Source organism: Propionispora vibrioides (genome assembly GCF_900110485.1).
Classification (GTDB): Bacteria; Bacillota; Negativicutes; order Propionisporales; family Propionisporaceae; genus Propionispora; species Propionispora vibrioides.
On sequence record NZ_FODY01000023.1, the window covers coordinates 1 to 81,351 of the forward strand.

Sequence of the window (81,351 nt, forward strand, 5' to 3'; positions counted from 1 at the left end):
GTGAAGACATTCGCAAGAATCTCACCTTCTGAATGGAGGATAAAGCAGTCGTGCTTGTCCTTCGCCACATCAATTCCAACGCAAACCATAATGATACCTCCGGTGTATGATGATTTGACGCTGTTTAGGCCCACAGCTCCCTCTGCTCTTGTAACCTCGTTCTAAATAAACCGTCAGGCGGTATCTAACTGATTAACAATTCTGCAAAGGGCTGTGGTTGGAGCCTTTCTGCAACCATCATGTGGTAGGAGAAATAAACCAATCCACAGCATCCTAAACATTGTAGCACATAGCCCTTGGAGAGGGGCTCTAATCACTACTACTTTATAATACGAGGAGAGTTAACATAATTATGTTTTTAAACCAAAACCAATATTACCAAAATTATGACATTGGCGACTGGACGTACGGAACTCCCGATATTTTTTCCTGGGGCGAAGGAGCCAGATTAAAAATAGGTAAATTTTGCTCTATTGCCGACGGGGTGGAAATCATGTTAGGCGGCGAACACCGCTCCGACTGGCTCACTACCTATCCATTTAATGTCCTTTTTGAAAAAGCCCAGGGGTTTACCGGCCATCCAAAATCAAAAGGCGATGTCGTCATCGGCAACGATGTCTGGATTGGCCGAAAGGTCCTCATCCTTTCGGGCGTTACTATTGGCGACGGAGCTGTCATTGGCGCCCATAGCGTTGTGACAAAACATGTCTCACCCTATTCGATTGTCGCGGGTAATCCCGCTAAATTTTACAGACTACGGTTTGATGAACAAGCAATCAAAGATCTCTTGCGAATAGCCTGGTGGCACTGGCCCCTTGAAAAAATCGAGGAAGCCTGGCCTTTATTATTGTCAGGAAACGTAACTGATTTTATACAAACCTACGGCTGACGTTTCCTCTCGTATCACTGTCTTAACCTGGCATTTATACTGCGAACCGCTCTAAACGTCTGTCTTCAAATAAGTATCAACAAATACCCGGCGATAATCGTGATATCCATTGGTCAAACCGGTTATACCACAGTCATGAATACACCATGGCTGCTGTTGTCTGGGAATGACCACTTTATAGCCTGCTTTGATAAATTCCATACTTTGCGAAGTATCATAAAAATGCCAGCCGTTAAAAAGGTCTTCCCGCCAGGGCAAGTCATACTGGGTAATCATGAGCAAACCATCGATACACTGAACTTCCTGGTATTCCCCCTCTACGTCCTGAAAAGCAACCAGACCCATATATCCTTTGTGACTGTCAAATACTTTGCCATAGTTACAATTTGCTTCCCACCAGATTCCATTAGCCGGGACCTGCGCACTTCCGGCTACCCCGATCATGCCGATTTCAGGATTTTCAAAGATCTGCAGAATATCCCGAATAAGATTTTTATTAATAATAAATACATCCTGATGCAAGTATACCTTATACTTGGCATCGGACTTACAAATCGCCTGGTTATAAGCACTGGCCATGGAAACACTGTCTTTTATGGACAATATCTCAACCTCATAGCCTTCAGGAATTTCCAGATCCCTAATGTGAGAAAGACAAAATCGGTAAAAATTATCATCGTTCTCACAGGTAACAAAACAGATCTTATTCCTGTTTAAACCTTCTGCCGGACGAATTGGGGGCAACACAGCGGCAGGTTTACAAGCTTTGACGATATACTGATAGGCCCGGCACTCTTCCATGAGCCGGTTATTGCCGGAAATACCGGTTAATGCCAAAATAAATTGCTGATCCGCTGCCGTTTCATATATGAAATTAGGACAGCAGGCATTCACTTTATAGCCGGTATTTTGAAACATTTTGTCAATCTCATATAATGTGAAAAAGCGCAGATGCGTTTTATCCAGGATACCGGCCTCTTCGTACGTCCAATAGCCCTGCAGCAGATTGCGCAGTACACTAAAATGCATGATATTGGGGATACTTGCCAGTATCTGGCCGCCCGGCTTAATATAAGCTTTAATGTTTTCCAATGCCTGCCAGGGGTTTCCCAAATGCTCTAACACGTCCGCCAAAATAACATAATCAAAATATTCCTCAGGATACGGTAATATTGTATTCTCAATATCAGCAGCTATCACCTCGGCGAATAACTTGGCACTTAACGCAGCCTTTTCATTGAGCTCAATTCCATATAATTTTGCCTTCGGATAGCCGTCTTTAATCTTCATAAGTGTGGCGCCACAAGCACAGCCAATCTCCAAAACGGTAAGGGACTGGGTTTTAGGGTTTTCAATCAGATTGACGATATCCTGTCTGATTGTTGCCGAATATACCGGATTAAAGCCCCATTTAGCAGCAAACTTGCTTAGCATATCGCGGTAGTCAACCGGCCCGGCCGGCGGCGCACCATTATGGTGCACAAAGGTATCCCGGCACAGCATCAGCTTATGGCCGCTCGTTCTGATCCGGAAGCTATAATCATCGTCAGCTAGATAGCCGGAACTGAATATTTCGTCAAAGGGTCCAACCGAATCGATGACGGCTTTTTTGATCATCAGGCAAAATCCGGCAAGTTTAATCCGTTCTTCCCAGCAACTCGGGTTAGACAAGTTATATTTTTGTGCATAGCTATGCATTTCATCGATGCTCTGATAGCTGACCGGTACTGCCTGCGCATAGCCCCCATAATTGGTAACAGGAGCTACTGCGCCGATATATGGCTCACTATACAGGCAAGCGGTAAGATTATCCAGCCAGTGCTGCGTTACGATTACATCACTCTCCAGCAGAACGATGGTTTCCCCTGCGGCCTTGGCAATTGCCTGGTTGCACCCATCAGTATAGCCCCTGCCTGTTTCATTGGTTATTATTTTTAAATCCGGCTGCTGACTAAGCCATTCCGCGGTTCCATCAGTCGAATGATCATCCACAACAATGAGTTCATAGCTTTCCTGCTCGGTATAATTTCGAATACTCACGATAGTTTGTGCCAGATATTGCAGTTGGTTGCAAGCCCAAATAATAATACTTGTTTTCATATATACCTCTCTTGTTTTCATCTTCTCCTACCCGCCTATGCTACTTTTTATTTTGCTCCAATTAGCCAAAGCGGGAATGAACCAAGCCGGACCGGTGCTGAAAATAAGACCAAATAATATCCTGCTTATCCGCAGTTACCGTTTCAGTTGGAACAAGCTCGGCCGGAGTATGCTTCGCGGGAAGCAACGAATACAATGCTTCCAGATGAGCGTTCCAGCCATGGCAGCAATGGTGCCGTACGGAATTTTGCAAACGGCGGCTTACCGTGAAACGGTATTCCTCGTCAGTAAGCAAAGTGTCTAAACCGGCCAAAAGTTCTTCCTCCGTATTTACATGTGTTTTAACACCGTCCGGTGCCAAAATGCTGTCAAACTGCTCCGCAATGCAGTTGGCAAGCCCGATAACCGGGATTCCTCTGGCGCCGGCCGTCAGCGCTTCCTCCGGCGCACCTAGCGGTACGGAATCCAAATAAATATCGGCGGCATTATAATAAAGGGCTGCATCAGCTGGGATACCGGCACAGCGGATGCACTGATTGCTTTCTTCCCGCAGCCGTTTCCACTCTTCCGACTCAGGCATACCGATAACCAGCAGAATAATTTCCGGTTGCCTGTCATGAATTTTCCTCAATAGTTTCATAAAGTCATATTCACCGCAAACAGTCGTGCGATAAGGCTGAGTTACCGTCAGGCAAATCAACTGACTGTCAGTAAACCCCAGCTCCCTTTTAGCCGCCAGCTTATCGCCGAGCTCCGGCAGCTCTTCCAACGGGAGCGGCAGCATACAGGAACGGGAAAAAACTCTCCTGTTTTGGCTGATCAACTGCCCTGAAGTCCAATGTTCGGCAACCAGATCGGCAGTACTCATGCCAAGTGTAAAACCCTGATCGGCATGGTTGACAAAAATTACCGGCACCTTGCCTGCCGTACCGAACGCAACAGCGGGCAGCGGATCATGAGGATGAATATGCAGGACAACCAGGTCGGCCCACATAGCAGCCAGGTCGCGCAGCAAAAGGGCTCTCTGACACAGGGATGCATTCATCTTGTCCAATGCCACGTACCAGCCGCCGGAACGCTGCGTCGCTGCGGCCAGCGCGGGAGGATTGGTATCACTGTTTAAAGTGACCAGCACCGAATGCACCGAACCGGCATCCGCCGCCATCCACCGCTCCAGCACCTTCGTATGTCCCACTGCGGCATAACCCTGGCTCAGAATATGCAGCACCTGGCGCTTGCCGGCAGTTCGCTGCTGCAGCAGCGTCAAAGGAGTGGCCGGCCGCAACTGACTGTTGCCGGCAATTTTTCGCAAAACAGTTTCCAGCCTGGAGGAAACAAACAGTCCCGGATGGCAGTGATGGGCGTAATCGGCGGCTTGCATAACCAGGGTCAGCGCTTTTTCATAATTACCGGTCAGCAGGGAAAACTCCGCCTGACTGACCAGACAGGAAAACTTCCGGTACGCCGCCTGGATCACCTGCCGGAAATGGTTCACATCATGCTGATAAGCAAGCCATTTTTTTAAAACCGGATCCGCTACCGCCTGCGATGAAGGCCGGCTATGGGGATCATAACCCCACTTTTCGATAAATTTCTGTTTGTTGGTTTGCAGCAGCATGGTAAACTTTATCGACGGCTCTTTAAACGACACACTGCCAAAATGGTGAATAAAGACGTCCCGGCACAAAATCATCCGGTAACCTGCCTGCCGGATGCGCACACTATAATCGTCGTCCTCAAAATTTCCCGGTGAGAATATTTCATCCAGCAGCCCGACCGCCGCCACAACCTCCGCTTTGACAAGCAGGCAATAGCCGACCAGTCGCTCCCGTTCTTCCCACAGCGACGGATCGGAATGATTCATCTGCCTGGCGAAGGCCATTAATTCTTCTATGCAGTTGTACTCGCAGGGAACATTCTGGAAATTGGAGCAGGAATTGGTCACAGCCCCTACAGCGCCAATATCGGCGGCACTAAATAAACAGGCCGACAAGTTACTTAGCCAGTCGGGTGTCACAATCGTGTCATTATTTAGCAGTAAAATATGATTACCTTCCGCCGCCCGGATGCCTTGATTGCAAGCCGCCGGAAATCCCGCATTTTCCTGGTTGCAAATAACGCGCAGATCCGGCTGATCCCGTAACCAGTCCACCGTACCGTCGGTAGAACCATTGTCAACGACAATCAGTTCATAAGTATTCACCGCAGTGTGCTGCCGGATACTGTCGATGCAAAGCTTGGTATAATCCAGTTTATTAAACGTTACGATAATCATGCTGATCATACGCATTCCTCTTTCCCTGCCGCCCATTTTCGGGCATATTGTTATAGCACCATGCTGTATCATATGCCGGATACCGGTTTTAGTAACCACCGGCTTAATAATATGGCTGTCAAAAAAAGACCTGGCAGCCAGTACTCTTCAGTAGCACTGGCTGCCAGGTCTTTCTTCAACCGTCCGTTTCTCAGCGGATGGTAATGGTTCTATTGTTGTCCGTTGCCGGCTCACGCTTCGGCAGCGTTACGGTCAGCACACCGTCTTTAAATTCGGCATCAATGGCCTCATCCCGGACGTTTTTAATATAAAAACTCCGGCTGTACTCTCCCTGGTGCCGCTCACGGCGTAAGTAATTTTCTTCCTGATCCGTCATTTCTTCCTGCCGTTTGGCGGAAATGGTCAGGTAATCGTTGGCAAACTGAATAGTAATATCTTCTCTTTTCATTCCCGGTAAGTCGGCACTGATAAGATAGGCATCCCGATTTTCCCGAAGGTCTACCCGGAAGCTGTTGCCTGCCGCCATAAAAGGAGCAAAGAAATCTTCCCGGAAGAATTGATCAAATAGGTGATTAAAAAAATCCTCCCTTGGTGCCATCTCATTCTTTCGGTTGAAAGGAACCAGATTAAACATACTTACTCACTCCTTCCGCTATTTTAAGAAACCGTTTATCGGCTTGTCTTTATTATAGCAAAAAGGCGATAAAGGTCAAAAGATCAAAAAGTCAAATTCACTTTTATAATATCGCAAGCTGCAGCATTACATAGAAATAGGTTTGTGGCACACAAAATTCAAATGATTTTCTCTCAATTTCTTACTTTTTTGCCGGCGGCTTTCCGCAACAGACTTTCAATTTACGAATTGTGCTTTCTCCTGCGCGGATGCAGCGCCCGATTAAATAACGGCATGCAGACAAAGCTTAGCAGGAGAATAAAGATACCCAGCATGAACAGAACAATCTTTGCATTTTGCACATACGTCCCCCCCTCTTTAAATTACTCCACATTCTATCAGCCTTGTTTTTGAATTTTCTTGTTTTTTACAACAAAATTTAAGGTAATCACCAATAAATTTGCAATTTTTTAAATCAAAAACAGGTTTTATTGCGTGTTTTTGATTTAAGAAAATCGCCGCGACCCTCGATATAATATATGGGGGCGTGTCGGCAATCAGCAGCTTGCATTGTTGTTGCAAACACGTATGTTAGAACAATTCATAGGAACAAGCACTTCCCGGTTTTATTCCATGGAAGGAAATAACAACCGGAGAGTTGACAGACAAGTATCCAGGGAGGGAAATAACTAATTATGAATCATTTTGGCCACTCCTTAAAGACTTTACGTAGCGAAAAAAAGATCAGCCAACGCAAACTGGCTGAACTGGTTGGTATTAATTACACCTACATCAGTAAAATTGAAAATGGAGCACAGGAACCGCCATCGGAAGATACAATTATTAAAATTGCCCGGGTTTTAGGCGAAGACGCTGATGAAATGCTGATCCAGGCTAATAAAATCCCCAGTTATTTTCAAAAAATGATTACCGAAAACAAAGAAGTGTCTTCATTTTTGCGCAAAGCCGCCACTCTCTCGCCACAGCAATGGGACAGCATTCATCGCATATTGGATGAAAGTCTATAAAAATTTAAACACCCTGGCAATTTTTTAAGGAAATTACAATATAACCGTGATATACTCGCTAATAATCAACCAGGCAGACAGTAAACTATCTGCCTTTCTTTTCGGCTCTATTGTTGAGTTGATTATCAACACATTTTTATATTTATGTCCGGTGAGAAAGGAGCAACTATGAATACTATGATTTATCCGGCCGAGTTACTTTCCAACCAGCAATTTTCCCATACTTTGCAGGATATATGGCCAACCGCCGCCGATGGAGATCTGTGGCTGTCGGACGATGGAACGGCCGATTTGCTGCAGACCTGCCAATTGCAGGATTACCAAATCTGTCTTGCCAAAAAATCGGTTCATTACCAAAATACCCTTATTTCGCTGGCACCGCAGGAATATGAATTAATTTGTCTGCTGGCAATGAACCGGGGCAGGGTATTTTCACGGGATCAATTGATCAGACATCTTTGGGGCAGCAATTATTATGGTTCAAAACGCACCGTGGACAACCTGATCTGGCGAATCCGCACCAAATTGCCGGCTTTACGGCTTGAAACAGTATATGGCTATGGCTACAGGGTTAGCTGAAAGATACCCGGTATGATCGGCGGATCATACCGGGTATTTTCTTCCTTATCTGTTTTATTTTACATACTTTTTCGGAAGTTATTCGTAAATCACTAGTTATAATGTACATGCTACCATAATTCTACATTTTGTTTAAAAATTCCCTTAAACCTGACAAACAATTTCGCGAATGGTGTGACAACGATGAAGCTGCTCTTTATTCTCTATGTTATATTCGAAGTTCTTTTTCATACGGAAGTCTGTCTTGCCTATCCCGAGACGCCCTCCGCCGTCCGTGCGGAGACCAAAACCGAATGGATTTACCTGCCACCTGTTGATCAGGAGACGCCTGCCGTTTTCTCGCAGATACTTCTCACCCGCTACAACTCCTTACCACCCCGTCAGGTTTTAGCAAAACCATTAAACCGTTTTCTCCTGATCATTTCCAAAGACCCCTTTAAAATAGAACTACTGTTTTAATCCTGTTATATTAAAATTCAAGCAGAGGTGTCCTATGGGCTATACAATTTACTTAATCGGAAAAAAACCTGATTTAAACCGCATCCTGACTACGTACTTGCAGGCCTATGGCTGGGCTGTCAAAACATTTCAGGACTATGCCAATGCCTTGCAGCATGTTGCCGACGGCCCTGATCTATGGATTACGGATATGCCACCCTCACCGCCGGAAACAGCCGACAGCCTCGTCCGGAAATTAAAATCTCATAACAACGCGATACCGGTCATTTTTGTCTTTGACCTGAAAGTAACGCTGGAAAAGCTGTTTGAACTCAATACGGAATGCGATGATTATGTGGTCAAACCCTTCTCGCCGCTGGAGCTAATTATGCGAACCCAAAAACTGCTGCAAAGACATAAAACCGAAAAAGCACCGGATCGCCCCAAAAGCATCCAGGCCGGCGAATATGAGATTCATATTCTGGAGAGACAGGTGACCCGCCAGGGAAAATCCATCACCTTAACCACCAAAGAATTTGATCTTTTATATCTGCTGGCCGCCAATCCCCGCCGGACTTTCTCCAAAGAACAATTAATCCAGGGTATCTGGGCCGACCATTATTGTGTTTCCGATCGGGCCATCTATGACTTAATCAGCCGTGTGCGGGCCAAATTAAAGGCGCTTAAAATAAAAACCATCTACGGTTACGGCTATCGAATTCAATGAAAGGAGATGCATCCTGTGTTCAGGAAACTTGCATTCATTTTATTTTTTCTGCTGACTTGTCAGGCAGCCGTTCTTCCCGTTTGTTCCGCCGCGATCAATACGGCTAAACTCTCTCAGGAGGCGGCCTGGATCAGCCTTGATCTTCCGTTAGAACAGCGTAAGCAGATCGATGCCATTATTGCCGATACGCTAAAAGAAGCCTCATTAAACGGTTCGCCTACTGTTAAAACTCTGGATTTTTCTCAAATGTATGCGCTTTCCAGTTATCTGAACGAAGTCAGTGATATCCGGGAAACCATCAGCGACCGGATTATGCAGGTCCTGACACCGCAGCAGCGGCGCCAAATGCAGGCCCAACTGGATAAAAAGAAAAGCTACAACGATCAGACCACCGCTCTCTTAATGACCCTGAATCTTACCGACAAGCAGCAGCTACTCATCATTAATTCCCTGCTGCAGTGTCAGCGGCAGGCACTGGCTATCGTAGCCAATCAGAAACTTTCCTGGGAGGACAGGAGAAAAAAACTGGAAAAATCCAATCCGCTCCGCCTGGTCAGCCGTATATTAACGAAAGCACAGCTCACCGATATGACCATCTGGTCTAAAATGTAGCAAGCTTTCTCTACACTATATAAATTTTAGAAACGATGAGGTGGTGCCATGTTTCAAGATTACGCTTCACAGCAAACGCAAAAAATCCATCCGACGGCGGTGGTTTCCCCGGGGGCCATTCTGGAAGATCAGGTCGCCATCGGCCCCTATGCCGTTATCGGCGACCATGTCACACTTGGCCAGGGCACTATCGTCGGCGCCCACGCCGTCATTGACGGTTGGACTGTCATCGGTAAAGACTGTGTCATTTGCTCAGGAGCAGCCATTGGCGGCCAACCCCAGGACATAAAGTTCGCCGGTGAAAAAAGCTATGTAATAATCGGCGATCACACCCAAATACACGAATTCGCGACAGTCAACCGGGCAACCGGCGAAAAGCAGGAAACACGCATCGGCAATCATTGCCTGCTCCTGGCTTATAGCCATGTTGCCCATAACTGCAGCCTCGGCAATCATGTCATCTTATCCAATGCCGTACATTTAGCCGGCCATGTTGAACTGGCTGACAGGGTAACCATCGGCGGCCTGTCGGGGGTGCACCAATTCGTAAAAATCGGCCGCAATGCCATGATTGGCGGAGCCTCCAAAGTAGTGCAGGACATCCCTCCCTTTATCACGGTTGACGGCAATCCCGCCCAGCCGGCAGGACTTAATACTGTAGGAATAATTCGTGCCGGCATCAGCGAGGAAACGCGCCGGACATTAAAAAGAGCCTACAAAATCCTCTACCTGTCCGGTCTGCGCCTTCCTGAGGCCATCGCTACTATGGAAAACCTGCTGTCCCCCTCCCCGGAACTCACCGCTCTTATCCATTTTTTGCGTCATACCGAACGGGGAATTTGCCGGGGCTCCGTTCAGCAGCGACAAAAACGCATCGCCAGTTCATCGATTGGCTAAATACAATAACTATGGAGGTTCCTATGAAAGCAAACAAGCTATTCTTTGGATTTCTATTCACCTGTCTCACGCTTCCCGCAGCGGCGGTCCTGGCCGCACCGGTACCGGTCACCGATGATTTGAATGAGCTCAATTCAGCCTATGGCGTTATGCTGGGCACAAACAGCAACCGCTACTATATAGAAAACAGGGTGTCCGATACGTTGATTCTGGGCCTGCAGTCCACTTCCTGGCAAAAGGGGACTTCAACCACCGACCTGTTCGGACAGATTCAGGGGCTCGACGGGACCGATGTCCTCATCGGTATCCGGAATTTCGATTCCAAGACCAAGGGCTTTATTGGCATGACCAAAACAATGCCTACTTCCTTGGACTGGAACACTTATGTGACCGCCGTTGTAGGCAAAGAATTTCAGGAAGTCGAAGCCGGTGCCATTTACACGGTAACCCAGGATACCGACATAAATCTCAGCTATAATTTGTACCGATATCACGGCAACCATAGCAGCGTGAATATCGGCCTTACCTATAAAGCCTGGTAACCATAATGCAAAAAAAAAGCGGTTGTCACAGTCAACAGACTATGACAACCGTTTGTTGTTATAAGGCAACCGTTCTGGACGATCCCTTCATATCCCGGAAAGTCGCTTCGCCTTCGGCAACATAAAAAAGTTCAAAAACCGTATCATCCACACTATACATTTTCTTTAGTGTGGGCATAGCCTCCAAAGCCGCCTGCTTGGTTTGGGGCGTGGTGTCGAATACGGCCTTGCCACTGAGTCGCAGCCATTCGCCACTCTGCGAAGTTGTGCTGATCTCAAACAGGGGATTGTCCTTTAGCTGCCGGTATACAGGCTTTTGATTATTGGTGCCAAAATAGAGCTTTCCCTCAAATACCATGGCAAAACCGAAAGGACGCACCTTCGGAACATTTCCCTCCACTGTGGCCAGATAAAACACACGATTGTCCAATAAAAACGCTAAAACCTCATCCATGCCTTACACCCTCTTTTTTATAATTTTTTAACCGCCTTGCCTGTTTGCCGGGCTATCCCGCATTCCCGGCTATCCTGACCGTCCGCCGGCAGGACAGGTCCGGACAAAGAACTTAGGATTGTTCTCCTTCTCCTTTATTCCTTTGATCGGCTGGCTGCCGGCAGAAAATTTCATATATCCAGCTTAGTATGGGCACCGCCTCTTTTAACTATGTGCCAACCCGACTGCTTGCCCGGACAGAACAGGCGGCGGTTGCTGACGGCAAAAACCAAAGCTTGCTGTCTATCAGGCATAAATTTTTTCTGCCGGCAAGAGCTCTTGGGGGCGCTAAATACCGGCCAAGCCGCCACCTGCTGCATAGCCCTCGGAGACGGCGCAAATACTAAGAGCAGGAGGTGATCACATGGCACAGCAGGACAATAAGCAAAAACAGCAAAAGAATGCACAAAACCAGAAACAAAACAAAAATCTGCAGGACTACGACAAATACATGGACAAGCCAAACCATCCCAATACGTAAAATACACCGCTGCCCTGTTAGTGGTCTGTCTACTTTGAAAGCATAAAAGAATTTGCGGGAATTTTTTCGCAAGGCGAGGCGAAGGAAGCGCACATATCAAATATATGTAAGCTGACGACAACAAAGCATTGCGGCCAAAGGACCGTAAAATAATTATGACTTCAAAGTAGACAGACCACTAAGTTTTTCATTCACCGGCGTCTGGCAAGCGCGTTTTCTCCGATCCTAAAGCAAACAGCAGCATGCCCAGACAGACCAGAAGGCTGCCCAGTCCGTACATCGTGCCGTAGCCCCAATGTTCACCGACAATGCCTAACCCGACTGCCCCGGTAGTAATACCGATGTCCATAAAAGCCGTAAAAAAGGCAAGGGCGCTGGCCCGCTCATGCGGCAAAGTCCGGTCTACCACAAAGGCGTTCAAGGCGGGCATGAAAGCGCCGAAGCCCAGGCCGAAACAACCGCCAATAACGATAAGCAGCCGCTCACTGCTTAAAAAGGGCAAAAGACCGGTAGCCAAAGCCAAGAGTACCAAGAAAGGCAGAATGACGGCCTTCCGCCCGTAGCGGTCGGACAGCTTGCCGGCCACTACCCGGCTGACCAGCGTAAAGCAGGCATAGGTGGTAAAAAAAATGCCAAAGTTCGCAATACCCTGTTGTGGCGCATAGACAGGCAAGAAAGTGATGACCGTGCCATACACGGTGGAAGCAGTGAGAAAGGTAAACGAGGCCACCAGCACAGCCGGCTGTTTTGCCACTTGTTTGAGGCTTACCTTTTGCACCTGCGTCCCTTCGGGTTTCAATTCATCGACAAACATCACGGCTGTACAGGCCAGGCCGGCAATTATCAGCGAATAGGTAAACAGCCGGGAAAAATCATGGGAGCTGGCAATCACCAGACTGCCCCAGGCCGGAAACAACGCCATGGCGATCACATTGGCCACGCCATACACCCCTATGACCTCACCCCGGCGTTTCGGTGGTGCCAGGTCGGCGATATAAGCGTAAGCCGCAGCCAGATAACAGCCATGAGCCACGCCGTGCAGCAGCCGGAGGCCATATAAGGGAAGAATCTCCCGCGTAACTCCGTACAGAACGAACAACGCCGCAAAACAGCCCGCGCCCAGCAGCATCAGCCGTTTCCGGCCGTAACGGTCGGCCTGTTTGCCAAAATAGGGACGAAAAATAACGGAGGCCAGCGTAAATGCGCCCATAACCAGACCAATCTGGCTGGCCGTTCCGCCCAAACCGGCCACAAACTGCGGTATGGTCGGCAACAGTAAGTAAAAACTGCCAAAATACAAAAAGCCGGACAGGCAAAGCAGCACAAAATTTCTGGATAGTAAACTAAATTCGTCCAATTTCTCCCCCTCCGCTTTCAAGAAATTTTCTATCCCTTCATTTATGGCAAAAACAGGTAAGCTTAACAAAATTGTATCCCTCCACCCCGCCTGTTGTCAATTCAGATAAAACTATTGACAGACAAACGACTGCACTGCTATACTTTCTGTAATAAAATAATATTTTGATTTAGTTGATCAGAAAGCCTGAAGACTAAAAATCCGCTGTATAATACAGCGTTTTTTGTCTTCAGGCTTTTTTGCATGTCCGGACTCTTTCAACCGGACAGAGAAAATGTTTATCAAATTCAAGGAGGATATTCATGGGAAAGTTACAAAATGCAACAGCCATAAGAAAGGTGGTATTGGCCAGCCTGGTGGGCGCCACTATCGAATGGTATGATTTTTTTCTGTACGGCGTAGTTGCCGGTATTGTATTCAATAAGCTGTATTTCCCCGCCAGCGATCCCCTGGTTGCCACCTTGCTGGCTTACGCCACCTTTGCCGTCGGTTTCATTACCCGTCCGTTAGGCGGCGTGATTTTCGGCCATTTTGGCGACAAAATCGGCCGGAAAAGCATGCTGGTCATGACGCTGATGATTATGGGAGTTTCCACCGTATTGATCGGTCTTGTCCCTACTTATGCCCAAATCGGCATCTGGGCCCCCCTGTTGTTGCTGCTGCTGCGAGTGCTGCAGGGTATCGGTCTGGGCGGCGAATGGGGCGGCGCTGTACTGATGACTTTTGAATATGCTCCAGCCGGCCAAAAGGGCTACTATGCCAGCCTGCCGCAAATCGGCCTCTCCATCGGTTTATGCCTGGCCTCAGGCGTCGTCGGGTTGCTATCCTACGTCCTAACCGACGCCCAGTTTATGAGCTGGGGTTGGCGGGCGGCCTTCCTGTTCAGCTTTATTCTGGTGGTCATCGGCACCTGGATACGCGCCCACATTGCCGAAACACCGGACTTTAAACAGGTAAAAGCGGCCAAGGAAGAATCCAGACTTCCCCTGGCCGATATGTGGCGCCAATCCTCCGGCAATGTCCTGGCCGGCATGGGAGCCCGCTACATCGACGGTGTATTCTTTAATATCTTCGGCGTATTTTCCATCAGTTATTTAACCCAGTCGCTTCATATCTCCCGGACCGATGCCTTGCTGGGAGTTATGCTGGCCGCGCTGGTCATGTGCTTCTTTATCCCCCTCTTCGGTCATCTGTCCGACCGCATCGGCCGCGCCAAAATCTATTGGATTGGCAGCCTGCTTACCGGCCTTTCCGTCTTTCCGGCCTTTTGGCTGCTAGCCAACAGTTCCGGTAATATAACGGCCATCTGGCTGGCCATCATTATCCCCTTCGGCATCCTCTACGCCTCGGTATACGGTCCGGAAGCCGCCCTGTTTGCCGAGCTGTTCGCCGCCCGACACCGCTATACCGGCATTTCCTTCGTCTATCAATTCTCCGGTATCTTCGCCAGTGGTCTGACGCCGCTGATTGCCGCCTACTTACTGCAATACAACCAGGGTGATCCGGCCCTGATCTGCGCCTATGTGCTCTTTTCCGGCCTGGTCAGCGCCGCAAGCGCCTACTGGATCGGTTCGCGCCAGACCAAAGCTGTCGCGTTGAAAGACTCTCTTAGCATTGCCAACTCATAATCAGGCCAGGGCATGGCCACACGCCCTAAAACCGAAAGGATGAATATATTATGTCTCTTGCTGTATTATCCCCGCAGGAACAGCGAATCCAGAGTGAAATAGCGGGAAAACCGCTGCCGTACCGCCGTGGCAGAACCCGTGATATTTTAAATACCTTCCAGGATGTTCGCCCGCAGGTGGATGTGGAACGGGCCAAGTATTTTACCGAATCCTTCCGCCAAACTGAAGGCCAGCCGCTTATTTTACGCTGGTCCAAAGCCTTATATCACATTGCGGAGCACATCACCGTTTACATTGACGACCACCAGCTTCTGGTCGGCCGCGGCGGCTCCCAGGGCCGTTACGGCATCCTGTATCCCGAGCTGGACGGTGATTTCCTCGGTCTGGCTATCGAACAAATGCCGACCCGGCAGGAATCACCCTTCACGGTATCACCGGCCGACGCCCGGATTGTCATTGAAGAAATCGCCCCGTACTGGCAGGGAAAAACCTTTCATGAGAATCTGGCCAAAGCCCTGCCGGCAGAAACTCTGAAATATACTTATGATCCCCAGGACCCGTTAAAATCCCGCTTTATTGTCAACGAAACAGCCTCGTTCCGTTCCTCCATCCAATGGGTGCACGACTATGAAAAAGTGCTGAAACGCGGCTTTGCCGGCCTCAAGGCGGAAGCAGCAGAAAAATTGGCCGGCCTTGACCCCTTAAGTCCGACCGATACGATGGAAAAAGCCCCCTTTCTGGAGGCTGTCATTATTGTCTGCGATGCCATTGTCCTCTGGGCCAGACGGCATGCCGACCTGGCTGAAGACCTGGCCGCCCGGGAAACCGACCGTCAGCGCCGGCAGGAACTGCTGCAAATCGCCGCCACCTGCCGCCATGTCCCGGAACAGCCGGCCCGTAATTTCCGGGAAGCCATGCAGGCCCAGTGGTTCACCCAGATGTTTTCCCGGCTGGAGCAAAAAACCGGCACCATTATTTCCAATGGCCGCATGGACCAATATCTCTATCCTTATTACCAACAGGACATCGCCGACGGAACTTTGACCGATGAAACTGTGCTTGAGTGGCTGGAATGCATGTGGCTGTCCATGGCCCAGTTCATTGATTTATATATTTCTCCCACCGGTGGCGCTTTCAATGAAGGCTATGCCCACTGGGAAGCAGTGACTATCGGCGGTCAGACACCGGATGGCCGCGACGCCACCAATGAGCTGACCTATCTGTTTCTCCAGTCCAAACGGGAATTTCCACTGCATTATCCCGACCTGGCCGCCCGGATTCACGGACGGGTTCCCGCCCGCTACCTGTATGAAGTGGCGGAAACCATCAAGGACGGCTCGGGCTTTCCCAAACTGATCAATGACGAGGAAGTGGTTCCTCTGCTGCTGGCCAAGGGGGCCGGCTTCAATGAAGCCTTTGATTACGCCGTATCGGGCTGCGCCGAGTGCCGCATGCCCAACCGAGATACCTACACCAGCCCCTGCGCCTACATCAACTTCCCGGCCGCCGTGGAAATGACGCTGTATAACGGCAAAATGAAGCTATACGGCGATGAAATCATCGGCCTGGCGACAGGCGATCCCCGTCTCTTTACCACCTGGGAAGAATTTTGGCAGGCCTATCTGGCACAGCATATCAACTTCTTAAAACACGCCTTTATCCAGCAGCATGTCATCATCGGCCTGCGGGTCCGGCATTTTGCCTGGCCGCTGGGTTCGGCCCTGCACGACCTCTGTCTGAAAGAATGCAAGGATATTCATGAACCGGTCATTCCCGGCGGCATTGATCTGGGCTACTTTGAATTTATGGGCTACGGCACCGTGGTCGATTCGCTGGCAGCCATCAAAAAGCTGGTCTACGAGGACAAAAAGATAACTATGGCCGAACTCATTGACGGGCTGGAACATAACTTCGAAGGTCGGGAAATCCTTCGGCAACGGTTGCTGAACGCGCCGAAATACGGCAACGACGATGCCTATGCCGACGCTATCGCCAAAGAACTGGACCGCCAGTGCGTGATGTTTACCCAGCGTTACTCCCAAGAGCTTGGCGTACACCTTGATCTGCGGCTGGTTCCCTTTACCTCTCATGTACCCTTCGGCAAGGTGGTAAGTGCAACCCCCAACGGCCGCCGTGCCTACACACCGCTTTCCGATGGTTCCTCGGCCTCCCAGGGCGCCGATATCAATGGTCCCACGGCGGTGCTGCTGTCCAATTACAGCTCAAAAAATATGGATTTTCGCGAACGGGCTGCCCGTCTCTTAAATGTAAAGCTCAGCCCCTCCTGTGTAGCCGGTGAGGAAGGCACGGAAAAACTGGTTTCCTTTATCCGTACCTGGTGCGACCTTAAGCTCTGGCATCTCCAATTTAACGTAATTAACCGCGAAACATTGTTGGCCGCCAAGGCCGAACCGGAGAAGTACCGCAACCTGATTGTCCGGATTGCCGGCTACAGCGCTTATTTCACCGACCTGTCCGCCGATCTGCAGGACGATCTGATCGCCCGGACAGAACACGCGGCAGTATAAGAATTTAATCATTGAGGGGTCAACATGTCTGATGCTAATCTAGCCGGCCAAAACGGCATTGTTTTTAATATCCAACGCTATTCCGTGCATGACGGCGCCGGCATTCGCACCGTGGTCTTCCTCAAAGGCTGCCCGCTTCGCTGCCGTTGGTGCAGCAATCCGGAGTCCCAGGAACGGGCACCGGAGCTAGCCTATAATAAAAAGAAATGCCTTGGCCGAACACTGTGCGGCAGTTGCCAGGCTGTCTGCCCGCACGGAGCGCTGACGGACGGCGAGAACGACAAAATCGCCTGTCGGCGCGCTCACTGCCAGCGCTGCTTTTCCTGCGTGGCCGACTGTCCATCAACCGCCCTCCATATTCTGGGCAAAACCATGACGGTAGCCGAAGTCATGAAAGTAGTGGCAACAGACAGCGCCTTTTATTTCCGTTCCGGCGGTGGCCTGACCATCAGCGGCGGCGAACCGCTCATGCAGTCCGGTTTCGTAACGGCCTTGCTGCGGGAGGCCAAACGGCACCGCATTGACGTTACCATAGAAACCTGCGGTTATGCCGACTGGGCTGCCCTGGCGGAGGTCGCCGGTCAGCTTAACCGGATTATCTTCGACATAAAATCGCTGGATGCAGCAAAGCACCGATTTTATACCGGTGCCTCCAATGCCTTGATTTTAGATAACTTTATGAAATTGAGGGAAACGTTTCCCGGACTGGATATTCTGATCCGCACCCCGGTCATTCCCGGCTTTAACGATTCGCCGGATGAGATTCACGCCATTCGGGATTTCATCGGCCGCTTCGCCCGTGTCCGTTATGAACTGCTGCCCTATCACCGCCTGGGACAACCAAAATATACTTTTCTGGGTCGGGATTACCCGCTGGGCGACCGGCTGCTGCCGGAGGGAAAAATGGCGGAACTATCTGCCGTGCTGCAGCCGCCACAGTTTACAACCACAACCGGATAATAAGTTAAATTTACCGCCAAAGGGGAAGCTGCCGCTTCCTCTTTATTTTTACCCGGAGCATTTTTCCAGCTATTTCTTATACTTATAAAGACAAAAGCGTCAGTCCAGCTACTCTTCTGTCAGGCGGTCCATACGGAAGTATTGCACCAGCTTCATGAATGGGGGCAAGTGCAGCGGATCTTCGGCCATGCCGAACAAATGACTGGCACAGTGACAGTCGGAACAGCCAAAACCATCAACCTGCCAGTCGGCGATGTCACTGATCCCCCTGGCCAACTCGTGCTCCAGATTTTCCGAACTGCGGATAGGTATGGCTGCATGAAACTCGCTATGCTCCCGCAGATAGTCAATGTGCCAGTGATATTTCTTACGTTTTCGCTGATGCCGCGCCAGCCGTTTGGCCAAATTGGCCTTGGCCGAACCGACGTAAATATAATATCCCTGTTTAAAACGCAGCAACCCCTTGCTGCCGATCAGAATATCCCGGTCCGCCAACAGACGGATAACAAACAGATAGCAGCCGCTGTCACGGACTTCCCGTTCCAGCACGTCCCAGGGAATGGTAAGGGATCGCACCTGCCCGGGCAGGGAAAAATCCTTCTGCCAATTGATCGCTACCGCCATAAACATCACCTTATGGTGCAAACTCAAAAAAGTCCTGGCAAATTCCAGATCCGTATGATAATCCGGCAGGAAATATGCCGCCCGGTCCCATTGTACAAGAAAGAGCACTCCTACCCGGTAGCCCTCGTCGGCCAGGCGGGCCAGCTCCAGCATATGCCGGCGGCCCCGTTCTGTAACTGCGTCGGGAAACATGGCCAGGCTTCTACCAAATAAGGTACATGATTTAACCTCCAGAATAAACTGCTCTTCCCCCTTCCCCAGCAGCAAATCGAAACGGCTGTGCCCAAAGGGGACTTCCCGCCGCAATACCCGCCACCCGGCAAGCTGAGGAATACACTGGCGGTCAATTAATGTTTCGGCGACCAGGTTGCTGTAGTGAGTATCCAGCATAACCGGCACTCCTTCCCGCTCAATGCCGATGACTTTAAACCCGGTCTTTTTAGCTTTTCCCGCCGACGGTACAAGATACAAGAGCGTACCGGGAAATAAAAGCTCCCACATTCTGCCGGGATTAGGCAAATGGGCAAGCTGAGACGCACCGTCAAACTCACACAACACAACAAACCGGTTTATTCTGCTCTGAAACCGGGCCTCAATAATCTCAGGATACAAGGCTCTTCCTCCCTCGAAAACCACTCTACTTATAAATCCGGTTGCTATCCTTCAAAAATATGTATCGTCTCTGCCGGCTCTATGCCGGAACACCGTTTTTAAACACGACCAATTCCCCCTTGCCTACCGGCACCAGAACAGTTTGATATTGGGGATTGGCTTCAATCATCGCCTGAAACTGACTAAGCTCCTGCCGGTGCGATACGGCATTATCAACAACCAATAAGCCGCCCGGTTTAAGTATCCGGCTGATATCCTCCCACAGAGAGCAGTATTCACTTCGCTTGGCATCCAGAAAGATAAACTGGCTGACGGCTGAATCCGTCGCCGCCAGATAGGCGGCGGCATCCATCGTATGAATGGTCACATAAGCCGCCAGACCAGCCTGGGCAATATTTCTCCTGGCCATTTCGACTTTAGCCGCCAGTAATTCAACGGTTGTTACATGACCGCCTGTCACTTGGGCCGCTTCGGCCAGCCATATAGTTGAATAACCGTTAGAGGTCCCGATTTCCAATATTGCTTTTGCCTGGGTGGACTGAACTAAAATGGCAAGAAACCGCCCCGTATCTTCCGTGATATTTAACATTTTGGCCTGCCGGTCTGTCTGGGCGGCATCATTCACCACCCCTTGCCGTTCCAATTCTTTAAGAAATTCGTATACCCGGGGGTTCACGCTGGTTCCTCCTTTGGCGGCGCTTGGTCCGCTCTTTATACCAGCGCCTCATCCGGCGAAAATCTGTAGTGGCTCATCGGCCTTTTTGCCGTCAGTTTTCGTTGTCGTCGGCTTACATATGACCGATATGCGCGCCTCCTCCGTCTTGCCTGACGGCAAAAATGCTCAATGCCATACTACGTTTTTCCACCGGATGAAGCACTAGAGACTTTTAAACTGATTATTGAACATGCGGTAATAGCTTCCTTGGCTGGCTAACAAAGCTTCATGCCGGCCTGCTTCCACAACTTCCCCGTGATCAATAACCAGAATCATATCGGCCTCACGGATGGTATTCAGTCTATGCGCAATAATAAAGGTCGTCCGGTCTTTTCTAATATCAAACAACGCATCCTGTATTTGCAATTCCGTACGGGAATCAATGCTGCTTGTCGCCTCATCAAGGATCAGTATGGACGGCCCCACCAGTATGGCCCGGGCAATGGCCAGCAATTGTTTTTGCCCCTGACTTATATTCTCGCCATTTTCCGTCAGCAGCGCATCATATTGACCGGGAAGCCGTCTGATAAACGAGTCGGCATGAGCTCTGACGGCAGCGGCCTTCACCTGCTCATCTGTCGCGTCCGGCTTCCCATATTTGATATTGTCCCTGACCGTTCCCGTAAACAAATACGTATCCTGCAAAACAATGCCGAAACACCGGCGCAAACTGTCCCTTGTATACTCCCGTAGATCGGAGCCATCCAATAGAATTCGCCCGCCGGTAACATCATAAAACCGGGTAAGCAGATTAATAACCGTCGTTTTGCCGGCGCCCGTGGGCCCGACAAAAGCCACCGTGCTGCCCGGTTCGGCAGTAAAATTCACATTTTTTAAGATAGGCGCCCCGGGTCGATAAGCAAAACTGACATTATCAAATTGTACATGGCCCGCCGGATTTTCCAGTCTTTTCGCTCCCGGCCGGTCGACAGGCTCTTCCTGTTCATCGAGAATTTCAAACACTCGCTCGGCACCGGCAACACCGGATTGGAGAGTATTGAAGATATTGGCCAGATCATTTAAAGGTCTGACAAATTGCCGCGAATAACCAAGAAAACTGGCAATGACGCCAACGGTAACAACATCCCGGATGGCAAGAATACCGCCGACAATGGCAATCACGGTAAACCCGATATTATTGATTACATTCATAATCGGCATGAGAAAACCGGACCAAATCTGTGCCTTAACACCCACCGTACATAGCGCCTGATTTACCTGCCTGAATTCGGCAATCACTTTGGCTTCATGGTTAAAGGCTTTGATCACCGGAATGCCCGAAATAGACTCTTCTGCTTTGGCATTCAAATGCCCCAGTTGAGTCTGCTGCTCCTTAAACAACTTACCGGTTTTCCGGGAAATTGTCTTTGTCAGCAACAGGACCAATGGCACCGTAACCAGACTGGCCAAGGTGAGCAGCGGGCTCAAAACAAGCATCATAAGCAAAGAACCTGACAGAACAATGACTCCCGAGATGAATTGAACCAGCGACTGAGATATGGCACTGCTTACATTGTCCAGGTCATTGGACAACCGGCTCATCAGTTCACCATGGGTATGGCCGTCAAAAAAGGCAATAGGCAACTGCTGCAGCTTACCAAACAGCGTCGTGCGCAATCCTCCCACCGCGCGCTGCGCCACTCCGGCCATTAACCAGCTCTGACCAAATGAAAGCACCCCATCCGTTACATAGGTCAGCAGTAATACACACAGCAGCAACCCCAGCCGGTCAAAATCGATCTGCCCACCGGCAGCAGAAATAGTATCCACAGCCAGACCAATGAGATACGGACCGGCCAGCATCAGCGCTGCATCGATTAAAATAAAAATGACGAGCACAAGCAATTGGCCTTGTTCCTGCTTAAGATAAAGCCATAATCGCTGCAGCGTCCCCTTAAAGCTTTTGGGTTTCGGGACAGTACCGTTCACCCTTTTGCCCAGCCGGCCGAAAGCCGGCGGTTGGTAGCGGGATGTATCGGCCTTGTTCCGATCATTTTCTGACGGCATGCCGGTTCAGCCCCTTCCCCATCTGCGACTGGAATATTTCCTGGTATACCTGACAGGTTTGGAGCAATTCCCCGTGCGTGCCTGCCCCCACGATCTGCCCGTCATCCATGACCAGGATTTTGTCCGCCGCTATAACTGAGGTTATACGTTGCCCGACCAGGAAGCAAGCGGCCTGGCGGGCGTATTGTCTTATAGCCTGGTTTATTTTCCCTTCCGTCTCGCCGTCGACCGCACTGGTGCAATCGTCCAGGATTAGAATCTCCGGCTTTCTTACCAACGCCCGGGCCAACGACACCCGCTGTTTTTGCCCGCCCGAAAGATTCACACCGCCCTGCCCCAGTTGAGTTTGATATCCTTCCGGCAAGCGGCTGATAAACTCATGGGCCTGGGCAAACACGGCCGCCGCTTCGATTTCGGCTACACTGGCTTCTTCCTTGCCCCACCTGATATTATCCATAATGGTACCTGTAAACAATACCGTCTGCTGCGGCACAATCGCTATCTTTTCCCTTAGCTCCGCCGGATTGACCTGGCGGACATCGATCCCGTTAACCGCTACAAGACCGGCCGTAGCATCATAAAAGCGCGGGATCAGATTCACCAAACTGGTTTTTCCCGCCCCGGTTGTACCAATAATACCGACTACCTCGCCCGGTCGGCAAACAAAGCTTATATTTTTGAGAACGGTGTCATCCGAAGCTTGGTCATAGGAAAAATAAACATGTTCAAAGCTAACCGTTCCCCGGACGACTTCCTCTGATTCACCGGAGCTGCCCTCCCTGATCCAGGCCATACCCGGTTGCCGGACCAACACTTCTTCAATCCGCCGGGCTGAGGCCTCGGCCCGGACAAACATATTAAAAACCATAAAAATAATCATGAGGGAGAATAAAATCTGCGTCATATAGTTGATAAACGCCACAATCTGCCCCACTTGCATTTGACCACTGTTAACTCCCTGAGAGCCCAGCCAAAGCACGGCCACAATGCCTATATTTAAAGTCAGGGAAACGCCCGGGCTAAACAGGGCCATGGCTCGCATGGCCAAAATCGTGCTGCCTTGCAGGTTTTGATTCACCTTGGAAAACTTATCGGCTTCATAATCGAAGCGGTTAAAAGCTTTTACTACCCGGACACCTGACAGATACTCCCGCAAGACACCATTCATCTTGTCGATGGCCGCCTGTACCTTGACAAACAGGGGGAAGCCCACTTTCATATTAAGCATGATCAGCAGCCCGACAAGCGGAACCACGGTTACTAAAACCAGTGACAGATGCATATTCAAATTCACGGCCATAATTATACCGCCGATGCACAGTATGGGAGCCTTGACAAAAATCCGCATCAGACCGTTAACAAAGTTCTGGACCTGTACAACATCATTGGTCAGCCGGGTCAGCAAAGAAGACCTGTCCAGTTGATTGATGGTAGAAAAAGACAGGCTATGAATCTTTTCATAAAGCTCCAGCCGCAAGTCGGCCCCCAGCCGCTGCGACACCCGGCTGGAAATGATATTGCGCACTGAAGCGAACACAGCGCCAAGAGCCGTAATGCCCAGCATAGCACTTCCCATGTGCAGGATATAGGTTAAGTTTTTTTCGGCTACGCCGACATCAATAATCCTGGACATAATGGTCGGCTGCAAAAGATCGCATACCGCCTCTAACGTCACAAAAGCAACAGCCACCAGAAACTGCCTTCCATACTTTCTTCCATATGCATCTACCAATATCACGTTTCTACCTCAATTCAAGCCGTTTTTGCAGCGTTTATTTCAGTCTGCTATACATAGCAATGGCTAACCTGGATTAAAAGGGTTTCTTTTCTTAAGAGACGAAGTACTTTTATATGACCGAAAGGTGATCATGCCGGACAAAAGGGAGTGCACTGATGAAATCTGATGACACAACAGTATTAACTATAAAATATGCGGGCCTGCAAGGTCTTTATTGGATGTCCTTCTGTTCTGTTTACAGCTTCGCCTCCGTCTTCCTGCTGTCACAGGAATTCGAAAACCAGCAAATTGGATTTTTACTGGCCCTTGCCAATATCCTATCGGTCATTTTGCAGCCAACTATCGGTTCCTGGCTTGACAGGACCGGGAAGCTTTCTTTAAAGGCGGTCGTTTCCTGTCTAACGTTGAGCAATATGGCGTTGTTGACCGGCCTCCTGCTCTCTTCCGGCCATCTTGTCTGGAGCGCTGTCCTGTATGGCGGCGCCGTTACCCTGACACTGACGATACAGCCTCTGTTGAATTCCTTTATCTTTGAGTATATCAATGAAGGCCATGCGGTCAACTATGGCCTCACCCGCGGCATCGGTTCGATCTCCTTTGCCTTCCTGTCGTTATTGCTGGGACTGCTAACCACAAAAACCAATCCCTATATTCTTCCCCTGGCCGATATTGCCCTACTCACGTTTTTTCTCCTGCTTGTCCAAACCTTTCCCTTAACGGAAGCACAAAAAAGGCAGAAACATCTGCCTGACCCGCCCGATAGCCGGGGGACTGTCTGTAGCTATGCCGGCTTCGCCAAATCATATAACCGTTTTTCCCTATTCTTGCTAGCCTTAACCTGCCTCTTCATTTTCCACACGATCACCAACACCTATTTATTGCAGATTATGAAGCAGATTGGCGGCCAAGACAGCGATTTCGGCCTGTCGCTCACCATAGCCGCCGTCTGCGAATTACCTGCCATGCTGGGTTTTGGTCTTTTAGTAACCAAATATACCAGCGGTACACTGCTAAAAGTCGCCGGTTTCTTCTATGTCATACGCAGTCTGCTGTTTTTAACGGCAAGCTCGGTGCTGATGATCAACTTTGCTCAGCTTTTCCAGGGACTTTCTTTTGCTCTTTATACGCCTGCCTCGATTTATTATGTCAATGAACTAATGAATGACAAAGACAAAGTAAAAGGCCAGACCTTTATTGTGGGAGCCACCACGCTGGGAAGCGTGTTCGGCAGCATGACCGGTGGCTGGCTGCTGGATCACGCCAGCGTGCAGGCTATGCTGCTCCTCGGTATGGCCGCCGCTCTGGTCGGCAGCCTCTTACTCTTCTATTCGGTTAAAAGCGACCTGCAGGGGAAAAGTTAGTACCGCGTAACCTTCATTATGCCTACAGTTTTAGGATTGACAAGGTATTAGGTTCTCTTATTGTCTGGCTTTGCCGCTCATATGGCTGATCTCCAGTTTCAGTACGGTCGTCTTAGCCAGCGCCCGGTCAATATATTGCAGCCCTGACTCATAATAGTCGGGGCTGTATTTTTTGATCAGCGCAATCAGTCCCTGCCGCTTTTCCTCCGGGTCGTCGATCACCGTCATCCGGCCAAACACAATAGCCGATTTATACTTGGTGGAAAAAGCCGCCGGCAATAGCTCCACAGCATCGGCCACGGTAAAACAGACGCTGGCATTATGCCGCAGATTGTTCAGTTTCTTTCCCTCCGGGGCACAGTGAAAATAAATTACTCCCGGCACATAAGCAAAGCTCATGGGTACCGCATAAGGAGTATGGTCCTCACTCACCGTCGCCAGTGTTCCCACTTGCGCCGTTTCCAGCAATTGCTGCGTATCCGTCTCCTGCATCGCTCTGTCGTTCCGTCTCATCTCACTAAACATAGTCTCTCCTCCAGCTTCTCCAGCATTGTTATCACAAGTATGTACCGTAAAATCAAGTGTCAGCGGCAGTACCTTATCAGCCTTAATCCAATGGATACTGACAGTCTATTTTCCGCATCCCTTCGTTGTCGTCAGTCAGCCTGCTGTCGCTTCAGCCGCGTCAACACTTTTTGCCACGCAGGTTTTTCGAAGAAGCTGCCAGGCACATTGTCCTCCAACTCCCGGAACATGGCATAGGGTACGGCAAAGGACAGCATATCCGGCCCTACCATGGGGCGTACGGTAATATCAGTCAGGCCTACTACGGCCCGGGGATTATCTTTTTTCGTTTCCCCGTAAGGGATGAGAAAGACCGACTGACAGCCGGAGCCAAAGGGCAGCAGGACATTTTCTATCCCTGGCCGGCTATAGTTGGCCAATACGGCCAGCGCCGACAGTTGATCCACATTGACATAAAAAACAACCAACACCGGTGGCTCCTCGGCAGCAGTTACCTCTGACAGCGGCTTAAACACCACATAAGGAAACGGGAGATCCGTGATGGGCAGACATTCCACAAAATCCCGTCCCAGTTCCGGCGTTTTGAGATAACCTTCCCCTTCAAACAGGCCCTCCTTGCCTACCGATAAAAAATACTCGATTCCACCGGGATAATTGGGAAATTGCCCGAAGCCCAGTCCGGCTTTGCCCCCCAGACAGACGGTTGTCTGACGCTCAAAAACGGCTGTCTTTCCCTTGGCGGCCGCGATAAACAGCGGAATGATACAGCTCCATTGGCCTTCCTTCCCCTGCAGCGCGCCAGCCGGTTTTTCATTACGCAGTAGTACCGCCACCGGTTGATACCGTAATTCCAGAGCTTTTACTAAACAGCTTTCCATGTCGTTCCCCTCACTTTATTTTAGTTCCTTAACAACCGTCGGTAAACCCTAATGCTTCATCCCGCGAAAATCTGTAGTAGCTCATCGGCCTTTTTGCTGCCAGTCTTCGTTGTCGTCGGCTTACATATGGCCGATATGCGCGCCTTCTCCACCTCGCCTGACAGCAAAAATTCTCAATGCCATACTACCTACATTTTTCCACCGGATGAAGCACTAGGCAACTAAACAAAAGCACAACGATGGGTAAATCTGTCTCCTACACTGTAATTAACCATTCCCAGCTATAACCCTCTAAATAAAAACATGTTTCTATTCCGTTATTTTATCCAGCAACCTACAACCCATGCCTTTTCCGTCAAAGTATGAAAAAACGCCAAATCCGGTTACCTTACTTCAGCCGCCCTGCCTTCATCAGCCAGGATTACATTTTCCAGCGCCAGCAGCGGCGGCGACATCCATTTATCACGATGAAACAGCATTTGCGCCTGAATTGGAATATCAAGCCCCGCCACAGGCAAGACTGCCAGTTCGCCGCGCTGCAGCTCTTCCTGTACAACAATTTCAGGCAGCAGCGAAATCCCCAGTTCATATTTAACGCATTGCTTGATTGATTCCAGACTGCCGAATTCCAAAATGGTGTTAGCCTCAATCCGTTCTTTTTCCAAAAGATGCTTCAAATCTACCGGATAACCGCAATACCCTTCGGGCAGCAAAAAGGTTTGACCGTTTAACTGCTGAACCGACAGCGTCTTTCCGGTGGCCAATTCATGCTGCGGCGCCGCAACCAGCACCGTCTTGCCGCTGAACAGGCTTTTTTGCCGCAATTGAGGTTGTCCGGCTTCATCCTGCAGACCAAAAGCCACATCAATACTATTTTGTTGCAACCACTGGGGAAAATCAATGCAATTGCCTACTTTCAGGTTGACCTGCACCTGCGGATACAAGGTTCTGTACCGTTTCAGCAAGGGCGGCAGCCAAAAAGCACAAAGCGTCTCAGCGGCTCCTACCACAATCGAACCGGCAAACACCACATCCTCGCGAAAAGCCTGTCTTGCCGCCTCGGCTTCCCGCACCATACGTTCGGCAAAAGGTAAGAAGATTTTCCCCCGGTCGGTCAAAAATACTTTCCGTCCGATACGTTCAAATAGTTTCACATTCAGGTATGATTCCAGACTGTGGATATGCTCGGATATGGTCGACTGAGAGTAGTTTAGTGTCCGGGCGGTCTCACCGAAATGCAACAGGCGGGCAACAGTTATAAAGGTAATCAGATGTTTGCTGTCCATATCATCACTTCCATCGTTTTTTTCGATCATTATCTTTTAAACAATCGAATTATCACATCATTACTTTTATGATACGATATAGTAAATCCTGTTGCAATCCAATTCTTATGTAAGGGAGCGCCCTCTATGCAACCGCAAATAAAATTAAAAAAAAGCATTACCTGGCTGCAAGGTTCGGCTTTAACGGTCGGAGCCGTTCTCGGCGCCGGTATCCTGGTTCTGCCGTCCATCACGGCAACGATGGCCGGCCCGGCCTCACTCATCAGCTGGCTGCTTATGGGGCTGCTATCGCTGCCCATGGTTATTGTCATTAGTCTGATGTCCTCCCGCTTTCCCGATTCGGGAGGTATGGCAACCTATGTCCGGCAAGGGTTCGGTGATTTTCCCAGCCGCCTTACCGGCGTACTCATGCTGACTGCTATGCCCTTTGGCATGCCCGTTACGGCTTTGATCGGTGCCCATTACCTGGCTAGTGTCTTCGGCTGGTCAGAGGCAGGCATTCACGCTGCAGCGGCCGGTATGCTGCTACTGGCCATTGCCCTGAATTACCGGGGTATTGAGTTGTCCGGCCGTACCCAGTTAGGTGTGGTATCCGTGATCCTGCTCATTCTCGCTTTTGCTGTTTTGTCTGCTCTGCCCGCCATTAAGCATTCGGCCTTTCTTCCTTTGCTTCCCCATGGCTGGACTGCCGTTGGTGAAGCCATGTCATTAATCTTTTTTGCTTTTATCGGCTGGGAAATGATCGGAAATTTAGCGGAGGAATTTAAAAACCCAACCAAAGATATCCCTATCAGCCTGGGCATCTCGGTTATTCTTGTTAACCTGTTATATCTTGCCGTGGCATTTGTCACGATCGGCAGTAATGTGTACCATTCCGAGACACCGCTCACCGCCATGGTCACACTGATATCCTACCGGTGGGGGAGCATGGCCGGGATAGTGGTAGCCATTTTAGGCTTTATTGCCTGCTATTGCCCTGTCCAGACCTTTATCGCCGGCTTCTCCCGCCTGGTATATGCCCAGGCCAGGGACGGACATTTCCCGCCCCACTTCGGCCAGTTGCATACCAAATTTCAAACGCCCCATATCGCACTGCTGGCCTTTGCCCCACTCTATTTGCTCATATTGTCGTTAAGCTACGTACTGTCCTGGGACCTGAAAGCACTGATCAATCTGCCCTGCGCTAATTTTCTTATCGTATACCTGCTTGGCATGCTGGCCTCAGCCCGCATTCTTTCCGGCAAAGCAGCCAAACTGTTGGCTTGGTTTAGCGCATTTGTATCGGGCATAGTCTTTTTATTCTCCGGTTGGGCGATCTTGTATCCCCTTGGCATAGCAGGTCTGCTGTCTTTACGGCAGTTTCGTGCCCGGCTTAAGCCGAACTGATTGCGTTTGCGGTATGCCATACTGCCCTTATCGGAAATCGGCTTGGTTACCCAGCATTTTTTGTACCCAGGCAAAGGCATGCTTCGCCGAAAACTCGGCCATTCCCTTTTTATACAATACATCGGCTTTTTGGAAGCTGGCGGGCAGCGGCTGCACCGGGGGGAAAGGGAAAGAAATACAATACATCCCGGCCTGTTTAGCCGCCTCCACACCATACTGCGAATCTTCCAGCACCAGGCAATTTTCCGGCGGCACCCTAAGCCGTCTGGCCGTTTCCAGAAAAATATCGGGAGCCGGTTTTCCCTTCGCCACTTCCTCCGCCGAAACAAACAATTGAAAATAAGAAGCAATGCCGGTAATTGAGGCCAGTAACTCAATAACCTCTACAGAAGAGCCCGAAGCAATGGCCATCGGCATGTTTTCCGCCTGCAAACGCCGCAAGAAAGAAAACATTTCCGGAAAAACCTTGGTATTCTCTCTGGCGATATCCAGATAGTAACGGTTCTTCTTTTCCATTAAACTTTCCAGAGATTCGGTAATTTGAAAACTCTGCTTAATCTCTTTTATCATATCCAGCGAACTGATACCAACGTATTTAAGACCCATTTCCTCGGTAAAATCAATATCATATTCCTTTAGCAATTTTTTATCGCTCTCATAATAGTTAGGTTCACTGTCAATCAAGGTACCGTCCAAATCAAAAATAACCGCTTTAATCGGCACTCCCGGATTGTTCTGCCCTTTTGTCATAGCTACCCTCCCGTTTATTAAGCCGGCCGGCTGCCGCCGTATAGCCTTCTTTCTCCTATTGTAACAGACCGCGCAGAGCGTCGTAAACAACACCTGTAAACACTTGAGTATTTTACTGCCGGGACTGACACCGGCATAAAAACATCCCGCAGGGAAATCCCTCCGGGATGTTTTAGGTTTCTCGCGGCAAAGCGCGAACCACCGGTTTATTCAGCATAAACATGTTCATAAGTCAGGGGAGTCTCGTTATTAATCCCTTTGGAAAATAGCAATTGATGGATATCCAGCCCTGACACCCGGAAAGCAGAGGCGCAGCCTCTTAAATATAGCTCCCACATACGGATAAACCGTTCATCAAATTTTTGCCGGATAAGATCTTTTTTCTGCGCGAAGTTTTCATACCAGCGATCCAGCGTCATGGCATAATGCAGGCGCAGGCTTTCCAACTGCAGCAAATGAAAATCATATTCCGGCAGCAGCCACACCGTCTCCCGCAATGATGGAACATACCCTCCCGGGAAAATATACTTGGCAATCCAGGGATTGGTCACTTCCTCAAACATACCTGTAATAGAATGCAGCAAAGATAGACCACCGGGAACCAGCAAGTTATGTACCTGTTGCATATAGCGTCCTAAATTCGCTCTTCCCACATGCTCAAACATGCCGACACTGACAATTTTATCAAACTGTTCTTTTCGCGGATCGACCTCCAGATAATGCCGCAGCTCGACCTGGACCTGATCCTCCAGCCCCAACTCGGCGATCCGTCGCTTAGTGCCTTCATATTGCTCGGTACTTAGGGTAATACCGGTCGCCTTCACCTGATATTGCTGGGCGGCCCGGATAATCAGCCAGCCCCAGCCGCAGCCAATATCCAGCAGCCGCTCTCCCGGTTTAAGGTTCAGCTTTTTCAATATATGATCAATTTTCTGTAGCTGCGCCTGCTGCAGGGAATCTCCCGGTTCTTTAAAATAGGCGCAGGAATAACTCATCGTTTCATCCAGCCAGAGGGAAAAGAAATCATTGCCCAAATCATAATGATGCTCAATATGCTCCTGCTGTACCTTACAATCCACAGTGCCGGGGTTCAAAACCCCCTGTCGTTCCAGTGGCTGAGGCTGGGTGTTCAGCATAACGATACGAATGATATCGTCCATCGAGCCCTCCAGGTCGATCAGCCCGTCCATATAGGCTTCTCCCAGGGCCAGCACCATATCCTCCGTATTGAACTTTATGGGCGGCTCCTTATGAAAAATCACTTTAAAGGACGGCGGTTCACCGCCATAGGACTCTTCCTCCCCATCCCAGAATACAACGGAAAATCCACCTTTTTTCCAGGTTTTCAGCAAAAGTTTCAGTGCCATTTTTTTCAACAACCCAATCACCCCATGTATCTCCAAAATATTAAACCCAAAGCGGTAAAACAGGCAGTTCAAAAATATCCGGAAATCCTGTAGCACGACAAAGCAACATCGCTGTTACGAAACCTATATTGCCCACTTACCACTGATTATACGCTTCTCCTCCGACCCTATCAATTAAACAAAAACAAGATAAGGAAAGATTTTACAGGCATTCTTGACTTTCTGCCGTCTAAATCGGACTTTCTCTTCCATTTTGCCCAAAAATCGCCTAAAAACACGGCAAAATTACTCTTTCCTCTGTAGCGGATAAACATTGTCCAAATAAAAACTGCCGGCTGTGACCACTTTCGTGATCGCCGCCGGCAATTTCTTTATTTTCTACTTTCCCTTATCCCTTTTCAGCACATCCTAAATGATCGAACCGGCCACTGTTTATCGTTGATCAGTTATTTCCCGATGGGCCGGCCATCCTCTGTTTATTCTTAAAACTTGCTGGTTACGCCCATGGATACGCCGTGCGCATTATACGAGGGATTATGACCACGATAACCACCATTGGAAACATGCATGAACATGTAGCCAACATTCAGCGAGGTATTCTCGTTAAACTTATAAACGAACTGCGGGCCTGCCCGCCACATAAAGTTATAGTACCGCCCACCGGCCGGAAAGATTTTGTCATACACGATAAAGCCACCGCTCATATCAAATGCCACCGCTAGCTTGCCGGAAAGCTCCCGCTCGTTGCGCACCAGATAAACAGGTCCGATACCGGTTGCGCTACTGTCCTGATCCTGCCGCGTATAGTCTATGCTGCCTTGGGGACGGGTGATGGTGATGCCCCGGTAGACGGACCGGCTACCCTTCTCCGAAATCTTTTGCAGAACATGCAGCGATACCGTATCCAGATCGCGGTTTGCTTTCATGGGCGTTAAATAATCCCAGTCCAGCTCCAGTTTGGCGTCCGCCGCATAGCCAATGGGTCTTCCCGCCATAAAAGCCAATAGCACAGTCAGTACGATAACCGGATAAAAATATTTACGCACAATATGACGCTCCCTATGTAAAAATTTTCTTGCTGCGTCCTGTTTTTTCTGCAGAACATGTTAGATATTCTAGGTAGCGGAGCATTTTCCTGTCGCCCTATCAATGTATTGTAAAAATTCCGGCATACCCGGCTGCATCTCAGGCTTCGCTTAAGTGCACTTGATTGCGTCCCCAGCGTTTGGCCTGATAGAGTGCTTCATCCGCCCGGTTTAATGCCTCGGCAAAGGACCGGTCTTTATCGCAAACCTCGGTTACACCGATGCTCACGGTAGTTTGCAGCATCCTTTTATTAAAAAAAGCTTTGTTTTGCTCACAGGAATAACGGATCTTCTCCGCAACCTCATTAGCAAAATCCAGACAGGTAACAGGCAATATCAGCGCAAACTCTTCGCCACCCAGTCGGCCCATGATATCGCCAGCCCGTGTATGCTGCAATATCAGCTTGGAAAAGGACAATAAAAAAGCATCGCCTGCGGCATGGCCGAATTTATCATTCAAATTCTTAAAAAAGTCCAAATCCAGCATAATCAGCGCAAAAACCTCTTGATTTTCCTGAAACCGGTTGAATAATTCCTCACCCAACTGAAAAAACTTACGCCGGTTGAAAGCACCTGTCAGGCAATCGGTATAGGCGGACTTCTCCAGTTCCAGGCGCAGGTTTTGTTCTTTTACCAACGCATAATAATGTTCATGACGAAAGGCACAAAGTTTTACCGCAATAACAAGACCTAAGATAAACGAAAGCACATAAGCACAAGTGATGACTTCCCAGGACAAGGTATACGGAGAATTTCTTAAAAAAGCTGCGATAGCCAAATCAATGATGACCTGGCAGCCGGCCAAGACAGCTTTTTTCCCTACCGCGCCCGGAAAATAGATCAATATTAAAAGAACAATCAAAGGGTCCAGATAAGTAAAATTGATGTTGTCGGCTTGCCTGGTCAGATTCACGTAGGCAAGCAGCAAAACCAGTAAGACAGACCAACCATACACCAACCGCTCATGCTGCTGATAGGATTTTATCCGCCGCAAAAAAAACAGACAGCCTACCGACAATGCCGTAAAGATCAGACGGACCAAAACAGTCTGATAAAACAGCAAGCCTGTCCCTAAAAAAACATAATCATTGATGACGAATAGGAGACAGAAGCAAATAGCAACCACAATCCCGGTTTTCGTATTTGCTACGTCCTCCTTTAAATAAAATTGCTCTACCGCACTGTCAGTATACCGAATAAACCTGGACATGTCACGATTCCTCACTAATCCGCTATTTACTTCCATTATACCGCACTGCATTGTCGAAATTCGGATAAAAAGCTCGAAATCGAGTTTATTTTTTTTCATCGGCAAAAATCTTTATTGCGCCTGCCTGTCACCCTCTACTCCAGCATGATTTGCAGGATTTCCGCATCGGTCGCCCGCATGCCGCGCGAAGCCAGCCGGCCCACAGCGGCAATGGTTTCTTCCACATCGTGTTTGATAATTCCCTGACCGGCCTGATATTGGCTGCCCCGCCGGGCCAGCGTATGCGCCATATAGGCAGCGTCCAGGCAGGAAGCTATCTTGGCCGCACAGGACGGTTTTGCGCCGTCACAGACAATACCGGGCACATTGGCCAGCATATTGTGGATGGTCTGATTGATTTGCCGCAAATTGCCTCCCGCCAAATAGGTAATCGCAGCACCGCTGGAACAAGCTGCGCTGACGGCACCGCAAAAGGCAGACAAACGACCAATAGAAGTCTTTTGGTGAATGGTTAATAAATTGGAAAGTACCAAACCGCGATACAGCCTTTCTTCCGGCAATTGCTGCTCGCTGGCATACACAATCACCGGAACAGTACTGGCAATCGATTGATTCCCGCTGCCGGAATTGGTGATAACGGGCAGCATGCAGCCCCCCATTCTTGCCTCCGAAGCGGCGGCTGCATAAGCTTTTATCTTACACAGCACCTGATCGCCCTGTCCGCTGTCCAGCAAGGTACGGCCTATTCTCACCCCATAGGCCCCGCACAGCCCCGCTTCGGCCAGAGCCATGTTGCAGGCAACCTGCCTGGTAATAATCCCTTTTACCCACTCCAACGGCACCTTGCTGGCAAACCGGTAAATGTCCCGCACTGTGAGCAGGGAGCGGTCGGTCGTTACCCCTTCGTTTATACGCGTTTCCGCCGCTTCCTGCTGCAGGAGTTGTCCATTCTTTTCGATCCGGCATATATGAGTGTGCGTATTCTTTAATTCCACGGTAACGGTATCCGATCCGGACGACAAGTGTAAAATGAGGTGCAGGTTAATGTCTGTATTCAGTAGTCTGATGTCGCCAAATTGATTTTTCTCCAATTGCTTAACCTCTGCCATACCGGCCGGCGTCATATGAGCCAGCACCTCCAGACGCTCGGCGGCCTTGCCGCCCACCAGCCCGGCCAGCATGGCCGCCCGAATCCCCGCAAGTCCACCGGTATTGGGTATGACCACACTTTTAACATTTTTCACTATATTACCGCTGCATTCCAGTATGGCTTTTTCCGGAAAACTCCCCAGAACCTCCCGGGCTTTGGCGGCGGCATAAGCAATGGCAATCGGCTCAGTGCACCCCAAAGCCGGCACCAGTTCTTCCTTCAATATCTCAAGATAATTTTCAAATAATGTCCTGCCTTTATTCATAAGCTGTTTCCACTCCTTTACAAAATCAAAGCATCATTTCCCTTTTTCATTAGCAAAAAGCATGCCATATTTCACAAAAACAGCTACTAATTTGTCGAACCCTTTATTTCCCGGGTAATACGTCAATCCGCAAACGATCAGTTTAGGTTCGTTTGCTAAAAAAAAGCAACCGGTCTTCGCAAGTTTGCGAAGACCGGTCTAAACAACACTAGGCTGGCAGCCTGCCAACGGTTGTTTGTAATAGTGAGAACGATTTCTCACCATTGAGAAACCACAAGCCTAATGAAGCTGATATTTATCCAATTTCCGATATAGTGTAGCCAGACTGATCTTTAGCTGCTCCGCCGCTTTTTTCTTAGCCGCCAGGGTAGCTCCCGGTGCAACATACGTCTTGAGCACTTGTTTTTCGTATGCCGCCAGTTGTTCCTCCAAGCCGCCGGCAAAACCGTGCTCGTCCTGATCAGCCAGCAAATCAGCCGGCAGCTCCCGCAAGGCCAGGATTTCCCCCCGCGCCATAGTTACCATATATTCCAGAGCATGTTCCAGTTGACGGATATTGCCGGGCCACGGATAGCTTACCAGCCAGCGCCGCAGGCTTTCTTCCAGCCGCAGGTTTCCCCTGTTTAAATTCCGGGCAAAATTCTCCAAAAAATGGTCAAGATAAAGTGGTATATCAGCCGGCCGTGAACGCAAGGGCGGAATGGTCAGCGGAATAACATTCAGGCGATAATAAAAATCCTCACGAAAGCCGCCTTCTTGCATCATTTTTTCCAGATTCCGGTTGGTGGCGGCAATAATCCGCACATCGACCGGCAGCGGCTGTATGCTGCCAATGCGTTCAATCGAGCGCTCCTGAATAGCCCGCAGCAATTTAGGCTGCAGCGCCAGCGGTAAATCACCGATCTCATCCAAAAACAACGTACCTTTATCCGCCAGCTCAAACTTTCCTTTTTTGCCGGCTTTGTTGGCGCCGGTAAAGGAACCCGCCTCATAGCCGAACAGTTCACTTTCGAATAAATTTTCCGGTACGGAAGGGCAGTTCACCACAACAAAGGGTTGGTCCTTACGTCCGCTTTCCGCATGAATGGCCTTGGCCAGCAATTCCTTCCCGGTGCCGCTTTCCCCCCGGATGAGAACGGTCGCATTGCTGATGGCCACCTGCTGTGCCCTTTGCAGCAATTGAACAAAGGCCGCATCGCGGCCCAGCAACCCGCCGAACACATACTTTCCATTTATTGTTTCCAACGCTTCCTGTACCTGATGCTGCAGCCGCCATTGGTCATCCAGCATGAACAGCTTGCTTTCCAGCAGGCTGCTCATATGGCCCAGGAAAACGAAAAACTTAGCCGAATTGCGCGTTAAACGCTCTCGTTGTTCGGCGGTGAAGGCGATTACGCCAATCACCCCAACCGTCTGTCCGTGCTTTTTGATCGGAAAACCCATCGTGGCAAGCTCCTGGCAACAAAAAGCAGTGGTACAGTTTTTACAGGCACTGTTATCACCGGTGCCGGGAATAAAACCGGGCTTGCCGGTGGCCAGCACTTCACGAAAAAAAGCTCCGTCAGGAATCGGTTGACCAATGCTCTCGGCGTGCAGGCCGGTCCCGCCAATCCTGACACCCTGTTCGTCAATAATCGTAACGGCTATTTCCAGAACGTCAGTGATAGTTTCGGCATATTCCTGGACAAACGGCTGAATATGGGCAATGCCGGAACTGCTCTTTTTCATACCCCTTGCCACCTTCCATACATTCGCACAAATATAATAAGACATATTCGCCTGCGCTCCGGCGCTTTCCTGCCCGTCAAATCCTTGGCAAATATTGTATCGACTGCCGTTGTTGGGTATAATGATAATAGTCTTTGGATTTGGACAGGTAAAGGCTGGAAGGGCATAATATAATAAGTCGCTTAAAAGATGCTCACTGCCGATCACAGCGGAATTGCCGATAATAACCTGCATTCCAACCCAGGGTGTGTGCTTACACTATCCAAAACGTTCCCTGACGGCGCTGCCATACTTCATTAAAATTTCAGGGAATAGGAGCCATTGTTCCTGCAAAATTTCGCGTGCCCTTTAGGGCATGCCTCGTTTGGCGCAAAAAACATTCGCTATAGATCATTCCGTCAGTTTGAAAACACGTCCTAGAATAAACAAGTGAGGTAGAAACATATGAAGATAGGCTTTTTTGATTCTGGTATAGGTGGTATGACCGTGCTGTATCATGCTTTGCGCTTACTGCCCAAGGAAGATTACATATATTACGCTGACACAAAGCATGTGCCATATGGCGAAAAGTCCAAGGCAGACGTAAGAAAATATATATTTGAAGCAGTGGACTTTTTAGTGCGGCAAGGCATCAAGGCTCTGGTTATCGCCTGTAATACAGCTACCAGCGTCGCCGCCCGGGAATTGCGTGAAAAGTACGATTTCCCCATTATCGGTATCGAGCCGGCCGTTAAGCCCGCTATCTTGAAAAGTCAGGAAAGGGGCCGCCGGGTCCTGGTTTTTACGACCAGCCTTACTCTGCGGGAGGAAAAATTCAATAACCTGGTTGCCAGGCTCGACGAAGACCATATTGTCGACGGGCTGGCTCTGCCCGGTCTGGTGGAATTTGCCGAACGGTTTGAATTTAGCGAAGCTGTAGTGCGCCCCTACCTTACGGCGAGATTAGCCCCTTACAAACTGGCTGAGTATGGCACCGTCGTTCTGGGCTGTACCCATTTCCCCTTCTATAAAGACACCATGCAAACGATCTTTACCCCCGAAGTGGATATCATTGACGGTGGCAAGGGTACAGCCGAAAACCTCGCCCGGACCTTGCAGAAAACCAGTCAGCTCCAGCAAGGCACCGGCTCTGTTGAGTATTACATGTCAGGGAGCAAAGTTCAGGACCCCCAACTCTTGCAGCAATATGCCCGCTTACTGGAAAGACTGCATATTCTCGATAACCTGCAGGCTCCTATTTCTCATAAATAAAACTTTCATTACACCTCTTCTTAACCCGCTGTCACTTCGGAAGCGTCAGGACCGTCCCCTTAGCTTAGAAAAATGCCGCCATGGCATTTTTTCTTTTTTTGCAGCACATAGCTTATATTTGTGTTAAAATAACTAATGGTTTGACTGCTTGGAAAGCGTAAAAGAATGCGTGGGAAAAAGTCTGTGAGGTCATTATGCTTTCAGACAGACCGGATATATTACAGGTATGAAAAGAGGAAGAAGCATTGATAACCGCTTGGACTATATTTGAAATTATGGGCATCGTGGCTTTTGCCGTTTCCGGTGCCTTAACGGGAATACAAAAAAGGCTGGATGTCTTCGGCGTACTGGTGCTGGCCATAACAACCGCCATCGGCGGCGGGATACTGCGGGACGTTGTTATCGGCAATACGCCGCCGTTAACTTTCCGGGACCCTACCTTTTTTATTATCAGCTCGCTGGTTACCTTGGTTGTATTTTTTACCTACCGCTGGCTGGAGCAATATAAAAATACCATTCAGGTATTTGATGCCATCGGTTTGGGAGCGTTTACCGCCACCAGCGCCAAACTGGCGCTGCAGCACAATCTGGACTCTTTATTTATTGTTACTACCATCTCGGTTATTACCGGCATCGGCGGCAGCGTCATCCGTGATGTGATTGTGAAGGAAATTCCCTATGTATTCCGTCAGGAAGTATATGCGATCACCACCATCATGGGGGCCATGACCTTTTATTACTCCCAGATGTATCTTGACGGCCCGTTGCCACTATATCTCAGCTTTCTGATTACGACCGGGCTTCGCCTGTGTTGCATCAAATACGGCTGGAATTTCCCGGTCCTCGGCGCTGCGGAAAAGACAATCCCAATTGAGCAAGAACCGGAACACGAATAAAAAACTACCGGGAGCTATTGTCCGCGCTTCCGGTAGTTTTTTATTTGCGGCTTCTTCACCTCCGTATTGGTTCTTTAGCATATATCAGGCTTTAGCGCCTACGATCCGGGCATCGGCAACAGCCAGGCCCTCCGGGAAAACAAACACCGGATTTAAATCGGCCTCCCGGATATCTTCATAGTGGAACGGCAATTGGGAAAACGCTGCAATCGCATCGGCCAATGCATCCAGATCGGCTTTGGCCTGTCCGCGGACCCCCTGGAGAATCGGATAGGTACGAATACTTGCTATCATTTCCCTTGCTTCTTCCCTGCTAACAGGAGCTACCCGCAAAGCGATGTCCTGCAACACTTCCGTATAAATTCCCCCTAAGCCAAAGGCAAGCACCGGCCCGAACTGAAGATCACGGGTCAACCCTAAAATCACTTCCCGGCCACCCTTTAACATAGGATAGATGATGACGCCGCAAAAATCACAGCCGGCCGTGGCTGTCTGTATCGTCTGAAAAGCCTGGGCGGCCTTATCGTCACTGTCGATATTCAGCACCACGCCGCCACAGTCCGATTTATGCAGAATATCCGGCGAGACCACCTTCATAACCACTGGATATCCTAAAGTGTGACAGCCGTCAAGTGCTTCTTCTCTGGTCTTGGCAAAATAATACTCCGGTATAGGGATGCCATTCTTTTGCAATAAAGCCATGGCTTCCGGCTCCAGCAAAGACGGTTTACCTGCCAGGCACCGCTCATCGCCAGCAACCGCCGGTACTGTCAGTTGCCTGGTTTTATAGGCTTCATACTCCGCCATATAGGCCAGAACCCGCACAGCCCGCTCGCCGGAGGGAAAAACAGGCAGTCTGTGATTCCGCAGGAAATGCAGGCTTTCACTTAAGTCGGAGCCAACCTGAAGCACCGAAACAACCGGCTTGCGGCTGCCGGCCGCCGCTATCGCGACACCCTCGGCAACCGGCATGGCCCTCAGGTAGGGAGTGCCAATATACAGTACCAGTGCTGCATCATATTCTTTGAGCGCCTGCTCCAGGCTTTTTTGATATTCTTCCCCGGTACCCTCCACCGTGAGATCAATCGGGTTTCTCACACCGGCATGAACAGGTAAAAACGCCTGCAGTGCGGCCTTTAAATCCGGACTGGGATCAGCCACCACCAACCCCGCTTGATCAGCCTTATCGGCCGACATAACACCGGGACCGCCGGAATTTGTCAAAATCATTACCTTCTTCCCCGACAACGGCGGCAGGTAGGAAAAGCCATTGCACAAATCCAGCATTTCCTCAAGGCTTTCCACCCGAATCGCCCCGGCCTGCTTTAAGGCAGCATCAAACACCTTATCCGACCCGGCCATTGAGCCGGTGTGGGAAAGCGCAGCCCGTTGACCGGTATCGGTACGGCCGGACTTTACTACGATAACCGGTTTTTTTAAAGTTACATCTCTTACCACCCGCATAAATTCACGGCCTTGTGTAACAGTCTCCAAATAAAGAGCGATAACGTTGGTCTCCTTATCCTCTTTTAAATATTGCAGCAGCTCAATGACACTTAAATCCGGACCGTTACCAAAGCTCACAAACTTGGAAATCCCCAGGCCCTGCTCTTTAGCCAGAGCCATAAAAACGCCGCCTACCGCCCCGCTTTGGGAAATCAGTGCAATATTGCCTTGTGGCGGGCTGGTTTCCAAAGTGGCAACCAGCTTGCTCTGCGTACTGACCAGCCCGGCACAGTTGGGCCCGATAAAACGTATCCCGTATTGTCTGGCAACTGCCAGCACTTCCTCTTCAGCAGCAGCATTGCCGATTTCAGAAAATCCTGATGTAATAATTACCGCCGCCTTGACCCCGGCTTTACCGCAATCAGTCAGGACATTCTTGACCGTTGCCGCCGGAGCGGCGATAACCGCCAGATCGACCAGATTCTTAAGCGGCGCAAACGAACTCACACCCGGTACAGGGCCAACCCCCGCTCCTTTGGGATTGACCGCATAAATATTTTCACAGCCGCCCTCGATCAGACGGTGAATCAACACATTGGCCAGTTTTCCGGGAGAGGCCGATCCGACCACAGCTACGCCGCGCGGTGAAAACAGTGCTTGATATTCCATGGTTACGACACCTCCTTATGCTAAAATATCCACATTCTCCTGAGTTACGGCTTTCACCCCTGCCTGAAAAGCAAACAGGTTCTGCTCCGCCGCTTTCGGCCAGCGCCCAGCAATGTCTTCCTTTACCTCTTCCGCCGTAAATCCCAGTTCAGCCCCGGTACTGCCAAAAATAGCACCCATTACAAACAGATTGTCCCGTACCGGCCTCCCCTGAAACTCCGGGAGAAGCTCAGGCGACAGATAATGCAGTTTACCGCCGGCATCCTTCACTTCCCTGCCCACCTGTGACAGCGAGGGATAAGGCGCTCTACCAAGCATAACGGCGGCAGGCTCCCATTTCGAACCGTACAGCAAGAAATCTGCACCCGGTTTTAGATAGCGAATGGCTTTTAGCGATTCCGACAACTCCATGGATATAACCAGATCGGCTTCCTGCTGCGGGATATTGGGGCCAACGGCCTTGCGACCCAGACGGAGCTGCGCTTTGACAAAACCGCCGCGCTGTGCCATCCCTTTTGTCGGATAAAAATTACAGGAAATCCCCTTCTTAAACGCCACACTGGAAATAATTTCGGCGATGGTCAACACCCCTTGACCGCCAACGCCCACAATATAAATATCACAGCTCATCATATTTGCCCTCCTTTACTATAGCCGCTGTAGGACAAACGGCCATACAGAGGCCGCAGCCATTGCACTGCGCCTGATCTATCGCAACGGCAGCCTCGCCCAGACTGATTGCCGGACAACCGGTGATAACAATACAGCTTTTGCACTTGGTGCAAGCTTCCATTTTTACGGTTACCGGTTCGTAAGCAACTTTACGGCGGGAAGCCTGAATGGCACATTCGCGCCGGGCCAATATAACTTTGACTCCAGAGAGGCCGATTGATTTTTCGATAGCCGCCGTGGTGGCCTTTAGATCATAAGGATCAACTATAGTCAAGTGATCCACACCCAATCCGGCAATCACTTTCGCCAAATCAAGCTGCCGACAGGAAGTCTGCTGATAATCGAGAATAGTGCCCGGATTAACCTGCATGCCGGTCATGGCCGTCCAACCATTATCCATCACGATAACTGTCAAATTTACATTATGTTGAATGGCATTGATCAAGCCCGGAATACCCGCATGAAAAAAGGTAGAATCACCGATAGTAGCCAGTACTGGCTTTGCCACACCGCCGTAAATAAACCCCTGGGCCATCGGGATGCTGGCGCCCATGGACACTTCGGTCCAAAGCGTGTTGAATGGCGGGTTGATGCCTAATATGGTACAGCCGATATCACCGGTAACGATGATTTCACTGCTTTTATACTTTAGATTGCGGATGGCTTTATTAATAGCCATATAGGTGCCGCGATGCGGGCAACCGGCGCAGGTGGTGATCGGGCGGGCGGCGGCATGTTGTTCCGGTTGCATGTCCGGCGCCAATGCTTCCTGCGGACAAGCCAGGTTAAGTGCCTTACAAATTCCCTGCAAAATCAGTTTTGCATCGTACTCACCGATGCGGCTGAAAGTTGCATCATTTTTACCGACAATAGTAACCTTAACACCCAGTTTATAGGCTTCCATGTACAGACGATTTTCCAGTAAAGGCTCCAGTTCCTCGGCAACCAGCACGGTGGAACAGTGGGACAACAGCTCCTTCATCTCATCCACCGCAAAGGGAATGGTATGAGTGAGCTGCAAAGTGGAAGGTTCCGGCAGCGAAAGCTGCAGTTCGTCGGCAAGACTGAGCGCCTCATCCACATAGCTGTTTACAACACCGACTGAAACGATCCCCAGGCCGCCCGGCTGCTTGGCCAGCTTCAGACGATCCCAGCGCGCGGCGGTGATCTCTTGCTTGGCCTTGTCCAACCGCTCCAGCAATTCACGGTGCTGAGTCATGGCGATAACCGCTCCGGCCTTGGTGTATTTGGCAATATTTCTCTCCAACCCAGGGTTTTTATTCGCCGGCAGAACCCGTTCTTCCACCTCCACCATGCCGTGAGACTGGGCAACATTGGTTGTCGAACGGATAAAGACCGGCGACTGGATAGCTTCCGACAAGACAAAGGCATACTTGGTTAAATCATAAGCTTCCTGCAATGTCCCCGGTTCCAGCATCGGCATATCCGCCATAACGGCAAAATCGCGGGAATCCTGCTCACACATGCCGGCATTTACACCCGGATCGTCCGCTACATAAATAACCAAGCCACCGGTACAGCCCGAATAGGCAATACCAATAATGGAATCATACGCCACATTGACTCCCGACATTTTCATGGTGCACATAGCCCTTGAACCGACCATTGCACTGGCAGCGGCTACTTCAAAAGCCACCTTTTCATTGGTACTCCACTCAACGCTGGTTCCGGGAAGTTCTTTATTCCAGAGACTGGCAATCACTTCCGTCGAAGGAGTCCCCGGATATCCCGCTATTACTTTGACGCCGGCACGCAAGGCACCTAAGGCGATGGCTTCATTCCCACTGACCATTTTCGCTGTCATAATAAAAACCTCCTTATGCTTTCTGCACCCGTTTATTTCTCTTTGGAAACCCTGATTTGAGGAGCCTGCCGGACTGGCGAGAGATTTTTTCGGCTGGCGAGAAAGTAAAACCGCAGGATAGCGATCCCTATTTCAAGGTTTTACTAACGCAGCCAGATGGAAAAAGATCGGTCAGGCCGGGCAGTGTGAATAAATCAGTGGTTCCCTAGATTGCAACAACATCCGCCGTAGGTTCTCCCGCCAGAACTTTCGCCGCATTGTCTGCCGCCCGGTATTTCAGTTCAGCAAGCGCCTCTTCCGATAAATAGGAAATATGAGGGGTCACTAAAATCTGCGGGCAGCGCAAAATGACATCACGACGATCAGGCGGTTCCTGCTGCAGCACATCCAGCACAGCTCCGGCAATCTTCTTTTCCCGGACTGCCTGTAGCAGATCTTTCTGGTTTACCACACCGCCGCGCGACGTGTTGATAAAATAGGCAGTCGGTTTCATTTTATTAAAATCTTTATAGGAAAGGAGCGAAGCCGTAGCCTCGGTAAAAGGAGTGTGCACACTGACATAGTCAGCCTGAGCCAGTCCCGTATCGAAGTCCACATTTTCGACTCCGTATGTTTTCGCTGTTTCCGTCGTCAAATGCGGGCCGTAAGCCAGCACTCTCATCCCTAGAGCTTTTGCCTTCCTTGCTGTCATCCAGCCGATTTTGCCAAATCCGATAATAAAGAGCGTTGATTTGCTGACCCGCTTTACCGGGTGGTTAACGGCCTGTGCCCCCCATAAGCCCTGTTTGATCGGCAACTGCCAGTCAGTCAGTTGTTTATTGAAATGATAGATGCTGGCCATCACATAATCCGACAGGTCTTCATTACAATACCCCGGCACATTGGTAACCAGAATTCCTTTATCTTTAGCACTTCTTACATCTACCTTGTCATAACCGGCGCCATATACCGCAATGACTTTACAGTTTTCTAATTCTTTAATGACATCCGCCGACATAGCAATATTAACCTGGCAGATAATGGCATCTGCCTTTTTCCCGAAATCAGCCAGATCGGCAGCAAACTGCTCTCCGGAAAACCGAATGGTACAATCAGGAAATTTACGGGCTAAAACATCTTTCTCAGTTTCATAATCAGGCCACTCTTCATCAATAATCCAAATAAGCGGTTGCAAAGCCTTCACCTCCCACTAATACACTCGTAAACACAATGACCTGCCGCGCACTATCCATCTTTTCTCTCTTTATAAATCGTAGTAATCACACCTTTGGCAGGCTTCCTATCCCGGTTAACCAAAATGACAGACGGAGTTTCTCCCTGTCCGGCCTCAATTCGGCAAACATCGCCGGCCCTGAGCCGATAATTCCGGCCATCCACACTGACAGTCAAACCGCCCTGCCAAACATATAAAACCAGGATACCGGTCTCACCGGTAATATCCTGATCAAATGTAAGCCGCTGCGGCTCCTGTCCTGTAAGAAAAAGCGGAGCAACGCTGCCGCGATAAGGCGTACGGGTCATCAGGTTAAAATCGGTTGCCCGGCCATAACAATGGGTCCGCCAGTCTCCCCAAAACGTATCCTGCGTAAATGGCCGCAGAGCTGTCTCATAATGCCCCTCATGGACCAGCCGGACCTGGCCCCGCAATAAGAGCAGGATTCTTTTTACCTCAGGCAAGGCTGTAAAAATCGATTCCGGATCATCTACCGTTGCCACGCTCAGGCGCCAGGAAAAATTTCTTTCCTGATAGGAAGCTCCGGGCGGATCGATTAATAATTCGGTGGTCGCACCGCCCGACCAGGCTGTGGTTTTACACTCATGACCTCGTACAATGCTGACAAAATGGTTATGCATGGATACTCTTCACGCTTTCTTCGTGGATTAATTCCATAGCCTGCCGTTTGTATTCAATAAACTGCTCCGATATTTTCACGTGATAATCGCGGGGTCTGGGCAGCTCCACATTAATAATTTCCTTAATCGATCCTGGCCGCGAGGTCATCACCACCACCCTGTCTGCCAGGAATACGGCTTCTTCAATATCGTGGGTAACCATCAGAATGGTTTTGGGATATTTTTGCCATACATCCAGCAGCAGTTCCTGCATCAGGCCACGAGTTTGCATATCCAAAGCCCCAAAGGGTTCATCCAGCAGCAGAATTTCCGGATTGTTGGCCAGCGCCCGAGCCAGTGCTACCCGTTGCTTCATTCCGCCGGACAACGCCTTCGGATAGGATTTTTCAAAGCCTCGCAAACCCACAATATCCACATAGCTCCGGGCAATGTCCCGGCGTTCTTGCTTGGGCATCTGTTTCTGCGTCAAACCGTATTCAATATTCTCCTCAACCGTCAGCCAGGGAAATAACGTATAGGCCTGGAACACCATACCCCGGTCGGCGCCCGGCTCTTTAATTTCTTTCCGATCAAGAATGATTTGTCCCCTGGTCGGTTTGGTCAAGCCGCCCACCATTCTGAGCAGCGTGGATTTGCCACAGCCCGACGGTCCCAATATGGAAACAAACTCGTTGGGGGCAACACTCAAATAGGTTTCGTCCAGCGCCGTTATGGTTTTTCCCTGTGTTTCAAACTCTTTGGTCACACCATAAACCACCAAATAATCATGGCTCGTTTCCATCTAACTCACTCCTAACTTGGCTTCACCATTACGGCTCAGCTCCAGGGAAATAATTTGCGCTGCAGCATTTTAAAGCAATAATCAAAGGCCAGGCCAATTAAACCAATAGACAAAATGCCGACAAATATATTGGCCGTTGACAGCATCCGCTGTGATTGAATAATCATATAGCCAATACCGGAAGAAGCACCAACCAGTTCGGCCACAATCACATAGGTCCAGGCCCAGCCCAGCACCATGCGTACTGCGTCCAAAATAGCCGGCATACTGGCCGGCAGGATAATTTTCCAGAGCACTGCCGCCTTGGAAGTTCCCAGGGTATAGGCAACTTCAATTAAATCACCGGAAACCTTTCTGGTAGCCACGGCCACCATTAAGACCAGTTGCGGCAGACTGCCGGTAATAATAACAGCAATCTTCTCCGGTTCATCCACACCGATCCACAAAATGAACAGCGGAATAAACGCCGATGCCGGCAGATAGCGGACAAAGGACATAATCGGCTCCAGCAAGGCTTCCACCGGGGTATAGGTTCCAATCAGAATGCCCAGCGGTACAGCCACCATGGCGGCGATAACAAACCCGGCCATAACCCGGATAATGGTAATAAGAATATCCTGACTATATCCCAGTTCGGCAAACAGCTTTACTGCAGCCTGCGCCGCTGCCGTTGGCGTAGGCATGAACAGAGCATCGACCATACCGCTATACGTCAACAGGCCCCACAGGATAAACACCGCGCCAAACGTAGCGGCGCCTAAAACAGCATATACCTGCGGCGTGATGCTTTGCCGCGGGGTAAATGAATCTTTAATCGTGGAGAACAGAGCTTTATCTTCACTGTTATACTTAACCATAAACTCCGCTCCTTTCGCTACTTCTACCTGTTTGTACATAGCAAACACCCTTTTTTGATTACTTTTTGCACAACGTTGATACCCGTATGATAGATTAAAAATTTGTAGCTCGGATACTTTAAGATCAGCAGGTCGGCCTGCTTCCCTGGCTCAATACTTCCTAGCCGTTCCGCCCGGTTCAAGGCGGCGGCGCCGTTCAGTGTCAGGGCCGTAAGCGCCTCTTCCGCCGTCATTTTCATCTTGATACAGGCCAGGGCCAAAAGCAGCGGCACCGAATAGCTAAAACAACTTCCCGGATTGAAATCACTGGCCAGGGCCACCGCACATCCGGAATCAATCATGCTGCGGGCTGCCGCAAAGGGCTCATTCAAACAAAAAGCCGTACTGGGCAGCAAGGTGGCAATCACCCGGTTGCGGGCCAACGCCTGTATTCCGTCCTTAGAAGCATGCAATAAATGCTCGGCAGAAACGGCTTGCAATTCACCGGCCAGCTCAGCCCCGCCCAGCGAGCAAATCTCATCGGCATGAAGCTTAAGACCAAAGCCTAATTCCCGGGCTTGCAGCAACAATCGCCGGGACTGTTCCAGTGAAAAAACACCCTGCTCGCAAAACACATCACAAAACTCAGCCAAACCTCTTTCCTTGACGACAGGCAGCACCTCTGCCAATAAAAAGTCAATATAGGACTCCTCCCGGCCGCGATATTCCGGCGGAACAGCATGGGCTCCCATAAACGTGCTAACCAGTTCCAGTGGATGGTCCTGCGCCAACGCCTGCATGACAGTCAACTGTTTGAGCTCCGTTTCCCGCTCCAGACCGTAACCGCTTTTGCCTTCTACCGTGGTGATCCCGAACGCCAGCATGGCGTCCAGACGATCTTTTCCCAGCCGGTATAATTCCTCTCTGCCGGTTTGCCGGGTATGCCGTACCGTACTGCCGATACCGCCGCCGGCAGCCATAAGTTCCATATAAGTACTGCCTGTAAGTCGTAGCATAAACTCATCCGCCCGGTATCCGCCAAATAGGAAATGAGTGTGCGAGTCCACGAAACCGGGAATGACACTCTGACCAGCGGCATCAATCCGCTCATACTGACGCAGATCATACCGGGAGGCAATCACCGCCGTCTGGTCTACCGCCTGAATCATTCCATCCTCAATCACAACGGAAGCATGCTCTATCCGGCTAAGATCATTCATCTCCCGACCGAATTTAGCCTGCCCTCCCACCGGCGTCACTACTTCCGCGGCATTTTGTATGACTACACCTTTCATAACAGCATCATTCTTTCCAATATTTTTTGACCTGCTTCGCAACCAACTGATCGTCAGCTACATAGGGCAGCGTGATTTGGCTTACCCCCCGGTACCTCTGATTGTACTCCAGGGAGGTTGCGATGGAATGCTCGTTACGGGCCCAGTTGCGCCGGGCAACGCCGCCCATAACATCCCACAGCATGGCGCTTTTGATAATCTCATCCACCCGGGTACTGCCATCCAGGACCAGGCCAAACCCACCGTTAATAGATTTGCCAATGCCCACGCCACCGCCGTTATGCAGGGCAATCAGGCTCATCCCTCTTGCCGCATTCCCGGCGTAACACTGAACTGCCATATCGGCCATGACATTACTGCCGTCCTTGATATTGGCCGTCTCTCTAAACGGTGAATCAGTACCGCTGACATCGTGATGATCACGGCCCAGCATAACCGGCCCGATGTCCCCCTTGCGAACCAGTTCATTAAACTTAAGAGCGACAGCCATTCGGCCCTCGGCATCCTGATATAGAATCCGGGCCTTAGTGCCAACTACGAGTCGATTCTTTTCGGCATCCCTGATCCAGTTGTAATTGTCTCTATCCTGATAGCGCCGGGAAGGATCTATACATTCCAGCGCCGCCTGATCAGTCTTTAACAAATCACTTTCCTTGCCGCTTAAGCATACCCAGCGAAACGGTCCGTAACCGTAATCAAATAGCTGCGGTCCCATAATGTCTTCCACATAGGATGGGTAAACAAAACCGTCTTTTTCGTCCCTGCCGTTTTTGGATATTTCTTTTACGCCGGCATCATAGACAGCTTTCAAAAAAGAATTTCCATAATCAAAAAAATACGTCCCCTGAGCGACACAGGCTTTAATCAGCTCATAATGCCTTTGCAGCGTTCGATCTACCAATTGCTTAAACCGTATCCGGTCCTTGCTTAATAACTCGGTACGTTCGGCGAAGGAAATTCCCTGAGGACAATAGCCACCTTCATATACAGCATGACAGGAGGTTTGATCGGACAGGATGGGGATTTTAATCTTACTGGCTACCGCATATTCCAGCAAATCGACAATATTGCCGTGATAGGCGATGGACAGGGCTTTTTTCTCCCGCATGGCCTGAGCAGCCCAGGCAAACACTTCCGCCAAATCGCTGGATGACTTTTGTATCCAGCCTTGCTGCAAACGGGTATGGATCCTGGATTCATCCACCTCGGCAATAATGCCCACACCGTTGGCAATCTCAATAGCTTTAGGTTGTGCCCCGCTCATCCCGCCAAGACCGGAGCTGACAAACAACAACCCTCTTAAATCACCGTCAACCGGAACCTGATAATGCATACGGCCGACATTAAGCAACGTGTTATATGTGCCGTGGACAATGCCCTGCGGGCCGATATACATCCAGCCGCCGGCGGTCATTTGCCCGTAATTGGCTACTCCCATTTGCGCTGCCGTTTCCCAGCTTTCCTGATTGTCGAACATACCAACCATCATCGAATTGGTAATAATAACCCGTGGAGCGCCGGGATGCGACTTAAACAGTCCCAGGGGATGTCCGGACTGTACCACCAGTGTCTGGTCTTGTGTCATGCTCTCCAGATATTTTTTTATGAGCCGGTATTGCATCCAGTTCTGACAGACGCTACCCGTTTCACCATAGGTGACCAGTTCATAGGGATACAAAGCCACCTCAAAATCCAGGTTATTGTCCATCATCACCTGGAAAGCCTTTCCCTCCAGACAGCATCCCTTGTATTCCGTGACCGGACGGCCATAGATTCTGCCGGACGGTCGAAAACGATAGCCGTATATTCTGCCCCGGTTGATCAGTTCATCTAAAAACTCGGGAATTATTTGCTCATGATACTGAGGCTCAATATAGCGCAACGCATTTTTTAACGCGATCTCCGTCTGTTCCTTGGATAAGTTGAATTTTCTGGCCGGTGCCCTGCGGATATGGGGGGCGAATTCCGGCATATCCGGCAGAGCTTCATCAAGCCTGATCTGCATGGCGTCTTTAATCTGCTTTTGATAAGCCATCTGGTCTTGCCTCCTCAGCTATGCATTGAATCTGGGCGTGCCTGCCACGGAGAAACGATAAGGGTTTTAAAACCGCGTCATTTCTCCGCAAACCTGCACGGCCTGTTTATTTGACTATGAAGCTGCCATTGATCATTTCGTCAAGATTGGGTTTTTCCTGAATCAGTTTTTCCTTCAGCCACAAGTCGGCGGCCTTTTCACTCACTTCGTAAATCAGGCCTTTCTTACCGTCAGTGCCGAAATAAGTCTTATTGCCGGCCTGATCATAAAACTCTACATCAGGCAGCGATTGGGTAAACTCTTCAACCGACTGGCCCATAGCCTTGGCCATAATTTTATTGGCATCCTCCGGATTGGTCTTCATATATTCAATGGCGTCATACCAGCCCTTTACAATACCTTCCACACTGTCCGGGTATTTATCGACAAAATCCTTGCGTAATGCCAGGGAATCCACAATGACCCCGGGAGTTTCCTTGCTGGAAACCAGCACATGACCGAAACTTGTTTTGGTAGCATTGGTCAGCCAAGGCTGCCAGGTTACGGCCGCGTCAATTTTGCCGGCTACAAAGGCTGCCCCGGCATCACCGGCCGTCATGCTCTGAACCTTGATGTCATTGAAGCTTAAGCCTTCTTTACCCAGTAAATACTGGAACCAGAAGTAGCTGGCACCACCGGTGGTGTCCAACCCAACCGTTTTGCCTTTTAAATCCTTCAGGCTGGCGATTTCCTTTTTAGCCACCACACCGTCACCGCCGCTGGAAGTATCCAGCGCCAGCATCTGAACGATTTTAATGCCGGCTGCCTGGGTCATAACCTGGGTATCCACCGTACTGGCCATCCCTTGAATTTTGTCAGCCGCCAGGGCGGTCTTTCTGTCGCCGGCGCTTTGAATGGTTTGCATCTCTACATCAACACCATGCTTCTTAAAGAATCCTTTTTCTACGGCTACATACAGCGGCGCGTAGCCAATCCAGGAAGAAGCGCCAATTTTCACCGTACCGTTGTAGGCTTTGGCGGCTGTTTCCGCCGGCTTCGTTTCCTTACTACCGCCGCAGCCGGCAAACAACGCAGCGACAAGCGCAAGGACCATCACCAGAGAGAATACGTTTCTAAATGATTTACACATACTGCACACCCCTCTTATTTTTTGATTATCTTTCTAGTACCCTGTCAATCCTAACACTGTAGAATCATGGCGAAGCTATTTTTTGCAAGACAAGGGGGAGGAAGGAAGCATACCGGTAGTATGCTGACTGACGACAACGAAGGCTTGCGGAAAATAGACCGTCAGTATTCACGGGATAAAGGTTGATAAGGTACTATCCCTGAAACCTGAACTGAGAAAGGCCGTTCACCTCCTTCGCACTGGCAAATTATCAAACGGGGAATAGGACTTGGGGTTGGACTTTTAGGGATTCACAAGATCGGCAGGAATTTCTCCTTTTAGCATGGTAATGATATTGCCCACCACCCGCGTCTTAAGTTCGGTATACGAATCTATCGAAATGTAGGAAATATGTGGTGTAACCAGGATTTTGTCACAGTGAAGGATGGCTTCATCACCCTTAGGCGGCTCATTGGCAATCACGTCTACGGCAGCGCCGGCGATGCTGCCGTCCTGGACCGCTTTGATCAGGTCGTCTTCCACCAAAATCCGGCCCCGTGCCGTATTGATGAGATAGGCTGTCGGCTTCATCAGCTTAAACTCCCGGTAAGCAAGCAACCCTTCGGTTTCCGGAATATAAATGGCGTTTACACTGACAAAATCGGCCTGCGCCAGACCTGCCGCCAATTCTACCTTTTCCACGCCGCAGGCCGCCATCGTTTCCCGACTCACATACGCATCATGGGCCAGTACTTCCATATGGACGGCTTTTGCCCGGGCGGCCACCACCCGGCCAATACGACCGAACCCGACGATCAGCAGCTGGGAGCCCTTTATTCGACGTACAGGCTTGGCAACCGCCTGCGCGCCCCATAGTCCTTGCGCCATACTGTCGGCATAAGTAGTGAGACGCTTATTAAAGTGATAGATGGCAGCCAATACATAGTCGGCAAGATCTTCGGCGCAATAGTTGGATACATTGGTCACTTTTATGCCTCTGGCCTTTGCCGCCTGGATATCGACCCGGTCAAAACCGCCGCCATATACCGCGATTGCTTTACATTTCGGCATTTTCTCCAGCATAGCTGCCGTAATGTAGGCATATACCTGACAGATGACGGCGTCCACCTGATCGCCAAACTCGGTCAAATCGGCGGCTATATCATAGGTTGAATATTTTATCGTACAGTTCGCATAGGCCTTGTTCAGAATTTCTTTCTCTATTTCATAATCAGGCCATTCTTCATCAATGATCCAGATCAACGGATTGCTCGACATAGCTGCCTCCTATTTTTGCCGGACGGTAATCGTCCCTTTATCCGCATCGACTTCGACCCAGTCGCCATTTTGGGCGGCAGTGTAAAAAGCCGTTTCCACACAGTCTACCATTGGCGTTTCCATGATGATAGCACTGGCCACCAGCGTGGTATCGGGATTTCTAATAATCAACGCTTTCGGTTCGGTGCCTTTCATTTTTAACTGATACAGGCCGTCCGCCTGCACCACCGAACTGCCTTTCCCGTTAGGAAACACCAGTACTTTACCGGCTATCGACTGTCCCTCCAGGCAGTGATTCTTTTCAATAACAATGCCTGTCTGAGGATCAACCAGATAGAAGCAAAAATCATCACTGGAGAATAATACCTCTCCCGAAGCCTTGCCTTCGGAAATTTTATGACAGCTAAATACCTGTTCCACTAGCACTCACCTCTCAATGCAATTTCAACCGATTCTTCCAGGCGGCGAATTACGAAAGACATATCGCGGCGCCGGGTATAGTAGGCACATTTCGGTGAATCGGTAACGCCTTTTTTCCCATAAAGGAAATGCCAACAGGGCTGATCCATACAGGTGTCCTGCGCCAAATCGCCACCGGCCGCCTGCAAAATCTCCAGATACCCCATTCGCCTGGCCAGTTCGGTTGTCAGCGAGGACGTCATAATCCAGAGAGGAACGGCCAGCTTTTTCCCTTTTACCAGGTTTGCCACTGTAGCCACCTGATTGATAGTAAAATGCGGACAACCAAAGAGCGCAAAATCGATTTTTCCGCCTTCATCAGTCAAGGCATCGTGCATTTCTTTCAAATCCTGGTTGGTAATAGTAACCACTTCCGGCGGTTTGTCACCCTGGAAGGCAGCCTCCAGCGTTTTTGCCTCAGGCGTTACCCCGACAATATGATACAAGGCCACGTTACCGCCGGTATTAAGCTGTGCTCCCAAATTCATCAACGACTCCGGCTTGGGCTGTAAGGGCAGTCCGCTGAACACAGGGATTTTAAAGCCGGTTTTCTTCGGTGTCACATAGCCCAGCAGTTGGTAATCAAAATCACTCTTGATATCGGCCTCCACTTCCACCAGGATTTGCCCCTTGCGATTTTCTTCCAGCAAATAACCATATAAAGGCGCCACGCCGGTCACGGCAGCACACAGGGCGCTTTGCGCCGCTTCCCGGTTGGTTCTGGCACCATACACCGAATTGATAAACGGCGTGGCGCTGGATTCGGAATAGGCGGTAATTTCCCCAAAACGCGGCACATTTTTCTCCAGATAGGGTGTACAGTTGTAAGTCAGTGTAGCACCAATCTTCCGGTAGGCTTCCCGCGTCCTTTTGATAATAGCTTCATCCTCCGGCGCAATGGTCGTGATCCCCTGAAAATACTCCAGATTAAATCCAGGGTTTACCGTCGGCGAAACCCGGCAAACCGCCCCACCGGCAACCAGTTTTTCCACAAACCACAAATCAGCCTCCTGATTGCTTAACGCGACATGCGTCCGGGAAACGGGCACCATCCTGTCCGCATGATACGCTTCACCAATAGCCACCTGAATTTTCATAGCCAGAGCTGTTCCGGCACCGTATTTGCCGTCCAGCATGGCTTGCTCTTCTTGGGTTAATTTCATCTCGTTCCCCTCCATCTAAAAATTCATTTACTACTCTTCAAATTTATCCATAACCCGTTCAACCGCCTGAAGAATTGCCTGTTCTGTCACGGTAAGCAGCTTGCCGTCCCTCACACAGACTCTGCCGTCAACCACCACAGAACGAATGGCCGTAGGCTGCATAGAATAGACGATGTTCGGAAGCAGCTGTTCACCGGAACGGGAAATCGGGCGCATAGAAAGATCGGCCGTGGAAATTCCAACAAAGTCGGCCTTATGGCCTGTTTGAATGCTGCCAACCGGCAGATCCAGTACCGTAGCACCGCCGATTGTTCCCATGGCAAACGCCTGCTGGTGAGTCACCGACATGGCGTTTAACGTATTGGCTTTCTGCAGCAGGGCCACCATCCGCATTTCCTCAAAAACACTGATCCGGTTATTGCTGCAAGCCCCATCGCTGCCCAGGCCGATGCCGACACCGGCCCGCATCATTTGGGGAATGTTGGTAATTCCGTCGGCCAAGAACATATTGCTGGAAGGGCAATAGGCCAGCCTGCCGCCCTTGACGCCCAGTGTCTCAATCTCGCTGTCACTTAGCCATACACCGTGAATGATGACCATATTATCGTCGACAACGCCGATCTTATCTAAAAGCTCAATCGTCCGCAGGCCGTACTTTTGCCGTACTTCCTCCACTTCAAACATTTCCTCGGCCACATGAATATGAAACGCTGTGTTCAATTCCTTAGCCAGGCGGTACCCGGCCTGAATCATTTCCAGGGAAGCAGCATGCAAGCTGTGCGGCGCCGGAACGATCGTTACCATATCCTGATCGGCATACCGGAAAGCCAATTGCCGGGTATGCTCCACAGCCTCGGCAACCGATTCCAAATAACCCTGCGGTGCTCCGTTCCAGTCATACATGGTACGGGCCAGGCAGAGGCGGATGCCGATATCCCTAGCTGCCCGGATAACCGCTTCATCGCTTTCCGTGCCGTTATTATGAACATAAAAGAAATCACTTACGGTAGTAACACCGCAGCGCAGCATCTCGCCAAAGGCAAACAACGCTCCGGTGTAAATGTCCTCGGTTGTCAAGCGAGGCGAGAACTTATATAACGCGTTATCACGCCATTCCAAAAACGGCCGGTCGGCGGCGATGCCGCGCAGCAGGCTTTGAAAAGAATGATTGTGGGCATTCACCGTTCCCGGTACCAGAATCATATCTTCCCATACTTCCACAACAGCGTCCCGGTGTTTATCCACCATACTTTGCACCGGCCCAATATCGCTAATGAAAGTATCACTAACCAACACGGCCATATTTTTCTGAAAGTTATTCTTAACGTAAACATACTCCGGTATATAAAGACGCTTCATTCAATTCAGCTCCTTATCGAGAATCAATACAGCCTGTAGCAGTGCGTTGCCGGCTTTGATAATGTCCCTCATATCCGTTTTCTCTTCCGGGCAATGACTTTTTCCATTAATACTTTGGACAAACAGCATACCGGTTTTAGTAAAATTGACCATATGAGCCGCATCATGACCGGCCATACTGACCAGACTTACACACGGTTCCTCCAGTTTGCGGAGACTTTTATTCAATACGTCGATAATCTGCCGGTCCATGGCCACCGCCGCCTGGTCAAGAATCACTTCCCGCCGGATAACGACCTTTCGCTGTTTCTCAATCTGTTCCGCAATCCGGTCTAATTCCCTGATAAACTGCTTACTGACCGCGGTTTGCGAGGTTCTAAATTCCAGAATAAGCTCGACCTCACCGGGAACAATATTGGCCGCATTGGGGAATACCTCCAGTGAACCAATGGTCCCAACCACATCCTCGCTATTACATTGTTTAACGTATTCCTCAAATTCCAGAGAAAAGGCTGACGCCGCCATGAGAGCATCTCGCCGGTCCGACATAACCGTCGTCCCGGCATGGTTGGCTTCGCCGGTAATAGTGATTTTTTCCCGGTAGATTCCGGTAATATGCGTTACAATTCCCAAGGCCAGTTGTTTATCAAACAAACGCCGTCCCTGCTCAATATGGCATTCCAAAAAAGCACTGATTTCCCCGGGCCGCAGGCGATCCTCCTCGACCATCTCCAGATCACCGCCTGCTTTTGCCACAGCAGCCTGTAGGGAGCTTTGATCAATCTTACTTACTACTTTAATTAAGATATCCTTGCCCAGCTTGCCGGAAATAGTCTTGCTGCCCAAGGTGGACAGCCCATAGGGATTGGGTTCCTCACCGGCGAAGGAAACCACGGTCAGCGGATGCCGCAGGCTTATACCGTTTTCCTTTACCGTCTGCAATACCTCGGTGGCCAGTAAAACACCAAGAGCCCCGTCATAAGCCCCGCCATTGGGGACGGTATCATGGTGAGAACCAAGTACAATAGGCGGTAGCGACTCACAGCCGGACAAAACTGCCCACATGTTGGCGATAGCATCCATCCTGGTCGAAATACCGATTTCCTTTTCCCACAAAGCCTGCAAAAACTCCCGCGCATTTAAATCGGCTTCACTGCCGAAGGGACGGTCAATACCGCCAGTTTCTTGATTAGCGCCGAAAACAGCCAGTGACTTTAAGTTATTTTCCAGCCTACCCGCATTAATCTGATAACAGGTCTCCAGTGTTTGCTGATTTCTTATACATGCTTTCAAGTTAATCACTCATTTCTATCGGGAAATCATTCATCAAATTTCTGATAATAAATATTTCTCGTTGCTTCCAGTTTTTCTAAAGCATTTAAGCGCTGGTCCAGACCGCTGATCCGTTTGGCCACATCTCTGAGCAGCAGGTTAAGAAAAATCATCGGCGTGCTGTAAATATCAAAAATCGAAGAAACCGTAATCGGTACATGGATAATGGGGCTGGCTAGCTGGGAAACCGGCGATATGATGCTGTCGGTTATTGCAGCAATGGCAAAACCCCGTTCCTTCAGTTCCTGTAACTTTTCAATGAGGATATTAGGATACCGGGGAAATACGATGGAAAAGATCAGGGTCTTCCCCGGTTTCTCCAGAGCCAGCGTATCCCATTCCGGATGGTGTGGCGTAAGCTGCACAACATTGCTGCGTATTTTATTTAATATGTAGAACGTGTAAGGCAGCATCGTTGCCGACATCCGGGCCGACAACAGTACAATTTTCTCGGCCGCCACCAGTTGCTGTACCAGTGCGTCATAGGCCTCCTGGCTTAAAATCGACTCCAATTCGTCGATATTCTTATGTTCCATGTCCAGTATATTGCGAATCTTATTGTTGTTCCCGTTTTGCGAGATGTACTGCAGCCGCTGCGGTGCGGTAATTTCCTCACTGACAAACTTTTGCAGACTCCGCAGAAAATCGTTATAACCCCGGTACCCTAGGGCGCTGCAAAACCGTGAAACACTTCCCTGGCTGATATTGGCTTCCGCCGCCAATTCCCCGGCAGTCATAAAAATAATACTCATATAGTTTTTTTCAATATAACTCGCCAGTTTCTCATAAGTGGGAGAATCCTGTGAGATATCAACCATTTTCTGGATCAGGTTCTGTAATTCTTTAATCCGCGTTACGACCATGCTACAGCCTCCTTATGTTAAGTAAGAATGATGAATCCATTCACAATCAAATAAATAATAATGACGTCATTCATATTGGTGTAAAAAAAATCACTTCAAGCAGATTATTTTTACACCAAAAAGGCGCTTAAAAGACCATACGGTCTTCTAAACGCCCTTGTTCAGAATTACTATGTGATTTTTTGTTTTAAGGAATATGTCCTATAAACAAAAATGTCCAAAAATATATTTACATATTTTTGGACATCATCGTCACAGAATTTATTATTTGCTTATAAACTATCACACTCAATACGCTTTGTCAACCAAGACATAGTATTTTATTGAAATAAGTTCGCTCCAAATCATAGTTTTCTAAAAAGTCGGCCAACTGTTGCTTGCTCTTACTACCTTCTCAGTCCTAATGTTATAAAATAATGGTTGGTCTATTTCGCAACACACGGCGAAGATAGTAAGCCTACCGACATGCGGACTGCAACAACGAAGGTTTACAGAAAATAGGCATCAGTATTCACAGAATTAGCGCTGATAAGATATTTGCCATCTGTTTAGAACCGATCAATTCGGGCCTCATCAAGACAGGTTTAGTTTCTTAACGGCCCACTCCGCCATTTTCCTTACCTTAGCATGACTGTTGTTACACGCAGCGTAAATAGCCTCTTTATACTTTTCCTGATATTCGTTTACCATTGCGTTAATCACATTAACTTTCCACTTCCAGACATCGTCTTTTGTGATATAAAAAAACTTGGCTGTCAGGATTTGCTGAAGAAGCTCATAATCCATGCTAAGAATTTTTTCCAGGGAAATATGCTCGCTTATTTCCGCTAAGAAAGGAAATTCCCCTGTTGCTTCCCAGCGGTTTTTATTCATCGGACAAACGTCCTGGCAAGCATCGCATCCATAAATCCAGCCGCCCATTTGAGCATTATACGTTTCTTGCGGCAGGTCCCGTCCGCCAAAGGTAGTGAGGAAAGAAATACAGGATAATGGGTTCATCGTATACGGTTTTGCTAACGAAGCGGTGGGACAGGCTTTGACGCACCGGTTACAATGCTCGGAGCAGGCCTTTACCGTTGGTGTATCGATCAATTCCAGCTCCTGGTCAATCAACCAGGCTTCTAAATGGACCCACGATCCGGATTCGGTATAAAAGAAATTATTTCTGCGAACTATGCCAAGCCCGGCTTTTACCGCAGCCCAACGAACCGCCGTGATGCCAAATTTCCGCTTCGCTTCCGTTTTAAGCCCCATTTTTTGCATAGCTGCTTCAAATTGCAAGCTGGCCTGGTATCCGGCGGTGTGCTCATCTATTCTGCTGTCAAATAAGTAGGCTTTGCCGACCAACCCTTGCAGATGATCAGGCATCTGGTATTTTCCGTATTGCTCCACGCAAACAACAACTGATTTTGCCCAGGAATAGGTATCCTGCAAATGAGCAAAGCCTCTAAAACGTTCGTAGAAGGGTTTGGTCTGCGGCAGATACTCCATCCGTTCATTGAGTTTATCCTCATAACCGGCCATATCCGCTATTTTAATAATGCCGCACTTTTCATACCCCACAGCCAGTGCCGCACTCTTGATTTGAAATGCTAAGGAGTCCATTTCTCTAACACCCTTTCTATTAATACCTTAAGGAACCACTGATTAATTCACACTGCACATCCTGGCGGATCTTTTCCGTCTGACTGCGTCAGCAAAACCTTGAAATAGGGATCGCTATTCCTGCGGTTTTACTTCCTTACCAGCCGAAAAAATCTCTCACCAGGCCGGCAGGCTCATTTAATCAGCGGTTCCTTAAGTTCTTGCGCTTGTTTTTTGTCTGCCATTAAAAACACATGTCGTGCCTCCTATACGGAAACATTGGTTGCATGATACGCACTTTGCCTGACCACGGTCACCTTTTTGCCACCGGTTGATCAGGTCGCTCTCACGAATCAGCGGCCGACAGAGAGCAAAGTATTCCAGCCCAGTTTGATTGAGAATCTCCGTCAATGAAGCAAATTCACGGTTACCGCCTACTAATATTACCGGTACGCTAATTTGTCGCGCAATTTCAACCGCATAAGGCTGAAAGTAGGATTCTTGCTCCGCTGTCTTAATCATCCGTATCGTCCCCTCATTCGGGCGCGACGAACCTATCCCGCCACTGATTTCAATGGCGCCAATTCCCATTCGGGCTAATGTCTCACATATATATCTGCAGTCGGCAAAACTCATCCCCTGCTCCATAAAATCATCACAGTTGATTTTAACGAGAACCGGATAGTCAGGACCGACCTTCTCCCTGATCGCCTCATATGTTTCCAGAAGGATTTTCGCCCTATTGCCGATACTGCCGCCATAATCATCGGTTCTGCGGTTATAATAGGGGGTTAAAAACTTGCTTAACAGGTACCCGTGCGCCCCATGTAGCTGGACACCGTCAAATCCGGCTTGCTTTGCCCTGAGAGCTGCGTCAGCGAAAGCCATTTGTACAAAGTGAATATCCTGCACCGTCATTTCTTGCGGAGTCGTTTTGTAGCGTAAATCTTCCACAGCGCTCGGCCCCCACATTACTTTGTCATCTGTACGGGAAGTCTGAGATCCCATACATACAAGCTGCATAATGATCCTCGTATCATGCCGGTGGCACATCTTGGTTAGCTTTTCATATTCAGCAATAAATGAGTCGTCATAAATACCCATTTGACGTGGCAGTGGTTCTTCTAAATCGCTCACATACGTAAGACCGGTGATAATCGTGCCAACTCCACCCTTAGCCAAATCTTCGTACACCTGGAATAGCTCTTCGGTCATGTGCCCGCTCTTATCGGCAAAACCATCATATGTTGCCGACCGGACAAACCGGTTTTTCAGCCTCATTCCTGCCAATGAAGTTTGATCAAACAATGATTTCATTTTGATTCGCTCCTTTTTATTGATTGGGATACCTCAGAGCGCCCCTTGCCGGATATGGCCAAATCTATAAGCCATCCTCCAATATGTGCGCATCATAGATTCGAATTTTAGAAAATATCAGTATCCCTTAACCAACCAACTCACATACAAACGGCTTAATCTATCCGGTACCGCTGGGTTTACACTACGCCTCATCTTATGTGTATATACACGTAATTACGAATAGGTTATTCCCACCCGCCTTATATATAGTATCTCTTAAGGTACAAGCGCTTCCAGCTTTGACAACAGTTGTGTGAGTTTTGCCAAATCCGCTTCCCCCATATACTCTTCTATAGACTTTTGCGCCTCTTTCCAGAGCGTCCAGCCCCTTAACACTGCAGCTTTACCGCCTTGCGTCAGCATGATCTCCCGGGTCCGCGAATCTTTCCCAGGCTTAACAGTGATCAGTCCGCTATCGATTAAAGGTTTCATATTCCTGCTTAGAGTAGTCCGGTCAATGCGCATGATTCGGGCCAATTCACTCATTGTAATATGTTCCGCTACTTCAAGATGCCGCAATAATCCCAACTGAGCCGTAGTAAGTCCGCTGGGGGTCAATACTTCATCATAAAATTGGGTTACCGCGTGAGCAGCCCTGCGTATATTCATACAATTGCACGGGCTGGGATGTTTCGGATAAACTTCATTAATGTGCTTCATAACAGCCACCTTCTACAATACAAACAATAATTAAGTGTATATACACATTTATAATTATATTATTTCTTCCGACACGCGTCAAGCATCTACAGCAAGATTCCTCTGGCGAACTGGGCCAATGGCTAAATAACGCATGATTCCGCAAGTTGAACACACGTCCCAAAAACATTAATGATTTTCTTCCGAAAATTGATTTGCTTGTTTAAGAATATTGCTGCCCACTTTTTCAATTAAATTCAGCAGCGTTTCTCTGTCCTGTTTGCTAAAACCGTCCAGCATAGTTTGATTCCAGGCGTCCAGAATAGCAAACAACGCCGGTTTGATGGCATCAGCCTTATCCGTTGTGTAAATATTATAAGCCCGTTTATCAGTTTCGCTCACTTTTCTAATTACATAGTTCTCATTGACCAGCTTGGCCACCGCTCTGGCTGTTGTCGCTTTGTCAATCTTAACCATATCGGACAGTTGTTCCTGACTAATTCCGTTATTTTCAAACAGATTAATCAAAAAAATATACTGTCCACTTCCCAAATTGTACTTTTTTAATTGAGCATTAAAAAAAATCTGGCTATACCGGTAAATCAGTGATACATGCTTTCCGAATCTGTCTTTAATCAAAATAGCTGCCCCCAAAATAGCATCGTTCCCGCTGCTTCTTCAACTACATAAAAATTATATAAATATCCGCCGGCAAAGTAAAGAAAAAGTATTTTCAAGCCGACTTCTGCAAATAGCTCCTCCGTTTAAACGATACAGCAGCACCGATTCCCGCCAGACAAGCCGCCACCGCAATAGCGGTATGATACCCTGCCAGAAAACCGGCAAATTGGCCACCCGCCGCCGCAACCTGTCCCAGCGCTTGCTGGCTGCGGTTTTCAAAAACCGCCACCGCTACTGCCACACCGCTTACCATCCCCACATTACGGACAAGTGAGTTAATTCCCCCCACCAACCCTACCTTTCCCGGCGGGGCGGCGCTCAACACACTATGATTGTTTGGCGCCTGAAACAGCCCATTGCCAATGCCGATCACTACCTGGCTGCCTATCACTTGCCAGATAGCGGCCTGTTCATTCAAAGAAGCGAGATAAAACAAACCGCTCATCGTAACAAATAAGCCTGTCGCAGTCATTGTGGCAGGATTGGTCTTTTCCGAAAGATAGCCGCTGACCGGTGCGATCAGTGCAATGCACAAGGGTAGCGGCGTATAATGACCAAGCCGATCTGTACCGGCGTTGCCTGCAATACCTGATCCAAATAAAAAGGAAGCAAAATATTGTTGGCAAATAACGCCATATAAGCCAGCATAGCCGAAATCGTTCCGGACAGCAACGACTCATTCTTAAACAAACTCAGCTCAATCATCGGATATTCTTTACGAACTTCACACCGAAAGAACAACCAAAATGCCGCGATAGCCACCAACAAGCTACCGACCGTCAGGGGAGAACGCCACCCCCATTCCTGGCCATGGCTGATGACCAACAGCAATGTTGTCATAGCCAAAGCAAATAAAACTGCTCCCGCGTAATCAAAGGGTTTCTGCCCCTGACTTTTTTCCCATGGTAAAATCATATAGCCAAACAACAAAGTAACAAGTCCAATCGGGATATTAATATAAAAAATTGACTGCCAGACAAAATGGCCAATCAAAATTCCGCCCAAACTGGGACCGGCCAATGAGCCTAGTGCTACAAATGTGCTGTTTATCCCCATTGCCCTCCCCCGCTCAGTTCCCGGAAAGGCAGTACTGACAATGGCCAACGCATTGGCCATCAGCATGGCAGCGCCAATAGACTGCAGTATTCTGGCAAGCACCAGGGACCAAATCGTTTCGGCCATACAACATAGAAAAGAACCGGCTACGAATACTCCCATACCAGTTAAATAAATCTGCCGTTTGCCATGCAAGTCGCTTACCTTACCAAAGAGCGGTAAAAAACTGGATATGCCTAAAAGGTAAGCCGAAACCACCCACTGCACCAGAGAAAGGGTTACCTGTAGTTGGGCTCCAATAGCCGGCAAAGCGACATTGACAATTCCGGCGTCCAAAGTGGCCATAAATGTCCCCAGCGACGTAACCCCCAGAATCATCCATTTGTAATACTTCTCTTGCTTGATCAATTTTTTCATTCCTTCATCGCCTTCCTTGCTTTTCGTCAGGGTATGTCTTCTCAAAAACCAGCAGAGTGGTCAATGGTAAGTATTTTTTCGTCAGACTAGATAAAAATGGGAGAAATAATGACTCCTATTTCCAAAGCACTAACGAGGCAGGGTACAAAGAGCACCGTCGATGAGCGTTTGGATCGTTTGAACACATACCTTGGCTGTAGGCTGGGCAGATATGAGAAACGACAGGAATCCCCCCCTGTCGTTTCTCACCATTCCTAATACAGCTATTTTTGTTGCATAGTTTAATCCAATGGTTTTTCCGTGGCTAAACTGGCCTTGTTTTTCAACATATGTTTTATATAAAAGATCACAAAGGGTATTACGACGATAAAACCGCTGAGCAAATACATCAGCCGCAGGCCGGCGTAGGTTGACACCTGGCCTAGCAAGGCGGCGCCGACGGCAAATCCCAGATCAAAAGCCGTTAAAATAGTCCCATTGACCACCCCGCGTCTTGACATATCCACCTGATTAATGGCCAGCGCAATGGACAGGGAATAAAGAATACCAAAGCCGACGCCTAATAACAAAGCAGCTGCAATAAACAGCACATAGCCTTGCGCCAGGAACAAACATAAAAAGGTGGCAAAAAAGGCGGCAAAACCAATACACATAATCCCGATAGGGCCTTTTTGGTCAAGCATTCTGCCGGCATAGGGCCTACTGATAATCACTGTTACCGCATTGGCCAGGAAAAAAATTTCCGGATTGTCCACACGAATTTCCTTGGCAAACAGTACAATAAACGATAGCAGCGCGCCATAAACCAAAGCCATAAAAAAAACAATTCCGGCGTAAGAAAGCACTTTATTCTCAATAAATCCCCGCTGCTTCTGACCGTCCGGAACCGCCATCTCACGCTGAGGAAAGCCCAGCAGGCACAGTAAAGAAAGTGCGGCCAAACCGGTTCCCGCATAAAACATGGCAGCATAATCAAAAGTGTGCAGCACTCTGAGCCCCAAAGACGGTCCGATAAGCATAGCGATGGACATGGATAAACCAAAATAACCGATTCCCTCGCCGCGTTTTTTTAAAGGGATGGCATCCGTTGCCAGCGTAGCCAGCGACGTTGTGGAAAAGCCCCAACACACGCCATGGGTAAACCGCAGAATAAAAAGAAACAGCAGACTGGTTACCCACTGATAGGACAACATGGCCAATAACAAAAAAACCAATGACAACCATACAATTTTTTTGCGCCCTATCGTATCCAATATGTATCCGGCAACCGGCCTAGCAACAACCCCGGCAAAAGCAAACAGTCCGAACAAGATACCGACATCGCCTTTAGTTCCGGCAAGCACCTCGGTTGTAAACAACGGTATGGTCGCCATGATGTAGTACATGGCTGTAAAAGCAAAGAAATTAGCTAAACAACTAGCAATAAATCTTTGGTTCCATAATTTTTCATTATGTATGCCTTCGTTCACAAGATCAGCCCCTTATCCCCGTTACGGAGAAATCTGCATAAACATTAGCTGGGAGATTCAGCTATCTCCTGCCTCCCAGCTATACCAGCAATACGCAATGGCCTCTTATATGTCAAGTCCAAAAAGACGGCAGGCATTTTTGTGCATGATCAGTTCACGTTCCGTTTCCGTAATGTCCAGTGAGTTGACAAATTGAACTCCTTCCGACATCCAGCCATAAACCACCGGGAAAGAGCTGCCAAATAGAATATGCTCTGCACCGCACACCTTGATCGCGCATTCTACCTCAGCCTTGCCCCAGGAAGCCGGATGCGTCATATCAAAGAAAATATTGTTTTCTAAATAGCTTGAGATTCTTTCCGCCTCCGAGGTGTTCAAGCGGACCAGCGCTTCTTTTTTCGTACTCTTATGCGGGGTCAGTAAGTGATAATTAGCAAACCAGTTTCCGCCAAACATGGTATGAATCATTTTAAGATTCGGAAATTCCTCAAACATGCCGCTGAACAACTCGCGTCCCAGGGCTGTCGCCTGGTCGATAATACGTCCCAGTTCGCGGCGCAAATTGGTATATTCGTAGATGGACTGCCAATAAACCGGCAGTGGTGTATGGTGAACGATTACCGGTACACTCATCTCATTCAAAACTTTCAAATAGGGTTTAAAGGCTTCATCATCCAGATAAAGCTGACCATAATGGCAAGCCAGTTGCACGCCTACCATCCCCAGCTCTTTCAGGCAGCGCTCAAGTTCATAGAGATTTTCCTTACCGCCCCAAGGAGGCAGCACCGCATTGGCATACAGACGACCGCCTGATCTCTCGCACAGTTTGGCTGCATTGTCGTTGACAATTTTACAAGTATCTAAGCGCAGCCATTCCTGCCAGACCGGTACCCGCAATATCGCCTTATCTACCCCGGCATCATCCATCGCCTGCAGCTTGGCTTCCAGCGAATAATCACCCTCCACATAGTTAAGATTTTGATATCCTTTAGGTTTTTCAAGAATCATATGACGTTTGCCGCTATCCAGCGTTTCCAACCTGGCAATTTCGCCAAATGACCGGGGAGCCGTACTTAGAAAACCATCCAACACCTTTTCATTCGTAAACAAATCCTCAGGCAAGTGGTGCATGTTAATATCAATAATCATTTAGAAAGCCTCCTTGTAACTAGAAACTCATGATCATGAATATCATTTAGTTGCTCGCTCAACTATATCGTAACACCATTTAGTTGTTAATGCAACGTTTTTTTTTTTAAATCTTCACGTTAAAGGCACCGTCCCCGGCTTCTAATATTCAGCATTGTCAAAACGGGAAAAGTTAATTTAATCCATCTCCGACAGTCACGAGACGTAAAAATACCCTGAAGTTTGCCGTAACAAACTTCAGGGTATTTTCATTTATTAGCAATCCGTTTATGGAGTCAAATTTAATCTCTGAGCTATTCTGCAGCCAAGTTCGTTATCGGTTCGCATAAAATGTTCGATCATTCTTCTTTGGATTGGCTCATCAGCCTGACTCAAACTTTCAATGATATTTGACACCAAATGTTCCTTTTCCGCTTCCGACATATTGCGATATTTGTACCCGGCCTGGTAATAGTCGTCGCCTGCCGGCTCCTGTCGGCCCACACATCCTGAAATACATTCTTGCGGAGGATTTCCTTTCTCAGGTGCCTCCGCCGGCAATCCACAGCTTAAGGTATTAGGCAAGTAATTGGCAATATCTGTACTGTACCTGCTTCGCATAGGTCCGTCCTGTATTTTGTTGTCAACCGGCTTTCTCGGCATATTCACCGGAAGTTCCAAAAAGTTGGTTCCTATACGATATCGCTGGGTATCAGCATAGGGAAAGATACGCCCCTGCAATATTCGATCATTGGAAAAAGCTATTCCCGGAACAATAGCTGCCGGCGAAAAAGCCGACTGTTCGACTTCGGCAAAAAAATTCTCGGGATTTTTATTCAACACCATTCTGCCTACCGGAATCAAAGGATACATGTGTTCCGGCCAAATAAGGGTAGAATCCAGAATATCAAACGGCTGCTCACATTCTAACTCAGATTTTATGATTTGTACCCGCATTTCAAATTCAACGCAATCCCCTGCGGCGATGGTATCGAACAAATCCCTGCTCGCCACATCGGGATCAGTGCCGGCAAGCTGGGCTGCCATCTTACTGTCGATGCATTCAACGCCTTCGCAAGGTTCCCAGTAATACCTGATATACACTTCCTCACCGCACAGATTGACCCATTTGTATGTATTGACGCCAAAACCCTGAATGGTCCTATAGCTCTTGACGGTTCCAATGTCTGAGAATAGATACAAAAGAAAGTTCATCGACTCAGGCCTTAAAGACATGAAATCCCACAAACGGCTGGCCGCCACCGGTCCGCCCCGGATATTGGCGACAGGGTCCGGCTTAAGGGCGTGAACAAAGTCCGGAAATTGCAGCGGATCTCTTAGCGGGAATACCGGAATATGGTTACAAATAAGATCATAATTACCTTCTTCCGTATAGAATTTCACGGCAAAGCCGCGGACATCACGTACCGTATCGGCGCCGCCCAGCGATCCACCGGCCAGCGAAAACCTGGTAAAAACCGGTGTCACCTTTTCAGGATCCTGAAGAAAATCTGCCATAGTCAAAGAAGCAAATGATTTATAAGGAACAAAATAGCCAAAAGCTCCGGCACCCTTTGCATGAAATGCCCTTTCCGGAATTCTCTCCCGGTCGAACTGGGCGATCTTCTCAAGATAAACAGTATCCGTGAGGAGGATTGGCCCCCGCTCGCCTACGGTTAGAGAATGCTGATCATCAACGATCGGTGCCCCCTGATTACTGGTCAGATATCGTTTGACCATATTCTTTTCACCTCCTATCATGAATTATGTTACGATTGATTATATTCCACCCAAAATTATTTAGGACTAAATTCACTGCTGAAAGGCCTACGCTGGAACCAGCAGCCTCGAGCCAAATTAGCCAGCCATGGTTCCACCCTGAACAGACTTTTTTTCTGACCGGATCAGGTCTTTCCGGCATGAAACGGATAGCACAAAACCAAGCTTGTTTCCCACCGAACAAAACCGAAGGTTTATTGTCATGAAGTTGCCCCGCAGCCCAAATCAGACTGCGAGGCAATTTCACTTGTTCTATCTGTTAGGGAAACCAAGCCGCTGGATCACACTAACCGTCCCTGCGATCTCCCTTTTTATGATTTTTAAAACACATGACAGCTTACAACTCAGACTGCTCTGCCGAAAGTTCCCAAAGATACAGCGAGGCAACCGAACCGTAAGGTGAGTAGCGCTTTTTATATCTGACAAAAGTCTCCTGAGAAAGTTCTTTTAATCCATACAACTTCATCATACCCCGGCGGATGGCTAAATCGCCGTAGCTTACCACATCAGGCCGACCCAGGGAAAAAATCAGCAGCATTTCAGCACTCCAAATGCCTACGCCATGTAGTGAAGCAAGCTGCTTGATGATCATCTCATCCCGCAATGTGGAAAGTTCAGCAAAATTCACAATACCGGTAGCGGCAGCCCTGGCAATCCCCTGAATATAACCGGCCTTTCTGACGGACATGCCACAGCCCTGTATAGCCGCCAGGTCTGCCTTGACAATATGATCCGGCGTTATACTGCCCAACAAGGCGGCCAGCCTGCTCCAGACCGTTGCCGCTGCCTTCTTGGAAATCTGCTGACTGACAACGCTTGCAATCAGCGCGCTAAACGGCTCAGGATTAATTTCACGCCGAATAAGACCGATTCTGTCGATCGCCGCCCCCAGCTTTTTATCCTTCCGCCTTAAATATTCTATTTCTTTTTGTCCGTATTCAAAAAACTGCATTGTCCGTCTCCAGCTTCAGCAATTGATCTTTTAAGGCTAGTCCCCCGCGATAACCCACTAACGCGCCATTTGTACCGATAACCCGGTGGCAGGGAATGAAGAGCGGGATCGGGTTCCGGTTATTGGCCAGTCCAATAGCCCGCGCGGCGCCAGGTTTGCCGATTTTGGCCGCTATGCTTTTATAGCTTACCGTTTGACCATAGGGAATTTCGCAGAGACTGTTCCAAACCTGCTTCATGAAAACTGTCCCGGCCGGTTCCAGGGGCAGCGAAAAAACTGTCAACCGGCCGGCAAGATAGTCGTTAAGCTGACGCGCCGCTTCCTGCAGTATGGCAGTTTCACAGATCTTTCCGTCATCAGGCCAACGCTCATCGGTGAAGTACAGATTGGTGATTTTTTCATTCTGTTCGGCAATACCAATCTTTCCTATAGCTGTTTGGTAAAAGTAAATAAACATACGAATCACCTCAACTTTTTCTTGGAAACGCTGATTTAATGAACGCATTGGCATCCTTATCCGGGAAAAAGAAAAGACCGGGAATAACAACTCTATTTCAGGATGTTTCTCTCACAGTCTGGCAAGAATCCGTGGTGACACATGCTGCGAGTATTTCGGTGTTTTCTCTAACTTCGCCTGGGGCATATCCGGTCCGTTCTTTAAAGCATTTATAAAAAGCAGACAGGCTTCTAAAGCCCGCTGCATACGCGACTTCAAGAATGCCAGCCTCTTCCTGGCGCAGCAGCTCAATGGCTTTAGCCACTCTCCGTGAAATAATATATTGGGCAGGAGTCACACCACAATAACGTTTAAACAGTTTAATCAGGTGGTTCTTGCTGACACCAAGCTGGCGGGATATATGCTGTACATCCACTCGGCTTTGATAACCGTCATCAATAATTTTCCGAACCTTCTTTACCAGTTCTAATTCAGGCTGAAAAACCGTCCGCTCAGGACAACACCGTTTGCAAGGCCGGAAACCAAGCTGCCTTGCCTCAGCCGGATGTTCAAAAAAAATGATATTGCCAGGAACCGGAGCTTTTGACTTGCAGGAAGGCCGGCAAAAAATACCCGTTGTCCTTACTCCATAGAAAAAGACACCATCATACCGACTGTCACACTGAATCACAGCCTGCCATTTTTCCTCAGGCAAAAGACTGCCATACTCTTTCATAACAATTCCTCCAGCAAGCAGGATTACGCTACTATTATTTTACACAAAAAGCAGCAACCATTCTTCCTATATTTCATCACGTAATTACAAGCTCCACTAAGCTCTAATCAATGCGCCCTCACATCCATTAGATTTAGTGGATGTGAGGCTCTTGTCAGCTTCATTCCCCTGTTACCTGCTCACCTTTATTGAGGATCCGTTGTTCCATAACCTCCAGGCGGGTCAACAATTCCTGCATCAGGGCATCCTGATGTACCAAATGCTCCATTACCACTTTTATCTCTTCCTCGGCCTTTTTATTAATTTGATAGTCCTGATCAGCCATCAGCCGGTCTTTCTCAGCTTGCCGGTTCTGGCTCATCATCACCACCGGGCCGGTATAAGCCGCCTGAAAGCTTAACACCAAATTAAGCAAAATAAACGGATACGGGTCCCAGGAAGCAAAAAAATCAGGATTTGTACCGGCCATATACGTCAAATAAGCATTAGCCCCCATCCAGATAATAATGATGGCACTCTGATAAATGATAAACGGCCAACTTCCCACCAATTTGGCTACTAAATCGGCTACTCGCTGCCCTCCGGTGATTTGTTCGCTAAATTCATGATTGACGTTCTTTATAATATGACCTTTATGCTTATACGTAGCCGCCGGTCCCTGCCATTGATTGACTGCCATATTGCACCCCTTCTTTCTCTTTTTCTATACAGTTCAACTCATTTACACCAGATCTGTCTATCGCCAGACTAACTGTCACCATGTTACAAATATTTCTCACTTTATTCAGGTCTGGCCTCCCATAATTTAATGAACAATTCTCCCGTCACCACAGGCCATCAGAAAAAGTAGTCTTTACCAGCCTGTTTATACAATAACTGAGAAAGCGCTTCTGGTTAGTAACTAATTTCCCTACAAACGGCGACTCTCCTGCCAGGCAGCAAAGTACCACAATCGCTACACCTACCGAAAAAGCCGCAACTATCCGGGCAGCACTATGGACTTTGCCAACGCTTCCTGTGGAGCAAAGCTGTATGCTGCGTTGCGTATCTGCATAAGGTATAAAAGATGAACCCCTCCCGATTGATGCTAATAGATTACACCAACCGAGCGGGGTTCCTTTTTATGTGTCTCTGTTAACTAAGCTCTGCCAGGCTTTGTTGAGTCTCGATAAGCTGCTCGACCGGAATACCGCCGTCCAGAGCAGAAAGCAGACTGATATAGAAGTCATCCGCCTGTTCGGTCATTTGCCGAATAAGCTCTTGGAACTGACTTTCCACGACCTGACGGTATAAGCTTTGCAACCGGCTCTGCTCCTGTGCCAGGTAGCCATCGGCAGCGTTGTTCAGTATACGGTACAGTTCGTCGCTCATTAACTTGCTCTCATTTTTCTCAAAGAAGGACTTGGGATTTTTAAAATAAGCCAATGCTTTAGCAAACATTCCTCGCGACAGATTGTCAAAAGCCGCTGCAAAATCAATTTGGGCCTGATTGCTGAATTCAAAGAGCGAAAAAGACAAGTCCTGATTCAAGTCACGAGTTCGCTCGGCCAATAGAGCCTGCTGTTCCGTCATAAGGCGTTCGGCAAAACGGTCCAGTCTCACCGTTGTCGCCCGCATTTCCTGGGCAAATTCGAAACCGATCTGCTCAAGCAATTCATCCAGCGCATGGTTTAACACTTTTTTCAAGTCCCGCCCGTCATCGCGCAGCACGCTGGAATTGAAGGCTTCTTTAAAAAATTCAGGGAATCGCAAAAATACCCGTTGTTTAATATAGTAAAGCAATTCTTCCGCTTCCTGATCCAGGCGATTGGTGAGAGGTTGGGCGGTCTGCTGCTCCAGCAGCCTGTGGATGGCTGCCCTTTCCAGTTCGATACCGGCCCGTCTTTGCTGCTTAACCGTGTCATCTTCTCTGGTGCTTTCGATAAGTTTTGCCACCAGATGGCCTAAGCGGCTTAATTCCCTGTCGGCGGCCGTCACCGCCAGATTCGCCAGATCATGAGTAATAAAATGATAAAATGCTTCCTCAAAGGGTGGCATACCGGAAACCGGGAGACTATCCCTTTCCAGCTTCTCCTTCAATGCCTTCAGGCTTGATAAGGAATACAAATGCGGCTTTCTAACGCCATATTTGATAAGCTGCTCCTGGACATACTCCAGAACGATTTCCTTTTCCTCTTCGTTATTAGCCAAATCAATAGCGTTGATAATAAAAAACATTTTATCCAGTTGAAAAGAATCCTTGACCCGTCCCAGTTGCATCAAAAACTCCCGGTCAGCCTTGGAAAAAGCATGATTGTAGTAGGTCACAAAGAGGATAGCATCCGAATTTTTGATAAAATCAAAAGCGACACCGGTATGGCGGGCATTGATGGAATCGGCCCCGGGCGTATCGACCAGCGTAATCCCCTTGCGGGTTAGCGGACAATCGTAATAGAGCTCAATCCACTCCACAAAGCAGGACTTTTCTTCTACCGCCACATAGTCGCCAAATTCGGCAAGCGTCGTGGTTACCACCGTTCCTAGCTGGCCGCTGCTAGCTGCATAGCCGGCCTGAAAGGCTTGTAAAAAAGCAAAATTAGTCTTTTCCGTTACACCAGATTGCTCCCACTGGCCGGCAAAGTTTTCGATTAGGCTGTGGGCATCTGCCAGACTTGGGGCGTGTAGTTCAAATATTTTCAAAGACCGGTTCACATCTTCCAGCAAGGCATCCGCTTCCTTGAGCTTGACAAGAACAGTCCCATGCGGGCAGGAAGCATTAACCGGTTTAATTTTATTAATAGCCGCTGTTGTCGGATTGGGCGAAACAGGCAGGACCTTCTTACCGATGAGTGCATTGGCAAAAGAAGATTTACCGGCACTAAACGCGCCGAACAAAGCAACGGTAAAGCCTCGCTGCTCCAGTCGCCCCGCTTTTTCCACCAGCTCGGCTGCCAGCTTCCTGAAACCGAGCAAATCGGCTACAAACTGCGCCGCCTTCTGCAGCTTCCTGGCTGTAGGCTTCATCCGGTCGCCCGTTTCGCTGGACACCGGAGCCTTTTGGACCGGAACACTTGGCTTCAAGAGGGATTTTACTTGCTTTTTCACCTCTTTTACCTGCCCGGTTTCCCCGTAAACCACTTCAAACTCTTCCTCTTCCGGTTCAAGCAAGCTGAACCGGTCGATGTTCAAGCCGGCAGTCTCATTAAGCAGTCCCTCCAGCCGGGTTTGCTCCAAATTTCGGGCTGCTTCCCGCCTTTCCACCTGTTCCAAAGCATTGATATACCGCTCCAGGCTGGCTGATTGTTGAGTCAACTTGGCCTGGATGGCCGTATTGCGGTCCTGCAAGACATTTAATATTTCCATTTCGATTTCAGCCAAGGCGTTCTTAGCCAGCAGTTTAATCTCACTAGCCACGCGATCGGTATAATTGATCACATAATCACCGGACAAACGAGCCCCTTGTCTTACCAGTTCTGTTAGCAGTTCGCTGGAAAAATGCACGGTAAACTGCTGAATCTTGTCCGACAGTCCTTTATGTTCCAGCCGTTTTTCCTGTAAAAACCGCACCAGGAAATCGCGAAGATGCCATTCCAATTGAGACTTTGTCTTTTCAAGAATACCCTGATAAAAACGGTTCAGCCGTTCCTGCCTCGCTTCCAGTGTCTTTTGTTTGCTGAACAGCCAGCCTACCTTGAATTCATTTTGACAAGCCTCAAGATAGGCTTCGGCCAACGCCCGGGTTTCAAACGGCATCAGGTAAGCGTTCTTCATGATTTTACTGACTTCGGAATCAAACTGGCTTTCCGCCTGTTCCAGCCCTTCACCCAAAGAATTCTTCTCATTCAGCAGCCGGTTGTAGGTATCCGCCAGTTCGGCCTGCTCCTGGGGCGACAGTTCCTGCAGAATGTTCCGGCAGGGCTGCAGGGCCTGTTCATCCTGCTTCTTGCTTAACGCCACATGGTCTTTAACGATTTTTTGCAGGGAATGCTCTATGGATTGCAGCAAAAGGGTATCCTTCGCTTCTAGCCGCTCCGCTAAAAAAGCCTGCAGCCGGGGAAACTGATTGTGAACATGCTCATCGTCCTTTAAGGAAGTATAAAAAATATCAGCCGGCTTTACACCCCACGCGGCAAAGGCTTCCACCACACTGGTTGTAAATGCAGCAAAAGAAAGCTCCTGTTCAGAATGCTTGTCCACCTGGTTAATAACAAGATAAACTTCCTTGCCTGCCTCAGTCAGCTCTTTGGTGAACATAAAATTCAGTTCTGCCTGCACGTGGTTGTAATCCATGACATAGAAGATGACATCGGCAAGATGGATGGCCGATTCGGTGGCAATGCGGTGTGCATCATCGGCCGAATCAATGCCGGGAGTATCCATGATCACCGTCTGCGGCGGCAGTTGAGAACCGGCATGGCTGATTTCAATAGCCTCGATTTGATCGCCGTCCTTACAATAATTCTTTACCATTTTATAATCATAGGGAGCGAGATACAGACGGGGTTTCTCGTTTTTGAAAAACACCTTGGCATATTCGTCTCCCGCTCTGACTTTTACCAGATTGGCACTGGTTGGGATCGGACTTGCCGGCAGCAGGTTCTCCCCGATCAACCGGTTAATAATGGTTGATTTGCCGGCAGAAAAATGACCGCAAAAGGCAATGGCGAATTCTTCCTTGATCAGCTTTTCCGCCAATTGCTTAACCTTACCGGCATTGTCCTGATCCTTGTGTTCCACTAAATATTCATAAGTGGCTAAAAGCCTTCCTTTTAATGCTCGAATTGTCCCATGACGATTCGCAGTGTACGTCATAAATAACTTCCCCTTATACCATGTAATACGTTTTATTGTATACGATACAGCTACCACTAGGCAACGTTATGTTCTTACCAGGAATGGCATCCTACAAATCAGCATCAAAAAAACCACAGATTTTTACTATTTGTGCAGTGTAAAATTTTCCTATCAATGCAGTCCTGGCATTAATACCATCAGATCCGGATAAATCCCTTGACCGGATCGCCCGCTGGAACCGTTGATAACCGCGCATTCCATTGCCCTCAGCTCAAATGCCATCATTTTATTTCTATAATAATTGATAATATCATTCAGCGTATAATAATATTTTTTATCAAAGGTAGGATAATCACGGTCAGAACCGCTCAGAATAAGCTGATCAGTATCTTGAAAAGCAAAAAAATCCGCCGTTATTCCCTTTGGAAACGGCGGATTTACTTTAAGAAGTTATACGCACTGCCGGTCTTACGACGTTAATGAATGCCTTCTATCGGATGTACTATAACACCCTGTACGATCTTATTCACTTCCCCGCCCGGGAAAGGGTTGTCCGGTGTGCAGCCTAGCCGCAACGAAGCGGACAAGGCAAATAATTGCCCTACTATTAACGGAATAAATGGTGAAAATGCTTCTGCTACATCATCGCTGACTGAATTGAAAATGTACACATCGGCTACCTGTTCTATCACTTCATCATATACATCTGAAACAACAATTAATTTATTCTTGCTGGCCTGCGACAGTTCCCGCAACATATCCAGATCGTAACGTTTAGTATAATCATTACCCGCTACAAAGTATAAAATCACTGTACGAGGTGTCAGCATTGCCTTGGGACCATGGCGGAATCCCATCGGGGTATCATAGCGGGATATCACCTTGCCTGCAGTCAGTTCAAGCAATTTTAACGCAGCCTCCCTGGCAGCGCCAAACAGATTCCCGGCGCCCAATACGATCAGTCTGTCTACCTGAGGTTGGTAGGTATCGGCGATGGTCTGATGCTTATTCCGAAGAATCTCGCCCGCATAGCTTGCTACTTTGTTCACCATAGTACTTAAATCCTGCTCAATATTCAAAATCCCATAAGCTGCCAGCAACATGCCTGTTACGCTGCTGGTCATGGCAAACCCCTGGTCATTGGCCTCATCAAACTGGAAGTTTAAAGTTCTTTCGTTGGCAAAACCGGCTAATTCCCCCTGGTTATTGCAGGTAATGACGATATGCCTTACATCTTGAATCAATTGTTCGGCCAGTTGAATAGCGGCAATACTTTCAGGGCTGTTTCCTGACCGGCCAAACGAAATCAGCAAGGTCTTAGCCTCTGCCACCAGATACTGGTGCGGACTGGCCACAATGTCTGTCGTATGAATGGATTCTACCTGTGTAAACCCCAGTTCCTTCCGTATAACCGGTGCCAAGGCATCGGCCACAAAACCCGAGCTGCCTGCCCCGGTAAGAATAATTCTGGTCTTTTTGTCTATTTTTCCAATGAACTTTTTAATTTCATCTCTTCTGCCTGCAATCTTTTCATATATGGATTTCCAAACAGTTGGCTGGCGCAAAATTTCCTCCACTGTATAATGGGCATGTTTGCTTACCACAGTTTCCCGGGTAAGACCGAATAAAGTATTCATATTCTTTCGTCCTCTCTTGTTTTATTTTTTATATTTATATAAAGCATTGCGCGTGTTCCCTGACTCGCGAACGGCAGCGGCAATCCTTCATAAAATCAGCTTCTGCCAGGCTTTACCGCATATAGATAATCATCAATACAATTTATAATTCTGTCTTTCAACAGACTCTGGACATCTGGCTGCAATAACCCGTCGCGTACCTTTTTATATTGTACCGGCATGAACTGGCTCAGCAGCGTTAAAGGAATGTCCACTAACTGCAAATTTTTCATGAGTCTGTCTAAAGCCATTTTCACTTCCATGGCCGGCAGGTAATACCGGCACCGGTCGGAGAAGCTGAATTTTCTCGCATAGCGGATTTCACCAGGCCGGCCGCGATAATGCTGCAGCCAGTTCTCCGGATGATAAGCCATACAGGAATCTAATGCTTCCATAAACCGCGACTGCTCAACTTCAGCGCTAAACCGAAACAGTTCGGCCTCCATGTGACTTAAAGCAAACAGCCCTTCCCGCAAAGCAAACGTTAAAGCCGGCCCGACCTTTAAAATAGCAATTCCATCCTCTACCATTTCCTTCAGAGCACGTGCTGTCTGATAATCAGTCGAATGACCCTCAAACACCAGTCCCGGGTATTTCTGTAAGGACCGGCTAAGCCGCCCTGCCGCCGGGCGCTCATACGCATGTATGCACTCATCCCCGAATTCCACACCCGGCTGCACCACGACAGCAATTACATTCTCCCAGGCGTTTTCTAAGCGGTATTGCTGAAAGGCATGCTTAAAAGTTTCTACCATCCTCTCAAAATCTGCCGCTTCCGTAACATGAATGTATTCCTCGCTATCCCGGCTTCCCCCCGGAATAGGCACTTCACTTCCCACCACATACACCGGACTGAGCGCTTCCGGATTCATTTGCCGCATCTGAGTAAAAGCCAGTTCAGCTTCTCTGGCAAGCATGGCCCCCCGGGCCGCAATGATAGCCGTTTCCAAGGGGCCATCGGGAGAATCATCGGCCAGTTTCATACTGGTGTCAATATGTATTTTGGTAAACCCGGCCAAGACATACTGTCTTATTAATTCCCGGGACTTCTCCAAGGCTGTTTCAGCTATTTCCGCTTGCCAGGTCAGCGGTCCCAAATGATCACCGCCCAGCAGGATTTTATCGTAAGGGAAGCCTGCTTTTAATGCCAAAGAATAAACAAAGTCACGGAAATCAGCCGGTCGCATGCCGGTATAACCACCAAACTGATTTACCTGGTTGGCGGTTGCTTCAATCAGCACGTAGTCCTTGTCGGCCAGGGCACGTTCCATTGCGGCAGTAATTACATACTCATTGGCACTGCAAAGGGAATATATGCCACAAGCCTGGCCGTTCTTCTGCCGCTCCACCAAAAGTTTTAAAGGGTGTTTGCTACTCATTACAGCACTCCTTTCATTATCGCTTTATCCGGATCATTTTCCGTGTAATTGTAATATAGAATTTTACCTTCCATGTCGTCCTGTCGTCATTACCAGTTCAGGGAAGGTATCAGCTTTGATATACTACTTTCCCGTTAACCAGGGTCATTGCCACCTGATACTTAGTATCCACGACTACTAAATTAGCCTTCTTGCCCGCTTGTATGGTGCCAGTGTGCTGCTCAAGCCCCAACATCCGGGCCGGGTTGCGCGAAGCCATATTAATGGCGTCAACCGGGTCGACCGCCATCTTATTAATCAGCGCCGCCACCGAACTTAACAGATTTGTCGTACTCCCGGCCAATGAACCGCCCGGCGCACGGGCAATTGTATCTCTGACAATCACCGGTATGGTTCCCAGGGTATATTCTCCGTCCGGCAAACCGGCTGCCGCCATCGCATCACTGATCAAAATAATCTTATCCTTAGGTTTACAGCGAAACAAAATGTTCATTGCAGCCGGATGGACGTGGATAAAATCAGCAATCAATTCGGCATAAACCCGGTCATCGGTTAAGATGGCACCGACGGCTCCAGGCTTGCGGTGATGTAATCCCTGCATACCATTGTAGGTATGGACCGCAATATCCGCCCCGGCCGCAAAAGCGCTTACCATCTCTTCATAGGTGGCACCGGTATGCCCCAAGGCGACATGAATCCCCTGACGAACTAAGTGCTGGATTAGGGTAACTGCATTTTTACTTTCCGGTGCCAGAGCCACCGTTAAAATACGGTGAGCCGCGTCTTTAATAAACTCATCCACTTCCTTTACCGCAACAGGGCGCAGCAAATCCTGCGGATGAGCGCCGCGGTGACTGGCGGCAAGGTATGGTCCTTCCAGGTACGCACCTAAGATTTCAGCGCCTTCCACCTTGCCGGTACAAGCATGTATATTTTGTAATGCTTTATGCATCTGATCCACCGGAGCAGTCATAACCGTGGGAACAAAGGCTGTAATGCCTTTCTTCACTAAAAATTTAGACACCTCATTAACCGCCGCAAAATCAGCAGCCATGACATCATAGCCATTAGCCCCATGAATGTGAGTATCGATCAGCCCCGGCCAAAGCTCCATTGCCGAACAATCCCATACACAATCCACCGCTAACTGGCTTTGACTGTCGACAATTGCTTCAATGAACCCATTGTTAACGACAACGGCTCCATCTTCGATGACGCGGTTTTCCAGAACAATTTTTTTTGCAGTTATTGCATAATGTGATGTATCCATGCTGAACTCCTATATGTCCGTCATAAATTTATAAGAATTTCCGAAATTTTTATCCACCGCCAAAACTCTTATATTTTACGCAAAGTTTCTTCCCTGCCTGAGATCTGGAAGGAGCAGCCTTCAGAGCGGCTCCTTCCAGTCAAACAGCTTACAGGACGCCGCATATTTTGCCGGCCACCCCGATAAATACCGTCAAGGCAATCAGTTTAACCGGTGAAAAGTTTTTCTTTAACAAATAGTACATCAGGACAGTATAGGCAAACGGCAGCATATTGGGAAGAACCTTGTCTAATACATCGGTTTGCAATGCCACCTTCGCTTCACCGGCTGTAATAATTACCGGCAGCTTTAAATTGATATAGGAAGCAATCAGGGCCCCAACCACTGTCAGACCGACAATCGTAGATGCCCGGGAAACCAGCTTTGTATTCTCCTTTAACGATTGAACCGCCCGGACACCGGTGCTATACCCGTAATTCATTAACCCAAAACGCAAACCAAAGTGCAGTATATTAAACAGTACCAGAAAAATAACAGGCCCCAGAATATTGCCATCCATAGCCAGTGCCGCACCAATACCGGCAGTAATCGGTAAGGCGGTCAGCCAGAACAGGGCATCACCGATCCCCCCCAGCGGTCCCATGGTGGCAACTTTAATGCCCCGGATGGTCTCCTGGTCCTCTTTGTTTTGTTCCATAGCCGCCACAATCCCCATAATGAAAGTGACCAAAAACGGATGAGTATTGAAAAACTCCATATGGAGCTTCATAGATTTGGCCAGATCCTGCTTATTGCGATGAATTTTTTCCAACGCAGGCAACATACCATACAGCCAGCCACAGGCCTGCATTCTTTCATAATTGAAGGATGCCTGTAAAAAGAAGGAGCGCCAGACCATTTTATGCAGCTCTTTCTTGGTCAGGACATTTTCATTGGTGCCGTCTTCATAGCGGCTGATCTCAGATTCCATGGCTTCTGACCTCCTTTTTTGCCGTCCTGGCAGCGTTATTTCTATTATTGTAATAGTCATAGCCGGCAACACATACGGCAATACCGGCTACAGCCAGCAAAGGAAGCTTAAGATATGTAGCCAGGATAAACCCTGCTATCAGAAATACTGCATATTCTTGTTTGTACATAATCTTGAGCAGCATAGCAAATCCAATAGCCGGCATCATGCCTCCGGCAACGGCTAAGCCGCCGATAAACCATTGTGGCAGCATTTCCACCGTGCTTTTGGCTAAATCAGCGCCAAAATAGATAGGAAGAAAGGCAATAACGGCATAAAACAGGCCCAGGAACAACATCCCCAGGTAGTTGATCCGGACAATTCCCGCCGTATCCGCCTGTTCAGCGTATTGATCGGCTTTATGCATAATAGGGGAAAATACGGTGAACATCAGGGTGATTGCCCCCTGTACGGCTACCGCAAAAGGTACGGCTACGCCCACGGCCACCTTCGGGTCCTGCTGTGTCAAAATGGCAAAAGCCGTACCAATGATTCCGCCGATTACCACATTGGGCGGCTGGGCTCCCGCCAGCGGCACCATTCCCATCCAGACCAGCTCTAATGTAGCTCCCGTAATCAGTCCGGTTTTAAGATCACCCAGGATTAAACCTACAACCAGGCCGGTAACGACAGGCCGGTGAATATGAATCAGTCCGTCAAATAAGTCAATACCGGCAATGAAGGCCCACAGGGCAATCATTAATGCTTCAGAAAACATAATAATCCTCCCTAGTATATTGATATTAGACAATCCAATATAAACTGTTCACGTATCCTCCAAGTTTTGAGATAATATTCTCGTGTGAGTCGGAGTGCTACGAAATCCTCCTTGAGACTTTGTTCTCGGTATAAAGAGTGTAGCCCCGACTTTGCGAGAGTTTACGAATGAGCTGGATGTTGAAGGGCATCGCCCGATCTTCGTATGTCAAACTAGGTTGTATATCGCAAAGGTATGCGGGAACCGACCACTTGGAGGTATGTGATATGTTTTTTGTTGGTATCGATGTCGGCAAACGACATCATGAAGCTTGTGTTATTGATTCCATAGGCCA

68 protein-coding genes are annotated in these 81,351 nt (G+C 48.8%); 15 read left to right on the forward strand and 53 right to left on the reverse strand.

Features of this window, described 5'->3' with window-relative positions:
* The first annotated feature begins 352 nt into the window (after positions 1-352).
* The gene (locus BMW43_RS15760; protein WP_218140703.1) at positions 353-889 is read left to right on the forward strand and encodes a CatB-related O-acetyltransferase; all 537 of its coding nucleotides are present in this window, start codon (positions 353-355) and stop codon (positions 887-889) included.
* A gap of 51 nt (positions 890-940) precedes the next feature.
* Here the strand turns inward: BMW43_RS15760 and BMW43_RS15765 are convergent, their stop codons facing one another.
* The 3 genes from BMW43_RS15765 to hsp18 form a co-directional block, all read right to left on the reverse strand.
* Positions 941-2,989, reverse strand: coding sequence for a glycosyltransferase (locus tag BMW43_RS15765; protein ID WP_218140704.1), 2,049 nt, complete (start codon positions 2,987-2,989; stop codon positions 941-943).
* Positions 2,990-3,050: 61 nt separating this feature from the next.
* On the reverse strand, positions 3,051-5,273 hold the full coding sequence (locus tag BMW43_RS15770) for a glycosyltransferase (RefSeq protein ID WP_245732528.1): 2,223 nt from the start codon (positions 5,271-5,273) through the stop codon (positions 3,051-3,053).
* Positions 5,274-5,454: 181 nt separating this feature from the next.
* A complete protein-coding gene (gene hsp18, locus BMW43_RS15775; RefSeq protein ID WP_091749773.1) occupies positions 5,455-5,898 on the reverse strand; it encodes a heat shock protein Hsp18 in 444 nt (147 codons plus the stop codon).
* Positions 5,899-6,572: 674 nt separating this feature from the next.
* Between hsp18 and BMW43_RS15780 the strand changes: the two genes are divergently transcribed.
* From BMW43_RS15780 to BMW43_RS15810, 7 genes are all read left to right on the forward strand, one after another.
* Positions 6,573-6,905 carry a helix-turn-helix domain-containing protein gene (locus BMW43_RS15780; RefSeq protein WP_091749775.1) on the forward strand — a complete coding sequence of 111 codons (333 nt, stop codon included), beginning with the start codon at positions 6,573-6,575 and terminating at the stop codon, positions 6,903-6,905.
* Between the two features lie 168 nt (positions 6,906-7,073).
* On the forward strand, positions 7,074-7,484 hold the full coding sequence (locus tag BMW43_RS15785) for a winged helix-turn-helix domain-containing protein (protein WP_177173630.1): 411 nt from the start codon (positions 7,074-7,076) through the stop codon (positions 7,482-7,484).
* Between the two features lie 183 nt (positions 7,485-7,667).
* Positions 7,668-7,943 (forward strand): hypothetical protein, encoded by a 276-nt coding sequence (locus BMW43_RS15790; protein WP_091749781.1) that lies wholly within the window; start codon positions 7,668-7,670, stop codon positions 7,941-7,943.
* 34 nt (positions 7,944-7,977) lie between these two features.
* Positions 7,978-8,649, forward strand: a complete 672-nt coding sequence (locus BMW43_RS15795; RefSeq protein ID WP_091749784.1) for a response regulator transcription factor — start codon at positions 7,978-7,980, stop codon at positions 8,647-8,649.
* Positions 8,650-8,664: 15 nt separating this feature from the next.
* Entirely contained in the window at positions 8,665-9,261 is a 597-nt protein-coding gene (locus tag BMW43_RS15800; RefSeq protein WP_091749787.1) for a hypothetical protein, read from the forward strand.
* A gap of 48 nt (positions 9,262-9,309) precedes the next feature.
* A complete protein-coding gene (lpxA, locus tag BMW43_RS15805; protein WP_091749790.1) occupies positions 9,310-10,158 on the forward strand; it encodes an acyl-ACP--UDP-N-acetylglucosamine O-acyltransferase in 849 nt (282 codons plus the stop codon).
* Between the two features lie 23 nt (positions 10,159-10,181).
* On the forward strand, positions 10,182-10,700 hold the full coding sequence (locus BMW43_RS15810) for a hypothetical protein (protein WP_091749793.1): 519 nt from the start codon (positions 10,182-10,184) through the stop codon (positions 10,698-10,700).
* Between the two features lie 58 nt (positions 10,701-10,758).
* Here the strand turns inward: BMW43_RS15810 and BMW43_RS15815 are convergent, their stop codons facing one another.
* The gene (locus tag BMW43_RS15815; protein WP_091749796.1) at positions 10,759-11,154 is read right to left on the reverse strand and encodes a pyridoxamine 5'-phosphate oxidase family protein; all 396 of its coding nucleotides are present in this window, start codon (positions 11,152-11,154) and stop codon (positions 10,759-10,761) included.
* Between the two features lie 707 nt (positions 11,155-11,861).
* The gene (locus BMW43_RS15825) at positions 11,862-13,100 is read right to left on the reverse strand and encodes an MFS transporter (RefSeq protein WP_091749802.1); all 1,239 of its coding nucleotides are present in this window, start codon (positions 13,098-13,100) and stop codon (positions 11,862-11,864) included.
* 233 nt (positions 13,101-13,333) lie between these two features.
* Here BMW43_RS15825 and BMW43_RS15830 point away from each other — a divergent pair, with 233 nt between their 5' ends.
* Genes BMW43_RS15830 through hpsH form a run of 3 tightly spaced genes read left to right on the forward strand, consistent with a single transcriptional unit; the run spans position 13,334 to position 18,147 of the window.
* Entirely contained in the window at positions 13,334-14,659 is a 1,326-nt protein-coding gene (locus BMW43_RS15830; protein WP_091749805.1) for an MFS transporter, read from the forward strand.
* Between the two features lie 50 nt (positions 14,660-14,709).
* Positions 14,710-17,187 carry a (2S)-3-sulfopropanediol dehydratase gene (hpsG, locus tag BMW43_RS15835; protein ID WP_091749809.1) on the forward strand — a complete coding sequence of 826 codons (2,478 nt, stop codon included), beginning with the start codon at positions 14,710-14,712 and terminating at the stop codon, positions 17,185-17,187.
* A 24-nt stretch (positions 17,188-17,211) separates the two neighbouring features.
* The gene (gene hpsH, locus BMW43_RS15840; RefSeq protein ID WP_091749812.1) at positions 17,212-18,147 is read left to right on the forward strand and encodes a (2S)-3-sulfopropanediol dehydratase activating enzyme; all 936 of its coding nucleotides are present in this window, start codon (positions 17,212-17,214) and stop codon (positions 18,145-18,147) included.
* Between the two features lie 108 nt (positions 18,148-18,255).
* Here the strand turns inward: hpsH and sfsA are convergent, their stop codons facing one another.
* From sfsA to BMW43_RS15860, 4 genes are all read right to left on the reverse strand, one after another.
* A complete protein-coding gene (gene sfsA / locus BMW43_RS15845) occupies positions 18,256-19,383 on the reverse strand; it encodes a DNA/RNA nuclease SfsA (protein ID WP_218140705.1) in 1,128 nt (375 codons plus the stop codon).
* Between the two features lie 79 nt (positions 19,384-19,462).
* On the reverse strand, positions 19,463-20,059 hold the full coding sequence (locus BMW43_RS15850; protein ID WP_091749818.1) for an O-methyltransferase: 597 nt from the start codon (positions 20,057-20,059) through the stop codon (positions 19,463-19,465).
* Between the two features lie 201 nt (positions 20,060-20,260).
* Complete coding sequence (locus BMW43_RS15855; RefSeq protein ID WP_091749821.1) at positions 20,261-22,105, reverse strand: ABC transporter ATP-binding protein; 1,845 nt, start codon at positions 22,103-22,105, stop codon at positions 20,261-20,263.
* Positions 22,089-23,843: an ABC transporter ATP-binding protein gene (locus tag BMW43_RS15860; RefSeq protein ID WP_245732530.1), complete on the reverse strand. Its 1,755-nt coding sequence runs from the start codon at positions 23,841-23,843 to the stop codon at positions 22,089-22,091. The genes BMW43_RS15855 and BMW43_RS15860 overlap by 17 nt, the downstream gene beginning before the upstream one ends.
* 155 nt (positions 23,844-23,998) lie before the next feature.
* On the opposite strand from BMW43_RS15860, the gene BMW43_RS15865 reads away from it, so the two are divergent.
* The gene (locus tag BMW43_RS15865; protein ID WP_091749824.1) at positions 23,999-25,204 is read left to right on the forward strand and encodes an MFS transporter; all 1,206 of its coding nucleotides are present in this window, start codon (positions 23,999-24,001) and stop codon (positions 25,202-25,204) included.
* A 57-nt stretch (positions 25,205-25,261) separates the two neighbouring features.
* Here BMW43_RS15865 and BMW43_RS15870 read toward each other — a convergent pair whose 3' ends face one another.
* The 3 genes from BMW43_RS15870 to BMW43_RS15880 form a co-directional block, all read right to left on the reverse strand.
* On the reverse strand, positions 25,262-25,729 hold the full coding sequence (locus BMW43_RS15870; protein ID WP_091749827.1) for a pyridoxamine 5'-phosphate oxidase family protein: 468 nt from the start codon (positions 25,727-25,729) through the stop codon (positions 25,262-25,264).
* Between the two features lie 131 nt (positions 25,730-25,860).
* The gene (locus tag BMW43_RS15875) at positions 25,861-26,607 is read right to left on the reverse strand and encodes a DUF169 domain-containing protein (protein WP_091749830.1); all 747 of its coding nucleotides are present in this window, start codon (positions 26,605-26,607) and stop codon (positions 25,861-25,863) included.
* A 383-nt stretch (positions 26,608-26,990) separates the two neighbouring features.
* Positions 26,991-27,893 (reverse strand): LysR family transcriptional regulator, encoded by a 903-nt coding sequence (locus BMW43_RS15880; protein WP_091749833.1) that lies wholly within the window; start codon positions 27,891-27,893, stop codon positions 26,991-26,993.
* 126 nt (positions 27,894-28,019) lie between these two features.
* Here BMW43_RS15880 and BMW43_RS15885 point away from each other — a divergent pair, with 126 nt between their 5' ends.
* Positions 28,020-29,279, forward strand: a complete 1,260-nt coding sequence (locus BMW43_RS15885) for an APC family permease (protein WP_091749835.1) — start codon at positions 28,020-28,022, stop codon at positions 29,277-29,279.
* Between the two features lie 27 nt (positions 29,280-29,306).
* Here the strand turns inward: BMW43_RS15885 and BMW43_RS15890 are convergent, their stop codons facing one another.
* The 6 genes from BMW43_RS15890 to BMW43_RS15915 all read right to left on the reverse strand — a co-directional run bounded on the left by BMW43_RS15890 (position 29,307) and on the right by BMW43_RS15915 (position 36,834).
* Positions 29,307-30,029, reverse strand: a complete 723-nt coding sequence (locus BMW43_RS15890; protein WP_091749838.1) for an HAD family hydrolase — start codon at positions 30,027-30,029, stop codon at positions 29,307-29,309.
* Between the two features lie 206 nt (positions 30,030-30,235).
* Positions 30,236-31,417 carry an SAM-dependent methyltransferase gene (locus tag BMW43_RS15895; protein ID WP_245732532.1) on the reverse strand — a complete coding sequence of 394 codons (1,182 nt, stop codon included), beginning with the start codon at positions 31,415-31,417 and terminating at the stop codon, positions 30,236-30,238.
* 461 nt (positions 31,418-31,878) lie between these two features.
* A complete protein-coding gene (locus BMW43_RS15900; RefSeq protein WP_091749840.1) occupies positions 31,879-32,442 on the reverse strand; it encodes an acyloxyacyl hydrolase in 564 nt (187 codons plus the stop codon).
* A gap of 139 nt (positions 32,443-32,581) precedes the next feature.
* The gene (locus tag BMW43_RS15905) at positions 32,582-33,691 is read right to left on the reverse strand and encodes a GGDEF domain-containing protein (RefSeq protein ID WP_177173631.1); all 1,110 of its coding nucleotides are present in this window, start codon (positions 33,689-33,691) and stop codon (positions 32,582-32,584) included.
* Between the two features lie 134 nt (positions 33,692-33,825).
* Positions 33,826-35,106: an L-cysteine desulfidase family protein gene (locus tag BMW43_RS15910; protein WP_091749846.1), complete on the reverse strand. Its 1,281-nt coding sequence runs from the start codon at positions 35,104-35,106 to the stop codon at positions 33,826-33,828.
* Between the two features lie 279 nt (positions 35,107-35,385).
* Complete coding sequence (locus BMW43_RS15915) at positions 35,386-36,834, reverse strand: sigma-54 interaction domain-containing protein (RefSeq protein WP_091749939.1); 1,449 nt, start codon at positions 36,832-36,834, stop codon at positions 35,386-35,388.
* A gap of 444 nt (positions 36,835-37,278) precedes the next feature.
* On the opposite strand from BMW43_RS15915, the gene murI reads away from it, so the two are divergent.
* Both murI and BMW43_RS15925 read left to right on the forward strand, forming a co-directional pair.
* Positions 37,279-38,085, forward strand: coding sequence for a glutamate racemase (gene murI, locus BMW43_RS15920; RefSeq protein WP_091749848.1), 807 nt, complete (start codon positions 37,279-37,281; stop codon positions 38,083-38,085).
* Positions 38,086-38,330: 245 nt separating this feature from the next.
* Complete coding sequence (locus tag BMW43_RS15925; RefSeq protein ID WP_245732534.1) at positions 38,331-38,981, forward strand: trimeric intracellular cation channel family protein; 651 nt, start codon at positions 38,331-38,333, stop codon at positions 38,979-38,981.
* An 84-nt stretch (positions 38,982-39,065) separates the two neighbouring features.
* On the opposite strand, the gene BMW43_RS15930 is transcribed toward BMW43_RS15925, so the two are convergent.
* The 35 genes from BMW43_RS15930 to agaW all read right to left on the reverse strand — a co-directional run bounded on the left by BMW43_RS15930 (position 39,066) and on the right by agaW (position 81,017).
* Positions 39,066-41,096: an acetate--CoA ligase family protein gene (locus tag BMW43_RS15930; protein WP_091749851.1), complete on the reverse strand. Its 2,031-nt coding sequence runs from the start codon at positions 41,094-41,096 to the stop codon at positions 39,066-39,068.
* Between the two features lie 15 nt (positions 41,097-41,111).
* Positions 41,112-41,729 carry a 2-oxoacid:acceptor oxidoreductase family protein gene (locus BMW43_RS15935; protein WP_091749854.1) on the reverse strand — a complete coding sequence of 206 codons (618 nt, stop codon included), beginning with the start codon at positions 41,727-41,729 and terminating at the stop codon, positions 41,112-41,114.
* Entirely contained in the window at positions 41,716-43,593 is a 1,878-nt protein-coding gene (locus BMW43_RS15940) for a thiamine pyrophosphate-dependent enzyme (RefSeq protein ID WP_091749857.1), read from the reverse strand. The genes BMW43_RS15935 and BMW43_RS15940 overlap by 14 nt, the downstream gene beginning before the upstream one ends.
* Positions 43,594-43,798: 205 nt before the next feature.
* Positions 43,799-44,767, reverse strand: a complete 969-nt coding sequence (locus tag BMW43_RS15945; RefSeq protein ID WP_091749859.1) for a C-terminal binding protein — start codon at positions 44,765-44,767, stop codon at positions 43,799-43,801.
* A gap of 50 nt (positions 44,768-44,817) precedes the next feature.
* Positions 44,818-45,447 (reverse strand): HutD/Ves family protein, encoded by a 630-nt coding sequence (locus BMW43_RS15950; protein WP_091749862.1) that lies wholly within the window; start codon positions 45,445-45,447, stop codon positions 44,818-44,820.
* A complete protein-coding gene (locus BMW43_RS15955; RefSeq protein WP_091749865.1) occupies positions 45,440-46,228 on the reverse strand; it encodes an ABC transporter ATP-binding protein in 789 nt (262 codons plus the stop codon). Before BMW43_RS15955 ends, BMW43_RS15950 begins: the two co-directional genes overlap by 8 nt.
* A 35-nt stretch (positions 46,229-46,263) precedes the next feature.
* Positions 46,264-47,124, reverse strand: coding sequence for an ABC transporter permease (locus BMW43_RS15960; RefSeq protein ID WP_091749868.1), 861 nt, complete (start codon positions 47,122-47,124; stop codon positions 46,264-46,266).
* Positions 47,109-48,359, reverse strand: coding sequence for an imidazolonepropionase (hutI, locus tag BMW43_RS15965; RefSeq protein WP_091749871.1), 1,251 nt, complete (start codon positions 48,357-48,359; stop codon positions 47,109-47,111). Before hutI ends, BMW43_RS15960 begins: the two co-directional genes overlap by 16 nt.
* A 7-nt stretch (positions 48,360-48,366) precedes the next feature.
* Positions 48,367-50,394 carry a urocanate hydratase gene (gene hutU / locus BMW43_RS15970; protein WP_091749874.1) on the reverse strand — a complete coding sequence of 676 codons (2,028 nt, stop codon included), beginning with the start codon at positions 50,392-50,394 and terminating at the stop codon, positions 48,367-48,369.
* A gap of 106 nt (positions 50,395-50,500) precedes the next feature.
* On the reverse strand, positions 50,501-51,523 hold the full coding sequence (locus BMW43_RS15975) for an ABC transporter substrate-binding protein (protein WP_091749876.1): 1,023 nt from the start codon (positions 51,521-51,523) through the stop codon (positions 50,501-50,503).
* Between the two features lie 282 nt (positions 51,524-51,805).
* Positions 51,806-52,780 carry a C-terminal binding protein gene (locus BMW43_RS15980; RefSeq protein WP_091749879.1) on the reverse strand — a complete coding sequence of 325 codons (975 nt, stop codon included), beginning with the start codon at positions 52,778-52,780 and terminating at the stop codon, positions 51,806-51,808.
* 9 nt (positions 52,781-52,789) lie between these two features.
* Positions 52,790-53,200 carry an aconitase X swivel domain-containing protein gene (locus tag BMW43_RS15985; protein ID WP_091749882.1) on the reverse strand — a complete coding sequence of 137 codons (411 nt, stop codon included), beginning with the start codon at positions 53,198-53,200 and terminating at the stop codon, positions 52,790-52,792.
* The gene (locus tag BMW43_RS15990; RefSeq protein WP_091749885.1) at positions 53,200-54,402 is read right to left on the reverse strand and encodes an aconitase X catalytic domain-containing protein; all 1,203 of its coding nucleotides are present in this window, start codon (positions 54,400-54,402) and stop codon (positions 53,200-53,202) included. Before BMW43_RS15990 ends, BMW43_RS15985 begins: the two co-directional genes overlap by 1 nt.
* Positions 54,403-54,432: 30 nt before the next feature.
* The gene (locus BMW43_RS15995) at positions 54,433-55,761 is read right to left on the reverse strand and encodes an amidohydrolase family protein (protein WP_091749888.1); all 1,329 of its coding nucleotides are present in this window, start codon (positions 55,759-55,761) and stop codon (positions 54,433-54,435) included.
* Complete coding sequence (locus BMW43_RS16000; protein ID WP_218140706.1) at positions 55,762-57,054, reverse strand: hydantoinase/carbamoylase family amidase; 1,293 nt, start codon at positions 57,052-57,054, stop codon at positions 55,762-55,764.
* Positions 57,055-57,080: 26 nt separating this feature from the next.
* Positions 57,081-57,956 carry a MurR/RpiR family transcriptional regulator gene (locus tag BMW43_RS16005; protein ID WP_091749890.1) on the reverse strand — a complete coding sequence of 292 codons (876 nt, stop codon included), beginning with the start codon at positions 57,954-57,956 and terminating at the stop codon, positions 57,081-57,083.
* 573 nt (positions 57,957-58,529) lie between these two features.
* Positions 58,530-59,561, reverse strand: a complete 1,032-nt coding sequence (locus tag BMW43_RS16010) for an epoxyqueuosine reductase (protein WP_091749893.1) — start codon at positions 59,559-59,561, stop codon at positions 58,530-58,532.
* A 192-nt stretch (positions 59,562-59,753) separates the two neighbouring features.
* On the reverse strand, positions 59,754-60,857 hold the full coding sequence (locus BMW43_RS16015; protein WP_091749896.1) for an NADH:flavin oxidoreductase: 1,104 nt from the start codon (positions 60,855-60,857) through the stop codon (positions 59,754-59,756).
* Positions 60,858-61,115: 258 nt separating this feature from the next.
* A complete protein-coding gene (locus BMW43_RS16020; RefSeq protein WP_091749899.1) occupies positions 61,116-61,559 on the reverse strand; it encodes a MarR family winged helix-turn-helix transcriptional regulator in 444 nt (147 codons plus the stop codon).
* A gap of 168 nt (positions 61,560-61,727) precedes the next feature.
* Positions 61,728-62,177 carry a MarR family winged helix-turn-helix transcriptional regulator gene (locus tag BMW43_RS16025; protein WP_177173632.1) on the reverse strand — a complete coding sequence of 150 codons (450 nt, stop codon included), beginning with the start codon at positions 62,175-62,177 and terminating at the stop codon, positions 61,728-61,730.
* Between the two features lie 94 nt (positions 62,178-62,271).
* Complete coding sequence (locus BMW43_RS21585; RefSeq protein ID WP_245732536.1) at positions 62,272-62,754, reverse strand: MFS transporter; 483 nt, start codon at positions 62,752-62,754, stop codon at positions 62,272-62,274.
* Positions 62,739-63,692, reverse strand: a complete 954-nt coding sequence (locus BMW43_RS16030) for an MFS transporter (protein ID WP_245732538.1) — start codon at positions 63,690-63,692, stop codon at positions 62,739-62,741. The genes BMW43_RS21585 and BMW43_RS16030 overlap by 16 nt, the downstream gene beginning before the upstream one ends.
* Before the next feature lie 281 nt (positions 63,693-63,973).
* Complete coding sequence (locus BMW43_RS16035) at positions 63,974-65,161, reverse strand: MFS transporter (RefSeq protein WP_143050641.1); 1,188 nt, start codon at positions 65,159-65,161, stop codon at positions 63,974-63,976.
* A 105-nt stretch (positions 65,162-65,266) separates the two neighbouring features.
* Positions 65,267-66,310 (reverse strand): amidohydrolase family protein, encoded by a 1,044-nt coding sequence (locus BMW43_RS16040; RefSeq protein WP_091749905.1) that lies wholly within the window; start codon positions 66,308-66,310, stop codon positions 65,267-65,269.
* Positions 66,311-66,577: 267 nt separating this feature from the next.
* Positions 66,578-68,029 carry a catalase gene (locus tag BMW43_RS16045; protein WP_091749908.1) on the reverse strand — a complete coding sequence of 484 codons (1,452 nt, stop codon included), beginning with the start codon at positions 68,027-68,029 and terminating at the stop codon, positions 66,578-66,580.
* A gap of 376 nt (positions 68,030-68,405) precedes the next feature.
* Positions 68,406-69,020 carry a DNA-3-methyladenine glycosylase family protein gene (locus BMW43_RS16050; protein ID WP_091749911.1) on the reverse strand — a complete coding sequence of 205 codons (615 nt, stop codon included), beginning with the start codon at positions 69,018-69,020 and terminating at the stop codon, positions 68,406-68,408.
* Positions 69,007-69,477: a methylated-DNA--[protein]-cysteine S-methyltransferase gene (locus BMW43_RS16055; RefSeq protein ID WP_091749913.1), complete on the reverse strand. Its 471-nt coding sequence runs from the start codon at positions 69,475-69,477 to the stop codon at positions 69,007-69,009. Before BMW43_RS16055 ends, BMW43_RS16050 begins: the two co-directional genes overlap by 14 nt.
* Positions 69,478-69,574: 97 nt before the next feature.
* Positions 69,575-70,192: a bifunctional transcriptional activator/DNA repair enzyme AdaA gene (locus tag BMW43_RS16060; RefSeq protein WP_091749915.1), complete on the reverse strand. Its 618-nt coding sequence runs from the start codon at positions 70,190-70,192 to the stop codon at positions 69,575-69,577.
* 160 nt (positions 70,193-70,352) lie between these two features.
* Complete coding sequence (locus BMW43_RS16065) at positions 70,353-70,871, reverse strand: DUF1003 domain-containing protein (protein ID WP_091749918.1); 519 nt, start codon at positions 70,869-70,871, stop codon at positions 70,353-70,355.
* Positions 70,872-71,326: 455 nt separating this feature from the next.
* Positions 71,327-74,983, reverse strand: coding sequence for a dynamin family protein (locus BMW43_RS16070; protein WP_091749921.1), 3,657 nt, complete (start codon positions 74,981-74,983; stop codon positions 71,327-71,329).
* Positions 74,984-75,441: 458 nt separating this feature from the next.
* Positions 75,442-76,602 (reverse strand): SIS domain-containing protein, encoded by a 1,161-nt coding sequence (locus tag BMW43_RS16075; protein ID WP_091749924.1) that lies wholly within the window; start codon positions 76,600-76,602, stop codon positions 75,442-75,444.
* A 95-nt stretch (positions 76,603-76,697) separates the two neighbouring features.
* Entirely contained in the window at positions 76,698-78,020 is a 1,323-nt protein-coding gene (locus BMW43_RS16080) for a class II D-tagatose-bisphosphate aldolase, non-catalytic subunit (protein WP_091749927.1), read from the reverse strand.
* 109 nt (positions 78,021-78,129) lie between these two features.
* Positions 78,130-79,290 (reverse strand): N-acetylglucosamine-6-phosphate deacetylase, encoded by a 1,161-nt coding sequence (nagA, locus tag BMW43_RS16085; RefSeq protein WP_091749929.1) that lies wholly within the window; start codon positions 79,288-79,290, stop codon positions 78,130-78,132.
* Positions 79,291-79,438: 148 nt separating this feature from the next.
* Entirely contained in the window at positions 79,439-80,260 is an 822-nt protein-coding gene (locus BMW43_RS16090; protein WP_091749932.1) for a PTS system mannose/fructose/sorbose family transporter subunit IID, read from the reverse strand.
* Positions 80,250-81,017 (reverse strand): PTS N-acetylgalactosamine transporter subunit IIC, encoded by a 768-nt coding sequence (agaW, locus tag BMW43_RS16095; RefSeq protein ID WP_091749935.1) that lies wholly within the window; start codon positions 81,015-81,017, stop codon positions 80,250-80,252. The genes BMW43_RS16090 and agaW overlap by 11 nt, the downstream gene beginning before the upstream one ends.
* Between the last annotated feature and the right edge of the window lie 334 nt (positions 81,018-81,351).

What these genes read in the sequence shown, in the direction of transcription:
- BMW43_RS15760 (WP_218140703.1), top strand. Translation starts at nt 353, where the DNA reads ATGTTTTTAAACCAAAACCAATATTACCAAAATTATGACATTGGCGAC.
- BMW43_RS15765 (WP_218140704.1), bottom strand. Translation starts at nt 2,989, where the DNA reads ATGAAAACAAGTATTATTATTTGGGCTTGCAACCAACTGCAATATCTG.
- BMW43_RS15770 (WP_245732528.1), bottom strand. Translation starts at nt 5,273, where the DNA reads ATGATCAGCATGATTATCGTAACGTTTAATAAACTGGATTATACCAAG.
- hsp18 (WP_091749773.1), bottom strand. Translation starts at nt 5,898, where the DNA reads ATGTTTAATCTGGTTCCTTTCAACCGAAAGAATGAGATGGCACCAAGG.
- BMW43_RS15780 (WP_091749775.1), top strand. Translation starts at nt 6,573, where the DNA reads ATGAATCATTTTGGCCACTCCTTAAAGACTTTACGTAGCGAAAAAAAG.
- BMW43_RS15785 (WP_177173630.1), top strand. Translation starts at nt 7,074, where the DNA reads ATGAATACTATGATTTATCCGGCCGAGTTACTTTCCAACCAGCAATTT.
- BMW43_RS15790 (WP_091749781.1), top strand. Translation starts at nt 7,668, where the DNA reads ATGAAGCTGCTCTTTATTCTCTATGTTATATTCGAAGTTCTTTTTCAT.
- BMW43_RS15795 (WP_091749784.1), top strand. Translation starts at nt 7,978, where the DNA reads ATGGGCTATACAATTTACTTAATCGGAAAAAAACCTGATTTAAACCGC.
- lpxA (WP_091749790.1), top strand. Translation starts at nt 9,310, where the DNA reads ATGTTTCAAGATTACGCTTCACAGCAAACGCAAAAAATCCATCCGACG.
- BMW43_RS15810 (WP_091749793.1), top strand. Translation starts at nt 10,182, where the DNA reads ATGAAAGCAAACAAGCTATTCTTTGGATTTCTATTCACCTGTCTCACG.
- BMW43_RS15815 (WP_091749796.1), bottom strand. Translation starts at nt 11,154, where the DNA reads ATGGATGAGGTTTTAGCGTTTTTATTGGACAATCGTGTGTTTTATCTG.
- BMW43_RS15830 (WP_091749805.1), top strand. Translation starts at nt 13,334, where the DNA reads ATGGGAAAGTTACAAAATGCAACAGCCATAAGAAAGGTGGTATTGGCC.
- hpsG (WP_091749809.1), top strand. Translation starts at nt 14,710, where the DNA reads ATGTCTCTTGCTGTATTATCCCCGCAGGAACAGCGAATCCAGAGTGAA.
- hpsH (WP_091749812.1), top strand. Translation starts at nt 17,212, where the DNA reads ATGTCTGATGCTAATCTAGCCGGCCAAAACGGCATTGTTTTTAATATC.
- BMW43_RS15855 (WP_091749821.1), bottom strand. Translation starts at nt 22,105, where the DNA reads ATGCCGTCAGAAAATGATCGGAACAAGGCCGATACATCCCGCTACCAA.
- BMW43_RS15865 (WP_091749824.1), top strand. Translation starts at nt 23,999, where the DNA reads ATGAAATCTGATGACACAACAGTATTAACTATAAAATATGCGGGCCTG.
- BMW43_RS15870 (WP_091749827.1), bottom strand. Translation starts at nt 25,729, where the DNA reads ATGTTTAGTGAGATGAGACGGAACGACAGAGCGATGCAGGAGACGGAT.
- BMW43_RS15875 (WP_091749830.1), bottom strand. Translation starts at nt 26,607, where the DNA reads ATGGAAAGCTGTTTAGTAAAAGCTCTGGAATTACGGTATCAACCGGTG.
- BMW43_RS15880 (WP_091749833.1), bottom strand. Translation starts at nt 27,893, where the DNA reads ATGGACAGCAAACATCTGATTACCTTTATAACTGTTGCCCGCCTGTTG.
- BMW43_RS15885 (WP_091749835.1), top strand. Translation starts at nt 28,020, where the DNA reads ATGCAACCGCAAATAAAATTAAAAAAAAGCATTACCTGGCTGCAAGGT.
- BMW43_RS15890 (WP_091749838.1), bottom strand. Translation starts at nt 30,029, where the DNA reads ATGACAAAAGGGCAGAACAATCCGGGAGTGCCGATTAAAGCGGTTATT.
- BMW43_RS15905 (WP_177173631.1), bottom strand. Translation starts at nt 33,691, where the DNA reads ATGTCCAGGTTTATTCGGTATACTGACAGTGCGGTAGAGCAATTTTAT.
- BMW43_RS15910 (WP_091749846.1), bottom strand. Translation starts at nt 35,106, where the DNA reads ATGAATAAAGGCAGGACATTATTTGAAAATTATCTTGAGATATTGAAG.
- BMW43_RS15915 (WP_091749939.1), bottom strand. Translation starts at nt 36,834, where the DNA reads ATGAAAAAGAGCAGTTCCGGCATTGCCCATATTCAGCCGTTTGTCCAG.
- murI (WP_091749848.1), top strand. Translation starts at nt 37,279, where the DNA reads ATGAAGATAGGCTTTTTTGATTCTGGTATAGGTGGTATGACCGTGCTG.
- BMW43_RS15930 (WP_091749851.1), bottom strand. Translation starts at nt 41,096, where the DNA reads ATGGAATATCAAGCACTGTTTTCACCGCGCGGCGTAGCTGTGGTCGGA.
- BMW43_RS15935 (WP_091749854.1), bottom strand. Translation starts at nt 41,729, where the DNA reads ATGATGAGCTGTGATATTTATATTGTGGGCGTTGGCGGTCAAGGGGTG.
- BMW43_RS15940 (WP_091749857.1), bottom strand. Translation starts at nt 43,593, where the DNA reads ATGACAGCGAAAATGGTCAGTGGGAATGAAGCCATCGCCTTAGGTGCC.
- BMW43_RS15950 (WP_091749862.1), bottom strand. Translation starts at nt 45,447, where the DNA reads ATGCATAACCATTTTGTCAGCATTGTACGAGGTCATGAGTGTAAAACC.
- BMW43_RS15955 (WP_091749865.1), bottom strand. Translation starts at nt 46,228, where the DNA reads ATGGAAACGAGCCATGATTATTTGGTGGTTTATGGTGTGACCAAAGAG.
- BMW43_RS15960 (WP_091749868.1), bottom strand. Translation starts at nt 47,124, where the DNA reads ATGTACAAACAGGTAGAAGTAGCGAAAGGAGCGGAGTTTATGGTTAAG.
- hutI (WP_091749871.1), bottom strand. Translation starts at nt 48,359, where the DNA reads ATGAAAGGTGTAGTCATACAAAATGCCGCGGAAGTAGTGACGCCGGTG.
- hutU (WP_091749874.1), bottom strand. Translation starts at nt 50,394, where the DNA reads ATGGCTTATCAAAAGCAGATTAAAGACGCCATGCAGATCAGGCTTGAT.
- BMW43_RS15975 (WP_091749876.1), bottom strand. Translation starts at nt 51,523, where the DNA reads ATGTGTAAATCATTTAGAAACGTATTCTCTCTGGTGATGGTCCTTGCG.
- BMW43_RS15980 (WP_091749879.1), bottom strand. Translation starts at nt 52,780, where the DNA reads ATGTCGAGCAATCCGTTGATCTGGATCATTGATGAAGAATGGCCTGAT.
- BMW43_RS15990 (WP_091749885.1), bottom strand. Translation starts at nt 54,402, where the DNA reads ATGAAATTAACCCAAGAAGAGCAAGCCATGCTGGACGGCAAATACGGT.
- BMW43_RS15995 (WP_091749888.1), bottom strand. Translation starts at nt 55,761, where the DNA reads ATGAAGCGTCTTTATATACCGGAGTATGTTTACGTTAAGAATAACTTT.
- BMW43_RS16005 (WP_091749890.1), bottom strand. Translation starts at nt 57,956, where the DNA reads ATGGTCGTAACGCGGATTAAAGAATTACAGAACCTGATCCAGAAAATG.
- BMW43_RS16010 (WP_091749893.1), bottom strand. Translation starts at nt 59,561, where the DNA reads ATGGACTCCTTAGCATTTCAAATCAAGAGTGCGGCACTGGCTGTGGGG.
- BMW43_RS16015 (WP_091749896.1), bottom strand. Translation starts at nt 60,857, where the DNA reads ATGAAATCATTGTTTGATCAAACTTCATTGGCAGGAATGAGGCTGAAA.
- BMW43_RS16020 (WP_091749899.1), bottom strand. Translation starts at nt 61,559, where the DNA reads ATGAAGCACATTAATGAAGTTTATCCGAAACATCCCAGCCCGTGCAAT.
- BMW43_RS16030 (WP_245732538.1), bottom strand. Translation starts at nt 63,692, where the DNA reads ATGAAAAAATTGATCAAGCAAGAGAAGTATTACAAATGGATGATTCTG.
- BMW43_RS16040 (WP_091749905.1), bottom strand. Translation starts at nt 66,310, where the DNA reads ATGATTATTGATATTAACATGCACCACTTGCCTGAGGATTTGTTTACG.
- BMW43_RS16045 (WP_091749908.1), bottom strand. Translation starts at nt 68,029, where the DNA reads ATGGTCAAACGATATCTGACCAGTAATCAGGGGGCACCGATCGTTGAT.
- BMW43_RS16050 (WP_091749911.1), bottom strand. Translation starts at nt 69,020, where the DNA reads ATGCAGTTTTTTGAATACGGACAAAAAGAAATAGAATATTTAAGGCGG.
- BMW43_RS16055 (WP_091749913.1), bottom strand. Translation starts at nt 69,477, where the DNA reads ATGTTTATTTACTTTTACCAAACAGCTATAGGAAAGATTGGTATTGCC.
- BMW43_RS16060 (WP_091749915.1), bottom strand. Translation starts at nt 70,192, where the DNA reads ATGAAAGAGTATGGCAGTCTTTTGCCTGAGGAAAAATGGCAGGCTGTG.
- BMW43_RS16065 (WP_091749918.1), bottom strand. Translation starts at nt 70,871, where the DNA reads ATGGCAGTCAATCAATGGCAGGGACCGGCGGCTACGTATAAGCATAAA.
- BMW43_RS16070 (WP_091749921.1), bottom strand. Translation starts at nt 74,983, where the DNA reads ATGACGTACACTGCGAATCGTCATGGGACAATTCGAGCATTAAAAGGA.
- BMW43_RS16075 (WP_091749924.1), bottom strand. Translation starts at nt 76,602, where the DNA reads ATGAATACTTTATTCGGTCTTACCCGGGAAACTGTGGTAAGCAAACAT.
- BMW43_RS16080 (WP_091749927.1), bottom strand. Translation starts at nt 78,020, where the DNA reads ATGAGTAGCAAACACCCTTTAAAACTTTTGGTGGAGCGGCAGAAGAAC.
- nagA (WP_091749929.1), bottom strand. Translation starts at nt 79,290, where the DNA reads ATGGATACATCACATTATGCAATAACTGCAAAAAAAATTGTTCTGGAA.
- BMW43_RS16090 (WP_091749932.1), bottom strand. Translation starts at nt 80,260, where the DNA reads ATGGAATCTGAGATCAGCCGCTATGAAGACGGCACCAATGAAAATGTC.
- agaW (WP_091749935.1), bottom strand. Translation starts at nt 81,017, where the DNA reads ATGTTTTCTGAAGCATTAATGATTGCCCTGTGGGCCTTCATTGCCGGT.